Raw genomic sequence first — 83,732 nt, 5'->3', positions numbered from 1 at the left:
ACCGGGCCGTTCAACAGGCGTTTAGCCGTCACTGAACAACGCGCCGGATAAAACGCTAAAGCGTTAGCAGGTTCACTGTAGAGTCTTGGAGTGGAGAATGAATAAAATAACAGGGGCAATTGTCAGCTTTTTGATATTGCTTGCCGCAGCAGGAGCTTGGGGAATCGTTTACTGCGATACTTTGGGGCTAAAGCCTAATGAAATGGTGAGCGCATTAATTGCGGTTATTGCTAGCCTTGGGGCGCTAGTATCAGCCACATTTGTAGTAGCTAGTTATCTGCAAACGAACAAAGCTTACATTGAGTCTCAAAGACCACATTTACTAATACTTGTTGAGAGTCTAAGACATAACGAGTCCGGTCAGCCTGTATCAAGAATCCACTATCACAACATAACAAATAATAGATTCAATGATTTAACAATTACGGTTTCAGTTGATGCAGAGAATCGAACTTATGATTTAAGCCATCTTTTCAGAAGCAAGATGACGATGATAGGGCGAGACCAGCGCCAAAGATCATTTAAGCCTATAGACGAACTTACGAACTTAGGCTTAGACCTACAACGAACAGCTAGTTCAGGAAAAGAAGTGAAGCTTCGAGCCGGATATAAATATACATTTAATGGCGTTGAAGATGTAGTAAATGCTCAAGAGTATCGATGGGATGCAGACGACCAGCAATGGAGTATCTGTTAATGCCGCCTGCTAACAATCAACTGCAGCGGATCAATTCTCGCTGGGCTCAAATTGCCCGCTGAGTTGGGCGTTAGCTGCAATGGAGACTCCAGTGGAAATATCCGAAATTGAAGCGAAGTTAAAGCTGCTTAATGGTCGAGGTTCAGATGATGAATATGAAGCCGTAAAGGTGTTAAGCAAACTTGGCGATATGTTCCCTGATTTGTTACTTCAAAAATATCGGGTTTCAAAAAAATGGGGTGAGAGAGCATCCTGTGTATATCACGCCATTAAATTCGCTAAAACAAATGATTCTTCATTCCAGCTTGGCATCGAAGCAACGCAAGATAAATCAAAGCATGTAAGGTATCGGGCGTGTATGTTGTTGGCTATCGCACAAAAATCAGAAGCTATTATTGTGCTTGAGTCGTTACTAAATAATACTGACTCAGCCAGTGATGCTGTTGCCGCAATAGATGCTATACAGCACCAAAATCATCACTACTTTGCAGACAGAGATCACTCAGGCATGGTCACTTTAAATGTGTAGCCAAATCACAGCTAACAAGCGCAAGCAATCGGACTTGGGTAAGCTGTCACCATTTTTGCAAAAAGCCGCAAAAATGCCGCCATCTCACCCAAGCCGTTGTTGCGGGCGTTATACATTTAGGAGAGTTTAGTTTGAGTTCTGTCAAGCCACCCAAAAGCATTTTCTTCGCTGCGCTATGGATGTCACTGTCAGTTTTGGTTGCTTTAGCAGGCTATGTAGCACTTTTTGATAAAGCTCCGTTTGCCATGTTTGGGCTATTAGCGCTGTCAATTTTGCTTTTTGTAGTGGGGCTGCAGCGCACTGAGCGCTTTTCCGTAGATCAGGATATTTTTAATAATCGGATACGTATTCTAGGTTTTGCATCAGCTTTGTGCGGCATCGGTACTATTTTTTATGCAGCATCCTTATAAATGTATAACAAACGCCATCAAAAACGCGCCCGTTGGGCGCTCGACTCGCAACAAGTTACTCGCGTTTGTGGCGGGCGTTAGCCTTACAGGAGTTCATTTTGAGTATTGAGATTTGGTTGGCCTTTGTAACTGCATCACTGGTATTGTGTTTAACACCTGGTCCGACAGTTTTTCTGGTTATTGGTCAAGCTATTACTCACGGTAAGCGTTCAGTTATTCCCCTCGCTGCCGGAGCCCTTGCAGGAGATATTATCTTAATGTCGCTCAGTTTCATGGGGTTAGGGTTATTGCTATCAATCTCATCAACCATGTTTAACTTAATTAAATTTGCTGGTGCGGCATATCTTATTTACTTAGGTATCAAAGCGTTTCGTACTAAGAGCAGGCCAGATAGTCATGCAACTGAAAGGGATAATAAGGGCGGTTCATTTTCAATTTTCCGGGATGTTATGATCGTTACCGCACTCAACCCGAAGGGCATTCTATTTTTCATGGCTTTTTTGCCGTTGTTTATTACTACTTCGGAGCCCGTTATTCCTCAAATGTCGATTTTGGCAATTTCGTTTTTAGCGGTATCTCTGTTTAGTGTAAGTTGCTATGCAGTATTGTCAGGCTATCTTCGGGGTTATTTAACTAAACCCCGAGTTCAGGATGGATTTAATAAAGTTGGCGGTAGCCTGCTTGTAAGTGCAGGTGTAATTACTGCTGGTATGCAAAAAGGCTAACAAGGCGCTGTTGTCGCCGCTACCGCGGCTGGGACGGCTTACGCTGCGCTCCAGCCGCCCCAAAGCTTTGCGTTATATGACTCAGGAAGAACCTAGTGCTTAAATTCTTAGCCGGAGTTTTGTTTATACCTTGTGTAACTTTTGCTGACACGGAAGTAAGCCCAGATAGGCTGGAAATTATCAGTAACCTGAAGCAAGAAATTGCTAAACAATATGTCCTCGAGGACAAAACCCCTGCGATATTAGATTCATTAAAAATATTATCTTCATCTGAAGAGCTACAGCTTGTTTCGGGTGATAAAGAATTTGCAGAAGTAATTGATAGTAATCTAAAAAAGTTTGATAAGCATTTTAGCTTTTTATGGAGAGCTAATAAAAAAACAGGCACCAATCAATCGTCAGAAAGTTATTGGGAAAAACTTGAACGTAAAAACTCTGGATTTAGTAAAGTTGAAATACTGGCAGGTAATGTTGGTTATATTGATTTTTGGGGTTTTGATAAAGTAAACAGCAACTCGACAGAGCGTGTAGCCAATGTAATGGCGATGGTCTCTGATGCTAGCGCTGTTATTTTCGATCTCAGGAATAATGGTGGTGGACATCCAGAGATGTCACAGCTAATTAGTAGCTATCTATTTAAAAATAGGACTCATCTGAACAGTATCTATTGGCGTTATTCTGGTGAAGTTGATGAATTTTGGACCTTCAGAAAGGTTAAAGGAAAAAAACTTGTCGATGTTCCTATTTACATTTTAACGAGTAGTGCAACGTTCTCAGCTGCTGAAGATTTTGCTTATAGTTTACAGAGCTTAAAACGAGCAGTCGTTGTCGGTGAAGTGACTGCCGGCGGAGCGCACCCTATGCGCTTTTTAGATTTTGGGAGTGGTTTTGTTGCAGGTATTCCATATGGTAAAGCAATTAATCCGATCACTAAAACAAATTGGGAATGGGTTGGTGTAAAACCTGACTTAATTTCATCGAAAGAAGACGCTTTTAATCTCGCATATTTCACGGTGCTGAAAAGCTTGGTAAAAGCAGAATTGAGCTTTGCCGCAAAGAATGAAATTAAGGATAAATTGGAAGAGTTGGCTATGACTCTGGGTGATTGAGCAATGAGGTTTAAATCGTCATATAACAATCGCCATCAAAAACGCGCCCTTTGGGCGCTCGACTCGCAACACGTTGCTCGCGTTTGTGGCGGGCGTTATGTCCATTGAACGAGTGTTGGGCACCATAAAAAGGAGTTAGGATGAGTACACATACGTCAAACCGAAAGATTACTACCGCTAAGATTAGAGAGATGAAAGGAAAAGGTAGCATTGTCTCTCTGACAGCTTACACCAAGCCAATGGCGAGCTTTATGGACCCGTATGTAGATCTCATCATTGTTGGTGATTCAACTGGAATGGTTGCATACGGTTTTGATTCAACCTTGCCTGTAACACTAGACATGATGATTGCTCATGGTGCAGCTGTTGTACGAGGAGCTGAACGGGCTTGCGTAGTTGTTGACATGCCCTTCGGGTCATATCAGGAGAGTAAAGAGCTGGCGTATCGAAATGCAGCCCGTGTATTGACAGAAACGGGTGCTCAGGCGGTAAAGGTTGAAGGAGGATTGGAGCTGGTTGAAACCGTGGAATTCCTGACTAACAGGGGTATTCCTGTTATGCCGCACATAGGTCTCCGCCCTCAGCATGCAAATACTCTTGGTGGGTTCAAGGCGCAGGGGCGAGATGACGATGCTATTGCGTTGTTGGTTAAAGAGGCACAGGCCTTTGAGTCAGCAGGCGCATTTTCGGTATTGATTGAAGGGGTTTTTGAGAAAGCCGCAAGAAAGGTTACTGAAGCCATTACCATTCCCACAATCGGCATTGGCGCTTCTCCTGAGTGTGATGGACAAGTGCTAGTGACTGAGGATATGCTTGGACTGTTCTCAGACTACACCCCGAAATTTGCCAAGAAATATGTAGACCTCAGCGTCCATATCAAAGAGGTATTTGCAGAGTTCGAAAAAGAAGTAAGGGCCGGAACTTTCCCGTCAGAAGAGCATTGTTTTGGTATAAAAAAGTGACATAACAAGGCGCTATTGTCGCCACTATCGTGGCTGGGACGGCTTACGCTGCGCTCCAGCCGCCCCAAAGCTTTGCGTTATGTGCTCGCAAGGAACCAAGTATGGCTTTAAATTTGAAAGAAGTTGATGGCGTTCCAATCAAATCTAAACACAAAGCCACCTGCCATTGTGGTTCTGTTGAGTTTGAGCTTGATTTACCGGATGGTTTGGTTGAATTACGGCGCTGTGATTGTTCGCTTTGCCGGAGGCGTGGAGCGATAGCGGCTTCAATTCCTTTGTCGGGTATAAAAATTATAAAAGGTGAGAGCTTATTAAAGCTTTACCAGTTTAATACAAAGACAGCTAAGCATTATTTTTGTAGCAACTGCGGTATTTATACTCACCATCAACGCAGATCAAATCCAACGCAGTATGGTTTTAATGTTGCTTGCCTTGAGGGAATTAACCCATTGAAAATACAAAATGTACCGACCAAAGATGGTGTAAACCATCCGGCAGATCGCAAATAATGGCACATAACACATATGAGCCTTCTCGGAGTCAATAGGTAAAACCGCTCTTCTGGCCGTGTTAGCGGCCAGTCTGTTTGTCCATCAGCAAGATAGACTGCTTCATCTGTCATCATGGTTGCCAGGCGATAGCCTGCAACAAATACATATCGGGGCTCTCTTATCTCATGCTCAATGAGTGCCTGCTGATTTCAGCATCCTTGCTGACAGCAGGGGCACCAGACATTCATCGGTTAACCTGTTGCTGGCACTATTCAAGGCGTCGGGCTTAAAGCCAGTTAGTTTCAGGCTCAGCACAGGTGCAAACCATCTTGCTGATGGTAAATGCGCGGCGACAAGGTGTCTAATCAAAGCAACCTGGTTACGGCAGTGTGCCAGAAGGCGGGTGATTCAGCTTATTACTAAGGGTTACCCAACCATCATTTGAGCATCAGCCATGGTGTTCCAGTTAGACGTTCAGCTCACCTTGTCCCGCGACTTAACCGGCTAGGAATCGCTTCTCATCAAATACCTTCTGATTTTTCAGCATGTAGTAAACGCAACGGCCAACCTTGTGCGCCAGAGCGCTGAGTGCTTTGCTCATGCGCTTTTGTAATTTGAGTAAGTGGGCTTTGGCTTTGTCGTTACCGCGCAGATAAAGAACGGCAATTTCACCGAAGGCCCACTTCCTTCACTACAAAGCCGCACGTGTGCTTTGCGCTAAATGCCGGTAACCAGAAAGTCTATCGCAGCGACAATGTCATCTCGAGCGTCAGTCAATGAAGCTTCCTGCGCTTTCAAAAAGCTGACGGAGACGCTGGTTAATTGATGAGTAAGAAGAACAAACTTTTTGTTTTTGATTTTAATAACAGGGCAAAGGTGGTTGGGGTAGGTTTGGTCAGATCTCCGAACAGGAGTTAGTGGAATTACTACTCTGCTGTTAAGGGTCTCGAGAAGGCCGTTTTGAATATCAACAAAGTAGGGATAAGTCTGATTGGTATCATTATCTGTATTTACGTAAAGGTCAAACTGCTTCATCAGAGTACCCGATGTTTGTCAGAGAAAAGACCGTTTTCTTCAGCAAGTGTATTACAGTTATCAATGGCTTCACGATTATCTTTCAGCCACTGATTACGCTTTTCCTGGCGAATTTTCTCAGTCAGCGCCCATTCAAGAGTTGCTGAGAGGTTTATGTTCAGGCTGCGAGCTTCAGCCAATAAATCTCTGTTTATTGAAAGGTTTGCCGCTTTTTTGGCGGCAGCGTTGCCAGATAAAGGTTGCATTGCATTTGCTCCAGGTATAGCTTATGCGCATTGTCAATACGCATTATGTTAGTTGGGCGGATTTAACAAGTCAAGTAACCGGAGGGCTTCGCCGCCGGGCCTTTCGGCGTTATGCCGGCTGAAAGATTATCGCCCCTCTCAGGAACAACAACAGGGAAACAGGAAAGGATATGTCAGTGTTTCTTAAATTTCGACTCGTTATTTTAGCTTGCCTAAGCCTTGCTCTTTCGGCATGTGTTACTTGGCCAGGACATCGCCAAACAGTAGATGAAGAAAATTTCTATTTACATATCACCGCCCCTTCTAGGGTTATAAAAGAAAATATTCGTTTTAACGCTGAAGAAACAGAACTATTATGTTTACCCGAGAATGCTCAAATCGAGTTAATTGTTTCAGATAATATCGGAAAACATCAGCTCACGATAAAAGAACACCAAGGTTCGATAGTTTATCACTACAGGTTAAATGGACGTAAAACAACATTTGGAGCCAAGGAAAAAGAGTGGTTCGCATCGCAAGTCCCTTTAATCATTGAAAAATCTAAATATCAAGATGGTCCGAGTCAGGCATAACAAACGCCAGCACAACGCGCCTTTGGCGCTCGCAACAAGTTGCTCGCGTGTGTGGCGGGCGTTAGCTGTGGTTAACCTTCACACATTTAAGGAAAATAATGTTTTTTAAGTTGGCTTTTGCTCTAGTTGTTTTTTTCTCAGTTTCGGTATGTGCTAAAGAGAGCACCGAATTTAAAATTCGAAATACGCATACTCTGCAAATAAAATCTGAAGTAAGCGGATTGGAGTATGAGCTGTATATTCGCCTGCCTAACGATTACTCAGAAAATAACAAAAAATACCCGCTGGTATTATTAAATGACACAGGTTATTCAGTTGCAGTGGCGAGCGGCATTGTTCATCTGATGGCAGGCCGGGACATCGAGGATGTCATTATTGTAGGGATTTCATATTCCAAAGGGCATAACCCTTTGCTTAGTCGCACAAGAGACTACACACCAACATATGCCCCAAATGAAAAAAGGGGGCATTCGCTCGAACTTCAGAAGTATTCAGGTAAAGCCAGTCAGTATATTAGTTTCATATCAGACGAGGTTTTACCTCTGATTAGTCAAACATATCGAATCAGACAGGATAAAAAAATATTTGTTGGTCATTCATATGGCGGTTTGCTTGGCGCCAACATCTTGATTACTAATGCCGAACTATTTGACTACTACATCTTAGGTAGCCCATCGTTCTGGTATGACAACAAAGTGATGTTTCGGCTGGAAAATGACTTTGCAAAAAATAATAAGGTCATGAAAGCAAGTGTATTCATGTACATCGGTAGTGAAGAAGGTAGTATGGTAGAGGAAATGCAGGCATTCGAGAATCAGTTAAAATCACGCGATTATCAAGGCTTAAGCATCCAATCCAAAGTATTGTCTGGATTGACTCATCAAAGTGCCTTTGCTGTGTTACTAACGGATGGCCTTCAAAAAGCTATTCCAAAACAAAGCAAAGGCAGCTAACAAAAAATATTATCGCCAGCAAAAAAAGCTGGCTGCGACGTCAAACCGCTTTTCGGCTTTACGCCCGTGTGCTTTGCGTTAAGCTTTTTGGAGATATATTTGAAACTTCTGTTTCTGCTAATGTGTTTGGCTAATCCAGCGTTTGCGTCTGAGTATCGTATTGTCACAGATCCTGAAAGGCAAAGAGACATTCCAATTCAAGTTAGCTTGCCGACGGACGTTTCGCTCTGTAGCGCTGAAAATCAATGCCCTGTTGCTTTATTAAGCTCTGGTTATGGCGTTGCTTACGATAAGTATTCATTTATCTCAGATACTTTGAATAAAGCCGGTTACCTTGTTGTTGCTATCCAGCATGAACTGCCGGGCGATCCAGCTCTTGCAGCTACAGGCCATCTTTATACTGAACGAAGTGAAAATTGGCAGCGAGGCGCTACAACCCTAAAATTCATTCGCAGGCAGCTAAAACCTGAGTTTTCGGGCTATGACTTTAATAATTTAACTTTAGTTGGTCATTCGAACGGTGGCGATATCTCCAGTTTGTTGCTGAATGAAGGTGTGGATTTTACCAATAAACTCATAACCTTAGATCACCGCCGTGTTCCATTGCCAAGAGCCGGCTCTCCATTTATCTTATCGATTCGCGGTAGTGATTATCCGGCTGATGAAGGGGTGTTGTACACAGAGCAGGAAAAAACGATGCTTAATGCGTGTATTGTGCAAATTGCAAATTCTAAACATAACGATATGACAGATTTTGGCCCAGGCTGGCTTAAAGATGTAATAGCAAACACTCTGCTGAGTTTTATATCCGGGCAATGTAATGGCACATAAAAAGCTTAGCAAACCGCGTCATTCGCTGCTTGCATGCGCGGGGCACACGCCTCTACTATAAAGGCATAAACTACAAAGGAAGACTGATGGAGCAAGCCATATTACAGGTAAATAAAGCTGCAATTAATTTTACTAAAGCGGCGGTGCTCGTTGGTGTGTAGATTATTAATGCTTTTTATCGTGTTAACTTTTAGCAATTCAAGCTATTCAGACCCGCTTGAAAGGTTTACCCATGAAAATATCGCTTCAGCAAAAGCATTAGCGAAGAAGCTGAGCAACGCCGAGTGGATATATAGCTGGCGTGGTCGTGACTATCAATTCCGCTTCAATGACAACGGTTCTATTGGAATGCTTGAAAGCTGGAAGAATGTTAATTGGTATGTCACGGGTAAACGTGAGGTAGTTTTGGAAGCTGACGGCTCTAAAATGCTATTGAACTTCAATTCAAGTGTTTCTGTTTTTTTCACCAGAGATTGGAATGGTGAGAAATCGGATGGTCGTGTGTTACTTAAATAACCACATCAAGCAGATGCTGTCGATGCGCACCACGCAGTTGCTGTGCGCTTAAGTTATTGTATTTTTTCTAAATGATCACTAATCTGGCTGACATTAAATTTACCGGCACAGATAAGCCTGCGTTTAAATACGCGGCAAGCAGGCGTAAATGTGAGGAGACTATAGCGGTGGTTACATTCAGGTCGGCTGAGGATTTAGCAACGGCAGCACAATTTACGCTGTCAAATATGCAGCCATATTATCAGCACTACTCGGTAGATTGGGATCAGGCGCAGATTGAGGCCATGACGCAACAGCTGGTGAATTTTGATATTTTGTTTCAGGAAACGCTGGTGGGTGTAATGAGGTTATCTTTTGACACTGAAGATTGCTGGTTACGTGATTTGCAAGTTGATCAGCATTATCAGAACCGAGGCATTGGCGCAATCGCTCTGGCTGAAGCTGAGCGGCTGGCTAAAGAGCGCTGTTGCCAAATTTTGAAGCTTAGAGTGTTTAAAAATAGCCCGGCGGTTCATTTGTATAAGCGGCAAGGGTTTGTTTTAACTAGCGAAGACGAACGGTTTTACTACATGAGTCGTGTCGTCTGCTAACCATTGCATATTATCGTCAGGAAAACGCGCTGGCTGTGACGTCGACCTGCAACGTGCTCTGTTGCTCGCGTACTTTGTGCAAGGTATTTAAGGAGGAAAGATGAACTCTGCTAACAATAAGCCCCTTTTGGCGGCGGCACTGTGTTGCGTCGCTGCGGCGCTGGCGCATCTTGGTTGTATTGTATTCGGTGCAGACTGGTATCGGTTTTTTGGTGCGGGTGAGCAAATGGCGCGGATGGCAGAGCAGGGGCTGTGGTATCCCACTGTTGTAACGTCTGCCATTGTGTTACTGCTGGTTACCTGGGCGCTGTATGGTTTGTCTGGCGCAGGTAGCATTAAGCGTTTACCGCTGACCAGGTTGGCTTTAGTGCTTATTGCAGCAATTTTTATCCTGCGTGGTGTTTCCTTCGTCGGTTTAATGCCGATGTTCCCGGAGAATAGCCTGACATTTTGGCTGGTTAGCTCCGGTATTTGTTTGTTTATTGGCAGCCTGTTTGCTATTGGTTTGTATCAGCAATGGCCAGAACTGGGCGGCAAAGGGCTAAAGACGCTAGTGCAAAAAACTTAAACTGGTGGTCATCACCTGTTCCCTGGGGGCTACTTATTGTGTTACTCGTGTTTTTTGCCAGCGTAATATAACAAATAGCATACACCCTGCTTGTTACCGGTTAAAAAATTGCCAGCGCTGCACTTTTACGCCATGTTAGCTGTCTGGCAACCGAACGGAGTTTTAACAATGAAAACCATTGGCCTTATTGGCGGTATGAGCTGGGAGTCGACTATCCCGTATTACCGGTATGTAAATGAAGGGGTTAAAAGCCAGCTGGGCGGGCTGCACTCTGCCAAGTGCATTTTAGTCAGTGTCGATTTTTATGAAATTGAGCGCCTGCAGCAGGCTGGCGACTGGGACACTGCCGGTGCAATACTGGCCACAGCGGCGCGCACGCTTGAGGTGGCCGGCGCTGATTTTATTGTGCTGTGTACCAACACCATGCATAAAGTGGCCCCGGCTATTGAGGCGGCAGTGGCTATTCCGCTGCTGCATATCGCCGATGCGACTGCAGCAGCGATAAAGCAGGCAGGCTGCAGCCGCGTGGGGCTGCTAGGCACCAAATTTACTATGCGGCAGCCGTTTTACCGCGAGCGGTTAAGCGAGTTACACGGCATAGAAGTATTGCTGCCAAATGAAGCCGAGCAAGACAGCCTGCATCAAATTATTTATCAGGAATTATGTCAGGGCGTGATTAACCCCGAATCTAAGCAAGCTGTACGTAAAATGATGGCTGGCCTTGCCTGGCAGGGCATAGATGGCATTATTCTCGGCTGCACCGAAATTGGTTTGCTGGTGGGTAAAGCTGACGCCGCCGTGCCGCTGTTTGATACCACGCTTATTCATGCCAAAGCTGCTGTTGAGCTGGCGCTGGATGTCAGCAAATGACATCGACTGAGCATTCTGCCGCGCCCGCCATTTTGCTGATTTACGATAAAGACTGTCCGGCTTGCAATGCCTATTGCCAGCTGGTGCGTGTTCGCCAAACTGTAGGGGAGTTACAGCTGATTAATGCCCGCGAAGACAGTGATGTAATGCGCGAGCTAACCGCACAGGGGCTGGATATTGATCAGGGTATGGTGCTGAAAATGGCCGATAACCTGTACTACGGCAGTGATGCAATTTATATGTTGTCGTTGTTAAGTAGCCGCAGCGGGCTTTTTAACCGGTTGAATTATCATTTGTTTAAATCACGCCGCGTCGCTGCATGGTTGTACCCGCTGTTGCGGGCTTGTCGTAATCTGCTGTTAAAGTTGCTGGGCAAGCGCAAAATTAACAACCTGAATATCAGCGGCAATGATCGCTTTTAATATCAGGCCGAAAAAATCAGCTTTTGCGTCAGCTTTTGCGGCAGCTGCTGCAAGTCAGCGGCGTTATCGCTTACCACTATTACATTGGCGTTGGCCATGGCCAGCGTTAAGCCCTGGTATTGCTGGTCGGAAAATTGGCTGCTAAACGCCAGCTCAGCATCTTTTGGCACAATAAACACTGTGGCATAACCGCTGGCGGTTTTTACCGCCAGATGCAGTGAGCGCACGCCCTGAAAAGTGCAATAACGGGCGTAGATAATTTCATCCTGCCAGTCTTGCAGGCTGGCGCTGAAGTCAGCCAGTTTCAGGTTTACCTCATCAAGTGGTTGTGTTGTTGCGTGGCGCAGCAAAAAGTCGTGCTCGTGGTAGACATGGGCCAACGCATGGCTGCCAAGGTCAGCAGCAAAACTACCCTGATATAGCTGCACCCCAAGTACGGATACCAGCGCAATACTTGCCGCCAGTGCCAGTGGCGTAAACCAGTTGCGGCGTGGCTGGTGTTGCTGCGGAATTTGCAATAAACGTTCAGCCAGCATCGGTGGTACCGGTACTTGTAGCGCATCTTCCAGCTCTTGCTGTTGTTGTTGCAGTTCGTGGGCGAATAGCTGTAAATCGGCATCTTTTGCCAAAGCCGCCAGCAGTTCAGGGTGCTTGCTAAACGGATTGGCCAGTAAGATACGGCGTAATTCTGTGTTATCCATGGCTGGGCTCCCCCTGTTGGCTAAGCTGGTCGCGTAGTAATTTACGGGCGCGAAACAGCCGGGTATTGACGGTATTTACATTAAGCTCTAGCAAGTTGGCAATTTCGTCGCTACTAAAGCCGCCCAGCGCCTGTAGCACTAAAGGCTCACGGTATTCTTCTGGCAGTGTTGCCATACGCTTACGCAGTAAGTCGTTGTCGCAATGCTGTTCGGCACTGCTTTGGCTGGTGTCGGCCAGGCTGTCTTGCTCTGCGCCATCGTCGTAGTCAAACTGCTTACGTTCAAAGCGACGGGCATTTTCGCGACGCAAAATGGTCACTAACCAGGCTTTAGCCGCATTTGCGTCAAGCAGGCTGTCGAGGTTTTTCCAGGCGCGTAAAAAGGTTTCTTGTACCAGATCCTGTGCTACGTCGGCATCTTTGCACAGCCAGTAGCCATAGCGGTATATATCAGCATGGTAATGTCGTACCAACTGCTCATAGCGCTTGTGTTTGCTATCGGTTAGTTGAAACACCGCTATCCTGTTTTGCGCTGGTGTGGCGTCGCTGTGCTGTGGCGCACTGTTGGGTTCGGGCATAGAATTGGCGTGACTCGCAGCTAAGTTGGGTTCCAGCCTAGCGCGATTTCGCTGAGCAGGCAAAAAATGAATGTTGCTCATTACGCGGCCTCATTAACGTTACGGCGGCATAGCCAGTAGTCCATGCTGGTGTAGCGGCCAGCGCCGGTAAAAAACAAACTAAGTAACATTACAAAGTACGTTGTCGCAAATTCAATACCGTTGTTCAAAATAACAACGTTGCCATTGCTGGTTAGCCAATCGTAATGGCCGTGTTGTTGCAGCAGGCTTTTTGCCGCGTCTAGCTTGTCAGCGGAATTTAACACCCGCTCATTGGCTAACCAACTGCTGCTATCGGCAATAGCCAGCCAGCCGTTGGGCCAGTGCACGGCAAAAATCGCCACCAGCATGGTGACCATTAATGGAATACTGGCTAGCCGGGTGAATAAACCCAGCAACAACAGCAATGCCCCGCCAAGCTCTGCTGCTATTGCCAGTGCGGCCATTAACGCCGGCACAGGCAACCCCAACCCCCAGTCGGCATTGCCAAACCAGGCCACAGTATTGTCAAAATGCTGGTACTTGTTCCAGCCAGCCTGCGCCAACACCGGTGCCAGGTAAAGCCTTAGCAGTAATGGCGCGATACCAGATAGGTGCTGACAGCGTGCAATTGCACTGTGATAGTAAGAATAAATGGCTTGCATCTGCTGACCTGAAAAATTGCATTGTAATGGGGTATAAGAACGGTAGGACGGATAAAATATTTCAGCGCAGCGCTAAAACGCTACGCTGAAGTACAGCAGAGGGCCGGGGGGAGGTTAATGAACCCGGTAGAAGCGGCAGAAAAAATCGATAACGGCGTCAGCATCAAGGCTGGAGAAGCGCACTTTACGTTGTTCTACAATGGCCTCGCCCAGCGTTTTTAAGGTATGTTCCAGTGGCAAGCCAGTCGGGCGCGTTAGCTGATAATCGGCAAACAAAAAGTTAAGCGCTGCACTGGTGTAGGATAAGCCCGGTGTTATCGACACCAGTTCCAGCTCTTGTAAGCGCACACCGAGGTTGCGGATTTTCTGTAAACGGTAAGATTCGTTCATAACGGGCCTCTGATCCTGTTTTGTTGCATAGCCTTGTATCGGCGCTACGGCAGAATTCTTTAGCCTGAAGTAGAAAATTGACCAGTACAGCAGGGCAGCTTTTTTGCTAGTATAGCGCCAATTACCGCTGTTTAAGCCAAGGCAATACATGACATCACACCCACATTCACTGGCGCTGACTGTTCAGCAACTGGGGCCGCAACTTGATAACAAACTGATTACGCAGGCGTTGGATCAAACCACATTGATCCCGGCGTTTATTGGCCAGGACAGAGCCAAATCGGCACTGGCGTTTGCTATTGGCATGGATATGCCAGGTTACAACCTGTATGTCGCCGGTGAGCCGGCGCTGGGCCGCTTTACCCTGGTGCAAGATATTCTGCAACTGGCCGCCAGTGAAAAGGCGACACCGCAAGAGTGGTGTTACCTGAACAACTTTGACGACGAGCGGGTACCTAACACCCTGCGCTTGTTGCCGGGTGAGGGCAAGGTGCTGGTAAAGAAAATTGAAGCTCTGATAGATGAGCTGTTAGATACCTTTCCGGCGGCCTTTGACAACCCGGGTTATCAGCGCAAGAAAAAAGCTATAGCACGCGAATTTGACGACAAGTACGAACACGCTATCGAGCTGGTTGAGAAAAACGCGCTGGAAAAAAACGTTGTGCTGTATGAAGAAAACGGCGCGGTGAGTTTTTCGCCGATTATCGACGGCAAGCCACTTGATGATCAAGAGTTTACTAAACTGACCGAAGAGCAGCGTCAGTATTTTTACGGCCTGGTCAGTGAATTAGAAACGGTATTAAATGAGCAACTGCTGGAGTTACCTCAATGGAAACGCGAGCTGTCTGAAAGTTTACGGGCACTGCGCAAAGACACCATTGAACAGGCAATAAAGCCGCTGCTGAAACAACTGGAGCATGACTACGCTGCCGAACTGGGCGTGCAACGCTATATCCGCGAAATGCGTAGCCATCTGGTTAAGGCCGTATTAGAGCTAATGCCAGACGAGTCTGATGCTGAAAAACAGGAAGAACACGACAACCGCGAAATTTTTGTTGAAGAGTTTGTTCCCAATGTGCTGGTGCATTTTGACAGCATGTCAGGGGCGCCGATTATTTTTGAACCCAACCCCAGTTATGGCAACCTGTTTGGCAGGGTAGAATACAATTCGGCTGGCGGCTCGCTGTATACCAATTACCGCATGATCCGTCCCGGTGCCTTACACCGTGCCAACGGCGGCTACCTTATTCTGGATGCCGACCGGTTGTTAACCCAACCAGCGCTGTGGGATGCACTAAAGCTGGCGCTGAAATCCGGTGAGTTGCAAATAGACACCTTGTCGGAACACGCAGTAACTAACTCGACTATCATCACCCCCAAAGCCATACCATTAAACGTCAAGGTGGTGCTGCTGGGCTCGCGCGATCTGTATTACCTGATCCAGGACGTTGACGACGAATTTAACGAACTGTTTCGCGTACTGGCCGACTTTGAGCATTACCTGCCGTACACCACGGAAACAGTAAGCTATATGGCGATGCAGGTACGTGAGCAAATGCGGCTGCTTAATATTCATGAACTGACAGCTGCTGGCTTTAAGCAGTTGTTATTATTTAGCTTTCGTCAGGCTGAGCACCAACGTAAGTTATCGGCGCGCTTTGCTGACGTATTAGAACTGGTGCGTGAAGCCTGTTTTTATGCCTCGCAACAGCTGCACGACAGCCTTGGCGCTGAGCATGTGCAGCAGGCGTTAAAAGGTAAGCAACACCGCACTGGACGTATCAGTGAAAGCTTTCTGGAAGATATTCAGGAAGGGCAAATTTTAATTGATACCGATGGCCTGGCGGTAGGTAAAATTAACGGCTTAACGGTGCTGGAAATTGGCGACACCGCCTTTGGTACCCCGGCACACATTAGCGCCACAGTATTTGCTGGTAGCAGCGGCGTAATAGATATCGAACGCGAAGTTGAGCTGGGCAAAGCCATTCACTCTAAGGGCGTATTGTTGCTTACCGGCTATCTGGGGGCCAAATACGCGCGTGAATTTCCGCTGACGTTATCGGCCAATATTGCCATGGAACAAAGCTATGGCCATATTGACGGTGACAGTGCCTCGCTGGCAGAGGTGTGCGCGCTGTTATCGGCCATCACTGATATACCGATTAAGCAAAGCCTGGCGGTTACCGGCTCAATTAATCAGCATGGTCAGGTGCAAGCTATCGGCGGCGTAAACGAAAAGGTAGAAGGCTATTTCCGTTTATGTCAAAGCCGCGGTTTAACCGGCGAGCAGGGCGTCATTATTCCGGCCAGCAACCAGCTTAACCTGGTGTTAAATGACGAAGTGATTACTGCGGTAAAGCAGCATAAATTTCATATCTACGTGGTAAAAACGGTAGATGAAGCCTTAACCTTGCTTACCGGCGTCGCAGCCGGCGAAAAAAACAGCCGTGGCCAGTATCCGAAAAAATCAGTTAATGGCCGTGCCATGGCACGATTGGCTGAAATAGCCGAAATAGTAAATGGCGCTATGGATGAGGATTAGATTGTTGGTGTAAATCCGGTTCCTGGTATAGTTTACTTTAACTAAAGTGCAGCAAACGCCGGGTGATACTGCACCCGGCCGCTTTTGCCCTTTAACGCGCCGGGTTTTAACTCCAACAGCATAAAGCTACTATCCGGCGCCTGCCACGGGCCGCTGATGTTAAACCGGCTGGCAGGGCTAAAACCAAAGCGGGGGTAGTAAGCCGGATGCCCGAGCACAACCACTGCCGCTATATCGTGTTTTTTACACAATTCTAAACCGGCTCGCACCAGCGCCGAGCCAATGCCCTGATTTTGTATAACTTTGCGCACCGCCATTGGCGCTAAGGCCATTAGCTTAACGCCTGGTGCGTTATCCAATGTCGCTGGCGAAAACATCACATGGCCGACAATCTGGCCGTGTCGCTCTGCTACCAGCGAAATACAGTTACTGCATTGCTGACGCAGACAAGCTATTAGTTGTGCTTCAGTCGTATTGTTAAAGGCGGTTAGAGTAAGCTCGGCTACAGCAGCGAAGTCGGTTTTGGTCTCAGCTCGTACTGTGGTGTCATACCCCAAGGCGTGCCAGGTACTGTTACGCCGTCGTTGTAAGGTGCGGGCAATGTTATGCAGTAAAGTCATCACAACTCACTGTAAACCTTAAAGGTGGTAACAGTGTAACCGACAGAGGCTGTCAATCAAACTTTTGTTTGTTTAACACGATGCCGCAGCTGTTGACCGGCAGCTAATAGTAACACCGTGCCGCTAAGCAACCATAGCCACAGATCACCAAAGCGGGCGTAAGGCGTTTGGCCGCGAGTTAACTGTACTCTGTCTTGCAATACGGCCTCAACAAACTGCGGTGCAAGCTTGCTGATACTGCCATCGGGTTTTACCACTGCAGTTATGCCGTTGTTGGTGGCACGCAGCAGCGGCCGGCCAAATTCCAGTGCGCGCATTTGCGCTATTTGCAAATGCTGATGCGGGCCTATGCTGTCGCCAAACCAGGCGTCGTTACTCACTGTTAGCAGCAGTTGGGTATGCTCTGTCATATTGGCACTTATTTGCGCTGGGAAGGCGATTTCAAAACAGATAGCCGGCAGCAGGTGGTAACCATTGGCAACCAGGTTGGGCTGCACATAGGCGCCGCGGGTAAAGGAGCTCATGGGTAAATCAAAAATAGGAGCCAGTTTTCTCAGCCAGCTTTCAAACGGTACAAATTCACCAATTGGCAGCAAATGGTGCTTGCTGTAACGGTTGCCGTGGCCGTAAAAGTAGTCACCGTCGCTGGATTCTGGCTGGCGTTTGCCCAGCACGATCAGGTTGTTCCAGGCTTGCTGTGTTTTGAAGTCGTAGTCCAGAATGCCGCTTACTACTGCCGTATTGGCATACAGCGCAGCGCGGTTCAGGTTGTCCAGGTAGCTTTCTGCCAGTGGCTCTAATTGCGGAATGGCGGCTTCAGGCCAGATAACTAAGTCAGTTTGAAAATGCGGTCGGGTCAGGTCCAGATATTTCAGCATGGTGGGCCATTCTTGCTCTGGCGCCCAGCGTAACTCTTGCTTAATGTTACCCTGTACCAGCAACACGTCTAAGCTGTTATCACTGTAATGCCAGCCTTTTACCGCGCTAAGCTGCGGTGCTACGACAAACAACAGAGCGGCTATCAGCAGATAACCGTAGCGGGCTAGCGCTGGTTGCGGGCGAAATAACTGCGCCAGCGCGGCAGCGCTAAACACCAGTAAAAAGCTGATGCCGGTTTCGCCAATCAGCGGGGCAAAGTTGTTCAGGCCATGCTCTGTTTGGCTGTAGCCCAAAGACAGCCACGGAAAGCCGGTGAGTAATACGCTTCGTAGCCATTCGGCAGCTGTCCAGCAAGCAGCAAATAACAATGGCATAACAGCTTTGTGGGCCAGTTTGTAGCTAAGCCAGCTGCTAAATGCCGGAAATAACGCCAGGTAGCCGACCAGCAGCGCCATCAGGCCTAAACTGCCGGCCAGTGGCAGGCCGCCAAACTGGGCAATGCTAACATGCACCCAGCTTATGCCAACACCAAACCAACCCACGCCAAAGCTAAAGCCAAACAGCAACGCCTGACGTGCACTGCGGGCGTGTTGCAGCGCAAACACCAATACTGACAGCATAAATAGCGGTAGCCACCACAAGGTATAGGGCGCATAAGCCAGCGTGGTTAAACCGCCAGCCAGGAGCAGCGCCAGCGGGCTTAACGCACAAGAGAAGCGGGACAATACAGCGCGCACCGTATCAGCTGGCGTCCGTGCTAACCGGCTCTTTGGCGCGGATCACCTGCAGTTGCACCAGGCGGCGGCTGTTGGCTTTGCTGACTTTAAACGTCAGGCCTTTAAGCTCGATGCTCTCGCCTTTAGCCGGCATATGACCAAAGGCATGCAGTACTATGCCGCCGATGGTGTCGGCGTCCTCTTCATCGAAGTCGGTACTAAAGCTTTCGTTAAATTCGTCCAGCGGCGTTAAGGCGCTTACCTGAAATACCCGTGAGGCCATTTTTTTGATGTCGTGTTCTTCTTCGTCATCGTGTTCATCTTCAATTTCACCGACGATTTGCTCAAGAATATCTTCAATGGTAACCAGGCCGGAGACACCACCGTATTCGTCGACGACCACTGCCATATGGTAGCGTTTTTGGCGGAATTCTTTTAGTAAAGCATCTACCCGTTTGCTCTCCGGAATAATAACCGCCGGGCGCAGTAAGTCGCGCAGGTGCCAGTCGCTGACATTGGGGTCCAGCGCGTATTGCAGTAAGTCTTTTACCAGCAGAATGCCTTCTATATGGTCTTTATCTTCATTGACCACCGGGTAACGGCTGTGATTGTTTTCCATAAGAATGGGCAACATATCGGCGACAGAGTCATCAATATCAATAGTGGCCATTTGTGAGCGTGGCACCATAATATCGCGTGCCCGCATGCTGGATACCTCTAGCACGCCTTGCAACATACTTTGCGTATCGGCATCAATTAACTGGCGGTTTTGCGCTTCGTTAATGATGTCCTGTAAATCAGAGATGTCTTGTGGCTCTGCGTTAAAAATACTGGCTATTTTATCCAGCCAGGATTTACCGGCAGAACCGCTTCTAGAGTGGGGATGGTCGTCACTCATAGGTGAACTGTTGCTCCATATAAATAAAAAAACCTATTCGTCGTCTAACAAATAGGGGTTAGTGAAGCCAAGTTGCTGCAAAATGGTAATCTCTTCTGCTTCCATTTGCACGGCATCGTCGTCATTTATATGGTCAAAACCGAGTAAATGCAAGCTTCCGTGTACTACCATATGTGCCCAATGCGCCTGCAGGCTTTTACTTTGTTCAACCGCTTCAGTAGCAACTACCGGGGCACAGATGACTAAATCGCCCAATAAAGGTAGCTCTATGCCGGGCGGGCACTGAAACGGAAAGCTAAGTACGTTGGTGGGCTTGTCTTTAGCGCGATAGTCAAAATTCAGCTGCTGGCTTTCGTTGTTATCAACAATGCGTACCGTAACTTCGGCCTCTGGCTGAAACGGTAATATCGCTGCTTCCAGCCATTGCTGAATATCAGCTTCGCTGGGCAAATCAGCTGCGCTGCTTGCTAACTGTAAATCAAGAATAATCGCCATTATTGCCCTTTCGCCGCGTTATCGGCCGCCAGTTTAGCTGCTTCAAAGGCTTCATAGGCCATGACAATGCGCTGCACTATCGGGTGGCGCACTACGTCTTTGGCCGTAAAGTGGTTAAAGCTGATTTCAGCTACGTCGCTCAGTACATCTATGGCGTGCTTTAAGCCGGAATACTGGCCGCGAGGTAAGTCTACCTGGGTAATATCGCCGGTGATCACTGCTTTGGAGCTAAAGCCAATCCGGGTTAAGAACATTTTCATTTGTTCTACCGTGGTATTTTGGCTTTCATCCAGAATAATAAAGGCATCGTTTAGCGTGCGGCCGCGCATATAGGCTAGCGGTGCAATTTCAATAATGCCGCGTTCCAGGTATTTCTCTACTTTTTCAAAACCAAGCATTTCAAATAAGGCGTCGTACAAAGGCCGCAGATAAGGGTCAACTTTTTGTGCTAAATCACCGGGCAAAAAACCCAGCTTCTCACCGGCTTCTACCGCCGGACGGGTTAACACAATGCGCCGCACCAGGTTGCGCTCTAATGCATCTACCGCGCAGGCCACGGCTAAATAAGTTTTGCCGGTACCGGCCGGGCCAATACCAAAACAGACATCGTGGTTTAGCACGTTGCTAACGTAGGTGGCCTGGTTTGGGTTGCGCGGTTTAATTAAGCCTTTTTTGGTCTTCAGGCTGAAGTCACGCGTTTCACTGTCGGCTTGCTGGTACTGAATGTCGTAGTTTTCACTGATCAACAAATGCACCTGCTCGGGGGTTAACTCCGCGTTAGGGGCGGCCGTCAGCGCGTACAATTGTTGCAGCACATCCAACGCAGCGGCGACATTGTCTGCCGGGCCAGCCACTTTTAGTAGATTATCGCGGTGGCTGATGTCGACCAGTAAGCGGCGTTCAATGTGTTTTACGTTATCGTCAAACGGGCCGCACAACAGGGTTAAACGACGGTTGTCGGCGCCTTCCAGGGTTAAGTCTGCTGTATGTAACGGTGTGCTCAAAAGCCTGCCTCAGTAGCAAAGGGGGGCCCTAAGGCCCCCGGATTAATTACGGAATATAGCTGGTTACACCCAGTGTATCTGGTGCGGGTTCAGCTTTCTGCCGCGCCAGTATTTGCTGTGGGGCAATCTCGCGGCGCAGGCCCATGTCGCGTTCGGTACGAATAAGCTCACCGCGCAGAGAATTACTGAACACGTCGGTAATTTTTACATCGACAAAGCGGCCAATCATATCCGGTGAACCTTCAAAATTGACCACCCGGTTATTTTCGGTGCGGCCTGTCAGTTCCATAATACTCTTTTTTGACGGGCCTTCTACCAAGATGCGCTGTTCGGTGCCCAGCATACCACGCGCAATTTTCAGTGCCTGTTGGTTAATGCGGTCTTGCAGAATATACAGACGCTGCTTTTTCGCGTCTTCGCTAACGTCATCTGGTAAGTCAGCGGCGGGCGTGCCCGGCCGTGCGCTATAGATAAAACTGAAGCTCATATCAAAATCAATTGCCTGGATCAGGTCCATAGTGGCCTGGAAGTCGGCATCGTCTTCACCCGGGAAGCCGATAATAAAATCAGACGACATGCTTAAATTCGGCCGGATTTTCTTCAGCTTACGAATTTGTGATTTATATTCCAGCGCAGTGTGGCCGCGTTTCATCAGGTTTAAAATGCGGTCAGAGCCGCTTTGTACCGGCAGGTGCAGGTGATCAACCAGCTCGGGTACGTCGCGGTACACTTCAATAATATCGTCGGTAAACTCCACAGGATGCGACGTGGTGTAACGAATGCGGTCAATGCCGTCAATCGCCGCCACTAAACGCAGTAACTCGGAGAAATGGCAAATACTGCCGTCAAACTTTTCGCCGCGGTAACCGTTAACGTTCTGTCCCAGAAGGTTAACTTCGCGTACGCCTTGCTCGGCCAATTGGGCAATTTCAAATAATACATCATCCAGCGGCCGGCTGACTTCTTCACCGCGGGTGTATGGTACCACGCAGAAGGTACAGTATTTAGAGCAGCCTTCCATTACCGAAACAAAGGCGGTTGGGCCGTCCGCTTTAGGCTCTGGCAGACGGTCAAACTTTTCAATTTCCGGGAAGGAAACATCCACCACCGGTGATTTATTACCGCGTACGGCGTTGATCATCTCTGGCAGGCGGTGCAGTGTTTGCGGGCCAAATACGATATCGACATAGGGCGCGCGCTCACGAATAGCGGCGCCTTCCTGCGAGGCAACACAGCCGCCTACACCGATGACGAGATCAGGGTTCTTTTCCTTAAGCGGACGCCAGCGCCCCAGCTGATGGAATACTTTCTCCTGCGCTTTTTCACGGATAGAACAGGTGTTTAGCAGAATTACATCTGCGTCTTCTGCCTCTTCGGTCAGCGTAAAGCCATGAGTGGCATCCAGCAGGTCGGCCATTTTCGATGAGTCGTATTCGTTCATCTGGCAGCCCCAGGTTTTAATGTGCAGTTTTTTGCCCATTGTGCGTCGTTACCTGTATTGTCACTTGGAAAAAAGGGAGCGTATTTTAGCCTGTTCGGGCCCGCGTTGCCAGCACTGGCGTAAAATGGCTGTTCCTGAGTAGGGCAGGGATCGGTTTACCCACGTCAACGCGCCGTAAACCCTTCCCTGGGGGCTCGACTCAGGCATCCATGCCTTCAACGGTTGACTTAGAGTAAACCGATCCCAGCCTGTTCGTGACTCAGCTGCAAAACCGTCACAACAACCTCTGCCGGGTGGTGATATAGCCGGCGTAAAAAATAACCAGCACCCCGGCAAACCAGGCCATAGTTACGGGCTCTTGCCAGAACAGATAACCAAACAAGCCGGCAAAAATAACGCTGCTGTACGTCCACATGCCAATATCACTGGCCGGCGCTACGGCATAAGCGCGTGTCATTGCCAGTTGGCCAATCGCCGCCAGTACGCCCATCGCCACAAAAGCCAGCCATACCTGGTTATTTAGTGGTTGCCAGTAAAACGGCACCGGTATGGCAGACAATACTGCGGTGAGCAGGGAGAAATAAAACACAATGCGTACCGCAGGCTCAGTATCTGACATATAGCGGATAGTGGTTTTGGTTATGGCCACTAACACCGCTGACAATAAGCCAACCAGCAAAATCGCATCGGCATTGCCGTAGTTGGCCGGTAGCGCCAACATTACTCCGACAAAGCCCAACAAAATGCCAAATAGCGTCAGCCGGCTGGGGCGCTCTTTTAACCAGAAGCGGGCAATAAGCGGAACAATAAACGGCGATAACAACAACACCAGCATGCCTTGCGCCAATGGCAACCTGGCCAGCACATAGAAAAAGCAGTACATCGAGATAATGCCGGTTAGGGCGCGGCTAAGGTGCAGGTACCAGCGTTGGGTTTTTAACAGGTTAAAACCATATTTGTACAAAAACGGTAGCATGAGTAATAGCGCAAAAAAATTACGAAAAAACACCACTTGTACTTCAGATGCAGTACTGCTGGTAAACTTAACAATAGCACCGATACCAGCAAAGCAGGCTTCTGCCAGCAATAGCAATAACGCACCTTTGACGAGTGGGGATAACATAACTACTCAGTGGTCAGAATGGACGCACTAGTATAACAGAGTGGTTGTAAACTGGTTGGCGCGGAATATCGCAGCGCCGGGTCTGTTTGGCGCTCGATTGTGTGGTGTTAATGTTCTTGCAGCAGATAATCCTCCATTTGTACTGCTGGCATTGGTCGGGCAAACAAATAGCCCTGGATCAGATAACACTGGCGGCGGCTGAAAAAGGCCAGCTGCTGCTCCGTTTCTACGCCTTCGGCGATGCAGTACATGCCAAGGCTGTTAGCCATTGATAACATCGCTTCGATAATGGTCTCGTCACTGTTGTCGATACCGATGTCCTGCACAAAGCTGCGGTCTATTTTTATGCCATCAATCGGCAGTTCTTTCAGGTACTTTAACGAGGAGTAACCGGTGCCAAAATCATCCAGTGCCAGCTGTACGCCGAGGAAGCTCAGTGACAGCATAGTTTCAATAGCACTTTCATGATCACGCATCAGGCCGTTTTCGGTAACTTCAAACCGCAGATAGCTGGCAGGTATGTCGTACTTCTTTAACAAGTGTTTGGTATGCTCGGCCAGCGACAGTTGCTCAAGGTGTTGTGGCGAAATATTGACTGACAAATAGATCAGATGGCCATTCCTATGCCATTGCTGCAGGTCTTTCAAGGCACGCTCAAGTAGCAGGTTGGTCATATTAATAATCAGCCGCAGCTCTTCGGCTAATGGAATAAACTCGGCCGGTGAAATTAAACCATCGCTACTGTACCAGCGCAACAGTACTTCAGCACCTACCACCTGCCGGGTTTGGCTGTTAACGATTGGCTGATAGTAATTGATAAACTCGTTTTTTTTCAATGCGCTACGTAATCTGGTTTCGCGTGCCAGCCGCATATGGGCTTTTTCATTCATTTCGGCAGTAAAAAACTGAAAGTTATTCCGACCCGCTTCTTTGGCGTGATACATCGCTACATCGGCATGCTTGAGTAACTCAGTGGCATTGATGGCATCTTCGGGGTACACCGCGATACCTATGCTGGGTGAAATGCCAACGGTATGGGTGCCAAACTGCATGGTTTCGCTGACAATGGTTAGCATTTTTCGCGCGACATGACTGATATTGTCCTGCGCTTTATAACCCTCAAGCAACACGACAAATTCATCCCCGCCAAGCCGTGCCACTGTGTCGCTGTCACGCAGAGTTAACGTAAGGCGGCGTGCCACTTCTTTTAACAGCAAGTCGCCTATATCATGGCCAAGCGAATCGTTAATTTGTTTAAACTTGTCCAGGTCGATAAAACACAGTGCCAGCGAGCGCTTGTCACGTTTGGCTTGATCAATGCCGTGGTAAATACGGTCCATCAATAGTGCGCGGTTAGGCAGGCCGGTTAAGGCATCGTAATTAGCCAAATAACGCAGCTCATCTTCGGCCAGCTTTTGTGCGGTGATATCGGTAAATACCAGTACATAAAAGGTAGGCTGCTCTGGTTCTGCTATGGCGCTTATATTAATCAGTGTCGGGCGCTCACGGCCATCAGGTGTGATAACCAGCTCTTCACCTTGCCAGTGCTGGCCCGGGGTCATGTCTCTGAGCAGCCCGGTATAAAAACGTCGCCGTACCAGGCTAATACCCAGATGGTGGGTTCGCGGTTGATCCAGATACAGCTCCATATTGCCAAAGGCGCTACAGAATGACTGGTTTGCTGTCATAACACGTTGTTGCGTATCAAGAATAACTACCCAATCGCGGGTTTGCTGAAAGGCCTCGCCAAATAGCCGGGCTTTTTCCTGATTAGCCCGTGTTTCGGTAATGTTGCTAAAGGTGCCAATCATTTGCAATGGCCGGTTTGCACTGTCGCTGCTGGTGGCTTTGCCCTGATCTCTGAACCACAGCCAGTTATCATCGCAATGTTTTAAGCGGTAGGTACAGTCGAAGCCTTGCTGCGGATCTTGCATAAACCGTTGCCAACGGCTGTTAAATTTATCCAGGTCGTCGGGGTGAATAAGACTGATATGTTGTTGTAGCGTTAACATATTCATGTTTTCAGCATAGCCCAGCATGTTGTGCATGCGTATGGCGAATAAGCTATTACTCTCGGCTTTCCACTCAAAGGCACCGCTATTTACCGATGCTAATGCCTGTTTCAGGCGTTGGGCACTTTGTTTTACTTTATCATGGGCTGCGCTGACTTCACGTTGTTGCTTTTGTCTGAAACGATAAAAACGAAATAAGATTAGCGACAACAGCAGAAAATAGCTTGAAATAGCCCAGCCCGACAGCCAGGGGGCGGGCTTGATGGTTAATGTAAAACTGGCAGCAGGGCTTTCCTCACCCGTTTCCGGTGACACTGCCACCACATTAAATTGATAACTGCCGCTATTTAATTGCGGAAACACTATGCTGCTACTGCGTTGTAACGGATATGTCAGCTCGCTGCTGCCACTGAGCCAATAGCGATATTTTAGTTTATGGTTACGGCTGAAGCTCATGGCGCTGAACTGCAACGTAATACCTTGATCCTGATGTGACAATGTGAGGTGGCGGCCATTAAGTTTGGTTTGTAACGGTTTGAAGTCTCCGCTGAGTACGCTTATACCGGTAATAATTACCGGGTTGTTGTTATGCTGTGGTGCCAGTTTGTCGGTTGCAACAAACGTCAGGCCGCGCATTGAACCATAAACCAGCTGGCCGCTGTAATGCACTGCGACTGCCCCGCTATTGTACTCATGGGTGTCCAGGCCATCATCGCGGCTAAACAATTCTATTTGCAGTGTCTGTAGATTTAACTTGCCGAGCCCCTGATGGGATGAAAACCATATGTCGCCATTTGTTGCCGTTTGCAGGTCGTAGATAGCATCAGGCACTTGTTTTTCGCCAGTGTTCAAAGTGTGCTGCAGTTGAAGTGATGTCAGATCAAAACCAAGCAAGCCGATACCAGACATACCAACCCACAATCTGTTTTGCGAATCTGTTGTTGCGGTATCGGCAATCCGGTTTAAGTGCGGCTGATAGTCTTTATGTCTGAATAATAAGCGGCTGCGCTGGCTGTCGGGCTGCCACAGCCATATTTCATCAGGCTTGCTTAGCAGTAATCCACCTGCTGGCCCTGTTAGTTGGTGCAAGATCACGCTATTGCTGTCAACGGTGAAATCTGGCAGTGCTGCAGTCATATTTTTTACATGGTGCGTTACTACATCGTAGCGGAAAACTTCAGCCTGACGAAAAAAGTAAATATGCTGGCCATATTGAAAATACGAGTAACTAAAATGGTCCAGTAACGTCGTGTTACGGCTATCTGCTAACGGTGCTGCCGTTTGAGTCAGTTGTTGCTTGTCAAAATAGCGCAGGCCAACAGCAGTATCTAACCACAAGCCGTGCGAACCCGCTGGCAAAATGCGGTAAATAGCACCTTCATGCTGCACAGCTTTGGCATCGTCTGAAACCAAAAACTGGCCGTTGTTTAGGGTGTTTTCATCCAGGCGGTTTAAGCCATTGGCAGTGCCTACCCATAATGTCGGCCCATCTTGCAATAAACTGTATACCTTGTCACTGCTAAGCACTGAGCTGTCATTGCGCCGGCTTAGTTGGCTAAAAGCTTCACTTTGTGGGTGCCAGTAATAGACCCCATCGTCGCGTGATGCCAGCCAGTAACCGCCTTCGTTGTCGGCGACAATATCTAGAATACTATCTTCAAACAGCCCCAAACCCGCCGAGCTAAATTGCACCAGTGTTTCAATATCTTTAGTTTGCGGCGTATAGCTAAGCAAACCGCGTTCGGTTGGTATCAGCAGTTTGTCGTCTTGCCACAGCAGCTGCCAAATATTAGGTTGCGCCAGTTCAATCTGAGTTTGATATGCCGTTCCGTGCTCCAGGTACGCCTGCACGTCGGGCAAACTTATACTGTAAAGGCCGGCAACTGTACCGACCCAGAGCCTTTCATTAGCAATGCTAAGCACTTTAACATGACTGGTATCAGCATTAGCTGCAGCGGCGGCTAAATGAGGCAGATATTGATGCTGGCCAGTCTGCATATCGTAAACAATCACGCCGTTGAAGGCTGCCAGTAACACGTAGTGCTGCCATACCAGTAGACCTCGTAGCCAACCGTCGTTGTGGCCCAATTCAGTTAAGCTAAAGCGTTTTATGGCATTGCCAGACTGGCTGGAAACCTGATACAGCGTATTTGCAGTGGTAACCAGCATGCTGCTGTCGTCATATTGCATCAAGCCAGTGATAAAGGGATGCAGCAGTGTTTCGTCCTGTTGTTGTAGCTGACTAAATAGCTGCATATTGCCGTCTGGTTGCTGGTAGCGGTAAATGTCACCGCTGGCGCTGGCAGCAAAAATCTGGTCGTTACTGTCGCGTAGCAGGCGGGTGAACGATACCGCGCGCAGGTTATATTGAGCGGTGCCGGGCTGGGTAACTTGGATACCATCAAAACGGTTCAAGCCGCCTGCAGTAGCCACCCAGAGAAAACCATCCTGGTCCAGCATCAGGTCATAGATGCTGCCTTGTGACAGCCCCAAATCGGGTGTCAGTGGTCGTAATAACGGTGTTGCCGGCACGGATAGCGTTAGCCAGAGCAGAAAAAATGCCGCATAACGCCATAATTGTGGCAGAAAGTTCACTACATCTCCCATCTGGTAGCTTTATCAGTATTATTGGTGCTACGCCAAGTGTGCTGAAAAACATATAACGAGAACAGCTTAGAGTCCAGCGCTGTACTGAAAATAACATAACTTAATAACTTAATAACTGACTAACCAAACCACCTGTAACAACAGTATTACGCTGGCAAGCATTACTAATGCCAAATGGTTCTGGCGGGTTAACTTTAGTATTTTAGCGATATCAGTAGCTGTCGGCTCTTGCTGCTGTGTAATTCGGCTGCGTTGGGTTTTAATGCTACCATAGTACACAGGCCCGCCCAGGCTGCGTCGCAGGGCGGCAGCACTGCAACATAGCAGCCAGTGTGGCAGCCGGCCGATATGCAATGGCTTGGCACTGCAACTTTGCCAGCACTGTCTGACACCATAGTTTAAGGCAATAACAGCACAACAAACTACTATTGCCGGTGCCGATAATAGCTGCACCAGACGTGCCACTGGTTGGCCAAAATAACGATAGCTTACTTGCTTAATGTTCCATTGTTGCTGTAATACCACCAATAGCCGGTAGCCCAGCGCCGCTAAACCGCCAGCCGCCAAGAACCATAGCAAAGTAGCAACTACTTCAGTGGCACTGCGCAATAGCAAACTTTCGCATACCGCTTTGCTCAGCCCCATGTTGCTTAGGTTATCAGTGCGCCGCAGCAACAAGGTGCTTGCCTGCTCCCTGGCCAGGCTAAGTTGATTACGCTGCAATGCCTGCTGTATTTGCCAGGCTGCCTTGCGTCGCTGCTGCCAGTCAATGCAAGCAAACAGCAACAGCGCGTCGAACAGCTGCGGTAACTGTGAAAAGTGATACAGGCTATAGCACAACGCTATTATTGGCAGCGTTGCCACTAAGGTAGCCAGCATACCCGAGATGTAAAGTTGCTGGCGGGGACGGCTGGGATCAGGGTTGACTTTTTTCCCCAGCGCAAACGCCAGGTAACGATAAAGCGTAAGCGGGTGATAGGCCAATGGCAGTGGCAGTATAGTGCTAAGCAACACCACCAACAGTAACAGTGGTGGGTTAAGCCAGACGTCCTGCAGCCACTGCACGTTATAAAGCAACAGCGGCCAAACGTGTTAACAGCTGCTGCACCATGGCGGAGCTGTTTTCTGAGGCGACGGCCAGATAGGCTTCAAAAGATTGCGGCGACTCTTTACCGGCAATATCACTCAGGCTGCGGATCACGACAAAGGGGGTGTTGAGCATGTGGCAGACCTGAGCTATGGCTGCGCCTTCCATTTCTACCGCCAGCATGGCAGGAAAGTGTTGGCGAATAACAGCAATGCGGGCCGGGTCACAGATAAAGCTATCACCGGTGGCAATCAGACCTTTTTTGGTCTGACAATAGCCCAATGCCTGAATACTGTGCTCGGCAGCGTCAATCAGTGCCGGGTGGGCGTTAAACGCTGCTGGCATTTGCGGTACCTGGCCTATTTCATAGCCAAAAGCGGTCACATCAACATCGTGATGCCGCACTTCGGTGCTGATCACTACATCACCCACATTTAGTTCTGGGTCAAAACCACCGGCTGAGCCGGTGTTTATAATGGCATCGGGTTTAAAATGTTGGATCAGTAGCGCTGTAGCCAGTGCTGCTGCCACTTTGCCAATACCAGATTGCACCAGCACCACCTGCATGCCTGACAGCTTGCCGCTGTGAAAGGTGTAGCCACCTAGTTCAGTGCTGGTGATGTCGCTGATTTGCTGGCGCAACAGCGCCACCTCGGGCTCCATTGCGCCGATAATACCGATTAATTGCATGCTGACTCTCTGTACTTTCAACAAAGGCGTCAGTATAAAACGCGACAGCGGGAAAATCTCGCTTTTTGCCGCTTTTATTGTGTCAGCGTTATGCTGAGCGCAGCGGTATTGTCAGTTAGCTTACCTTGCTGGTAATCGCTTATTGCCTGTTCGATTTCTGTCACGCTATTCATTACAAAAGGGCCATATTGCACTATTGGCTCACCAATAGGTGCAGCGGCCAGAACCAGAAACCGGCAGGATTGTTCAGCTTGCAGTGTCAGGCTGTTGCCGTGAGTCAGCACCGCAGCATGGTGTACCGGCACTTTTCTGATATCAGCGCCATCTGCTATCTGTACAGAGGAGTGATAAGGATAAACCAGTGCATTGTGTGCAGGTGGCAGTGCTAACGTCAAACTTTGCCCGGCATTTAACGCAATATCGTAATACTGTGGGTCGGTGCTCAGGCCCTGGATCGGACCGCCCAGCTCAAGTTCGTCTGTGTGCAATACGCCGGCAATCACTTTTACACTGCCTTGCGCCAGTTGTTGCTGCGCAATGAGCTCTGGTGCTATATCGACATAAGCGGCCGGTTTCATCTTTTCGCGGGCCGGCAAATTTATCCACAGTTGAAATCCCTGCATCAGGCCTTGTTCCTGTTGCGGCATTTCGGAGTGAATAATACCGCGCCCTGCAGTCATCCATTGCACACCTCCGCTTTTTAGATGCCCCTTATTGCCCAGATGATCTTCATGCAGCATATGGCCTTCAAGCATGTAAGTTACGGTTTCAAACCCCCGGTGCGGGTGAGCAGGAAATCCCTTAATGTAGTCAGCAGCTTTGTCTGAACCAAAAAAATCCAGCATTAAAAACGGGTCCAGCCGGGTGTGCTGGTTTTGCCCCAAACTACGTCTGATACTCACTCCGGCACCATCAGAGGTGGTTACCGCTGGTATTAAACGTTGAACATTACGTGCAGTCATAAGGCGCTCCATTTGGCTTTTGCCTATTAAATGCCATAGTTAATGAGAAGAAAAGGGCGAAATTTGGCACTAAAAGTCAGATAAAATCGAATGGTTGGCCTGGTTAACAGTTCAGCTGCTGTTAAGACGCAGCCGCTAAGCTGGCAACATCTTTTATCATATGGCTATGCCCGTTTTAACGAGAGGGCAGTCAAGGAGTACAACAAATGAAAAAAACCGCGATGACATTATCGGCGTTGGTATTGGCGTTTGCTGCCGGTGCGCAGGCAAATATTAACTGGGACTATGTTGGTGGTGGCTATACTGACGCCGGCAGCGATGGCCCTTATGTTGAAGGCTCTTACCGTTTAGATAGCCGTTGGATTGTTGATGGCACTTTTTCGCGCTTATCCAGTGGCCCGTTTGACGTGAACTTCGTTCAGGCTGGTGTAAACTATCTTACTGGTTTTAAACTGGATTTTTCACCAACTACGCAAAGCTATCTGTTGGCCGGTATTGAGCATGCCTCCGGTGATGCTGACAATACCGGCGGTTATGCGGGTATCGGTTTGCGCCACCCGTTAACGCCGCAGGTAGAGTTGTACTCAGAGGCTACTTATCACTCTATGGGTGACGACCATGGCAGCCTGGCGGGCGGTATTGCTTTTTATCTAAGCCCGGACTGGGCCATTCGCAGCAATATTGCGCTAAACAGTGGCGATACAAAAAATGAGTTCCGTTTAGGTGTAACGTACCAGTTCTAATAAGGCTTAGTGATAAAAAGAACAGCGCTTAAGGGCGCTGTTCGTGTTTCAGCAGCCAGGCTTTTTTATCCAAGCCGCCGGCATAACCGGTCAAGGTGCCGTTGGCGCCGATAACACGGTGGCAGGGTACCACTATGGCAATAGGGTTACGGCCATTGGCAGCGCCGACGGCGCGTACGGCCTTCACATTACTGATGCCGCGGGCTATGTCGGCGTAGCTGCAGGTTGTGCCAAAGGGCACAGTGCACAGCGTGCGCCATACTTGCTGCTGAAAGGCGGTGCCTTGTGCAGCCAGCGGCAGATCAAAACGGCTCAGGCTGCCGGCAAAATAAGCGCTAAGCTGGACGGCGGCGCTGTCGGTGAGCGCCGAGGGCAGCGATGGCTGTGCAGTGCTGGCAAATACGGTGCTGACAAAACTGATACCGGTAATGCCGCTATCTGAAGCGGTTATTTTGACCGGCCCCAGCGGGCTGTTAATAAACTGCATATACATAGTCAGTTTCCTAAACTAAACCATAACTGAAAGGTGGCGTAGCTGCGCCATGGTGCCAGCGCGCTGTCGTCTGCAGCAACGCCGGTTTTGGCCAGCGCTTTTTGTACGCCTAAATCGCCACCCAGCCAGATATCGCTGTCTGATAAGCCGCGTAATCTGGCATAGCTAACTGTCCAAGGGCCAATACCTTTGATAGCCAGCCATTGCTCAGGTGTGGCATCAGGGTGGTTAATAACATGCTGCGCCAGCGCCGTTAACGTATCGCGTCTGGCTTGCGGCACTTTAATCATTTGTAAGTCGCTGGCCAGCACCGCTTGCGGTGTGGGAAACAGTTTTTTATCTGCTGCCAGTGGCTCGCCCAGCGCTTGTACCAGGCGGTTAAGTTGGGTACGGGCACCGGCAACACTCACTTGCTGGCCCAGCACTGCACGTACAGCAGCTTCCCAGCTATTCCATACTCCTGGAATACGCAAACCGCTGACCAGGCCCCGGCTGAACAATGGATGTTTACTGAGCTGTTGTTCGATATGCAGCATATTGGCATCCAGATCCAGCAGGCGGCGCAGTTGCCGGATCAGGTTAAACAACCCCTGTTGGCCCGGCCAGTGCAGTTGCAGCTGCAGGTTGTTTCCCTTGCCTGGTGCTACCTCAAACCAGCCAGGTTGCTGCATAAAGCAAAAGCTGCGACCATAGCGCTGATCCTGAACCCAGTCTATACCTTGCAGTGTGCGGTCACGCCAGAAATCCAGCATCTGTTGCCACGCCAGCGGCGGCCGGTAACTCAGGCTTAGTTCCAGCCTGTCGGCGGCTGTTTTATTGTGGCGGCGTATGTCGAGCGGGCACAGTTTAAGCTGTTGTTTAAAAGCATCATTAAAACGGCGCACGCTGTTAAAGCCGGCCTGAAAGGCAATATTGCTTACCGGTAACGCGGTTTCATGCAGCAATTTTTTAGCAAACAACACCTGTTGCGCCAGCGCATACTGTTTAGGCGCAACGCCAAGCTGCTGTTGAAATAATTTACGTAAATAGCGTTCACTGATGCCCAGGCGCCCGGCCAGTGTTTGCTGTGTTTGCTGCTGCAATCCACCTTCGTCAATTAACCGTAATGCCCTCTGTAACGTAGTATCTGTGCCTTGCCATGCCGCAGATCCCGGTGCGCTATCAGGCCGGCAGCGTAGGCAGGGTCGATAGCCAGCGGCGCTGGCAGCAGACGCTGAAGGGTAATAACACACCTGATGCTCTGCCGGCGGCCGCGCCGGACAAATTGGCCGGCAATAAATACCGGTGCTTTTTACTGCGGTAAAAAACAAACCGTCAAAACGGGCATCGCGCGCCAGCCGGGCGTTGTGGCAGATATCAGCGGTAATCATAATGCGCTTTTGCAATCAAATATTGCCTGAGTATATCAGGCCAAGGTGCGGGAATTAGCCACAAACGGCACTGCATAGTAAATTTACGTTGCTGACCTTGGTCGTATTGCCTAATGATGGTGGCCGGGCTTAGTATCACGCTATAGCCGTCAGTGAGGCGATGAAGCACAGGAGTTCATATGTTAGAACAATTTTTTATTCAGCTAAGTACTGAGCCTGAGAGCATCAGCTTTGAGCAAAGCATAGCGCTGATAGAGGCGTTGTATCAGTTTACGCCTACCGGCTTTCACAATGGTGAGCTGTATAACGGCGCTGGGGAAAACAACGGCTCGTGTAAAATTCTGGCGTTTGGCTTGTTGCATCAGTTGTCGGCACCCCAAACACTGTTTTTATTTGGCGACTACTACCGTATTGTGCTGAATAACCCCAAGGGGACAGATCATCAGAATATCCGTAACTTTATCCGCAACGGCTGGGATGGTGTTACCTTTGATGCACCGGCATTAACAGCCAAAGCTGGCCAGTAAAAACGCCCGGCATGCCGGGCGTGGGTTAGTTTAAGGCGTGCGTCGCTCAGGCGGCGTCTTGTACCTTAGTGGCAGCTTTTATGTTGTCAGCGTGTGGCAGCTCGTGCGGTGGTAAATCTTTATTACCCTGCTTTAAGAAATGATCCATCCAGCGCATCAGGCGCATGCCGTAATCTAATTGCGCTGCCGCTTTCTGATTACCGTGACCTTCACCCGGATACAACACTAAACGCACCGGCACCTTGCCATGGGTTTTTAAGTAGCGGTACAGCTCCATCGACTGGCTCGGATGCACGCGGGTGTCGTCTTTACCATGCATAATCAAAATCGGGGTCTTGGCCTGCTCTGCATAGTAAATCGGGCTGCGCTCTAAATACCATTGCCATTTTTGCCACGGATAACTGCGCGCATGCACCAGGTGCATTTCGTTGGCGATGTCGGTGGTACCAAACTTAGACAGGTTATTACTGATCCCGACAAACATTACGCTGGCCGCAAAGTGTTCGGTTTGCTTAGTGGCAGCCCAGGCTGACGCATAACCGCCGTAAGAGCCGCCGGTAATACCTACTTTGGCGCTATCTACCAGACCTTGTTCTACCAGATAGTTTTTTGCATCTACCAGGTCATCAAACTCTTTACCGGCATAATCGTTCTGGCCCAGTTTGGAGAAGGCGACACCACGGCCGGTGCTACCGCGGTAATTGGGGAAGAATTGCATATAGCCTTCGCTGGCTGCCAGCTTAACCGGGCTGGCATAACGGTCTAGCCAACCATTGGAAATATGCGCTTCCGGCCCGCCATGTACCACCATAATTAACGGATAGCGCTGGCCCTGCTGATAATTCAGCGGATAAACCAGCACACCTTGTAGCTCGGTGCCGTCGGTGGCGGTATGGGTCAGGGTTTGTTGTTTTGGCATGTCTATGTTGTCTAACCAGGAGTTGGAATGGGTCAGACGTTGCAAGTTGCCTTGCTCGCTTAAGCTGTACACTTCATTCGGATGTTCTGCTTTGTTCAGCAGTACCCGGCTGTGTTTGCTACCGGCAGGTTGCGCGAGGCGGGTAATAATGCCGTTGCCGGTTTTAACCAGGGTGCTGATGCGTTTGTTGCGCAGGTTTACACTGCCAATTTCAGCTTCGGTACCAACATGGCCGACAAATAACAACTGGTTGTCTGAGCGCCAGCCAAAATCCTGAACATGGCCCATATAATCCGGTACCAGTTCGGTAATGCTGGCTGTTTTAACCTCGGCCAGTAGCAAACGGCCAGCAGACGGGTCGTGAATGTCGGCGCTACCAATCAGGGCAATTTTGCTGCCGTCAGGTGAGAATGCGGCGCGGTCCAGCTTACCTACGGTGTTAAACTTCTGCTGCACCTTGCCATCAAAGTCGACCAATTGGTAATGGCTGGCCATATAGTTGTCGTCAATCAGCGCGCTGGGTGCCACCCGTAGCAACAATTGCATCTGCTTGGGGGCAAAGGCTACCGATAGTACATCGGCATCTATTGCCAGCTGTTTAGGCGTCAGTTTATCGACGTTAAGCTCAGCCAGCCACAGTTGCGTCAGCTCTAAGTCTTCTTCATATACCTGTGCCTTAAAGCCTTTTTTGGTCAGGTTGGCTTTGTGTTTTGCTGCAGCTGGTTTGGCTAAAAATGCCAGCTGCTTGCCATCATCACTGATATCGTAAGCACTGATGTTGCTACTGTGCGTCAGAACTTTTATGGCTTCGCCGCCGCTTAAGGCAATACGGTACAGGCTGGTGAATTTGTCATCGCCTCTTTTGGCGGTGAAATACAGTTGGCGGTTGTCGGGGCTGAATTTAATGTTACCAACGCGGCCACTGCCGCTGACAAAAGGGCGTTCATTACCTTTGTCGTCAACCAGAAACAATTCGTGATGGCTGCTGCCATCGTCTTCTGTGTAGGGGGTGCGCGGCCGGTTGCGAATAAAAGCCGTGTAATTACCATCGTTGCTCAGGGCAACTTGTGTCACGCTTTGTACGCTAATGGTTTGTTCTAACGTGATGGCCTTGGCGCAGACACTGCTGCTAAATACTGCCAGCAGTGCGGTGATACCTGAGATAAGGGATCGCATTGTTCCTCCGTGGGGGTGGTTATTTGTCGCTGTTGTCGTCACAGCTGCGGCCTTATTACAGCATAATACCAGCCAAAGTATCAGGCCAAAGTGCTAATGAGTCGGCAGGTTAACGCAACTTTGCGGTAAAGCAGCCGGCGGTGCTTTGTTTAGCCCGATGCGCTGTGCTATGTTGGCGCAAAAAGGGTTGTCAGTAAAACAGCCGTTTCGTTTTGCTTTTTCAGGGGCTTTTATGCAAGAATCCAGTGTGCTGATCACCAATGATGCGGTGGTGCTTGGCTTAATGGCGGTGATCCTTGGTGCGGTATTTTATACCAGCCACAGCGATAACCCGTTTTTCAAAAAGTTTTATACCTATGTGCCGGCGCTATTGCTGTGCTACTTCATTCCGTCGCTATTTAATACCTTTGGTGTTATTGATGGCGAGGGGTCAGCGCTATATAAGATGGCGTCACGCTACTTGCTGCCAGCAAGTTTAGTATTACTGACCTTAAGCGTCGATTTTAAAGCGATACTGGGGCTTGGTCCTAAAGCTCTGATCATGTTTTTAACCGGTACCGCCGGCATCGTAATTGGTGGGCCAATAGCCCTTGTCAGCGTGGGTTACTTTTTTCCGGAACAGCTCGGTGGCGACGTCTGGCGTGGTATGACTACCATTGCCGGCAGCTGGATTGGCGGTGGCGCTAATCAGGCGGCGATGAAAGAAGTGTTTAATGTTGATGGCAGTATTTTTTCGGTAATGATTACCGTCGATGTATTGGTTGCTAATGTCTGGATGGCAGTATTGCTGTTTATCGCCAGTCGCGCTGAGTTTTTTGACCGCAAAAATGGCGCGGACACCAGCGGTATTGTCAATTTGCGTCGTAAAATTGAACAATATGAAGCCGAAAATGCGCGTATTCCCAAGCTGAATGACATTATGCTGATTATTGCAGTGGCCTTTGGTGTTACCGGTTTGTCTCATGCGCTGGCCGATGTTATTGCTCCGTGGATTGGACAGGTCGCGCCGGGGCTGGCGATGTACAGCCTAACCAGTACCTTCTTCTGGTTGGTCGTTATTGCCACCACACTGGGCTTGTTTTTGTCGACTACTAAGGTGCGTAAATTAGAAGCGGTAGGCGCCTCTAAGGTGGGTTCTGCATTTCTTTATATTCTGGTGGCGACCATCGGCATGCACATGGACATTACCGCTATTTTGGATTACCCGCTGATGTTTTTAGTGGGTATTGTTTGGATGCTGGTGCATGCCGGCTTGTTGCTGCTGGTAGCCAAACTGATTAAAGCGCCGATGTTTTATATGGCGGTGGGCAGCCAGGCCAATGTGGGCGGCGCAGCATCGGCGCCGGTAGTGGCGGCGGCGTTTCATCCGTCGCTGGCTCCGGTTGGGGTGTTGCTGGCAGTGCTTGGTTATGGTTTGGGCACTTATGGCGCTTATATTTGTGGTCTGATTTTACAGCAGGTTGCGCCTTAGGCCGCAAGACAACGGAGTGTAGTTAAATGAGACAAGGTTTTAAAACGGAATCGCGCCATTATGTGTTGATCGGCGCCTTATTGTTGGCATTGTACGCCAGTTATTTGCTGGTGGCACCCTACGTTGGCGCTATAGTACTGGCCTTTGTGCTGTCGCTGCTGTGCTTTCCGGTACACCAGTATATTGAGCAAAAAATACCCGACAGGCCAAATCTGGTTGCCAGTGTTTCTTGTTTATTGCTGGTAGTGGTTATTTTGGTGCCGGCATCTTTGGTATTTATGGCAATAGTGCAGCAAGGTATTGCTTTTACCAAGCAAAGCTATATCTGGCTAAACAGTGGTGGTGCTGAACAATTGATCCAACATCCGTTGCTACAAAGCGCGTTGGAGAAAGTTAATCAGCTGCTACCTGCAGCAAACATCAGTGGCCAGAGTTTGGTGCAGCAACTGACAGAATTCGCTACTGGTTTTGGTAAAGAGTTATTGAATCTCAGTACTAAGCTGGTTGGCGATGTCACCGGCCTGGTGTTTAGCTTTATTCTGATGCTGTTTATTTTATTCTTTTTACTGCGTGATCACGAAAAAGTGGTGAATACCCTGCACTGGGTGTTGCCGTTGTCGCGCTCGCAGGAAGAGGCTCTGCTGGATGAGGCCAAAAAAGTTGCACGTTCTGCAGTAATGGGCTCGTTTTTAACCGCTATTGCTCAGGGTATCGCTGGTGGTATTGCCATGGCGATTGTCGGCTTACCGGGTTTATTCTGGGGCACCATGATGGCATTCGCGTCGTTTATTCCGGTGGTAGGCACGGCGCTAATTTGGATCCCGGCCAGTTTGTATTTGCTATTAATTGGTGATTGGCCCTGGGCAATATTTATGGCGTTGTGGGGCGCGATAGTGGTGGGTTCTATTGATAACTTTTTACGGCCGCTGCTTATGCAAGGTAGTGCAGGTATGAATACTCTGCTGATTTTCTTATCGTTAATCGGTGGTATTCAGTTGTTTGGTTTAATCGGTGTGATATACGGGCCGATAATTTTCGCCCTGACATTGGTACTGTTAAAGCTGTACACCATAGAGTTTCAGGACTTTTTGGAAAAGCAGGATAAAAGCTAGCTTTTATCCTGAGATTGCTACACCACAAGATCAATTTGTTGCACCAGAACGGGCCTGGCATCCTCTGTAAACGCCAGGCCACTACGCTGTATTTCACCCTGTTTTTGCTGCTGTTTATCCAACAGAGGCATCGGTGTGGCAGCCGAGCTGACTGAGAATGCTCCTAATTTTGCTTCAGCCATCGTTAGCAAGTCTTGTTTTGGTCGCCACAAATACAGGTATTGCCAGATATCATCGCCCGGGTCGATAAAGCCGTTGCCGTTATCATCAAACGCAGCAAGCTCAGCAAAACCCTGACCGCTTTGCGGGCCAAACAGCTCAGCGCCATTATTTACCTGTTTGTCGTTATTACGATCGTAAGCCAGATAAAACTGTTGCGCGGCCAGTTGCGGCAATTGCACGGCAGTACCGTTATTAAACAAGTCAAAATCAGTGTGACTATCTGTCAGTTTTGCCGGGCTATTATCTAAGCTGACAATCAGGGGGTCTTGCAGGGGCTGTTCGATATAACTGTAGCGTGCCCAACTGACTTGCATGCTTAACTCAAAGTTAAAGCTGACACTGCTGCCATCCTGCATCTGAAGCTGGCCACTAAAATTGGCTTGCACCGCCTGGTACCCCAGTTCCCATTCGGTAGTTGCCAGGCGCTGGCCAGTGTTATCTAACTGCTGCTGGTTGCTGCTGACAAACAGGCTCTCGCTGCTAAAGCTGGCAGCAAAAACAGCGGTTTCAATTTCAGAGTTAAGCCGGCTGTTGCTGTGTGCTGGCGGCGTTGCCTGAGCGGGCTTTTGCCAATCACTGAGATGCTGGCCCAGCTTTGCCAGCAAGTGTTTTACCATGCCAAAGGTTTGGTAGGCGTTGAACAAGGTACCATCGTCGGCAGTGAAATCATCTTCCGTTAACGCCGCCGTCGGCGTTACTTCTGGCATAACCGGAGTTGGGCTGGCTTGATTGCTTAGTAACTGCTGTTTGCGACCATAAGCAAGGTATTGTTGTTCGGCAACCGCAAACTGTTGCGAAGCAGATGTAATGTTCATCTGATGCTCCACAAGGTTTTTCTGTTAAACGGTAATCGGCAATTACTGGTTAAACTTAAGTAATTTTTTCAGCCTGATCATTAACACCTTGATCAGGCTGAAATTTAAGTTTTATTTAGTGTCGCCACTAAGACTAAATGTATAGCTGTGGCGCGTCAGAGGCTGTGCAACACCGGTTTGATAAGTATCTACCTGCATCATGCCATTAGTGTCAAGAGTAAACATCCTGAACATGGCAGTATGCTGAGTCTCATCGGGTATTTTAGTACGCTCTAATGCCGGTATATGCAGGTAATGCACCTTGCCCAGTTGTTTAGAGTGTGAAACGCGGTCCATATCCATATGTAAATCACCGGAAACAACGGCTGCTAAATTAGGCTGGGCTATAACCCCGGCAAAGCCGGGATGGTTAATGCCTTTGTCGGCATTTTCCTGGTACACGCCCGCTTGGGCGCCATGCACAATCAGTAACACGGGTTTTGGTGCTAAGCGCTTAAGTTGCTGCAGCATCCAGTCAATACCGCTGTCGTTAAAATCACGGCCATGATCGGGCGAGGCAAATACCAGTGCTACCGTGTCAAATTCAAGCACATAGCTGGGTGAGTCCAGCGTAATTTTTCCGGCATTCCAGCTGTTGGCGTACTGCATAAAGCGCTCGACCGTACTGCCGTGCTCTTCGTTACCCATAATCGGGTAAAATGGCAGCGTCAGTTGTTGTAATACTGCTGTAGCGTTGTCGTACTGCACCAAGGTGCCCTTGTGGGCAATATCGCCGACACCAACCACGAAATCGAGCTTGGTCTGCGTTGCCAGCCGGTTAATATCGGCAACCGCTGCAGCCATATTGGGAAATTGCGGCTCGGGTTTAGGCTCGGCGTCGCCCAGTACCGCAAAGCGCAGCACTACATTTTCGTTTGCTGCGGCTGCTGTCTGGTCTGTTTCCGGCATTTGGGCCGGTGAGCAGGCAAGCAGCACGGTGCTGAGTAATAATGCCTGGCACAGGGTGTTAATCAGTTTCATCGAAGATCCTTGGTAGCTATGTTGAGGTTAGTTGAAATTGAACAGGCCTTTAAAACTGCTGGGGATTAGTCCGGTCCAGCGTTTAAAGGCACGGCGAAAGTTATGCTCGTCGGAATAACCCAGCTTTAGCGCCAGCTGCCGGTTTGAGTAGTGGCCTTGCCGGAGTAATTGCCGCGCCGCATCGCGGCGTACCTCGTCCAGTAGGCTGGCGAAGTTAGTTTGATGCTGGCTGAGCTGGCGCTTTAAGCTGCTACTGCTTAGCCCGAGTGTGGCGGCAATCTGCTCCTGGTTTAAAAGTTGCGGCAGGGCGCGGCGTTGCAGGCGGCAGATCCTCTCCGGCAAGGCGCGCTGTGTGGGCAGTACACGGTTAAGCTGGCGGCAAGTACGCCGCGCGGCGTTAAACTCTGCTGCGTTGGTATGGGTAAACTCTTGCTGCCATATAGCGATTGGAATACTGAGGCTGTCCGCGACCTGGTTAAAGCTAATATTTATACCGCCAAAAAGTTGCTGCTGCAATGCGGGCGGCTCTGCGCTTTGTTGTAACTGCAGGCTGATGCCGTTCAGTGTGCCCAGTTGTTGTTTTATAAGGCCAAGCAGCAGTGAGCAGAGCACGGTTAACATAAACGCCTGCTGGTTTGCTAACCCCAGCGCGGGTTTAAACTCCAGCACTATGCAGTGCTGTTGTTGGTGCAACCGCACGTAAAAGCAAGGGAACAGCTGATGGCGAAAATAATACAGCTGCGCCAGAGCCTGGCGCAGGTTTTGTGCATATTGCAGACTTTGGCACAGCGAAATATAGCGGCTGTTTAGTAAGGCACTGCCCAGCAGATAGGGCAGTTCCGGGCTGTTTAGCTGTTGTTGGCAGTTTTGCAGTAGCGTCAGCCAGTCGCTGTGGTGCAGCCGGCCATGCGGTTTGTGTAAATCCTGCTCAAAAATGCCGGTGCCACTTAACAGCTTATGTAGCGCTGCACCGCGCCGTTGTGCCAGCGCCAGCAGCTCAGTACTGCCATGCTGCAACAACAGGATTTTGTCCTGATAGCCGAAGTGGCGCATAGTCATCAGCTTGGCTGCAACTTAAATGTGGTGGTTTTTTTTGCCTGCGCCATAGCCTGGTCGGCGGCTTGCAAGGCACTTTTGGCAGTAGCGTGTTGTACAGCCATCTCTGCCAGCGTCAGCTGTGGCTCATCTTTGTCTTGCACCAATTGAGACAGCTGTTGGCGTAAATGCTGCGCCATAATCTGCGCCTGCGGCAGTGCGGTGTTGGGTAAAAGCGCAATAAAGCGATCACCGGCGTAGCGGCATACCACGTCGCTGTGCCGCAGTTGGCTGCTGAGTAATTCACTTAGTTGGCTAAGGTAAGCATCGCCGGCGGCCATGCCATAACGGCGGTTAAAGCCGGCAAAGTTGTCAATATCCAGCACCAGTAAACTCAATGCTTTGTGTTGACTTTGGTGTAGCTCTATTTCGCGTTGTAGCACGGCTTGTAAATAGTCGATACCGTACAGTTGGGTGAGCGGATCAATAAGCTGATGATCGCGTAAAAACAGCTCGCGGCCACGCAGCTGGCGGTTAATGGCACGCTGTTCGCGGTGCCAACCCATCAGGCCGTAGGTCAGGATCAGCATGCCCACCGGCGCCGGCAAAGATTCCAGCCAGCTCATTAGCCGGATAGGCTCCGGATAGCGGATAAATTCGTCCAGCAAGTCGAGAAAATAAGAATACACCAGCAATAAACTGCCGTAGTACAACCACTCGGTAACTCTGCCTGCCGGGCGACTGCTGATAATCAGCCCCAGCCAGCCGATGGCAACCAGCAAGGTTGTGCCCTCACCCAAAATATCCAGAGCGTCAAATTCGCTACCGGGTTTGGCGCTGCCGGTATCAATAGCCAGCAGCAGGCCAGTTAACAGCAACAGCAAGCTAAACAGAATTTTATAGCGGTGTTGTCGCCACATAGTCAGATTATCCGCGCAAATAAACTCAATTTTCCGCTGCGCGTATGACAGTTGGATGACAGGCTTAGGCCGTTGCAACACTGCGCTGCACTGTTAAGACCCGGGTCATCAGCGCTCAGCGCGTTGTGTTAACAAACGGCTTTTTGTCACAGAGCAGCGGCACACTGCCTGCAGTTATTGGCCGTAAACAGAAGAGCAACCGATGAAGCTGACTTCCTACAACAACAATCCACGCACCTTGCTGGCCTGCGCCGTCAGCCTGGCGTTCGCTACCTTAGTCGCGCCTGCATTGGCTGATGCCGATGTACAGGGCCGTATTACTGATAACCGCAACAACCTGTTAAGCGGTGCAGAGGTGAGTATCCCGGAGCTGAGACTGCGCCGCACTACTTCAGCAGATGGCCGTTTCCACTTTGGCCAGCTGCCATCAGGCACTTACACTCTGTTGATAAATTATCTGGGTGCCATACCGGAGACCAGAGTATTAGTGGTAGCGGACACAGAGCAGCGCCTCGGCGATATTAAGCTGTTGTCCGCCAGTGAGGCGATAGAGCATATCGAAGTAGTGGGGCAATCCGGTGCGGTAAGTAAAGCACTGAACCGCCAGCGTAATGCCGGTGGCATTATTACCGTGGCCAGCACCGATGAGATGGGCCAGTTCCCGGACAGTAATGTCAGCGAGGCGCTGCAGCGGCTGGCAGGTTTATCAGTAGAGCGCGATCAGGGCGAAGGCCGCTTTGTCCGCGTACGTGGCTTAGCGCCGGACTATAACGCGGTAACCTATAACGGTACCCAGCTAGCGGCCCCTGAAGCTGGTCGCCGTGCGGTGGCGCTGGACGTGATCCCATCGGATCTGCTTGAATCTGTCGAAGTAAACAAAACCCTGACACCGGATATGCCGGCCGGCTCTTTAGGCGGTACGGTTGAAATTAAGAGCTTGTCGGCTTTTGATCGCAGCAACGATTTTTATTCCTTTACTGCAGAGGCTGGCTATAACGAGCAGCAAAGCAAAAGCAGCCCCAAGGTCTCCGGTGTGTTCAGTAAAATACTGGATGCCGGTGGTGAAACCGACAGTGTTGGTATTGCTATCGCCGCCAGTTACGCCGAACGTAAATTTGGTTCAGAAAACGTCGAAACCGGCGGCAGCTGGGATTTTGACGAAGGCCTGGAAGAGTTTGAACTGCGCGATTATGTTATCAGCCGCGAGCGGCTTGGCCTGGCGCTGAATCTGGATTACCGGCCGGGGAACAATAACGAATACTACCTGCGCAGCCTGTACAGCCGCTTTAGTGACACTGAAACCCGTCAGGGCATGGTGGTTGAACTTGCCGATGCGCAATTTGCCGGTAACAGTGGCGAAGCTGCGCTGATCCGCTCGCTAAAGCAGCGCGAAGAAACCCAAAGCATCAGCGCCCTGGTTATTGGTACTAAACAAATTTCCGGTAACTGGGAATGGTTGCTGGAAGCCGGCGCCAGCCAGGCCGATGAAGACACGCCGTTTAATATTGCTGGCGCTGATTTTGAGCAGGAGTTTGCAGACGGCGTCGGTTTTAGCGGCAGCAATATTTTACGCTTAACCGCACCGGCAGACGCCTTTTTGGCCAATGGCTACGAGCTGAAAGAAGTAGAAATGGGTGACACATACGCCAAAGAAACCGAACGCAATATTAAGTTTGATCTAAGCCGTGAGATTATTCAGCGCCACGGCGGCTTGCTGCTAAAAGGTGGTGCCAAATTCAGCCAGCGCGAGAAACGCGCTGCAGAGGATGTCTGGCTGTTTGAAGACTTTGCAGATTTCGGCATTAATACGTTAAGTCTGGCCGATTATGCCGCTGGCAATGTCGATTACAGTCTTAGTACTATGGGCCCGGCCATCAACAGTGGCAGCATTTATCAGCTGGTTAACAGCTTAAAACGCGATGACTTTATTGATGAAGTTGAGTCGCAAATAAATGATTACCAGATAGATGAGGATATCAGCTCCGGCTATTTTATGGCGCAGTGGGAGCGTGATAACTGGCAGTTGATCACAGGGGTGCGTTACGAGCATGAAAAACGCGATGGCACAGGTAGCCGCTATGATGCTATAGAAGAAGTATTCAGTGCCAACCGGGCGAACAGCTCTGAAGGTTATTGGTTGCCGGCTGTGGTAGGGCGTTATAACCTGTCTGAACAAAGTATAGTGCGGGCAGCGTTCAGTACCGGCCTGGTAAGGCCTAACTTTGAACAGCTGTCGCCGGCCTTTATACTGGAAGAAGATGACGATGAGCTCGAAGCCGCCTTTGGTAACCCTGATTTAAAAGCGCTGACCTCGAATAACGTTGACCTGGGCATTGAGCATTATGCCGACAAACTTGGCGTGCTGTCTGCCATGCTGTTCTATAAGCAGATTGATAATTTTATCTACGAAGCCGATTTAGCCGGCCGTGGTGATTATGCCAACTTTGCCAAAGCCGAAACCTATATTAACGGTGGCAAGGCTGATCTATACGGCTTGGAGCTTAATGCTATTCACAAAGTGTCGGGTTTTGGCAATTGGCTTGATAACCTGTTGCTGTCGGCCAATCTTACCCTGACAGATTCGGCTGCCGATATTGAATGGTTTGACGATGGTGCCTTGTTTAGCCGCGAAGTAGCGCTGCCGAGCCAGTCAGATAAAACCGCTAACCTGAGCCTGGGTTATGAAACCGATGTAATCAGCCTGCGCCTGGCGGCCAATTATAAATCGAAGTATCTGGCTGAGGTAGGCGATGTGACCGATGCCGCTTACGATGTTTACTCAGATGACCATATGCAGCTCGATTTTACCGGCAAGTGGACTATCCGTCGCGGTATGCAACTGTACTTTAATGTGATCAATCTGAATGACGAACCTTACTATGCCTACACCGGGCGCAAGCCTTATAACTTCCAGTATGAGCAATATGGCCGCACCTTTGTGCTGGGCGTGCAAATTACTAACTGGTAAGCCGTTGCGGCACAAGGACCACATGATGTTATCAACTAAAAAAATGTTTTTATTAAGTGCTGGCAGCCTGGCGCTGGCGGCGCTGCTCAGCGCCTGTCAGGCCGCCAATGAGCAGGCAGCGGAACCGGCAGTACAGGCATTAGCGGTTAATGCCAGCCATTACCATAATGTGCAAATAGCGGGTACTGAGTATCAGCTGTTTACTGACGCAACAGGCTTGAAGGTGCAACAGGGCGCTGCTGTGCCGGGCCGGTACGACGGTGCTTTTATCCGGCTGGCAGTGCAGCCGCTTGGTAACGATAGCGTGCTACTGGCCGCGATGGAAAATAACAGCAACAGCCTGTATCTGTGGCGCTTTACCCCGGCACAGGCAGCACCGCTGCAGCTGGTAAAGCGGCAACTGATCAGCAGCCGGGTAGTAGACGACCTGTGCTTTTATCACAGTAGTGAAAACCAGCAGCTCAGCCTGTTTTTACTCGGTGGCCGCGGAGGCGCTGATCAGCTGCTGTTGCAACAGCAGCAACAGTGGCTGGCGCAACCGGTGGTAATACGCGAGTTAAATATCCCTTATGACAGCACGGCTTGTGTAGTGGATCAGACCGCTGGTGCGCTGTATATCGCCGAAGCTGATCGCGCTATCTGGCGCTATCAGGCCGAACCCGAAGCCGATGAGGGCCGCAGTTTAGTTCAGGTAAATAAGCCGTTTGGCCAGTTGCAGGGCGAAGTAAAAGCGCTGCAAACGTTGTCTGACGGCAGCCTGCTGGCGCTGGAGGAAGAGCCGGCCAGATTGTTACATATTAACAGCGACGGCCAGCTGCGCAGCGCCATAGCTGTCCCGGCGTTGGCTGAGGCTAGCGGTTTAGCGGTCAGTATGCAGGGCAACACGGCAACAGCCTATATCAGCACTGAGGATGCCGGTGCAGTACAGCAGCTGCCGGTGGTGCTGCAGGCGAAGCCGGAGCGTCAGCCCAAAGCGCCGGTAGTCCAGCTGATGCCGACCTTACAGACTGAGCCCGCCAGCCAACGCGGTGATGTAATGGATGACCCGGCGGTGTGGCACCATCCGGCGCGGCCTGAGCTTAGCCTGCTGCTTGGCACTGACAAACGCGCCGGACTGGATGTGTACAATATGCAGGGTACGCGCGTGCAGCAGCTTAGCGTGGGCCGGTTAAATAATGTCGATGTGCGCTACGGCCTTAACTGGCAAGGGGCTGCGCACGATATTGCCGTAGCCAGTTTGCGCGACGACAACAGCCTGCAACTTTTTGCTATTGATAGCAGTGGCACGCTGCATAATGCCGGTAAGGTCGCAACCAGCATGAGCGAGATTTACGGCCTGTGTATGTATCACAATAGCCAAAATAACCAACACTATGTCTTTGTTAATGATAAGTCCGGCTTAATCCAGCAGTATCAAATCGGCAGTGACGGCAAAACCTGGCAGGGCAGCTTAGTGCGCTCATTGCAGGTGCCGTCGCAACCAGAGGGTTGTGTGGCTGATGATAAACGCGGCCTGTTATTTGTTGGCGAGGAAGATGAAGCCATCTGGCGTTTTGCCGCTGAAGCGGATGCGGCGACCACAGGTGAAGTGATAATTCGTGTTGATGGTGAACGACTGGTCGATGATATTGAGGGCATTGCGCTGGCAGAGCATAACGGCAACAGTTATTTGCTGGTATCAAGCCAGGGTAATGACAGCTACATGCTATATGACGCTGCGCCCCCCTATGCTGAACACTTGCACTTTCGTATCAGCACTAACCCGAAACTGGGTATAGATGGCGCTTCTGAAACCGACGGACTGGACATCACAACCCGCTCGTTAGGGCCAGGGTTTGAACAAGGTGCGTTGATCGTGCAGGATGGCCGTAACCGCATGCCGGAGCAGGGGCAAAATCTAAAGCTGGTGCCCTGGGCGGATATATTGCAACAATTAAAATAGCCATACCAACAGAGGCCGCTTTAATCGCGGTCTCTGTCATTCAGTAGCAAGGTTTGAGTTTCTCTTAATTCAGCTTTGCTGCCAGGCAACGTTCAACAATATTTTTTATCTTTAGCGGTGAAAACGGCTTGGCGATAAAGCCGCTTGCACCGGCGGCAATACTTTGTTGCACGTTATCAATTGAATTATGTGCTGTCACCATCACGACATGGGTTTTATCGGCCTGGCTTTTAATTTGTTGTAGTAATTGCTGACCATTAATGTCGGGCAGTTCAATATCAAGAAACACCAGATCATGCTGATGCTGATTGAAAACCGACAACCCTCGGCTACCACTGGACGCCTCGTGGATCTGAGTAATACCCAAATGCATCAGGGTCTGGCGCAGGTATTCGCGTACCGTGTAAGCGTCGTCAATAATCAACACAGAGTATTGTTGCCGGGTCATGGCAGGTCCTTTTCGGTCGCAGATGTAATTACAGTGTAATGCAAAAATATACTAAAACGTAAAACAGCGTGGCAGTTTAGTTATTCTGCCTGAACAGAATATGAATTTATCGGCAAACATATTTCAACGCTAAAGCCGATAATTTCATTGTTTGTCATTATATTGGCTACGGCTATGCTGCCATTGCAAGCCTCAGTGGCGCGTTTGGCAATACTTAAGCCTAAGCCTATGCCATTGTGGCTACTCTGTGCGCGAAAGAATGGCGTAAATAATTTAGATAAATGTTGTGGTGCCACGCCCGGCCCCTGGTCGAGCACCTGTAAACTCAGCTGCTGCTGATGTTGGCGTAAATAAACACTGACTTCGGAGTATGGCGGAGTATACTTCACAGCATTGCGGATCACGTTTTCTATCGCGCTGTAAAGCAGCGACGGGTCGCCTTTAATTAACGGCACATTTTCCAGATGCAGCCATAACGACTTGTTGCTGCTGTCTGCTTCCAGCCGCGCATCATCACAGACCGAGGCTACCAATTCTGCGAGGTTAATATCAATATGCTCGGCACTTACGGCTCCGCTTTCTAACCTAGAGAAGGTCAAAATTTCAGTGACCAGGGCATCAAGTTTGCTTGCCTCCTGCTCTATCTTCTCCATTGCCATACCTGAATAAGACGGTGATTGTGCTGCCAGCCCAGTCAGAATTTGCATTCTGGCCAACGGTGAGCGTAGCTCATGTGATACGTCATTTAGCAAGCGGCGCTGTGAGGCGATGGCTTCCGCCGCCTGGCCAGCCATCTGATTGAAATTACGGCTAAGGCTACCAAACTCATCCTGTCTTGTGGTTAGCCCGCTGCCCAGTTGGGTACGCCAGTTATCTGCGGCAAGTCCGGCCAGTGCTTGCTTTAGTTGCCGAACTGGGGCGACGATATGGCGCGCCAGTACCCAACTGAACAAAATACTGGCCGCCAGCAACACCGACAGATGCAGCACTGGCCTGCGCCAGAATGGTGGCAACGGATGTGTTGGTGCAACGGCTGCGGAGAAATCTGCGTTGCCTGCGGCGTTGATACTGTAAGCCGGTATTGATGGTTGGCTGAAAAAGCCTGCCCCAACCCGCAGCTTGTCCGGTGGCAACCAAGGGGGAGGACCACTCAAGGTAAAAGTCAGTCGCACTAACACAACTGCCATAAGCAAAGTGGCCCAGAATACGAGGAAAAAACGCCAAAACAATTTGTTCATGTAACTATGCTCCGGTGCCAAACGGATAGGTAAATTGATAGCCTTTACCGCGTACTGCAGTGATCCATTGTTGTCCTACTGGTGGTGTGCCCAATTTTTGTCTGATGTGGCTGATATGCACATCAATGCTGCGATCATAATTGCCCAAAGGCTTACCAAGCGCCTGCTGCGATAAATCCGCTTTACTGATTATGTAACCAGCGTGCTGTGCTAGCAGGTAAAAAATGCTGAATTCTGCACCGGTTAATTCAATCTTGTCGTGTTGCAACAGCACACTGCGGTTAACCGGCTTGATACGTAAAGCACCAAGCTGTAATTCAGTTTGGCTGCAGTTGTACTGCACCCGGCGCAATATGGCTTTAATACGGGCACTAAGCTCACGTGGTAAACAGGGTTTTGCGATGTAATCATCTGCACCCAGTTCAAGACCAATAACTTTATCCGGGCCTTCACCCCGCGCCGTTAACATGATCACCGGAATACTACTGAAGCGGCGCAACTGCTTTAACACCGAGATGCCATCTAACTGTGGCATCATTACATCCAGAATAACCAAATTAAACATCTGTTGCTGGCAGTGCTCTAAACCGGCAGCGCCATTATTGGCAATGGTAATGTGAAAACCATCTCGTTGCAGATACTCCGCCAGTAGGGCTGTAAGTTGAGTATCGTCGTCAATTAACAATAAATGCAGCACGGCTACCTCAGCGATGTCTTTAACGCAATAAGCTTAGTTTGTAGCTACTGCTACTATTAGTGTCAGGCTCTGCAACCAGCAAATAGTTGCTGCCGGCAACAAACTGTTGCAACTCAGACTCGGCCAACAGCATTTTGTTCTTGTTATCGTCGGTGTACAGCAGAAAAATAGTGTATTCGCCGTCTGGAATGCTTATTTCTTTTTGCGCACCACTGTTGATCGAAGTAATGTAATATTCTGTGGTATCAACAGTTTCGTTGGGGGGCACGAAGTACACACTAAGGGCGCTATAATCAAAAATGGTGTTAACCACATTAATATCGAAATCATAAATTTGTGGTGTATTACTTTCTTCAACAACCATAACAGCAGTTGCTGCGGCTGCATTTTGATATAACACCACCGCTTTGCTTTCCCCCTGGTTTAAGGTAAGTAGGCCATTGTTTAAAAACAATTGGCCTTGCTCATTGGTTGCTGATAAACGGTAGTCTTTTGCTGCTAATTCGACATAGTCTGACAAACTGTCTGCAGTCAGTGACATTACGGCTAAACCGCCATCCAGATAAATATCGCTGCGGCCGGCGCCGTCTACGCTGTTGTAAAGGCGAAACTGTGCCTGCGCAGTCCAGTCTGTAAGATTGCCAACGGTTGTGGTGTTATTAATAATATCTACAGCTATATTGCCTTCCAGCGGGCCGGAGGCTATACGTGGAACCAGCACATATTCAGTCAGGTGTTCAAAGTTATATTTGGATGATTGGAATATAATATCGCGACTGCCGGCTTCGGTGAGGTAAATAACGTAATTGCCGCGCTCAAACTCCAGCACAGAGCTGATTTGGCTGTAATTTAACGTTGCGGTCAGTGTGGCATCATCGAAGCCGGTATCTGAAGTGCTCAAGTAAACATCATAGCTGCTGTCGTCGGGTAACAAGCTAACTACATAAAGCTTAAAGCTGTCGCTCAGGCTGTCATCACGCAAAAACTGCAATGTCAGCAGTTCAGGATTATTGTAATCACCGGTTAAAAACAACAAGTGTTTATAGCTTTGGCGCAGGGTGATGCTGCTGTCCAAGATACTGATATCATCACCGTCACTGTTTAATCGGCTTAGAGAGATGCTGTAGCTGGCAGGGGTATAGCTGACTAACGACGTGGCGTCAGTATAGGTGGCGGAGCCGGCCAACACTGTACTGTCATCGCTGTCGGTAAGTAATAATCGGGTAGAGGTACTGTTGGCTGAACCGTTGTAAAGTTGGATATAGCTGCTGGTGTAAGTGGCTGACGTTTCATCAGAGCTGCTACTGCCACAACCGGTTAACATCATTAAACTTCCAAATGCTGATACAGTTAAAAAAATACGCATAACGCCTCATTAAGTAGATGATATAACGGGGCTAAGAATGCGTTAGCGGTGCTGCGGTTCAATAATTTACCCTGCTTTACTTTGCTTAACGTTACTTAACGTTAAGCCGCAAACAGTTGCTGCATAAGCTATATTCTTTAATCTTCATTGTCTTATTACTAACTGTTGCTATTTTTAGGGTACAGTTTAATTGCATTGTTAATGCAAGGAGCACGCTGCTATGCGTCGTAACACGCCGGTTACCAATACTGAACGGACGTTCTCGCCAGGGCAAAAGTTAATCTCTAATACCGACTTAAATGGCATTATCCGGCATTGTAATGATGCGTTTATCCAAATTAGCGGTTTTACCAAAGAGGAACTAGTTGGCCAGCCGCACAATATAGTGCGCCACCCGGATATGCCGCCTTTAGCCTATGAAATAATGTGGCAACATTTAAAAGCTGGCAAGCCCTGGATGGGGCTGGTAAAGAATCGCAGTAAAAATGGTGATTTTTACTGGGTAAATGCTTATATAACGCCGGTAACGGAAAGTGGCCGTGTTATTGGTTACGAATCGGTGCGAACGTGTCCGGCCAGGGAGGACATTAAGCGGGCAGAAAAGCTGTATGCTGCTATTAATAACGGCAAGTTTCGGAATCGGAATTTTCACCTTGGCGCTGCTAACATCTTACTGGCGGTTACTTTGCTGCTGGCTGCCGGTTTGTATTTTGGTGGCTTCAACGCGCTATCAGAGTTAGTCGTGGTACTGACTCTGATTAGTTATGTTGTATGGGCCAATATCAGTAAAAAGAACGCGTTAGATAGCGTCAAAATGTTGTTAGCTAATTCATTTTCGCATGAACTGGCAGTAAAAAGCTTTACTGATGATGCACCCGATGTCGGTGAGCTTAAAGTGGCGGTACTGAGCTCTAAAGTGCACCTTGGGGCAGTGCTAAGTCTGATGGAGGATGCAGCTAAAAGTGTGTCGAAGCAATCTGAGCTGGGCCTTGATATTGCACAGTCTTCAATGAAATTGATTGAACGCCAACAACGGGAAACAGAACAAGCTGCGACGGCCATGCATCAGATGACCACCACTATTGCAGAAGTATCAAAACACGTACAGGAAACCGCAGAGCGGGCTGAGCAATCGAATGAGTTAGCAGGACGTAGCAGGCAAACCGCAGCCGTAACCCGCAAAGCGATAGAAGAGTTGCGCCAAACAGTAACCGAAATCAGTAATTCTGTTACCGAAGTGTCTGAGCAAACTAAAAAAATTGCTATTGTGGCGCAAATGATCGAACAAATAGCTGAACAAACCAATTTACTGGCGCTAAACGCCGCCATCGAAGCGGCGCGTGCCGGTGAGCAAGGCAGGGGTTTCGCTGTTGTTGCCGATGAAGTGCGTAATCTGGCGCAGCGCACGCAAAATTCGACCAAAGAAATTCACCAGATAGTTAACGATCTGAGCAACAGAGCGGATACTGCTGTAAGGGTGGCTCAAAGCGGCACAGCCGGAGCAGAAGCCGGGCTGAGCAGAGTTAAAGAAACCGAAGAGATGTTAAACGGTATTTCCGATGCCGTTGGCAGTATTGCCAATATGTCTATTCAAATGGCGGCTGCTGTAGAGCAGCAGGCCAATGTGGCAGAAGAAGTTAACCAGCAGGTGGTGAACATTTCCGGCCTGACAAACGATAGTCTGACAGAAGCAGGCAATTCAGCTGACAGCATCATAAAATTGCAACAGGTATCGAAAGCGTTGCATGAGCTGGTTGTGCGTTTTGCCAGGTAATTCCTGCAATGGGTTATGTGAAATAAAAAGGCCAGCAAATGCTGGCCTGGTATTCAGCAGAACTTATCCGGGTTAAACCATGATATTAATGTTCTGTCCCAGGTTACCTACCGGGGCTGAGGATTGCATTTGCGCTGTAGACTGCACAGCACCTTGCAATAGCGTCATCGCCATTTTAGCTTCTTGATTTTGCTGTTTTTTTGCCATTACGGCGCCAAGAACTTCAAAACCTGGAGCTGATGACGCAGCACCAACGGACTGACTCATAGTTACCTCCTATGCCAATTCCTCATGACTGTAACGGCAAGGCAGGATGATACTTTAGGTATATTTTTATTTTTCTGCAAAAAAATGCCACCGGGTGCAGCCGGCAGCATTGAGGTTTACGGCATTAACTGCTCAAATAAAAGCCTAAGAAGCCTGTATCAAAGCGGTTTGCTGCGCTTTAATCTGGGAGTGTGATAACGCCGGCACTGGCAAATTATTGCCATTGATTGCCGGCTTTAAAGAGCGGACAGGCCGGGTAGGGCCCTTTTTAACTAAACCTTTAAACATAGGCTCTGGTTTAGTGACCATTTTACCCAGGCGGGCAGCGATAGCTGCCTGAATATCGGCAGCAGTGTAGCCGGCTTTTATTTTCATTCGCAGGTACGGCACGCCAGCCGCGTCTAGCGCACCGTTGACAAACCAGTCAGGTACGGCCTTGTGGCCATCTTTGCTGGTGTTATTCACCAAATCCAGCACAGCAACTATGCTGAAATCATTTGGGTCGCACAATACAAAATCGAGATACTTGGAATTTAACTTCAGCATAGCGCTGGCACGGGCTTTACCGCTAATGCCGTTTTTTAGCTCTATCACATCAGCCAGCTTCACCCGGTTTAAAATTTTATACTCCGTGGCAACGGCCTTTTCCAACAGCTGCATAAAGCTTCGCTCTACCGGGCTGAATAAGCTGGCTTTCCTCTGCAGTGGAAATGGGTTTCCCGTATCAATAAAGCGATGAGCAACCAGCGCAACCACCACTACCAACAGTAAAATTAATAACAGGACAAATTCCATGTATACCTCCGACAGAAAATTGACTCGGCGTCTGACACGCCACAACACTATGATTTTTAAAGCACAGGTTGTGCCAAAGTTGCAGAAATAATTTCGCTTTTATTATTTATGTTGTGAATGGCTGGAATTGTTTGCATTGATGTATTTTATAGTGAAAATGCGCTTATAGTTGTTAAGTATCCATTAGCTTAGCTTGCCGCTTTGGCGAGCCAAGAAATAGCAACAAAAGGACCCACATATGACAACCAGCATAAACCGTGCCGGCTTAAGCATTAATGCACCGCTAAATGCCGACTATGACACTATTCTGACTGAACAGGCCTGTGCCTTGCTAGTGGAGTTAACCAGAGAGTTTCGGCCACGGTTAAAAGCATTGTTGGCCGCACGGCAAACCACACAGCAGCGCTATGATGAGGGGGCCTTACCCGATTTTCTGCCGCAAACGGCCAATATCCGCCAATCTGACTGGCAGGTAGCGCCAATACCGGCAGACTTGCAGGACCGCCGTGTTGAAATTACCGGCCCGGTCGATCGCAAGATGATTATTAATGCGCTAAATGCTGATGTAAAAGTGTTTATGGCTGACTTTGAAGACTCGCAAGCCCCCAGTTGGGCGGGTGTTATTGAGGGGCAGATCAACCTGCGCGATGCTAACCTGGGCACCATCAGTTATACCGACCCACACAGCGGCAAGCATTATGCATTGCATGACAAGCCGGCATTGTTAATTGCGCGTGTGCGCGGTTTGCACCTGTGGGAAAAACACTTGTTAGTGGACGGTGAACAAATTCCCGGCGGGCTGCTGGATTTTGCGTTGTATTTCCTGCACAACTACCAAACCCGTTTAGCTAACGGCAGCGGCGTTTACTACTACGTGCCGAAATTACAGAGTCATTTGGAAGCTAAATGGTGGGATGATGTGTTTCGCTACACCGAGCATAAGTTCAGCCAACCGGTTGGCACAGTGCGCGCTACGGTATTAATTGAAACCCTGCCGGCGGTGTTCGAGATGGATGAAATCCTGTATATGTTGCGCGACCATATCGTCGCACTTAACTGCGGCCGTTGGGATTATATATTCAGCTATATTAAAACGTTAAATAATCATCCGGACCGCATACTGCCAGACAGGCAGGTGGTTAGTATGAAACAACCGTTTTTAAATGCCTACTCGCGTTTGCTGATAAAAACCTGCCACAGGCGCGGCGCGCTGGCAATGGGCGGCATGGCGGCTTTTATTCCGGCCAAAGATGCGGCAGAAAACGCCGCGATTCTGGCCAAAGTTACCGCAGATAAAGAACTGGAGGCCAGCAATGGCCACGACGGCACCTGGGTGGCGCATCCGGGCCTGGCTGCTACTGCCAATGCTGTATTTGCGAAATACTTACCCGGCCAACAGAAAAACCAGCTGGATGTCAGCCGTGCCGACGATGAGGAGATTACTGCTGCGCAGTTGCTTGAACCATGCGATGGCGAGCGCACGGAGCAAGGTATGCGCACCAATATCCGTGTCGCGTTGCAATATATTGCTGCCTGGATCAGTGGTAAAGGTTGTGTGCCGATCTACGGTTTGATGGAAGATGCTGCCACGGCGGAAATTTCGCGTACTTCTATCTGGCAGTGGATTAAGCACGGTAAAAGTTTAAGCAACGGCAAGCTGATTAGTAAAACCTTATTTGCTTCAATGTTAGAGGAAGAGGCAAAAGTGGTACGCTCAGAAGTAGGCGAAACACTGTGGGCAGAGCAAAACTTTGCCCGTGCGCAAACTTTGCTGCTCGATATCACGACCTCTGAGCAGCTGGTAGACTTCCTAACCCTGCCAGCCTATCAGTTGCTGGATTAACCCAGGCCAGTGCAACAACCGCAAGGCGCTGTATTACGGACAGCGCCTTTTTTATCGGCTACAGGTCAAGGATTGCAATAAATTATTGCGATTATTGCCGTAAAGTTACAGTTGTTATGCTTAGCCCTGCATATTAAGATACAAGCCATTCCAATCCTGTTAAATCACCTATTAAGTGGCATCAAGTTAGCCTGTCTTATTACAACAAGGAGTTTTTAATGCGTAAAACGCTGATCGCCGCTGCTGTTATAGCTGCCGGAGCCTTTGCCTATTACCAGCTAAGCGGTACCGATAGCAAAACGACCATACCTGAGCTGGATTATGTACCGGCAGATACGGTACTTTTTTCAGGTCAGTTTAAACCGGTTAATGTTGCTGATTACCTGAAAAGTATGGGGTTTGGCCCGCAGTACTATGCTAACCCTGAATTTGATCAGGCGTTACAAGAGCTTGTTGACAGCGCAGATAATGCGCCGCAGGTGAAATTTCTGGTGGCGTTGTTACGTGATTACCTGGCAATGCTAACGCCAGGGCAGGATTTTAGTGCGAAATCTGGCTTTAAAAATGAAATGCGCAATCTGATGTACATGGTCGGTATGTCGCCGGTACTGCGGATAGAAATATCTGATGCTGATGCCTTCTTTGCTATGTTTGACCGGGCAGAGCAAGACAGCGGTTTTGGCCATCAGCCAATCAGTGATGCCGATGTCAGTTACCGGCGCTATCGCTTTGAGCATGAAGCAATTAAGGTTGATTTGCTGGTCACGGTAAAAGATGGCTGGGCCACCCTGGCTGTTACTTCAGAAAGTTTAGCATCAGCCAATATTAGCCAGTTACTGGCGCTAGCTAAACCGGCCAAAAGCTTTAACTCTGAGCAGGTTCTACCCAAACTGGCGGAAAAATATCAACTGAGCCAGGATGCCATTGGTTTTGTTAGTTTTACTGAACTGGCGAAAAGCTTAACCTCTACTGAGGGGAACCGGCTGGCGCAGGATATCCACAGTGTATTTGCCGCTGAACTGGATGCCATTGCTGACTGGCGCAGTGCTGAGTGCCAACAAGATGTTGCCGCTATTACGCAGAACTGGCCGGGCATATTCTTTGATGGCCAGCTGGATTACAGTGGCAACAGCAACACCCAAATCAGCACTAATATGCTGCTGGCATCTGCGAGTAACACCGTGCTTGGTGCTCTGTCCAGTCTGCGCGGCTATTTACCCCCACATATGCAGAGCAATGCCAGCGTTACTCTGTTTCACCTTGGTCTGGGGCTGGATCCGGTGCAGCTGAGCTCTGCCGTTGGCAAAGTCTGGACAGAAATGACTGAGCCGGCCTACAGCTGCCAGCCATTGGCAGATATACAGCAGCAGCTGAAACAGTCTAACCCGGTGGCGATGCTGGCAATGGCTGGTATGGCTAATGGTGTGCAGGGCATGTCAATGACAATAAACAGCCTGACGCTGGATAGCAGTACTTTGCAACCGACGGCAGTAGATGCCATGTTGAGCGTGTCGGTAGCTAATGCCAGAAGTTTTATTGGCGGTCTGGCGGCGCTTAGTCCGGCGCTGGCTGATATTGAGCTGCCGCAAAGCGGCGAAGAGGCGGATCTGGCCCAGTTTATACCACAGGCAGCAATGTTGGGTGTTGCGGCGAAAGTTAAGCTGGCAGACGACCATGTACTGGTATACAGCGGCACCACCGCGAAGCAGCAGGCGGATGCAGTGGCGGCAAGCAAGCTGGAGAAAAACGGTTTGTTCAGCATGGGGCTCGATTACGCGGCGTTTTTCAATACGCTGGCACAAGCCATGGAAAGCTCCGGCCAGCCGGTGCCGGACAACTTCAAAGCATTGCAGGAAATGGACATGAAGCTGATGATGTCAGTTGATATTACTGAGCAGGGTATTCAAACGAAAACCCGGATGGAGGTCGGCTCAGCGGCGCAATAACGCTGCTAGCGGCCACCTGCGATAAAGCCCACCGTTGTTGTGGGCTGTTTTAATCCAGCTCAGCTGCGGTTTCCACAATCTGCCGGCGGAACCAGATATGGCTGGCATCCTGATGCAGCAACGGGCTCCAAATCATCTTCAGCTCAATCGACGGTATAGCAAATGGCGGGTCCATAATGGCCATGCTGGCATCGTTCTCATACAGCTTAGCGGCGCGACTGGGCAGGGTAGCAATAAGATCGATACCAACTGCCAAATGCATCGCCACATGATAGTTGCGGGTAAATACAGAAATGTTACGTTGCTTGCCCAGTTTAGCCAGTGCTTCATCTACCCAGCCTAACTTTTGCACGTCTTTTGGGTCCATGCCTACACCGACACCAAAACCAGTTTTACTGACCCAAATATGTTGTGCTTTTAAGTAACTATCTAAATTGAAGTTTTTTAATACCGGGTTTTGCGCGTTAATTAAGCAAGAGAAGCTGTCGCGCCATACAGTTTTCTGATGAAACGATTGCGGCAGCTGGTCAAAACGGTTAATCGCCATATCCACTTTGCCGTTTTCAACATCGTGAAAGGTTACATCAGATGGTGTCATAATATCCAGGCTGGTATGGGGAGCCAGAAGACGCATTTTTTTCAGTAACGCCGGTATTAAGGTAGACGCCGCATAATCGCTGGCCATAATGCGAAACACCCGCTGGCTGTTTAGCGGCTCAAAGTCTTTGTTTGGTTGTAGGGTTTCTTCCAGTGTTAATAATACGCCGCGTACCACTGGTGCCAGTTCGCGCGCGCGTTCGGTGGGTACCATACCGTCTGAGGTACGCACTAAGATCGGATCATTAAGCAAATCACGCAGCCGTTTTAGGCCATTGCTCATGGCCGGCTGGGTAATATTCAGCTGATTGGCGGCTCGGGTAACATTTTTCTCCCGCAGTAGCACGTCCAGGTACACCAGCAGGTTTAAATCCATCTTATTAATATTCATTAGTTAAATAGCCCAGCTTTTTTGTATCACTGATCTGAATCATAGCATTGGCTACCAGCGCAGCGTCAAGCCAACTTTGGTATTAATACCGTGAATGGCCAGCATCACAAAAATCACCTTTATGAATTACCAAAATGAAACCTATAGTGTAAGTCAACAGGTAACACATCAGCCTGGGAACAGTCAGCGTCCGGCAAGCCGGGCAACAGCAACAAGAGGATACTGCTATGTCAGCTTACCAAGATGCAATACAACAAATCGCACAGTTACGTCAGCAAAACGGTGAGGCCTGGGGTGCGATAAACCCGGAATCTGCCGCCAGAATGCGTGCGCAAAACCGCTTTCATACCGGACTGGATATTGCCAAGTACACCGCCAAAATTATGCGTGCTGATATGGCAGCCTATGATGCTGACAGCAGCCAATACACCCAGTCGTTAGGTTGCTGGCATGGTTTTGTTGGTCAGCAAAAACTGATCGCTATCAAAAAACATTTCGGTACTACTAAAAGAAAATACCTGTATTTGTCTGGCTGGATGATAGCGGCGCTGCGCTCTGAGTTTGGCCCGCTGCCGGACCAATCTATGCATGAAAAAACCGCGGTACCGGCGTTAATCGAAGAGCTGTATACCTTTTTAAAGCAAGCTGATGCCCGTGAGTTAGGTGGCTTGTTCCGTGAGCTGGATGCGGCTAAAGCCGCCGATGACAGCGCCAAAGCCGCTGCAGTTCAAAGCAAAATTGATAACTTTGAAACCCATGTCGTGCCGATTATTGCTGATATCGATGCGGGTTTTGGTAACGAAGAAGCTACCTATTTACTGGCGAAGAAGATGATTGAAGCCGGAGCCTGTGCTATTCAGATTGAAAACCAGGTGTCGGATGAAAAACAATGTGGTCACCAGGATGGCAAGGTTACCGTGCCACATGCTGACTTTTTGGCCAAGATTAACGCCGTACGCTATGCCTTTTTAGAGCTGGGTGTGGATGATGGCATAATAGTGGCCCGCACCGACTCCTTGGGAGCCGGCTTAACCAAACAAATTGCCGTTACCAACAAACCGGGCGATTTAGGTGATTTATACAACAGCTTTCTTGATGGCGATGTAATAAGCGGTGCAGACGATATAGCCAACGGCGACGTGGTGGTAAAAGCTAATGGAAAACTGTTAAAACCAAAACGTTTGGCCAGTGGTTTGTTCCAGTTTAAACAGGGCAGTGGGGTTGACCGTGTGGTGCTCGATTGTATTACCTCACTACAGAATGGCGCCGATTTATTGTGGATTGAAACTGAAAAACCGCATGTCGGCCAGATTGCTGAAATGGTAAACCGCATTCGCGAAGTTGTGCCTAATGCCAAGCTGGTATACAACAACAGCCCAAGCTTTAACTGGACCTTAAACTTCCGCCAGCAGGTATTTGATGCGTGGAAAACGGCCGGTAAAGACGTCACAGCATACGACCGAGCGATGTTAATGAGTGCCGATTACGATGCAACAGCGCTGGCGCTTGAAGCCGATAACCGTATTCGTACCTTCCAGGCTGATGCAGCGCGTGAGGCGGGGATCTTCCATCACTTGATCACCTTGCCTACCTATCACACTGCAGCATTGTCTACCGACAACCTGGCCAAAGAGTATTTTGGTGCAGCCGGTATGTTGGGTTATGTTGAAGGAGTGCAGCGCAAGGAAATTCGTCAGGGCATTGCCTGTGTGAAACACCAAAATATGTCAGGCTCAGATGTCGGTGATGACCATAAAGAATATTTTTCCGGTGAGGCCGCATTAAAAGCCGGTGGCGCACATAACACCATGAATCAGTTTTAAGTTAGTTTTGGTTTTACACTACGTGGTCAGGTAACTGACAGTTTGGGCAGCCTTTGGCTGCCCTTTTTTATGCCATTGTTCATAAAAAATTCATTGTTGCTCTATTTTTATTCAAATTATTTGTAATAGTTTAGTGGCGCTGTTTGCTATATGGCCAACAGTTATTTAGCGACGAATTATCAGAATGAGAAAAATAACAATGAAAAGAACAACGCTTTCACTGGCTTTGCTTACCTTTTTTACTGCAGCTGTTCAGGCTACTGTGCTTAATGGCGGCTTTGAGCAGTGGACCGGCAATAAGCCAGACAACTGGAGCTTGATTGATAGCGGTATTACGATTAGCCAATCAGGTAATATCAAATTAAGCGGTAACAGCGCAGCCGCCATTAGTGTCAATACCCCCGATCAGGCTACCACCGACTTTCGCCAGTTGGTTAGTGTTAGCGCCGGCCAGACCTATAACTTCAGCACAGCGGTATACCACACCGAGGGTGGTGTTCGCGCCAGGCTTTATGTCAATGGCTATCAGGGCTACTCCAACGAGAACCTGACCGGGCAGTGGCAGACGCTAAGCCACAGCTATACAGCTGCCAGTAGTGGTAGCATTGAAGTGGGGCTGCGCTTTTATGATGTTGCTGGCTTTGATGGCGCAGAGCTGGTGTATGTGGACCAGTTTGAACCGGCAACCACCCAGAGCCCACCACCGGCAGGCTGTGCCAACACTAACGCTGACTTTACACTGAGCACTGATAACTATGGCGCTGAAACCAGCTGGCAGTTGGTATCAAGCAACAGTGGCACGCTTTACAGCGGCAGTGGTTTAGCCAGCAGCAGCCAATACAGTGAACAGTGGTGTCTGGCAAACGGTGAATATACCTTCACTATTTTTGACAGCTATGGCGATGGTATCTGTTGCAGTTATGGCAATGGCAGCTATAGCCTGACACTGGGCGGGCAGCCGGTATTTAGCGGCGGCGCTTTTGCCAGCCAGCAAAGCCATAGTTTTACGCTGGGTATTAGTGGTGGTGATGACGGTGGCGGTGCTGATTTAGGCAGTTACTATGCCAGCGCTGCAGGCTTAACCGGCTACAGTCTGAAAACTGCACTGCATAACATTATTAAAAACCACATAGCACAAGGGTACAGTGCGATTTGGGGTTTTTATAATGTTTATGAGCTGGATAACTATTATGAAAATGACGGTTCCATTTTAGACATTTATTCTGAGAAGCCGTCAGCAAGCGACAGCTATGTGTATGCTGCTGGCAGCAATCAATGCGGTAGCTACAGTAAAGAAGGTGATTGTTACAACCGTGAACACAGTTTTCCGCGCAGTTGGTTTGGTGGTGCAGTAGAGCCGATGAACTCTGATATTCATCATATTTTTGCTACCGACGGTTTTGTCAACGCCAAGCGAAGCAGCTACCCCTATGGCGATGTAGGCAGCGCCAGCTTTACCTCAACTAATGGCAGCAAGCTTGGCAATGCCTTAGCTGGCACCGGGTACAGCGGCGTGGTATTTGAACCGATTGATGAGTTTAAAGGCGACATAGCGCGGGCGTACTTTTATATGGCGACACGTTATCAGGACCGGCTAACTGCCTGGCAAACTAACAGCACTGAAGCCAATGCAGCACTTAACGGTACCAGTACTCAGGTGTTTGAAAGCTGGTTGTTGCAGCTGTTAAAACAGTGGCATCAATTGGATCCGGTAAGCCAGAAAGAACGCGATCGCAATGACGCGGCGTATCAGTATCAGGGCAACCGTAACCCCTTTATTGACCATCCGCAGTTTGTTACAGCAATTTGGGGCAACTAAACCAGGGCGTTAACGAAAACGCCAGCATCCCGCTGGCGTTTTTTCAACCCATCAATGTATTTAATAGCGCTGTTTTACGTAATTAACGACTTCCTGATATTTATCCTGCATTTGCCGGATATACTCACTAATAACCGACCAATCGCTTTCTTCGGCGGCTTTTTCCAGCTTCGTTGCTTGCTCGGCCAGACTGATAGCACCAATACTCTTAGCAACAGATTTAAGCTGATGAGCCACAGAGCGCACCGTGCTGCGTTCCTGGTTTTGTAGATGAGCTTGCAGTGATAACAATAGCTTTGCAGCATGTTTGACAAAGTAATTGAGATGTTCTTCGTGTTTTGCTGGATCATTGCCTAAATAGTTAGCAATAGTCGTAAAGCAGATCGGCGAGCTGTTTTGCGAAATATCAGCGCTGTTGGTTAAGAGTTTACTGTTAGTTGCCCCCAGCGGCAGCCAGCGCGACAACATACTTTCCAGCACTGCTAATTCAATCGGTTTGGTTATATAGCCATCCATGCCTATGCTAAGGCATTTTTGCTCCTCACCTTTGAGAGCGTTTGCGGTAACGGCAACAATGCGGGTAAACGGCATGCCCTCAGCACTGTGCAGACTTTCCTTGCGGATAGCATTGGCCAGATCATAACCGCTCATGTTCGGCATATGTAAATCGGTCAGGATTAATGGATAATGGAAACGACGCCACTTTTCCAGTGCAATAGCACCGTCATCTGCCACTTCTACCGCGTAGCCAAGCGCATTGAGCTGGTCAACGATCACACGCTGGTTCATCAGGTTGTCTTCGGCTAACAGCACCAACTTGCCATCTTTACGTGCCTGTTGAATTGACGGTGCCGCAGCTATCGGAGATTTTTCACCGGCATAAATCGGTTTTGCTTTACGTTTTGCTGCAATGAGAACCGCATCATATAAGTGGCTACGGCAAATAGGTGAGCTGTGCAGGTAATAGATGCGGTCACTGCTTTGTTCTGTCAGTTCTACCTGGTTGGTGATGACAACAAACTGCACTTGATTCATCGTTGGCAACTGCAAGAGTTGGGTAATTTCAGCGGCCGAAATTTGCTCATAGGTGGCATCTAATACCCAAACTGCAGCCTGTTTCGGCGGTAAGGGTTGCATTGAGTTGGCTCTTTTGAGCAGGGCTTCAAAGCTGTTTGTAATGTCCAGATCGGCGCCGGTATAGCTAAAATAGGCCTGCAGGTGGCTTTGATTGTGTACGTCCGTGGTAAACAGGCAAAGGTGAACGTCATGTAATAGTTCTTTGTCCAGATACGTTATTTCGTCTGAGCGGCGCATTGGAATACGAACGCTGAACTCAGTGCCTTTGTCGACCTGGCTACTGACATTAATATCGCCATACATCAGAGTGGTTAAACGCTGACAGATCGATAAACCCAGTCCGGTGCCGCCAAATTTTCGGGTAATAGAGCCTTCAGCTTGATTAAATGGCTGAAATACATAGCTTATTTGGCGTTGTGTCATGCCTTTGCCGTTGTCGGTAATACTGAACTGGATTTGGCTGAAATCCATGTTTTCTTCCAACTGCTCTGCTTTTATCAGCACAAGCCCGGTTTTTTCTGGTGTGGTTTGAGTGAATTTAATGGCATTACCGGCCAAGTTATACAAAATTTGTCGCAAACGTACCGGGTCGCCAACCAGACCATCAGGGATGCGTGGGTCGATAAACAATTTAAGATCAATTTGGCGCTGATAAGCAACGGAAACCAAGATGCGGCCAACGGCTTCAATAATATCTACCAGAGACAGCGGAATCGTTTCCAGCTCAAGTTTGCCAGCCTCTATTTTTGAGAAGTCGAGAATATCATCTAGGATACGCAGTAACGAGAACGATGACTCGCGAATAGTATCTGTCATGCGAAACTGCGAGGTTGATAACTGGGTTTTGCGTAATAAGTCGATAGTACCAATAATGCCGTTCATCGGCGTGCGAATTTCATGGCTCATGGTGGCTAAAAAGGTTGATTTTGCCTCATTGGCCTTTTCTGCCGTCAGCTTAGCGGTTTCCAGCGCGTCTGTACGCTCTTTTATCCGGGCATCTACTTCCTGTTTCAGCGTTTTTATATTTTGCTCAGACTCCAGCAATGCCTGATGAGACTGTTCGATTTTACGAAAAAGCTGATTAACATGGCTGCCAAGCACACCGTAACTGTCGCTGCTATTGCTCTCCAGGCTGGTATTAAACTGCTGCTTGCTCAATGCGTGGCTGGTGCCTTGCAGCAAAGGTTTTAACCTGCGGCTAAAAAAGCCTGATATGGCACTGGCGAAAAAACCACTTAACAGCAAACCTAATAACAAACTGATAGCAAAAACGGCGCCATAGGGCCACATAGCTTTAATCTCCAGCTGTTGCACCTGGATAAGTAATGCTTTGCGTTCTGCTGGCAAATTAATTATCTGCTGTACCACCAGAAAGCCACCATCAAGCTTGCTTTGGTCCTGCCAGGTCGGTTGCGGCACGTAACCCTGTACGCTTTGCGTATTGGCAACCAGTTCTGCACTTTGCCGATCAGCCTGACGATACAAGTACATCGCACGTGATATATCACCATTGCGGGCTTGGGCCAGCATTTGTTCGGCGGCAGCAAAATCATTTGCTGCCACCAGCGGTTGCACCACCCGGGTCAGTAGTTTGCTGTCGGCGTCTAGCCGGTCGAGTTTCTTTTCGGCAAATGCCGGGTCGGGCTGCTGCAACAGCATAAACAGTGACGCCTGAACTAATAAGATAAGGAGCGACAGTAATGCCAGGCGCTTAAAAATCGGTTTACTAAAGGAGGTATTTTCCATTCGCGTTCCAATACTTTACTGCAAGCGGGGCAGTGTGATTGTTATTTTGGCTATTGTAACAACTTTTTATGCTTTACGCAGTTTGCTTGTGTGCATAAGTTATCGACGTTTTTTCAAGCGTTAAGCTGTTAATTTCAGCAGTTTGCTTAGTTAATAGGCTAACGCGCTATGGCTTTTAAAATATCTGTTGACTTAATATCACAAAATCCGTTTAATACGACCCGCGTTGCCCAGATAGCTCAGTCGGTAGAGCAGCGGATTGAAAATCCGCGTGTCGGTGGTTCGATTCCGCCTCTGGGCACCACTAGTTTAAAAGCTAAGTTGTTGCAAAGTAACAGATATAAACGACTTAAGCTACAGTATAGGCGCCGCTTTAGCTCAGTTGGTAGAGCAACTGACTTGTAATCAGTAGGTCATCCGTTCGACTCGGATAAGCGGCACCATTTATACAGCAGTTTTGCCCAGATAGCTCAGTCGGTAGAGCAGCGGATTGAAAATCCGCGTGTCGGTGGTTCGATTCCGCCTCTGGGCACCATAAAAAGCAAAAAGCCCGTCTTATGACGGGCTTTTTGCTTTTTAGCACTATAGCTTTTGCTTTGATTTCAGTTCAACAGCACAGAAAAACCGTTGACCTGAAATAGGCAAAGGCTGGCTTCTTTGTTAAGCTCGCAGGCGTTATAACAACAAGAAACAGGGAGTCCCCGTAGATGAAACATGTATTAAGTATACTGGCAGTATCTTTGCTTGCCGCTTGCGGCGGTGAGCCAAAAAGCACTGCAGCCAGCGATAGCGCTAAGGTGAGTATGACAGAATCGGTGAAACAGCAGTTAGTTTACCCGCAAACAGTAAAAAGTGACGTCGTTGACACCTATTTTGGTACTCAGGTAGCCGATCCTTACCGTTGGCTGGAAGATGACCGCAGCAGCGAGACAGAGGCTTGGGTAAAAGCGCAAAATAAAACCACTTTCGATTACCTTGCCCAAATCCCATACCGCGACGCAATTCGGGATAAGTTACAGCAGTCATGGAATTTTGAACGCGTTGGCGCGCCGTTTAAAGAAGGTAAATACCAGTATTTTTACCGTAATGATGGTTTGCAGAATCAATTTGTGTTGTATCGTCTAAATGCCGATGGCAGCTCTGAAGTGTTCTTAGATCCTAACACCTTCAGCAGCGATGGCACGACGTCGATGGCGGATATCAGTTTCTCACGTGACGGTAGTCTGGCGGCTTATGCTATTTCAGAAGGCGGCAGTGACTGGCGTAAAATTATTGTTATTGACGTAGAGACGAAACAGCAAATCGGCGACACCTTAATTGATGTCAAATTCAGTGGCATCAGTTGGGTAGGCAATGAAGGTTTCTTTTACTCCAGCTACGACAAGCCTGATGGCAGTGAATTGTCAGCAATGACGGATCAGCACAAGCTGTATTACCACAAGTTGGGTACACCACAAGCTGATGATAACGTCATTTTTGGTGCAGCCGCAGACGAAAAACACCGTTATGTTGGCGCCACTGTGACAGAAGATGATCGCTACCTGCTGGTATCTGCAGCGGTATCGACTTCAGGCAACAAGCTGTTTATAAAAGATTTAACTAAAGCTGACGCCAACTTTGTAACTGTAGTGGCCGATACCACCTCGGATGTTGACTTACTCGACTCTGTTGGTGACAAGCTAATGTTTATCACTAACCGTGATGCGCCTAATCGCAAGGTGGTTGTTGCCGATGCGGCTAAACCGCAACCAGAGCACTGGCAAACGCTAATTGCTGAAACGACTAATGTATTGCGTGCCTCAACTGGTGCCGGCTATGTGTTTGCAAATTACATCGTTGATGCTGTTGCTAAGGTAAAACAGTTTGATTACGACGGCAAACTGGTGCGTGAAATCGCCTTACCCGGCGTGGGCAGCGTAGGTGGCTTCCGTGGTAAAAAAGATGACGCTGAGCTTTATTTTAGTTTTGCCAATTACACCACGCCAAGCAGCATTTATAAGTTTGCACCGCAATCCGGTGACTCCAGCTTATTTAATCAGCCGAAAACGCAATTTGACCCGGCAGCTTATACTTCCGAGCAGGTCTTTTATACGTCAAAAGACGGCACTAAAGTCCCAATGATCATTAGCTACCGCAAAGATGTAAAGCGTGATGGCAGTAATCCAACCGTGCTCTATGGTTATGGCGGCTTCAATGTCAGCCTGACACCGTCATTTAGCGTATCTAACGCAGTATGGATGGATATGGGCGGGGTTTATGCTGTAGCCAATATCCGTGGTGGTGGCGAATATGGCAAAACCTGGCACGAAGGCGGCACGCAATTAAACAAACAAAATGTGTTTGATGATTTTATTTCCGCAGCAGAGTATCTGCAAAAACAAGGCTACACCTCTAAAGATAAGCTGGCTATTCGCGGCGGCTCTAATGGCGGTTTATTAGTAGGTGCGGTAATGACACAACGCCCAGAGCTGTTTAAAGTGGCTATTCCGGCGGTTGGTGTGTTGGATATGCTGCGTTACCATACCTTTACTGCCGGTGCCGGTTGGGCCTTTGATTATGGCACCAGTGAGCAAAGTGCCGACATGTTTAACTACTTACTGGGTTATTCGCCAGTGCACAATGTTAAGCAAGGCGTAACGCACCCGGCAACGATGATTACTACAGCGGATCACGATGATCGTGTGGTGCCGGCGCACTCGTTTAAGTTTGCTGCCGAGTTGCAAGCTAAAGACAGTGGCGTGAATCCGCAACTTATCCGTATAGACGTTAAAGCCGGACACGGTGCCGGTATGCCAGTATCTATGCAAATAGACCAGGCTGCGGACGTATTTAGCTTTACCCTGTATAACATGGGTTACAAGCAATTACCCCGATAGTTAAGTAAAACCGTGTGAACTAAAACAAAACCCGCTGTAATGGCGGGTTTTTTGTGATCTGTACTACTGATTTTCACTTCGCAGTTGTAAAGCCTTAGCCTTCGATTTAAACTGCGTGCCCTTTTTAAAAATGTTGTCGGTTACAGCGTTAACGGACACGCTAGTGTTAAGCTGGGCGTATTGGCAACCACTTTAATAAATATTTCAGGAGCAGGACTATGGCAAAGAAGGCAGTGATCCTGGTATTGGATAGTTTTGGTATAGGCTATGCGCCTGATGCAGCTAAATTTGGCGATGTTGGTGCTAACACCTTTGCCAGTATTGCCAGCGCGTTTCATGCCGCCAAAGGCCGCCAGTTAGCCTTGCCCAATTTGGCCACTCTTGGGCTGGTAGAGGCTGCAAAGGCGGCCTCTAAAGGCATACAGGCTGATATTAAACCTGCAAACACTATTATCGGCGCCTACGGTTATGCCAGCGAGCTGAGTAGTGGCAAAGACACCCCCAGCGGCCACTGGGAAATTGCCGGTGTACCTGTCTTGTTTGACTGGGGCTATTTTCACAACAAAACTGATAGTTTTCCGCCAGAGCTGATAGATGAGCTATGCCAGCGCACTGGAGTGCCTGGCATTTTGGGCAACTGCCATGCATCGGGTACCGATATTCTGGTTAAGTTGGGCGACGAGCATATCAGCAGTGGCAAACCGATTTGCTACACCTCGGCCGATAGCGTGTTCCAGGTAGCGGCGCACGAAGCACATTTTGGCTTGCAGAAGCTATTGGATTTTTGTCTGGTGGCCCGCGAGTTGCTGGATAAATATAACATTGGCCGCGTTATTGCCAGGCCTTTTCTGGGCGATAGTCCGCAAAATTATGCCCGCACCGGTAATCGCCGTGATTACTCTGTATTGCCACCAGCACCCACTGTGCTGGATAAATTAACCACTGCGGGTGGCAAGGTAATAAGCATTGGTAAAATTGCTGATATCTATGCTCATCAGGGTATTAGTGAAAGTTTAAAAGCCACCGGGTTGGAACAGCTGATTGACAAAACGCTGGCCCAGATGGCTACGCAAGCGGATAACAGCCTTATTTTTACTAATCTGGTCGATTTTGACCAAAATTTCGGTCATCGCCGCGATGCTGTTGGCTATGGCGAAGCACTTGAGTATTTTGATCAGCGCCTGCCTGAGCTTATAGATGCCTGTGGTGATGATTGCTTACTAATATTGACGGCAGACCACGGCTGCGATCCAACCTGGCCTGGCACTGAACATACCCGCGAATATATTCCGGTGCTGGTTTACAAAGCAGGGCTGGGTGATGTTGCGTTGGGCGAGCGCGGCAGTTTTGCTGATATAGGCCAGACACTGGCAGATTATTTTACGCTGGATGCGATGGCATACGGCGACTCCTTTATCACTAAAATTAACTAAGAGATTATTTATGGCTACTCCGCATATTAATGCGCCAGAGGGCGCTTTTGCAGAAACAGTATTAATGCCTGGTGACCCACTGCGGGCCAAACACATTGCTGAAACTTTTTTAACCGATGCGGTTTGTGTAAACACGGTGCGCAATATGTTTGGCTACACCGGGACCTACAATGGTAAGCCGGTTAGCGTTTTAGGCTCAGGTATGGGGGTACCTTCGATGTCTATTTATGCAACTGAACTGGTTAAGTTTTATGGCGTAAAAAATATTATCCGTATTGGCTCATGTGGCGGCCTGCCATTAGATGTAAAAGTGCGTGATGTCGTTATTGGTATGGGCGCAAGTACTGATTCTAACGTTAACCGTAACCGCCTTGGCGGGATGGATTTTGCCGCTATCGCCAGTTTTGAACTGCTGGAAAAAGCGGTGGCAGCAGCCCGGGCGAAAAACATCAATGTTAAAGTGGGTAATGTGTTTACCTCAGACTTGTTTTACAACCCCAGCGAAACCCTGTTCGATACGTTAGAAAAATACGGTGTTCTGGCCGTGGAAATGGAAGCTGCTGGCTTATACGGTGTTGCTGCCGAATACGGCATCAATGCTTTGGCTATTTTTACGGTAAGCGATCATATTCGTACCGGCGAAGCGTTAAGTGCCGAGCTGCGCCAGAACAGCTTTAATGAAATGGTTGAAGTAGCACTGGGCTGCTTATAACTGCCGTTTAACCGAGCACAGGACGGAAATATGTCGTTATCAACCAATAAAATGTTTTATGTATCATGGGAAGCGTTTCACCGTGCTACCAAAGAGCTGGCGCATCAGCTGGTGGGCCATGATTTTAATGCTATAGTGGCTGTAAGTCGTGGTGGCCTGGTGCCGGCGGCGATACTGGCACGTGAGCTGAATATCCGTGTGGTAGACAGCATCTGTGTTGCCAGCTATGAGCATGATAAACAAGGTAGCCTGAGCATTTTAAAGGACGCCTGCCTTGCCGATTCTGAACAGCTACTGATTGTCGACGATCTGGTAGACACCGGTGAAACTGCCAGAGCACTGCGTGAGCATTTCCCTAAAGCTTGTTTTGTCACGGTGTATGCCAAACCGCAGGGCAAGCCATTGGTTGACCATTATGTCACTGATATTGAACAAGATACCTGGATCCAGCTACCATGGGATATGGAGCTTGCCTACAGCAAGCCGTTGGTTGAGAAATAATAATGACAGCAATACAACAATTAACACTGAACTTGCCTGCATGGATTAACGACGTAGTTGACTGGCAAAAAGTGTATCAAAGCGACAATGACAAAATGGCTTTAGCGGTGGAGTTGTCAAAACAAAACGTATTGCGCGGCACTGGTGGTCCGTTTGGCAGTGCAATTTTTGATTGCGATAGCGGTAAGTTGGTGAGTGTTGGCGTAAACCGGGTAGTGCCACTGCACAACTCTACCGCGCATGGTGAGATGATGGCGATAATGCTGGCAGAGCAAAGTGTCCAGAGTTTTAGTTTGTCAGCCGATGGTGTTAAGCGCGAGCTGTTTACCTCATGCGAGCCTTGTGCTATGTGCTTAGGCGGCACCTTATGGAGCGGCGTTAAGCGCTTGGTGTGTGCCGCTACGGCAGAAGACGCCCGTGCCATAGGTTTTGATGAAGGCCCGGTATACGACAGCAGCTATGAGTATCTTACCAATGCCGGCGTTGAAGTCGTGCGGCTGGTACAACGAGATGCAGCGAACAGCGTACTACAAAACTACGTTAGTGGCGGCGGTGCTATTTACAACGGTTAAACGAAAAGCTGTATCAGACTTGCTGATACAGCTTTTTTGCCACATACAACTCTTCTACTTTTTGCCGTGCCCAAGGCGTTTTGCGCAAAAATTTCAGGCTGCTTTTTACCGATGGATCTGATTTAAAGCAGTTGATATCTATCTGCTGTGCCAGAGCTGGCCAGCCAAAATGATCGACCAACGCGGTGACGATTTGCTCAAGCGTCACGCCGTGCAGTGGGTTGTTTAGTTGAGACATATTATAAGTCCTCTGTGAAAGACGCTAAAAAAATAGCCACCCTGAGGTGGCTATTTTAGCAGTATTACTGCTTATAATCGCTCTAATACCGCAGCGGTAAAGTCGGTGGTACCGAAGCTGCCGCCTAAATCACGTGTGGTGCGGTCGCCGCTGGCAATAACGTCAGCCAGAGCACTGCGGATCTTCTCCGCTTTGTCTTGCATCCCTAAGTATTCCAACATCTGGATAGATGCCAGGATCACTGAACTTGGGTTAGCCAGGTTTTTTCCGGCGATATCCGGTGCACTGCCGTGAACTGCTTCAAAAATAGCACACTCCGTGCCGATATTAGCACCTGGCGCCATGCCTAAACCGCCGACTAAGCCGGCACATAAATCCGATAAAATATCGCCAAACAGGTTAGTGGTAACAATAACGTCGAACTGCTGCGGGTTCATTACCAACTGCATACAGGCGTTATCGACAATCATTTCCTGAGCTTCAATATCCGGGTAACGGGTTGCTACTTCGCGTGCTGTTTTAAGAAATAAACCTGAGGTTGATTTCAGAATATTCGCCTTATGTACAATAGTCACTTTTTTACGCTTTTCGCGGCGTGCGGTTTCAAAAGCGAATACTGCAATACGCTCGGCACCTTCTTTGGTAACGATACTGGTGGCTTCGGCTACCATGCCATCAGCTGATACTACCTGGCCATGGCCTGAGTACATGCCCTCAGTGTTTTCACGGATAGTAATAATGTCGATATTCTCGTAGCGTGCTTTGGTGCCTTTGAAGGAAATCACCGGCCGTACGTTTGAATACAGGTTGAATTTTTTCCGCAGGGTCACGTTAATGGACGTAAAACCTTCGCCTACCGGTGTGGTAAGCGGGCCTTTTAATGTGATCTTATTGCGGGCTATGGCATCCAGCGTAGCTTGTGGCAATAGCTCGCCGGTTTTTTCCAGTGCAGTTAAGCCGGCATCGACGTATTCGTAGTCGAATTCACAGCCAACTTTGTCCAGCACCTGAATTGCAGCTTCTACAATGCTGGGGCCTATGCCGTCGCCTTTGATGACAGTAATCGTTTGCTTGCTCATGGGGATCCTTAGCAGTGTTATTTACGTGAAAAGCGGGCCTCTGACGGGCCTGAAAACGGCGCTGAATATAGCAGTTTTCCACTATTGGCGCCAGTTTGGTGAAAGTTTACCTTAGTTATCCCGCTTATATCCTGTATAACGCTGATGAATGATGTAATAAAACTACAATGTTAACAGTAAAGGGCAATGACTACTGGCGTGGCCGGCAACAGTTGTAAGCCAGGGTAGCGTGTCAAAACGGTTTCCGGTATCGGCTGCATACCGTTGTAGTAGTTCTGGCAGCTCAGGCGGAATGTTTGTGGCATATATCGCCTGACAACTGTACCAGGCAATTAATAGTGTTAGCGTGGCGTTATCGCACTGGGTTGGCTGTTTTTGCAGGATCAGTAGCAGTTTTTGCGTCGGTGCTAACCAATCGGTTAATTGATATTGTTGCAGTAATTTGCATATCAGCGCGCTGGCGGCGGCTTTCTGGTACAGGCTGAAATCAGGCAATGCTGCATAGCCTGGCCTGTCTTGCCCCAACGGACTCAGACGAAAGCCACTGCTATCAAACCATAGCGGCGCGCACAGGCATCTTGCTAAAGCCCGGCTTTTGGCCACCGACATAGCGCCATTTGTCAGTAAATGCAGACTGCAGGCAAAACCCGTCGTGAGTTGTTGCAACATGGCTTGCTGCGGGTGATGTAGTAAGCTGAGTTGGTTGTTTAGCTCGGCATCTATCAATACAGTGTCTAACAAGTCGCGGCCGATAAGATTGACCGCCAGCGGTAAATCGCTTATTAGCTGCTGTTGCCGGTTAAGCTCGCTTGCTAACTGTAACACCGGTTCGCGCCATGCTGGTGTTGAGCTTAAGGTAGCGGCCAGCACTTTATTGTTGCTGTGGCGTAATTGCTGATAAGCAGAGTTGTTAACCAGGGTTGCAGCGGTAATGCGCGGTGAAAGCTGAGGTTGTTTGAGCCATTGTATAATTTTACGTAGTAGCGCCAGTTCATGCTCGCAGCGGCTGCGCGTAATGCGGTTTGCCAGTTGTGTTGAAAAACTGTTGTCTGCTGTTGGAGTGTTAAGCCGCGTAACCAGTGTTAACAGCGAACTGAGCGCTTGCTGGCGCCAATACACTATTTTGCGCTCTGTAGCATAACAGCCACGCAGTAGCTGCAGCAGTGTCGGTGGCATTACCACCTGTAGCAGTTTGGCGCTGAGCAAAGGTGGATAAGATTGCAGTTTAGGCTGCGTTTTCGCCTCAGGTAGCAGATCACTGAGACCAGAGTAATAGCTGGCATGAAGTAATAGTTGCACCGCACCTCTCGGCCAGTTTAGCCAGCTGCAGACACTCAATAGCAACTCGCTGCGCCACAAGGCGTCGGGCAGGGCTGAGCAGTCGGTTAATTGTGACTGAGTAGCCAAAGCCGCATGTAAGCGTTGTTGGCATAATTGCTGGCTAAGCACAGCCAACCGCTTACTGTCGGGGTGCTGTTGCAGTTGGCTGCGCGCTTGCTGCCAGGGCGTTATCAATTCCGCAATTGACACTGTGTCAGTTTGCATTGGCGCTCAGCGACTGATAGCGACTTACAGCATTATCGCCAATTGCAATCAACTGGCGGTTTTTAAACAGTAAAGCCGTACATTCATCTGCAGTGGTAATGCCATCCGCTGTCCGTCTTTGGGTGCGATAATACAATACCTGATAAATGTCAGCATTGTCGGAAAAAGCGGCGGTGATATCCGGGCTGCCTAATCTGTCTAGTACCTGCTGTTGTTTAGTCGTGCCCGACACTGTGAATTGACGGATAATTTTTGCGTTAAACACTTCCCGGTCAACCCAGTTCATTTGCTCAACATCATCCTGATACCAAAACAATGCTGCCAGCGTAAGTAGTACATAGAGCAGCAATCCAGCGGCTAGCCAGACCAACTTGTTAGTGATGAGTTTACGTAAGGTAACTGGCATCAGTGAGCTCCCGTGACCTGTACGCGCATGTCCTGTAAGTTCAGCCCCAGTTGGATATCTGTGCGCAGTGTCAACAGCTGCATGAATACTTTAATTTGATCTTTTTGCGCCAGAATTTTTTCTCTGAGTTTTTTATGGCAATCCGGGTGTTCTAACGCATCCGTCAGGGTGGCGCCAAGTGCCAGCAGGTCATGCGCGCCTTTTGGTCCAATACCTGTTACGCCAGGAATATTATTGGTGCTATCACCCACCAGGCTCCAATAACGCACCAGATTTGCTGAACTGACACCGAACTTTTGCTGCACGTCTTGCTCGGTGTGAAACTGGCGGGCAAAGGTGTCGTAGACATGAATATTGTCTGATAACAATGGTAAAAAGCCTTTGTCAGTAGAAACAATAGTCACTTGCATGCCGTGTTGTGCAAGCTTGGTTGCTACTGAAGCAATAACATCATCCGCTTCGCTGTCGTTGTGCTGCACATGCTGAATACCCAAGGCTGTAACCGATTGCACTAAACCTGCCATAGCATCAGCCAAAATAGCGGGCATCGGCTTGCGGTTGGCTTTGTATTGCGGATACAGTGCTTTGCGCCATGGGCTATGTTGGCCATCAAGCACCATTAAGGCATGGCTGGGGCTAAATTCTTTTAGCAAGCGTTGCAGAGCCTGGCGCAGCATGTTGTCAGTATTTTGTATGATCTGCGCCCGGGTGCCATCGGTTACCTGCTCTGGTAGTGGCTGGTAAGGCCTCTCCTGTACGGCGTACAACCTACGGATTAAATTAAGCGCGTCAATCAGCAGCACCTGTGTCATTTAACGGATAACCCGATAACATGGTTCATATTTACTACCTGGCAGTTTCATCCGGCCTTGCTCAACAAAAGCCTGCAGTAGGGTGTCCATCATATGCATTAATCTGGCTTCACCTGAAATTTCAAACGGGCCATGCTGGCGGATTGCCCTGATACCTTCATCTTTCACGTTGCCTGCAACAATGCCTGAGAAGGCCCGGCGCAAATTAGCTGCCAGTTTTGCTTTGTCTTGTTCTGTGTGCAAGTTTAGTGCGGCCATATTGGCATGATTCGGGATAAAAGGCTGCTGAAAGTCCTGCTCTACATTGAGCGTCCAGTTAAAATGATAAGCATCACCGACCGTTTTGCGATACTGTCTTACTTCTGCAGCGCCGAGCTTTAATTTCTTTGCAACGGCTGGCGCATCATCAATGATAACGTCAAACAGCTTTAACGCTGCATCACCAAGGGTATTGCTGATAAAACTGACAATTTCGCTGAAATAAGCTTCGCTTTGTTTTGGCCCGGTCAGGATCACTGGCAGACGTTGTTGCTGGTTATCCTGATGCAGCATGATGCCAAGCAGGTATAATAGCTCTTCCGCTGTTCCTGCACCGCCCGGAAAGACAATAATACCATGTGCCACCCTGACGAAACCTTCCAGGCGTTTTTCTATATCGGGTAAAATGACTAGCTGGTTTACTATGGGGTTTGGTGGTTCAGCAGCGATAATGCTCGGCTCGGTTAGGCCCAAGTAGCGACCGTTGCTGATACGTTGCTTATTGTGACCTATAGTGGCGCCTTTCATCGGGCCTTTCATCGCGCCCGGACCACAGCCGGTGCAGATATTCATACCACGTAAGCCTAATTGATAGCCTACTTCTTTGGTATATTTGTACTCCGCTTCATTGATAGAATGTCCGCCCCAACACACCACCATATTGGGTTCATTGCTGGCATCAATAACCCGGGCATTCCGCAGAATATCAAATACCGTGTGAGTAATATGAGCGCTGTTGTTTAAATCCAGCCAGCTTTTGTGGCTTTGCAAGCGGCTGTGGTAGAACAAAATATCGCGCAACACAGCGAATAAGTGTTCGTGGATACCTTTGATAATCTGACCATCAACAAAAGCCCGCAGCGGCGGGTTAAATAATTCAATTTTGATTCCACGTTCACGGCTTATCAGGTTTACCTTAAAATCAGCAAACTGTTCGTAAATTTCGGCTGAACTGTCTGTATGGCTGCCAACATTAAGTACCGCCAGGCAGCAGTTACGAAACAGCCGGAACGCTTCTTGTTGCGTGTTCTGTTTTAAATGATCGACTTCAAGCTGAGATAATAAGTCCATAGACCCAAGCGGGTTTAACTGTACATGCATAGGTACTCCTTTCCAATATGAGGTGCATAGCAGTTTAGGTAGCGGGTTTTAGAATAACTTTATTCCGTCCTGCCTTTTTCGCTTCATACAGCGCCTCATCTGCGCGGTCAAATGCACTGCGGCTGCTGTCGGTGATTGTTAACTGTGTGGCACCAAAAGAAATGCTAATAGGAACATGAGTGTTCTTGAATTTAAACGGCATTTTGCCGATTTTGTCCTTCAACGCATTGAGTGGCGCTTCCAGATCAGCAAGTGCAGTTTCCGGAAATAAAATAACAAACTCTTCACCGCCATAGCGGGCGATAAAATCGGTTTCCCGCAAGCCATTTCTTAGTGCCTTTGCTATAGCTTTAAGGGTCTTATCACCGGCACTGTGGCCATAATTGTCATTAATATTTTTAAAATGATCGACATCTGCCAGCGCAATACATAACGGCTTCTGGTAACGCTGCCAACGCTTAATTTCCAGCTGGTAACGTTCATCCAGTGCTGCGCGGTTTGGTATTTCGGTTAGCGCATCCTGTAAGCTGCGAAATTGCTGCTCTGAAATGCGCTTTTTAAAATTACTGGCATCAGTTTCCAGCTCATTTAACCGTTTTTCCATATTCCCCAGCGTTAACAAAAAGTTGCCGCGTTCCTGCTGTTCAAGCTGCTCTTTCTCGCGTAAAGAACTGGTGATCGCCGTCAGTTTGTCACTTACCAATAATTTCAGTTGTTCCAGTGAGGTAGCTCTTTCACTTGCCTCACTCAGATGGGTAATTTGCAGCTCGATTTGCTGGTTGAGCCGTTGCATTTTTTGCTTCATCTCACCAGAGCAACTTAGCGATGAGACAACGGCTTGCTGCACGTTAGACAAGGCATCATTGAGCTTTAACAGGAAGTGCTCAGCCGACTGACGCTCTTTATTAATACTACTAATAATAACACTGATAGTTTTAAGACAGGCTTCCAGCAGTTGCTCAATGCTAAGGTTGTTAAGCAAGCTTAGCCGGATGATGTCCATTTCTGCAGCGCTATCTTCGGCAAACGTCAGCTCGCTAAGTAAGTTAGTCAGCTCCAGACTGATCTGGCGGCAAATGTGGCCGTAGCGCTCATCATCGCCCTGGTCGGTACTTTGCAATTGCTGTCTGGCTTGCATTGCTGTTTGGTACAAACGGACTAAATCGGTAAGGTAAGGGAGAAAAGCATGCACAGTTGCAGACGGTTGTTCCACTTTGCCTAATAATTGACGCAAATCACGGCGCAATTGATCCGGCAGGCCTTTTTGCTGTTGCAGCAGCTTACCGGCATTGGTCAGACCTTGTTGTACGCGCTGCACATCTTGCTGATGCCGGGTTTCCAATTGCTTCAGACTTTCATTGGTACCCTCTATGAAGGGTAGCAACTTTTCCAAGTCAGTGCCGCGGTTTAGTTCGGTGCGTAGCTTTGCCAGCCGGTTATCCAGATCAACATCAACGCCTTTGCATGCCAATGACAGGCGAGACACAAAAGAAGCCAGAATTTTGAACTGTGCCTGATAAGTATCTTCCAGTGCTTTGCGTGCTTTTAGCGCCTTGCTTAGTTGGTCATCCTGCAAAATTGCCACCTTTGCCCGTGTTGTTAAATCTATGTTTAGGCTTAAGTATATCGGCAATCCAGATAAAAGGGAGCAGACTTTATGCATTTATGCCGTAAAAAAACAGCTGGCGTTGTAGCCAGCTGTGACAGGGTAATTATTTTTCTCCTGAATTACTTCTTACACAGGTAGTAAGGTAACCAGGATTGTTCTTCAGTAGAGGTAAGATATTGCATAATCAGCATTCCTTTTGGGAACTACAGCCTTGCAGTCCGTCTGCAAGGCGCCGCATATTTAAGCAGATTTAGCTGGTTTTTGAAAGTCCAGTCGTAATGTTTCTTATTGAGTTACGTTTTTTTGCTCGGCTTTATGGTAGTTGAAATCTATGTAATATTTTTATAATCAAGGTTTTAACTGTCACTGCCGGCCGGGGCGATGGTTTTTAATTCGTAATTGCCTATGTAATATTACATATTACTGTCGGCTTAGGCGGATGGTTGGTGGCGAGCAGGGCTCGCTGCTGCGCCACGGATTAATATCCAGGCCGCCGCGGCGGGTATAGCGGGCATATACCGCAAGAAACGCCGGCTGGCAAAGCCGCCAGATGTCGGTATAAATGCGCTCAACACATTGTTCATGAAACTCGTTGTGGCTACGAAAACTAATCAGATAACGCAATAGGCTTTCATGATCCAATGCTGTGCCGCGGTAATGAATATATACACTGGCCCAATCAGGCTGAGACGTAATAAGACAATTTGATTTTAATAGATGCGAATGCAGTTTTTCTTCGACGATAGCGCCATCTGCTTGTGTTTTTAGTAAACCGGCATCGTATTGGTATTGCTCAATTTCAATATCCAGATCATCAATGCAACGGCCAGGCAGCCAGGTTGGCTGAAATGCTGTAATTTCATTGACATTATGCAGACTAACTTTTACCTGCTTGCCGGCGCAGGCCGACAAGTCATGTTGCAGGTGACGATACACCAGGCCTAAATCAGCAAACCGGCTTTGATTGAAGCTGTTCAGATAGAGCTTAAATGATTTGGATTCGATCAGATTGGCTGAGTCAAATGGGACAACAAAAGTAGCCAGCGCAACCATTGGTTTACCCTTGGCGTTCAACCAAGACAATTCATAGCCATGCCAAATGTCCTGGCCAACAAAGGGCAGTGCTTTCGGGTCCAAGCCAATGTCGTCACGCCCAAGCGCGCGAGGCACTGCCTGCAACAAACTGGCATCATACTGCTCAGCATAGGCTGTGGTTTTGCCCAGGCTTAAACCGGTCAGGGCGTCGGAATATAGGTTGGTCATAACAGGTTTTGTCTTTTGCGCTGGCTTAACGATACAATAGCGCCAGTTTATCACAAAGTGTAATGGCAGATCCCGTGACTCTTTCCGACATTTATCCGCAGTTTATCCAACAGATGCTGCTATGGCAGCAACAAAACCAGCAGATGTTGCGAACCTGGGCTGATGAAAGCAGCCCGTCACCATGTCAGCTTGGCGACATCGAACAAAACGAAGTGCAATGGCAACCTGTATTACAGCAGCCGCAGGCAGATTTCAGTAATGTTGAACATGCGCTGGAGCTGACATTGCACAGTGATATCAAGCAATTTTATCAGTTGTATTACGGTGCCGGGTTGGCCGCAGAGCATGCGCGCGGTAAGTTAATATTGTTGATGGTGTGGAACAGTGATGACGTCAAACGGCTGCAAGAAAATATTATTGGCCATATTATAATGAAGCGTCGTCTTAAACAGCGCGAGACAGTATTTTTCGCCACAACTGAAGATGATGACATTATGTTGTCAGTACTGAACAGCAGTGGTGAGGTGTATCTGGAACATGTTGGCCAGGAAGTGACAGAAAAGCTGGCAGATAGTCTTGCGCAGTTTATTGATCAGCTGTCGCCGTGCTCTGCTGAGGGGCTTTGACAATCCCAGGCGATATTGCTTACTAATTGACAAGCATCGCATTTAAAATCGAATAATTGCAGCAATGGCTCGGTTAAACACCAGTTGCCACCACAGCCAGGGCAGGGCTTCTGTGCCTCCAGGCTACAATTGTTGCTGCTGCCGCTGTATACCGCATAATACACCTTAATATTGTTATGCCTGGCAAGCTCTCGTGCAAGGCGGCGTCCTTGTTTGTTAAGCTCGCTGTGCAGCTGTTGCAAGCTGCGTTCTGCCGTTTTGTATAATACCCGGTTTTGTTGCATTTGAATTTCGTCTAACGCCTGATACTGCAGTTGCCAGCGGATCAGCTGTTCATGGTCTGTGTTGGGGCTGGCGATCTGATATAAAGGCACTGGCGCCAGATCGGCACCACAACGCAGCGGCGAGCAAGTATCGCTGAAACGACTATACAGTATGTAGAAATCAACCTGCTGGCACGGGTCAGTGTGTTGAGACATTAAATCCATACCAAGCAGCTTTACCTGCGGATAAGCCAACCCTGCGGCAGCCAGCTGTTGCTGTGCAGCGGCTCCTCTGTCGCTATGATAGCGTTGTTGTAGGGCATTTTCAGTGGGTAACACAACGCGACAAGCAAAGCTATGCTGTTGCCAGGCGGTGGGGAATTCACGGCCTAATACCTGGCCATTAAATATCAGCGCTTCAATATAATTACGGATAGCGTTTTCAGAAAGATTAAAATCGGTATCCGCAATAACTTTGAATGTCAGTTCGGCAAGATACATCAGCTTTTAGCTTGCATGCTGAGTAATGCGTCAAGTTTAGCTTCAATCCGGTTTAGCTGCTGTTGTAAATCATCCGGCTGAACCGCTGTTGGCATGAGTTCGGACTGCGTTTCTGTTTCATCTGTCGCCGCAGCGGCGTATAGCGGATGATTGCGCCAGTGCTGATAAGCAGCGAATAATTGTTGTGGCGTTATTCTTCCCGCCAGGCGGGCACGAAATAGCGCCAGGCTTGGGCTTTTACCTTCCTGTTTTAATTGCGTGGCGACTTGTTGCAGCAGTTGTATCGTGTCGGTCATTAAGTGCCTTCGGGTGTTTGTTTGACTAACTAATAGCGAAATTTACCATCAATATACTAAGAAAGATAACTGCAATTTCATAATGCATTGTTTTTAAATAATTTAATTGGTGGCATGCTCTTTGCTAAAAACAAAGCAGCCTGAAATGCCGGCCAATTATGTAAAACAACCAAGGAAAGTGATTATGTTAGCAAAAACTTTTGTCGCAGCTGCTTTGGCAGTGACGTTATCAGGGTGTGTGGTTTCTGTAGGGGGTAACCATGAGTTTGATGATGACAGTAATTGGAAAAAAACACAGCACGCAAACCTGCAACAAATTAACAAGCTTGTGCTGGATATGAGCGCGGATGATGTTCGTACTTTATTAGGCTCGCCGGACTTTACCGAGGCGTTTAATAAAGAGGGTAGCACTGTACAAGTGTTGTTTTACCGCACGCATCATCACAAGAGTGATGGTAAAACCACCAAAGAAGAATGCACACCGCTAATTTTTAAACAAAATCGTTTAACCGGCTGGGGCGATAAAGCCTATCAATATCTGTAATACTTTAGAGCGCGGCGGGCCCTGCCTGCCTCGCTCTGGCGCCATGCTTAGTGTAACAACGCATTTAGCTCATCAATAATTTCGCACCATTCAGCATCTTGCTTTAGTGATTCATGTAAAAAACTGGCCTGCGCCTGTGTCCAGAACGGAGCATCCTGAATTGCCATGCCCGGTGCCAGTTTGTGCTGCTGTAAAAACTGACTGACGGCCCGCTCATCATTGTCCAGGCCCAATTGGGCGAACAGGGTTGCCATATTGTGCGCTGAGGTATCCATTGTGGCTCCTTTTAATTACCTGTATTGACATGTCTGTCTGAAAGCATAGCTGCTATCGGTGTTTTTGCTGAAATCCGTCTCTTGGCATTTTATATCCACACTGCTATTGTGGTGAAAAAAACTACAATAACCAAGGAGCCGCCATGCTGGCAGAGCTTAATGCGACAGAGTTAGAACGGTTACAAGCTATTTTACTTAGTGCCGAGGAATTAAAGCTGGCGGCGTCTCTGCTGTATCAGTCTTACCATGATGACCCCTTATTTATGGAAATTTTTCGTGCTGACAAACCAGACTATGAACAGCGACTGCGCGCCGCAATCCGTGAAGAGCTCAGCACCTTTTGGCAGGCAGGGCAGCCTATAATCGGGTTATTTAACGCTGACCAATTACTGGGAGTGGCCTGTGTCATTACACCAGACTCAGGTATCGGTGCCAGCCGCTTGTGGCATTGGCGGCTAAAAATGTTGCTCACAGCAGGTTATGTGTCTACCCGGCAATTATTAGAAAAAGAGCAAAAAATTCATGCTGCCATGCCAGCACAGCGTTACCACATGCTGGCCTTTATTGCGGTCGCACCAAGGCATCAGCATCTGGGGTTGGGCCATTACCTTATTCACGCAGTAGACTCCATTGTCGACAAAGACGAACAATCTGCGGGTATTGGTGTTTTTGTTACACTGCAGAAGTACAAAGCCTTTTTCGCCGGAGATTTATATCAGCCTGTTACAGAGCTGACGTTTAATACCGTAAGTGGTACGCTGATGTTCCGCCAGCGGCAACCGCAGGTTGTCTGACACAACACCGGAGCAACGCGTATGAGTAAATTCCGTAGTTTCGCCGAATTTTATCCGTACTACTTAAGTGAGCACCGCCATCCCCTATGCCGCGCCTTGCATTACTGTGGCAGCGCTTTGGTGCTAGCGGTATTGTTGTTCGCCATTGTTAGCCGGCAGTGGTCGTATTTGTGGTTGTTACCGGTCATAGGCTATGGTTTCGCCTGGTTGGGACATCTGGTGTTTGAGCACAATAAGCCGGCTACTTTTAAGTATCCGTTGTACAGTTTGGCGGCCGACTGGGTGATGTTTAAAGACTTTGTAACCGGCCAGTTAAAAGACAAACTACCGGCTAATTAATACGATACGCCGGTAAGTTAAATGCCGCCAGGCGCATACCGCTTAGCAACAATTCAGCCTGATAACGGCTTTCACCATCGCCGCTAAAATCAACCTGATAGCGGGTGATAAAGCGCAGCCTGCCGTTTATTTTACGAAAACTGTGGCCGCTACGCCCGCAATCGAGCAGCTGCAGCT

General features: G+C 48.7%; 80 protein-coding genes, 3 tRNA genes and 1 pseudogene (1 of these 84 cut by a window edge). 39 read left to right on the top strand and 45 right to left on the bottom strand.

Annotation, left to right across the window (positions count from 1 at the left end; translation table 11 throughout):
• Positions 1-97: 97 nt before the first annotated feature.
• The 7 genes from ACYVIC_RS19580 to ACYVIC_RS19550 all read left to right on the top strand — a co-directional run bounded on the left by ACYVIC_RS19580 (position 98) and on the right by ACYVIC_RS19550 (position 4,941).
• Positions 98-697: a hypothetical protein gene (locus tag ACYVIC_RS19580; RefSeq protein WP_460862647.1), complete on the top strand. Its 600-nt coding sequence runs from the start codon at positions 98-100 to the stop codon at positions 695-697.
• A gap of 91 nt (positions 698-788) precedes the next feature.
• Positions 789-1,226 (top strand): hypothetical protein, encoded by a 438-nt coding sequence (locus ACYVIC_RS19575; RefSeq protein ID WP_460862645.1) that lies wholly within the window; start codon positions 789-791, stop codon positions 1,224-1,226.
• A 131-nt stretch (positions 1,227-1,357) separates the two neighbouring features.
• Positions 1,358-1,636: a hypothetical protein gene (locus ACYVIC_RS19570; protein WP_460862643.1), complete on the top strand. Its 279-nt coding sequence runs from the start codon at positions 1,358-1,360 to the stop codon at positions 1,634-1,636.
• A 98-nt stretch (positions 1,637-1,734) separates the two neighbouring features.
• Positions 1,735-2,361 carry a LysE family translocator gene (locus ACYVIC_RS19565; RefSeq protein ID WP_460862641.1) on the top strand — a complete coding sequence of 209 codons (627 nt, stop codon included), beginning with the start codon at positions 1,735-1,737 and terminating at the stop codon, positions 2,359-2,361.
• Between the two features lie 95 nt (positions 2,362-2,456).
• Positions 2,457-3,470, top strand: a complete 1,014-nt coding sequence (locus tag ACYVIC_RS19560; RefSeq protein ID WP_460862640.1) for a S41 family peptidase — start codon at positions 2,457-2,459, stop codon at positions 3,468-3,470.
• 140 nt (positions 3,471-3,610) lie between these two features.
• A complete protein-coding gene (gene panB / locus ACYVIC_RS19555; RefSeq protein ID WP_460862638.1) occupies positions 3,611-4,432 on the top strand; it encodes a 3-methyl-2-oxobutanoate hydroxymethyltransferase in 822 nt (273 codons plus the stop codon).
• A 101-nt stretch (positions 4,433-4,533) separates the two neighbouring features.
• Positions 4,534-4,941: a GFA family protein gene (locus ACYVIC_RS19550; protein WP_460862636.1), complete on the top strand. Its 408-nt coding sequence runs from the start codon at positions 4,534-4,536 to the stop codon at positions 4,939-4,941.
• Positions 4,942-5,419: 478 nt separating this feature from the next.
• On the opposite strand, the pseudogene ACYVIC_RS19545 reads toward ACYVIC_RS19550, so the two are convergent.
• The 3 genes and pseudogenes from ACYVIC_RS19545 to ACYVIC_RS19535 all read right to left on the bottom strand — a co-directional run.
• Positions 5,420-5,608 (bottom strand): annotated as a pseudogene (locus ACYVIC_RS19545) (IS110 family transposase); the annotation flags it as partial.
• A gap of 32 nt (positions 5,609-5,640) precedes the next feature.
• Positions 5,641-5,958 (bottom strand): CcdB family protein, encoded by a 318-nt coding sequence (locus ACYVIC_RS19540; protein WP_460862635.1) that lies wholly within the window; start codon positions 5,956-5,958, stop codon positions 5,641-5,643.
• Positions 5,958-6,203 carry a type II toxin-antitoxin system CcdA family antitoxin gene (locus ACYVIC_RS19535; protein ID WP_460862634.1) on the bottom strand — a complete coding sequence of 82 codons (246 nt, stop codon included), beginning with the start codon at positions 6,201-6,203 and terminating at the stop codon, positions 5,958-5,960. The genes ACYVIC_RS19540 and ACYVIC_RS19535 overlap by 1 nt, the downstream gene beginning before the upstream one ends.
• Positions 6,204-6,373: 170 nt before the next feature.
• Here ACYVIC_RS19535 and ACYVIC_RS19530 point away from each other — a divergent pair, with 170 nt between their 5' ends.
• The 8 genes from ACYVIC_RS19530 (at position 6,374) to ACYVIC_RS19495 (ending at position 11,525) form a co-directional block, all read left to right on the top strand.
• Positions 6,374-6,775 (top strand): hypothetical protein, encoded by a 402-nt coding sequence (locus tag ACYVIC_RS19530; protein ID WP_460862632.1) that lies wholly within the window; start codon positions 6,374-6,376, stop codon positions 6,773-6,775.
• A 98-nt stretch (positions 6,776-6,873) separates the two neighbouring features.
• Entirely contained in the window at positions 6,874-7,728 is an 855-nt protein-coding gene (locus ACYVIC_RS19525; protein ID WP_460862631.1) for an alpha/beta hydrolase, read from the top strand.
• Positions 7,729-7,827: 99 nt separating this feature from the next.
• Positions 7,828-8,559 (top strand): alpha/beta hydrolase, encoded by a 732-nt coding sequence (locus tag ACYVIC_RS19520; RefSeq protein ID WP_460862629.1) that lies wholly within the window; start codon positions 7,828-7,830, stop codon positions 8,557-8,559.
• Positions 8,560-8,727: 168 nt separating this feature from the next.
• The gene (locus ACYVIC_RS19515) at positions 8,728-9,075 is read left to right on the top strand and encodes a hypothetical protein (RefSeq protein WP_460862627.1); all 348 of its coding nucleotides are present in this window, start codon (positions 8,728-8,730) and stop codon (positions 9,073-9,075) included.
• A gap of 167 nt (positions 9,076-9,242) precedes the next feature.
• Positions 9,243-9,665, top strand: coding sequence for a GNAT family N-acetyltransferase (locus tag ACYVIC_RS19510; protein WP_460862625.1), 423 nt, complete (start codon positions 9,243-9,245; stop codon positions 9,663-9,665).
• 100 nt (positions 9,666-9,765) lie between these two features.
• Positions 9,766-10,233: a hypothetical protein gene (locus ACYVIC_RS19505; protein ID WP_460862623.1), complete on the top strand. Its 468-nt coding sequence runs from the start codon at positions 9,766-9,768 to the stop codon at positions 10,231-10,233.
• Between the two features lie 168 nt (positions 10,234-10,401).
• Positions 10,402-11,103, top strand: a complete 702-nt coding sequence (locus ACYVIC_RS19500) for an aspartate/glutamate racemase family protein (RefSeq protein WP_460862621.1) — start codon at positions 10,402-10,404, stop codon at positions 11,101-11,103.
• Positions 11,100-11,525: a DCC1-like thiol-disulfide oxidoreductase family protein gene (locus ACYVIC_RS19495; RefSeq protein ID WP_460862619.1), complete on the top strand. Its 426-nt coding sequence runs from the start codon at positions 11,100-11,102 to the stop codon at positions 11,523-11,525. Before ACYVIC_RS19500 ends, ACYVIC_RS19495 begins: the two co-directional genes overlap by 4 nt.
• 2 nt (positions 11,526-11,527) lie before the next feature.
• Here ACYVIC_RS19495 and ACYVIC_RS19490 read toward each other — a convergent pair whose 3' ends face one another.
• The 4 genes from ACYVIC_RS19490 to ACYVIC_RS19475 form a co-directional block, all read right to left on the bottom strand.
• Positions 11,528-12,226 carry a DUF3379 family protein gene (locus ACYVIC_RS19490; protein WP_460862618.1) on the bottom strand — a complete coding sequence of 233 codons (699 nt, stop codon included), beginning with the start codon at positions 12,224-12,226 and terminating at the stop codon, positions 11,528-11,530.
• On the bottom strand, positions 12,219-12,803 hold the full coding sequence (locus ACYVIC_RS19485) for a sigma-70 family RNA polymerase sigma factor (RefSeq protein WP_460862616.1): 585 nt from the start codon (positions 12,801-12,803) through the stop codon (positions 12,219-12,221). The genes ACYVIC_RS19490 and ACYVIC_RS19485 overlap by 8 nt, the downstream gene beginning before the upstream one ends.
• 80 nt (positions 12,804-12,883) lie before the next feature.
• Positions 12,884-13,486: an HvfX family Cu-binding RiPP maturation protein gene (locus ACYVIC_RS19480; RefSeq protein WP_460862614.1), complete on the bottom strand. Its 603-nt coding sequence runs from the start codon at positions 13,484-13,486 to the stop codon at positions 12,884-12,886.
• Positions 13,487-13,600: 114 nt separating this feature from the next.
• Positions 13,601-13,876 (bottom strand): hypothetical protein, encoded by a 276-nt coding sequence (locus tag ACYVIC_RS19475; RefSeq protein ID WP_460862612.1) that lies wholly within the window; start codon positions 13,874-13,876, stop codon positions 13,601-13,603.
• Positions 13,877-14,024: 148 nt separating this feature from the next.
• On the opposite strand from ACYVIC_RS19475, the gene ACYVIC_RS19470 reads away from it, so the two are divergent.
• A complete protein-coding gene (locus ACYVIC_RS19470; RefSeq protein WP_460862611.1) occupies positions 14,025-16,418 on the top strand; it encodes a Lon protease family protein in 2,394 nt (797 codons plus the stop codon).
• A 41-nt stretch (positions 16,419-16,459) separates the two neighbouring features.
• On the opposite strand, the gene ACYVIC_RS19465 is transcribed toward ACYVIC_RS19470, so the two are convergent.
• The 11 genes from ACYVIC_RS19465 to ACYVIC_RS19415 all read right to left on the bottom strand — a co-directional run bounded on the left by ACYVIC_RS19465 (position 16,460) and on the right by ACYVIC_RS19415 (position 30,952).
• Positions 16,460-17,038 (bottom strand): GNAT family N-acetyltransferase, encoded by a 579-nt coding sequence (locus ACYVIC_RS19465; protein ID WP_460862610.1) that lies wholly within the window; start codon positions 17,036-17,038, stop codon positions 16,460-16,462.
• A gap of 56 nt (positions 17,039-17,094) precedes the next feature.
• Complete coding sequence (gene lnt, locus ACYVIC_RS19460; protein ID WP_460862608.1) at positions 17,095-18,654, bottom strand: apolipoprotein N-acyltransferase; 1,560 nt, start codon at positions 18,652-18,654, stop codon at positions 17,095-17,097.
• A gap of 4 nt (positions 18,655-18,658) precedes the next feature.
• Positions 18,659-19,531, bottom strand: coding sequence for an HlyC/CorC family transporter (locus ACYVIC_RS19455; protein ID WP_460862607.1), 873 nt, complete (start codon positions 19,529-19,531; stop codon positions 18,659-18,661).
• 33 nt (positions 19,532-19,564) lie between these two features.
• A complete protein-coding gene (gene ybeY / locus ACYVIC_RS19450; RefSeq protein ID WP_460862605.1) occupies positions 19,565-20,026 on the bottom strand; it encodes an rRNA maturation RNase YbeY in 462 nt (153 codons plus the stop codon).
• Positions 20,026-21,030 (bottom strand): PhoH family protein, encoded by a 1,005-nt coding sequence (locus tag ACYVIC_RS19445; RefSeq protein WP_460862604.1) that lies wholly within the window; start codon positions 21,028-21,030, stop codon positions 20,026-20,028. Before ACYVIC_RS19445 ends, ybeY begins: the two co-directional genes overlap by 1 nt.
• A gap of 46 nt (positions 21,031-21,076) precedes the next feature.
• On the bottom strand, positions 21,077-22,510 hold the full coding sequence (gene miaB / locus ACYVIC_RS19440) for a tRNA (N6-isopentenyl adenosine(37)-C2)-methylthiotransferase MiaB (protein ID WP_460862602.1): 1,434 nt from the start codon (positions 22,508-22,510) through the stop codon (positions 21,077-21,079).
• A gap of 235 nt (positions 22,511-22,745) precedes the next feature.
• Positions 22,746-23,594, bottom strand: a complete 849-nt coding sequence (locus ACYVIC_RS19435; RefSeq protein WP_460862600.1) for a DMT family transporter — start codon at positions 23,592-23,594, stop codon at positions 22,746-22,748.
• A gap of 107 nt (positions 23,595-23,701) precedes the next feature.
• A complete protein-coding gene (locus ACYVIC_RS19430) occupies positions 23,702-28,201 on the bottom strand; it encodes an EAL domain-containing protein (protein ID WP_460862599.1) in 4,500 nt (1,499 codons plus the stop codon).
• A gap of 120 nt (positions 28,202-28,321) precedes the next feature.
• On the bottom strand, positions 28,322-29,278 hold the full coding sequence (locus ACYVIC_RS19425) for a cobalamin biosynthesis protein CobD/CbiB (protein ID WP_460862597.1): 957 nt from the start codon (positions 29,276-29,278) through the stop codon (positions 28,322-28,324).
• 1 nt (position 29,279) lies between these two features.
• A complete protein-coding gene (mtnN, locus tag ACYVIC_RS19420) occupies positions 29,280-29,990 on the bottom strand; it encodes a 5'-methylthioadenosine/S-adenosylhomocysteine nucleosidase (RefSeq protein WP_460862595.1) in 711 nt (236 codons plus the stop codon).
• Between the two features lie 74 nt (positions 29,991-30,064).
• Positions 30,065-30,952, bottom strand: a complete 888-nt coding sequence (locus tag ACYVIC_RS19415) for a pirin family protein (RefSeq protein WP_460862594.1) — start codon at positions 30,950-30,952, stop codon at positions 30,065-30,067.
• 206 nt (positions 30,953-31,158) lie between these two features.
• Between ACYVIC_RS19415 and ACYVIC_RS19410 the strand changes: the two genes are divergently transcribed.
• Positions 31,159-31,695 carry an outer membrane beta-barrel protein gene (locus ACYVIC_RS19410; RefSeq protein WP_460862593.1) on the top strand — a complete coding sequence of 179 codons (537 nt, stop codon included), beginning with the start codon at positions 31,159-31,161 and terminating at the stop codon, positions 31,693-31,695.
• A gap of 28 nt (positions 31,696-31,723) precedes the next feature.
• Here the strand turns inward: ACYVIC_RS19410 and ACYVIC_RS19405 are convergent, their stop codons facing one another.
• Positions 31,724-32,188 carry a methylated-DNA--[protein]-cysteine S-methyltransferase gene (locus ACYVIC_RS19405; RefSeq protein ID WP_460862591.1) on the bottom strand — a complete coding sequence of 155 codons (465 nt, stop codon included), beginning with the start codon at positions 32,186-32,188 and terminating at the stop codon, positions 31,724-31,726.
• Positions 32,189-32,190: 2 nt separating this feature from the next.
• Positions 32,191-33,573, bottom strand: coding sequence for a DNA-3-methyladenine glycosylase 2 family protein (locus ACYVIC_RS19400; RefSeq protein ID WP_460862589.1), 1,383 nt, complete (start codon positions 33,571-33,573; stop codon positions 32,191-32,193).
• 164 nt (positions 33,574-33,737) lie between these two features.
• On the opposite strand from ACYVIC_RS19400, the gene ACYVIC_RS19395 reads away from it, so the two are divergent.
• On the top strand, positions 33,738-34,085 hold the full coding sequence (locus tag ACYVIC_RS19395; RefSeq protein WP_460862588.1) for a HopJ type III effector protein: 348 nt from the start codon (positions 33,738-33,740) through the stop codon (positions 34,083-34,085).
• A 46-nt stretch (positions 34,086-34,131) separates the two neighbouring features.
• Here ACYVIC_RS19395 and ACYVIC_RS19390 read toward each other — a convergent pair whose 3' ends face one another.
• Complete coding sequence (locus ACYVIC_RS19390; protein WP_460862586.1) at positions 34,132-36,180, bottom strand: prolyl oligopeptidase family serine peptidase; 2,049 nt, start codon at positions 36,178-36,180, stop codon at positions 34,132-34,134.
• 232 nt (positions 36,181-36,412) lie between these two features.
• On the opposite strand from ACYVIC_RS19390, the gene ACYVIC_RS19385 reads away from it, so the two are divergent.
• Positions 36,413-37,651, top strand: a complete 1,239-nt coding sequence (locus ACYVIC_RS19385; protein WP_460862584.1) for a DUF819 family protein — start codon at positions 36,413-36,415, stop codon at positions 37,649-37,651.
• 26 nt (positions 37,652-37,677) lie between these two features.
• Positions 37,678-38,763 carry an AI-2E family transporter gene (locus ACYVIC_RS19380; RefSeq protein WP_460862582.1) on the top strand — a complete coding sequence of 362 codons (1,086 nt, stop codon included), beginning with the start codon at positions 37,678-37,680 and terminating at the stop codon, positions 38,761-38,763.
• A gap of 17 nt (positions 38,764-38,780) precedes the next feature.
• Here ACYVIC_RS19380 and ACYVIC_RS19375 read toward each other — a convergent pair whose 3' ends face one another.
• From ACYVIC_RS19375 to ACYVIC_RS19360, 4 genes are all read right to left on the bottom strand, one after another.
• Positions 38,781-39,800, bottom strand: coding sequence for a hypothetical protein (locus ACYVIC_RS19375; RefSeq protein WP_460862581.1), 1,020 nt, complete (start codon positions 39,798-39,800; stop codon positions 38,781-38,783).
• A gap of 111 nt (positions 39,801-39,911) precedes the next feature.
• Entirely contained in the window at positions 39,912-40,820 is a 909-nt protein-coding gene (locus tag ACYVIC_RS19370) for a metallophosphoesterase family protein (protein WP_460862579.1), read from the bottom strand.
• 27 nt (positions 40,821-40,847) lie between these two features.
• Complete coding sequence (locus ACYVIC_RS19365; RefSeq protein ID WP_460862577.1) at positions 40,848-41,873, bottom strand: helix-turn-helix transcriptional regulator; 1,026 nt, start codon at positions 41,871-41,873, stop codon at positions 40,848-40,850.
• Between the two features lie 5 nt (positions 41,874-41,878).
• Complete coding sequence (locus ACYVIC_RS19360) at positions 41,879-42,775, bottom strand: GGDEF domain-containing protein (protein WP_460862576.1); 897 nt, start codon at positions 42,773-42,775, stop codon at positions 41,879-41,881.
• Between the two features lie 202 nt (positions 42,776-42,977).
• Between ACYVIC_RS19360 and ACYVIC_RS19355 the strand changes: the two genes are divergently transcribed.
• Both ACYVIC_RS19355 and ACYVIC_RS19350 read left to right on the top strand, forming a co-directional pair.
• Positions 42,978-45,743: a TonB-dependent receptor gene (locus tag ACYVIC_RS19355; protein WP_460862573.1), complete on the top strand. Its 2,766-nt coding sequence runs from the start codon at positions 42,978-42,980 to the stop codon at positions 45,741-45,743.
• A 25-nt stretch (positions 45,744-45,768) separates the two neighbouring features.
• The gene (locus tag ACYVIC_RS19350) at positions 45,769-47,685 is read left to right on the top strand and encodes a phytase (protein WP_460862570.1); all 1,917 of its coding nucleotides are present in this window, start codon (positions 45,769-45,771) and stop codon (positions 47,683-47,685) included.
• A gap of 64 nt (positions 47,686-47,749) precedes the next feature.
• Here ACYVIC_RS19350 and ACYVIC_RS19345 read toward each other — a convergent pair whose 3' ends face one another.
• The 4 genes from ACYVIC_RS19345 to ACYVIC_RS19330 all read right to left on the bottom strand — a co-directional run bounded on the left by ACYVIC_RS19345 (position 47,750) and on the right by ACYVIC_RS19330 (position 51,434).
• Positions 47,750-48,133, bottom strand: coding sequence for a response regulator (locus tag ACYVIC_RS19345; RefSeq protein ID WP_460862568.1), 384 nt, complete (start codon positions 48,131-48,133; stop codon positions 47,750-47,752).
• 80 nt (positions 48,134-48,213) lie between these two features.
• On the bottom strand, positions 48,214-49,371 hold the full coding sequence (locus tag ACYVIC_RS19340; protein WP_460862567.1) for a sensor histidine kinase: 1,158 nt from the start codon (positions 49,369-49,371) through the stop codon (positions 48,214-48,216).
• 4 nt (positions 49,372-49,375) lie between these two features.
• On the bottom strand, positions 49,376-50,068 hold the full coding sequence (locus ACYVIC_RS19335) for a response regulator (protein WP_460862564.1): 693 nt from the start codon (positions 50,066-50,068) through the stop codon (positions 49,376-49,378).
• A 19-nt stretch (positions 50,069-50,087) separates the two neighbouring features.
• Entirely contained in the window at positions 50,088-51,434 is a 1,347-nt protein-coding gene (locus ACYVIC_RS19330; protein WP_460862563.1) for a DUF4397 domain-containing protein, read from the bottom strand.
• Positions 51,435-51,654: 220 nt separating this feature from the next.
• Here ACYVIC_RS19330 and ACYVIC_RS19325 point away from each other — a divergent pair, with 220 nt between their 5' ends.
• The gene (locus tag ACYVIC_RS19325; RefSeq protein ID WP_460862561.1) at positions 51,655-53,208 is read left to right on the top strand and encodes a methyl-accepting chemotaxis protein; all 1,554 of its coding nucleotides are present in this window, start codon (positions 51,655-51,657) and stop codon (positions 53,206-53,208) included.
• 72 nt (positions 53,209-53,280) lie between these two features.
• Here ACYVIC_RS19325 and ACYVIC_RS19320 read toward each other — a convergent pair whose 3' ends face one another.
• Together ACYVIC_RS19320 and ACYVIC_RS19315 are read right to left on the bottom strand one after the other, a co-directional pair.
• Complete coding sequence (locus ACYVIC_RS19320; protein WP_460862560.1) at positions 53,281-53,475, bottom strand: hypothetical protein; 195 nt, start codon at positions 53,473-53,475, stop codon at positions 53,281-53,283.
• A gap of 144 nt (positions 53,476-53,619) precedes the next feature.
• A complete protein-coding gene (locus ACYVIC_RS19315) occupies positions 53,620-54,270 on the bottom strand; it encodes a DUF2726 domain-containing protein (protein WP_460862558.1) in 651 nt (216 codons plus the stop codon).
• 238 nt (positions 54,271-54,508) lie between these two features.
• Here ACYVIC_RS19315 and aceB point away from each other — a divergent pair, with 238 nt between their 5' ends.
• Entirely contained in the window at positions 54,509-56,113 is a 1,605-nt protein-coding gene (gene aceB / locus ACYVIC_RS19310) for a malate synthase A (protein ID WP_460862557.1), read from the top strand.
• Between the two features lie 218 nt (positions 56,114-56,331).
• Positions 56,332-58,059, top strand: a complete 1,728-nt coding sequence (locus tag ACYVIC_RS19305; protein WP_460862556.1) for a hypothetical protein — start codon at positions 56,332-56,334, stop codon at positions 58,057-58,059.
• Positions 58,060-58,108: 49 nt separating this feature from the next.
• On the opposite strand, the gene ACYVIC_RS19300 is transcribed toward ACYVIC_RS19305, so the two are convergent.
• Positions 58,109-59,047: a LysR family transcriptional regulator gene (locus tag ACYVIC_RS19300; RefSeq protein ID WP_460862554.1), complete on the bottom strand. Its 939-nt coding sequence runs from the start codon at positions 59,045-59,047 to the stop codon at positions 58,109-58,111.
• Positions 59,048-59,274: 227 nt separating this feature from the next.
• On the opposite strand from ACYVIC_RS19300, the gene ACYVIC_RS19295 reads away from it, so the two are divergent.
• Together ACYVIC_RS19295 and ACYVIC_RS19290 are read left to right on the top strand one after the other, a co-directional pair.
• Positions 59,275-60,870 (top strand): isocitrate lyase, encoded by a 1,596-nt coding sequence (locus ACYVIC_RS19295; protein WP_460862553.1) that lies wholly within the window; start codon positions 59,275-59,277, stop codon positions 60,868-60,870.
• A gap of 199 nt (positions 60,871-61,069) precedes the next feature.
• A complete protein-coding gene (locus ACYVIC_RS19290) occupies positions 61,070-62,689 on the top strand; it encodes an HNH endonuclease signature motif containing protein (RefSeq protein ID WP_460862551.1) in 1,620 nt (539 codons plus the stop codon).
• Positions 62,690-62,749: 60 nt separating this feature from the next.
• On the opposite strand, the gene ACYVIC_RS19285 is transcribed toward ACYVIC_RS19290, so the two are convergent.
• Positions 62,750-65,512 (bottom strand): hybrid sensor histidine kinase/response regulator, encoded by a 2,763-nt coding sequence (locus ACYVIC_RS19285; protein WP_460862549.1) that lies wholly within the window; start codon positions 65,510-65,512, stop codon positions 62,750-62,752.
• A 228-nt stretch (positions 65,513-65,740) separates the two neighbouring features.
• On the opposite strand from ACYVIC_RS19285, the gene ACYVIC_RS19280 reads away from it, so the two are divergent.
• The 8 genes from ACYVIC_RS19280 to ACYVIC_RS19245 all read left to right on the top strand — a co-directional run bounded on the left by ACYVIC_RS19280 (position 65,741) and on the right by ACYVIC_RS19245 (position 71,606).
• Positions 65,741-65,816: transfer RNA gene (locus tag ACYVIC_RS19280), tRNA-Phe, on the top strand.
• Between the two features lie 63 nt (positions 65,817-65,879).
• Positions 65,880-65,955: transfer RNA gene (locus tag ACYVIC_RS19275), tRNA-Thr, on the top strand.
• 16 nt (positions 65,956-65,971) lie between these two features.
• Positions 65,972-66,047 (top strand) — tRNA-Phe (locus ACYVIC_RS19270).
• Between the two features lie 172 nt (positions 66,048-66,219).
• Positions 66,220-68,388: a prolyl oligopeptidase family serine peptidase gene (locus ACYVIC_RS19265; protein WP_460862548.1), complete on the top strand. Its 2,169-nt coding sequence runs from the start codon at positions 66,220-66,222 to the stop codon at positions 68,386-68,388.
• Positions 68,389-68,606: 218 nt separating this feature from the next.
• On the top strand, positions 68,607-69,821 hold the full coding sequence (locus ACYVIC_RS19260; RefSeq protein ID WP_460862546.1) for a phosphopentomutase: 1,215 nt from the start codon (positions 68,607-68,609) through the stop codon (positions 69,819-69,821).
• 10 nt (positions 69,822-69,831) lie between these two features.
• Complete coding sequence (deoD, locus tag ACYVIC_RS19255) at positions 69,832-70,533, top strand: purine-nucleoside phosphorylase (protein ID WP_460862544.1); 702 nt, start codon at positions 69,832-69,834, stop codon at positions 70,531-70,533.
• Positions 70,534-70,563: 30 nt separating this feature from the next.
• On the top strand, positions 70,564-71,034 hold the full coding sequence (gene gpt, locus ACYVIC_RS19250) for a xanthine phosphoribosyltransferase (protein ID WP_460862542.1): 471 nt from the start codon (positions 70,564-70,566) through the stop codon (positions 71,032-71,034).
• A gap of 2 nt (positions 71,035-71,036) precedes the next feature.
• Positions 71,037-71,606: a nucleoside deaminase gene (locus tag ACYVIC_RS19245; RefSeq protein WP_460862540.1), complete on the top strand. Its 570-nt coding sequence runs from the start codon at positions 71,037-71,039 to the stop codon at positions 71,604-71,606.
• Positions 71,607-71,619: 13 nt separating this feature from the next.
• On the opposite strand, the gene ACYVIC_RS19240 is transcribed toward ACYVIC_RS19245, so the two are convergent.
• The 8 genes from ACYVIC_RS19240 to queF form a co-directional block, all read right to left on the bottom strand.
• Complete coding sequence (locus tag ACYVIC_RS19240) at positions 71,620-71,844, bottom strand: VF530 family protein (RefSeq protein ID WP_460862539.1); 225 nt, start codon at positions 71,842-71,844, stop codon at positions 71,620-71,622.
• 71 nt (positions 71,845-71,915) lie between these two features.
• Positions 71,916-72,923: an isocitrate dehydrogenase gene (locus ACYVIC_RS19235; RefSeq protein ID WP_460862537.1), complete on the bottom strand. Its 1,008-nt coding sequence runs from the start codon at positions 72,921-72,923 to the stop codon at positions 71,916-71,918.
• 162 nt (positions 72,924-73,085) lie between these two features.
• Entirely contained in the window at positions 73,086-74,468 is a 1,383-nt protein-coding gene (locus ACYVIC_RS19230) for a hypothetical protein (RefSeq protein WP_460862536.1), read from the bottom strand.
• Complete coding sequence (locus tag ACYVIC_RS19225; RefSeq protein ID WP_460862535.1) at positions 74,458-74,874, bottom strand: DUF3192 domain-containing protein; 417 nt, start codon at positions 74,872-74,874, stop codon at positions 74,458-74,460. The genes ACYVIC_RS19230 and ACYVIC_RS19225 overlap by 11 nt, the downstream gene beginning before the upstream one ends.
• Positions 74,874-75,686, bottom strand: coding sequence for a flap endonuclease Xni (xni, locus tag ACYVIC_RS19220; RefSeq protein ID WP_460862534.1), 813 nt, complete (start codon positions 75,684-75,686; stop codon positions 74,874-74,876). Before xni ends, ACYVIC_RS19225 begins: the two co-directional genes overlap by 1 nt.
• Positions 75,687-77,045 carry a nucleotide 5'-monophosphate nucleosidase PpnN gene (gene ppnN / locus ACYVIC_RS19215; protein ID WP_460862532.1) on the bottom strand — a complete coding sequence of 453 codons (1,359 nt, stop codon included), beginning with the start codon at positions 77,043-77,045 and terminating at the stop codon, positions 75,687-75,689.
• A 34-nt stretch (positions 77,046-77,079) separates the two neighbouring features.
• Positions 77,080-78,630: a sensor domain-containing diguanylate cyclase gene (locus ACYVIC_RS19210; protein ID WP_460862531.1), complete on the bottom strand. Its 1,551-nt coding sequence runs from the start codon at positions 78,628-78,630 to the stop codon at positions 77,080-77,082.
• Positions 78,631-79,074: 444 nt separating this feature from the next.
• Positions 79,075-79,917, bottom strand: a complete 843-nt coding sequence (gene queF, locus ACYVIC_RS19205; protein ID WP_460862529.1) for an NADPH-dependent 7-cyano-7-deazaguanine reductase QueF — start codon at positions 79,915-79,917, stop codon at positions 79,075-79,077.
• A gap of 74 nt (positions 79,918-79,991) precedes the next feature.
• On the opposite strand from queF, the gene syd reads away from it, so the two are divergent.
• Positions 79,992-80,543, top strand: a complete 552-nt coding sequence (gene syd, locus ACYVIC_RS19200; RefSeq protein WP_460862528.1) for a SecY-interacting protein — start codon at positions 79,992-79,994, stop codon at positions 80,541-80,543.
• On the opposite strand, the gene ACYVIC_RS19195 is transcribed toward syd, so the two are convergent.
• Both ACYVIC_RS19195 and ACYVIC_RS19190 read right to left on the bottom strand, forming a co-directional pair.
• Positions 80,510-81,307 (bottom strand): DUF2310 family Zn-ribbon-containing protein, encoded by a 798-nt coding sequence (locus tag ACYVIC_RS19195; protein ID WP_460862526.1) that lies wholly within the window; start codon positions 81,305-81,307, stop codon positions 80,510-80,512. The two genes, syd and ACYVIC_RS19195, sit on opposite strands and share 34 nt — an antisense overlap.
• Positions 81,307-81,603: a hypothetical protein gene (locus ACYVIC_RS19190; protein ID WP_460862525.1), complete on the bottom strand. Its 297-nt coding sequence runs from the start codon at positions 81,601-81,603 to the stop codon at positions 81,307-81,309. The genes ACYVIC_RS19195 and ACYVIC_RS19190 overlap by 1 nt, the downstream gene beginning before the upstream one ends.
• Before the next feature lie 184 nt (positions 81,604-81,787).
• Here ACYVIC_RS19190 and ACYVIC_RS19185 point away from each other — a divergent pair, with 184 nt between their 5' ends.
• Positions 81,788-82,147 (top strand): DUF3192 domain-containing protein, encoded by a 360-nt coding sequence (locus tag ACYVIC_RS19185; RefSeq protein WP_460862523.1) that lies wholly within the window; start codon positions 81,788-81,790, stop codon positions 82,145-82,147.
• Positions 82,148-82,194: 47 nt separating this feature from the next.
• Here ACYVIC_RS19185 and ACYVIC_RS19180 read toward each other — a convergent pair whose 3' ends face one another.
• Positions 82,195-82,422, bottom strand: a complete 228-nt coding sequence (locus ACYVIC_RS19180) for a DUF2789 domain-containing protein (protein WP_460862522.1) — start codon at positions 82,420-82,422, stop codon at positions 82,195-82,197.
• 143 nt (positions 82,423-82,565) lie between these two features.
• On the opposite strand from ACYVIC_RS19180, the gene ACYVIC_RS19175 reads away from it, so the two are divergent.
• The gene (locus tag ACYVIC_RS19175) at positions 82,566-83,216 is read left to right on the top strand and encodes a GNAT family N-acetyltransferase (protein WP_460862520.1); all 651 of its coding nucleotides are present in this window, start codon (positions 82,566-82,568) and stop codon (positions 83,214-83,216) included.
• Positions 83,217-83,237: 21 nt separating this feature from the next.
• Positions 83,238-83,555, top strand: coding sequence for an Mpo1-like protein (locus tag ACYVIC_RS19170; RefSeq protein ID WP_460862518.1), 318 nt, complete (start codon positions 83,238-83,240; stop codon positions 83,553-83,555).
• Here ACYVIC_RS19170 and ACYVIC_RS19165 read toward each other — a convergent pair.
• Positions 83,548-83,732: the 3' portion of a DUF3301 domain-containing protein gene (locus tag ACYVIC_RS19165; RefSeq protein WP_460862515.1), read on the bottom strand. 115 nt of this gene lie beyond the right edge of the window; 185 of the gene's 300 nt are visible here — the last part of the coding sequence; the start codon falls outside the window, past its right edge; its stop codon occupies positions 83,548-83,550. The genes ACYVIC_RS19170 and ACYVIC_RS19165 overlap by 8 nt on opposite strands.

The sequence above is a fragment of the Rheinheimera gaetbuli genome (genome assembly GCF_054781935.1).
Note: the sequence above shows the minus strand (reverse complement) of the source record. Positions and strands in the feature narration are given on the sequence as shown.

Coding starts and splice junctions, on each gene's coding strand:
- ACYVIC_RS19385 (WP_460862584.1), top strand. CDS start 36,413: ATGCAAGAATCCAGTGTGCTGATCACCAATGATGCGGTGGTGCTTGGC.
- ACYVIC_RS19535 (WP_460862634.1), bottom strand. CDS start 6,203: ATGCAACCTTTATCTGGCAACGCTGCCGCCAAAAAAGCGGCAAACCTT.
- ACYVIC_RS19375 (WP_460862581.1), bottom strand. CDS start 39,800: ATGAACATTACATCTGCTTCGCAACAGTTTGCGGTTGCCGAACAACAA.
- ACYVIC_RS19405 (WP_460862591.1), bottom strand. CDS start 32,188: ATGTATATGCAGTTTATTAACAGCCCGCTGGGGCCGGTCAAAATAACC.
- ACYVIC_RS19380 (WP_460862582.1), top strand. CDS start 37,678: ATGAGACAAGGTTTTAAAACGGAATCGCGCCATTATGTGTTGATCGGC.
- ACYVIC_RS19475 (WP_460862612.1), bottom strand. CDS start 13,876: ATGAACGAATCTTACCGTTTACAGAAAATCCGCAACCTCGGTGTGCGC.
- ACYVIC_RS19490 (WP_460862618.1), bottom strand. CDS start 12,226: ATGGATAACACAGAATTACGCCGTATCTTACTGGCCAATCCGTTTAGC.
- ACYVIC_RS19515 (WP_460862627.1), top strand. CDS start 8,728: ATGCTTTTTATCGTGTTAACTTTTAGCAATTCAAGCTATTCAGACCCG.
- aceB (WP_460862557.1), top strand. CDS start 54,509: ATGACAACCAGCATAAACCGTGCCGGCTTAAGCATTAATGCACCGCTA.
- panB (WP_460862638.1), top strand. CDS start 3,611: ATGAGTACACATACGTCAAACCGAAAGATTACTACCGCTAAGATTAGA.
- ACYVIC_RS19170 (WP_460862518.1), top strand. CDS start 83,238: ATGAGTAAATTCCGTAGTTTCGCCGAATTTTATCCGTACTACTTAAGT.
- ACYVIC_RS19480 (WP_460862614.1), bottom strand. CDS start 13,486: ATGCAAGCCATTTATTCTTACTATCACAGTGCAATTGCACGCTGTCAG.
- ACYVIC_RS19295 (WP_460862553.1), top strand. CDS start 59,275: ATGTCAGCTTACCAAGATGCAATACAACAAATCGCACAGTTACGTCAG.
- ACYVIC_RS19415 (WP_460862594.1), bottom strand. CDS start 30,952: ATGACTGCACGTAATGTTCAACGTTTAATACCAGCGGTAACCACCTCT.
- ACYVIC_RS19235 (WP_460862537.1), bottom strand. CDS start 72,923: ATGAGCAAGCAAACGATTACTGTCATCAAAGGCGACGGCATAGGCCCC.
- ACYVIC_RS19350 (WP_460862570.1), top strand. CDS start 45,769: ATGTTATCAACTAAAAAAATGTTTTTATTAAGTGCTGGCAGCCTGGCG.
- ACYVIC_RS19550 (WP_460862636.1), top strand. CDS start 4,534: ATGGCTTTAAATTTGAAAGAAGTTGATGGCGTTCCAATCAAATCTAAA.
- ACYVIC_RS19465 (WP_460862610.1), bottom strand. CDS start 17,038: ATGACTTTACTGCATAACATTGCCCGCACCTTACAACGACGGCGTAAC.
- ACYVIC_RS19495 (WP_460862619.1), top strand. CDS start 11,100: ATGACATCGACTGAGCATTCTGCCGCGCCCGCCATTTTGCTGATTTAC.
- ACYVIC_RS19395 (WP_460862588.1), top strand. CDS start 33,738: ATGTTAGAACAATTTTTTATTCAGCTAAGTACTGAGCCTGAGAGCATC.
- ACYVIC_RS19390 (WP_460862586.1), bottom strand. CDS start 36,180: ATGCGATCCCTTATCTCAGGTATCACCGCACTGCTGGCAGTATTTAGC.
- ACYVIC_RS19320 (WP_460862560.1), bottom strand. CDS start 53,475: ATGAGTCAGTCCGTTGGTGCTGCGTCATCAGCTCCAGGTTTTGAAGTT.
- ACYVIC_RS19245 (WP_460862540.1), top strand. CDS start 71,037: ATGACAGCAATACAACAATTAACACTGAACTTGCCTGCATGGATTAAC.
- ACYVIC_RS19540 (WP_460862635.1), bottom strand. CDS start 5,958: ATGAAGCAGTTTGACCTTTACGTAAATACAGATAATGATACCAATCAG.
- ACYVIC_RS19330 (WP_460862563.1), bottom strand. CDS start 51,434: ATGCGTATTTTTTTAACTGTATCAGCATTTGGAAGTTTAATGATGTTA.
- ACYVIC_RS19505 (WP_460862623.1), top strand. CDS start 9,766: ATGAACTCTGCTAACAATAAGCCCCTTTTGGCGGCGGCACTGTGTTGC.
- ACYVIC_RS19300 (WP_460862554.1), bottom strand. CDS start 59,047: ATGAATATTAATAAGATGGATTTAAACCTGCTGGTGTACCTGGACGTG.
- ppnN (WP_460862532.1), bottom strand. CDS start 77,045: ATGCATGTACAGTTAAACCCGCTTGGGTCTATGGACTTATTATCTCAG.
- ACYVIC_RS19230 (WP_460862536.1), bottom strand. CDS start 74,468: ATGCAAACTGACACAGTGTCAATTGCGGAATTGATAACGCCCTGGCAG.
- ACYVIC_RS19530 (WP_460862632.1), top strand. CDS start 6,374: ATGTCAGTGTTTCTTAAATTTCGACTCGTTATTTTAGCTTGCCTAAGC.
- miaB (WP_460862602.1), bottom strand. CDS start 22,510: ATGGGCAAAAAACTGCACATTAAAACCTGGGGCTGCCAGATGAACGAA.
- ACYVIC_RS19345 (WP_460862568.1), bottom strand. CDS start 48,133: ATGACCCGGCAACAATACTCTGTGTTGATTATTGACGACGCTTACACG.
- ACYVIC_RS19365 (WP_460862577.1), bottom strand. CDS start 41,873: ATGCGCCACTTCGGCTATCAGGACAAAATCCTGTTGTTGCAGCATGGC.
- ACYVIC_RS19185 (WP_460862523.1), top strand. CDS start 81,788: ATGTTAGCAAAAACTTTTGTCGCAGCTGCTTTGGCAGTGACGTTATCA.
- mtnN (WP_460862595.1), bottom strand. CDS start 29,990: ATGCAATTAATCGGTATTATCGGCGCAATGGAGCCCGAGGTGGCGCTG.
- ACYVIC_RS19435 (WP_460862600.1), bottom strand. CDS start 23,594: ATGTTATCCCCACTCGTCAAAGGTGCGTTATTGCTATTGCTGGCAGAA.
- ACYVIC_RS19410 (WP_460862593.1), top strand. CDS start 31,159: ATGAAAAAAACCGCGATGACATTATCGGCGTTGGTATTGGCGTTTGCT.
- ACYVIC_RS19265 (WP_460862548.1), top strand. CDS start 66,220: ATGAAACATGTATTAAGTATACTGGCAGTATCTTTGCTTGCCGCTTGC.
- ACYVIC_RS19240 (WP_460862539.1), bottom strand. CDS start 71,844: ATGTCTCAACTAAACAACCCACTGCACGGCGTGACGCTTGAGCAAATC.
- ACYVIC_RS19260 (WP_460862546.1), top strand. CDS start 68,607: ATGGCAAAGAAGGCAGTGATCCTGGTATTGGATAGTTTTGGTATAGGC.
- ACYVIC_RS19305 (WP_460862556.1), top strand. CDS start 56,332: ATGCGTAAAACGCTGATCGCCGCTGCTGTTATAGCTGCCGGAGCCTTT.
- ACYVIC_RS19225 (WP_460862535.1), bottom strand. CDS start 74,874: ATGCCAGTTACCTTACGTAAACTCATCACTAACAAGTTGGTCTGGCTA.
- ACYVIC_RS19355 (WP_460862573.1), top strand. CDS start 42,978: ATGAAGCTGACTTCCTACAACAACAATCCACGCACCTTGCTGGCCTGC.
- ACYVIC_RS19195 (WP_460862526.1), bottom strand. CDS start 81,307: ATGTATCTTGCCGAACTGACATTCAAAGTTATTGCGGATACCGATTTT.
- deoD (WP_460862544.1), top strand. CDS start 69,832: ATGGCTACTCCGCATATTAATGCGCCAGAGGGCGCTTTTGCAGAAACA.
- ACYVIC_RS19315 (WP_460862558.1), bottom strand. CDS start 54,270: ATGGAATTTGTCCTGTTATTAATTTTACTGTTGGTAGTGGTGGTTGCG.
- ACYVIC_RS19180 (WP_460862522.1), bottom strand. CDS start 82,422: ATGGATACCTCAGCGCACAATATGGCAACCCTGTTCGCCCAATTGGGC.
- ACYVIC_RS19190 (WP_460862525.1), bottom strand. CDS start 81,603: ATGACCGACACGATACAACTGCTGCAACAAGTCGCCACGCAATTAAAA.
- ACYVIC_RS19325 (WP_460862561.1), top strand. CDS start 51,655: ATGCGTCGTAACACGCCGGTTACCAATACTGAACGGACGTTCTCGCCA.
- ybeY (WP_460862605.1), bottom strand. CDS start 20,026: ATGGCGATTATTCTTGATTTACAGTTAGCAAGCAGCGCAGCTGATTTG.
- ACYVIC_RS19485 (WP_460862616.1), bottom strand. CDS start 12,803: ATGCCCGAACCCAACAGTGCGCCACAGCACAGCGACGCCACACCAGCG.
- ACYVIC_RS19500 (WP_460862621.1), top strand. CDS start 10,402: ATGAAAACCATTGGCCTTATTGGCGGTATGAGCTGGGAGTCGACTATC.
- xni (WP_460862534.1), bottom strand. CDS start 75,686: ATGACACAGGTGCTGCTGATTGACGCGCTTAATTTAATCCGTAGGTTG.
- ACYVIC_RS19525 (WP_460862631.1), top strand. CDS start 6,874: ATGTTTTTTAAGTTGGCTTTTGCTCTAGTTGTTTTTTTCTCAGTTTCG.
- ACYVIC_RS19370 (WP_460862579.1), bottom strand. CDS start 40,820: ATGAAACTGATTAACACCCTGTGCCAGGCATTATTACTCAGCACCGTG.
- ACYVIC_RS19340 (WP_460862567.1), bottom strand. CDS start 49,371: ATGAACAAATTGTTTTGGCGTTTTTTCCTCGTATTCTGGGCCACTTTG.
- ACYVIC_RS19285 (WP_460862549.1), bottom strand. CDS start 65,512: ATGGAAAATACCTCCTTTAGTAAACCGATTTTTAAGCGCCTGGCATTA.
- ACYVIC_RS19455 (WP_460862607.1), bottom strand. CDS start 19,531: ATGAGTGACGACCATCCCCACTCTAGAAGCGGTTCTGCCGGTAAATCC.
- ACYVIC_RS19580 (WP_460862647.1), top strand. CDS start 98: ATGAATAAAATAACAGGGGCAATTGTCAGCTTTTTGATATTGCTTGCC.
- ACYVIC_RS19470 (WP_460862611.1), top strand. CDS start 14,025: ATGACATCACACCCACATTCACTGGCGCTGACTGTTCAGCAACTGGGG.
- ACYVIC_RS19290 (WP_460862551.1), top strand. CDS start 61,070: ATGAAAAGAACAACGCTTTCACTGGCTTTGCTTACCTTTTTTACTGCA.
- queF (WP_460862529.1), bottom strand. CDS start 79,917: ATGACCAACCTATATTCCGACGCCCTGACCGGTTTAAGCCTGGGCAAA.
- gpt (WP_460862542.1), top strand. CDS start 70,564: ATGTCGTTATCAACCAATAAAATGTTTTATGTATCATGGGAAGCGTTT.
- ACYVIC_RS19175 (WP_460862520.1), top strand. CDS start 82,566: ATGCTGGCAGAGCTTAATGCGACAGAGTTAGAACGGTTACAAGCTATT.
- ACYVIC_RS19360 (WP_460862576.1), bottom strand. CDS start 42,775: ATGTGGCGACAACACCGCTATAAAATTCTGTTTAGCTTGCTGTTGCTG.